General features: G+C 52.7%; 81 protein-coding genes and 3 pseudogenes (2 of these 84 cut by a window edge). 35 read left to right on the top strand and 49 right to left on the bottom strand.

What is annotated here, in order from left to right; translation table 11 throughout:
- Together KTE_RS23170 and KTE_RS23165 are read left to right on the top strand one after the other, a co-directional pair.
- Positions 1-4,064, top strand: partial view of an AAA domain-containing protein gene (locus tag KTE_RS23170; protein WP_201385091.1) — the 3' portion only. Its footprint begins 118 nt before the window's first position; 4,064 of the gene's 4,182 nt are visible here — the last part of the coding sequence; its start codon lies beyond the left edge, outside the window; the stop codon is at positions 4,062-4,064.
- Between the two features lie 298 nt (positions 4,065-4,362).
- Complete coding sequence (locus tag KTE_RS23165; protein ID WP_201385089.1) at positions 4,363-6,207, top strand: DUF262 domain-containing protein; 1,845 nt, start codon at positions 4,363-4,365, stop codon at positions 6,205-6,207.
- A gap of 46 nt (positions 6,208-6,253) precedes the next feature.
- Here KTE_RS23165 and KTE_RS23160 read toward each other — a convergent pair whose 3' ends face one another.
- The 7 genes from KTE_RS23160 to KTE_RS23130 form a co-directional block, all read right to left on the bottom strand.
- Complete coding sequence (locus tag KTE_RS23160; protein ID WP_201385087.1) at positions 6,254-8,572, bottom strand: hypothetical protein; 2,319 nt, start codon at positions 8,570-8,572, stop codon at positions 6,254-6,256.
- Positions 8,569-11,667, bottom strand: coding sequence for an AAA family ATPase (locus KTE_RS23155; protein WP_201385085.1), 3,099 nt, complete (start codon positions 11,665-11,667; stop codon positions 8,569-8,571). The genes KTE_RS23160 and KTE_RS23155 overlap by 4 nt, the downstream gene beginning before the upstream one ends.
- 260 nt (positions 11,668-11,927) lie before the next feature.
- Positions 11,928-12,455 (bottom strand): hypothetical protein, encoded by a 528-nt coding sequence (locus tag KTE_RS23150; RefSeq protein ID WP_201385083.1) that lies wholly within the window; start codon positions 12,453-12,455, stop codon positions 11,928-11,930.
- A 284-nt stretch (positions 12,456-12,739) separates the two neighbouring features.
- Positions 12,740-13,048, bottom strand: a complete 309-nt coding sequence (locus KTE_RS23145) for an Ada metal-binding domain-containing protein (protein ID WP_201385081.1) — start codon at positions 13,046-13,048, stop codon at positions 12,740-12,742.
- Between the two features lie 24 nt (positions 13,049-13,072).
- Complete coding sequence (locus KTE_RS23140) at positions 13,073-17,086, bottom strand: Eco57I restriction-modification methylase domain-containing protein (protein WP_201385079.1); 4,014 nt, start codon at positions 17,084-17,086, stop codon at positions 13,073-13,075.
- A gap of 290 nt (positions 17,087-17,376) precedes the next feature.
- Positions 17,377-20,226 carry a helicase-related protein gene (locus tag KTE_RS23135; protein WP_201385077.1) on the bottom strand — a complete coding sequence of 950 codons (2,850 nt, stop codon included), beginning with the start codon at positions 20,224-20,226 and terminating at the stop codon, positions 17,377-17,379.
- On the bottom strand, positions 20,223-25,451 hold the full coding sequence (locus KTE_RS23130; protein ID WP_201385075.1) for a DEAD/DEAH box helicase: 5,229 nt from the start codon (positions 25,449-25,451) through the stop codon (positions 20,223-20,225). The genes KTE_RS23135 and KTE_RS23130 overlap by 4 nt, the downstream gene beginning before the upstream one ends.
- A 464-nt stretch (positions 25,452-25,915) precedes the next feature.
- Here KTE_RS23130 and KTE_RS23125 point away from each other — a divergent pair, with 464 nt between their 5' ends.
- On the top strand, positions 25,916-27,994 hold the full coding sequence (locus KTE_RS23125) for a UvrD-helicase domain-containing protein (protein ID WP_201385073.1): 2,079 nt from the start codon (positions 25,916-25,918) through the stop codon (positions 27,992-27,994).
- A gap of 260 nt (positions 27,995-28,254) precedes the next feature.
- Positions 28,255-29,199: an LLM class F420-dependent oxidoreductase gene (locus KTE_RS23120; protein ID WP_201385071.1), complete on the top strand. Its 945-nt coding sequence runs from the start codon at positions 28,255-28,257 to the stop codon at positions 29,197-29,199.
- Between the two features lie 54 nt (positions 29,200-29,253).
- On the opposite strand, the gene KTE_RS23115 is transcribed toward KTE_RS23120, so the two are convergent.
- Positions 29,254-30,585, bottom strand: a complete 1,332-nt coding sequence (locus KTE_RS23115) for a hypothetical protein (protein ID WP_201385069.1) — start codon at positions 30,583-30,585, stop codon at positions 29,254-29,256.
- 263 nt (positions 30,586-30,848) lie between these two features.
- On the opposite strand from KTE_RS23115, the gene KTE_RS23110 reads away from it, so the two are divergent.
- Positions 30,849-31,070 carry a hypothetical protein gene (locus tag KTE_RS23110; RefSeq protein ID WP_201385067.1) on the top strand — a complete coding sequence of 74 codons (222 nt, stop codon included), beginning with the start codon at positions 30,849-30,851 and terminating at the stop codon, positions 31,068-31,070.
- A gap of 94 nt (positions 31,071-31,164) precedes the next feature.
- Here KTE_RS23110 and KTE_RS23105 read toward each other — a convergent pair whose 3' ends face one another.
- Positions 31,165-31,380 (bottom strand): hypothetical protein, encoded by a 216-nt coding sequence (locus KTE_RS23105; protein WP_201385065.1) that lies wholly within the window; start codon positions 31,378-31,380, stop codon positions 31,165-31,167.
- Between the two features lie 44 nt (positions 31,381-31,424).
- On the opposite strand from KTE_RS23105, the gene KTE_RS23100 reads away from it, so the two are divergent.
- The 7 genes from KTE_RS23100 (at position 31,425) to KTE_RS23070 (ending at position 36,623) form a co-directional block, all read left to right on the top strand.
- Entirely contained in the window at positions 31,425-32,330 is a 906-nt protein-coding gene (locus tag KTE_RS23100; protein WP_201385063.1) for a class I SAM-dependent methyltransferase, read from the top strand.
- Between the two features lie 31 nt (positions 32,331-32,361).
- Complete coding sequence (locus tag KTE_RS23095) at positions 32,362-32,670, top strand: hypothetical protein (protein WP_201385061.1); 309 nt, start codon at positions 32,362-32,364, stop codon at positions 32,668-32,670.
- Positions 32,663-33,145 carry a hypothetical protein gene (locus tag KTE_RS23090; RefSeq protein ID WP_201385058.1) on the top strand — a complete coding sequence of 161 codons (483 nt, stop codon included), beginning with the start codon at positions 32,663-32,665 and terminating at the stop codon, positions 33,143-33,145. The genes KTE_RS23095 and KTE_RS23090 overlap by 8 nt, the downstream gene beginning before the upstream one ends.
- Positions 33,146-34,358: 1,213 nt before the next feature.
- The gene (locus tag KTE_RS23085) at positions 34,359-34,595 is read left to right on the top strand and encodes a hypothetical protein (RefSeq protein WP_201385056.1); all 237 of its coding nucleotides are present in this window, start codon (positions 34,359-34,361) and stop codon (positions 34,593-34,595) included.
- Between the two features lie 43 nt (positions 34,596-34,638).
- Positions 34,639-35,103, top strand: coding sequence for an SRPBCC family protein (locus tag KTE_RS23080; RefSeq protein WP_201385054.1), 465 nt, complete (start codon positions 34,639-34,641; stop codon positions 35,101-35,103).
- 184 nt (positions 35,104-35,287) lie between these two features.
- Entirely contained in the window at positions 35,288-35,887 is a 600-nt protein-coding gene (locus KTE_RS47685; protein WP_236600536.1) for a helix-turn-helix domain-containing protein, read from the top strand.
- Complete coding sequence (locus KTE_RS23070) at positions 35,838-36,623, top strand: integrase core domain-containing protein (RefSeq protein WP_236600535.1); 786 nt, start codon at positions 35,838-35,840, stop codon at positions 36,621-36,623. Before KTE_RS47685 ends, KTE_RS23070 begins: the two co-directional genes overlap by 50 nt.
- A 371-nt stretch (positions 36,624-36,994) precedes the next feature.
- Here KTE_RS23070 and KTE_RS23065 read toward each other — a convergent pair whose 3' ends face one another.
- Both KTE_RS23065 and KTE_RS23060 read right to left on the bottom strand, forming a co-directional pair.
- On the bottom strand, positions 36,995-37,507 hold the full coding sequence (locus KTE_RS23065) for an IS1 family transposase (protein WP_201385052.1): 513 nt from the start codon (positions 37,505-37,507) through the stop codon (positions 36,995-36,997).
- Between the two features lie 45 nt (positions 37,508-37,552).
- A complete protein-coding gene (locus KTE_RS23060) occupies positions 37,553-37,945 on the bottom strand; it encodes a hypothetical protein (protein WP_201385050.1) in 393 nt (130 codons plus the stop codon).
- 264 nt (positions 37,946-38,209) lie between these two features.
- Here KTE_RS23060 and KTE_RS23055 point away from each other — a divergent pair, with 264 nt between their 5' ends.
- The 3 genes from KTE_RS23055 to KTE_RS23045 all read left to right on the top strand — a co-directional run bounded on the left by KTE_RS23055 (position 38,210) and on the right by KTE_RS23045 (position 43,906).
- Positions 38,210-39,010, top strand: a complete 801-nt coding sequence (locus KTE_RS23055) for a Dam family site-specific DNA-(adenine-N6)-methyltransferase (RefSeq protein ID WP_201385048.1) — start codon at positions 38,210-38,212, stop codon at positions 39,008-39,010.
- 6 nt (positions 39,011-39,016) lie between these two features.
- Positions 39,017-41,320, top strand: a complete 2,304-nt coding sequence (locus tag KTE_RS23050) for a DGQHR domain-containing protein (protein ID WP_201385046.1) — start codon at positions 39,017-39,019, stop codon at positions 41,318-41,320.
- Between the two features lie 240 nt (positions 41,321-41,560).
- Positions 41,561-43,906 (top strand): NB-ARC domain-containing protein, encoded by a 2,346-nt coding sequence (locus KTE_RS23045; protein WP_201385044.1) that lies wholly within the window; start codon positions 41,561-41,563, stop codon positions 43,904-43,906.
- Between the two features lie 822 nt (positions 43,907-44,728).
- On the opposite strand, the gene KTE_RS23040 is transcribed toward KTE_RS23045, so the two are convergent.
- Positions 44,729-46,210 carry an ATP-binding protein gene (locus KTE_RS23040; RefSeq protein WP_201385042.1) on the bottom strand — a complete coding sequence of 494 codons (1,482 nt, stop codon included), beginning with the start codon at positions 46,208-46,210 and terminating at the stop codon, positions 44,729-44,731.
- 657 nt (positions 46,211-46,867) lie between these two features.
- Here KTE_RS23040 and KTE_RS23035 point away from each other — a divergent pair.
- Both KTE_RS23035 and KTE_RS23030 read left to right on the top strand, forming a co-directional pair.
- On the top strand, positions 46,868-47,518 hold the full coding sequence (locus KTE_RS23035) for an IS607 family transposase (RefSeq protein WP_201385040.1): 651 nt from the start codon (positions 46,868-46,870) through the stop codon (positions 47,516-47,518).
- A complete protein-coding gene (locus tag KTE_RS23030) occupies positions 47,478-48,641 on the top strand; it encodes an RNA-guided endonuclease TnpB family protein (RefSeq protein WP_201385038.1) in 1,164 nt (387 codons plus the stop codon). Before KTE_RS23035 ends, KTE_RS23030 begins: the two co-directional genes overlap by 41 nt.
- Positions 48,642-48,730: 89 nt before the next feature.
- Here KTE_RS23030 and KTE_RS23025 read toward each other — a convergent pair whose 3' ends face one another.
- The 4 genes from KTE_RS23025 to KTE_RS47680 form a co-directional block, all read right to left on the bottom strand.
- Positions 48,731-49,192, bottom strand: coding sequence for a hypothetical protein (locus KTE_RS23025; RefSeq protein ID WP_201385035.1), 462 nt, complete (start codon positions 49,190-49,192; stop codon positions 48,731-48,733).
- 115 nt (positions 49,193-49,307) lie between these two features.
- The gene (locus KTE_RS23020) at positions 49,308-49,928 is read right to left on the bottom strand and encodes a recombinase family protein (protein ID WP_201385033.1); all 621 of its coding nucleotides are present in this window, start codon (positions 49,926-49,928) and stop codon (positions 49,308-49,310) included.
- Between the two features lie 200 nt (positions 49,929-50,128).
- On the bottom strand, positions 50,129-51,430 hold the full coding sequence (locus KTE_RS23015; protein ID WP_236600684.1) for a LuxR C-terminal-related transcriptional regulator: 1,302 nt from the start codon (positions 51,428-51,430) through the stop codon (positions 50,129-50,131).
- A complete protein-coding gene (locus tag KTE_RS47680) occupies positions 51,370-52,929 on the bottom strand; it encodes a hypothetical protein (protein WP_236600534.1) in 1,560 nt (519 codons plus the stop codon). Before KTE_RS47680 ends, KTE_RS23015 begins: the two co-directional genes overlap by 61 nt.
- Positions 52,930-53,338: 409 nt before the next feature.
- On the opposite strand from KTE_RS47680, the gene KTE_RS23010 reads away from it, so the two are divergent.
- On the top strand, positions 53,339-54,934 hold the full coding sequence (locus KTE_RS23010; RefSeq protein WP_236600533.1) for an ATP-binding protein: 1,596 nt from the start codon (positions 53,339-53,341) through the stop codon (positions 54,932-54,934).
- On the top strand, positions 54,927-55,355 hold the full coding sequence (locus KTE_RS23005) for a response regulator (protein WP_201385026.1): 429 nt from the start codon (positions 54,927-54,929) through the stop codon (positions 55,353-55,355). The genes KTE_RS23010 and KTE_RS23005 overlap by 8 nt, the downstream gene beginning before the upstream one ends.
- A gap of 173 nt (positions 55,356-55,528) precedes the next feature.
- On the opposite strand, the gene KTE_RS23000 is transcribed toward KTE_RS23005, so the two are convergent.
- From KTE_RS23000 to otsB, 5 genes are all read right to left on the bottom strand, one after another.
- Complete coding sequence (locus tag KTE_RS23000; RefSeq protein WP_201385024.1) at positions 55,529-58,576, bottom strand: Tn3 family transposase; 3,048 nt, start codon at positions 58,574-58,576, stop codon at positions 55,529-55,531.
- A gap of 175 nt (positions 58,577-58,751) precedes the next feature.
- Complete coding sequence (gene rpoC, locus KTE_RS22995) at positions 58,752-62,027, bottom strand: DNA-directed RNA polymerase subunit beta' (RefSeq protein WP_201385022.1); 3,276 nt, start codon at positions 62,025-62,027, stop codon at positions 58,752-58,754.
- Between the two features lie 714 nt (positions 62,028-62,741).
- On the bottom strand, positions 62,742-64,211 hold the full coding sequence (locus KTE_RS49695; protein WP_201385020.1) for a trehalose-6-phosphate synthase: 1,470 nt from the start codon (positions 64,209-64,211) through the stop codon (positions 62,742-62,744).
- Positions 64,212-64,357: 146 nt separating this feature from the next.
- Positions 64,358-65,464 (bottom strand): hypothetical protein, encoded by a 1,107-nt coding sequence (locus KTE_RS22985; RefSeq protein WP_201385018.1) that lies wholly within the window; start codon positions 65,462-65,464, stop codon positions 64,358-64,360.
- An 82-nt stretch (positions 65,465-65,546) separates the two neighbouring features.
- A complete protein-coding gene (gene otsB / locus KTE_RS22980) occupies positions 65,547-66,374 on the bottom strand; it encodes a trehalose-phosphatase (RefSeq protein WP_201385015.1) in 828 nt (275 codons plus the stop codon).
- 770 nt (positions 66,375-67,144) lie between these two features.
- Here otsB and tnpB point away from each other — a divergent pair.
- Both tnpB and KTE_RS22970 read left to right on the top strand, forming a co-directional pair.
- On the top strand, positions 67,145-68,323 hold the full coding sequence (gene tnpB / locus KTE_RS22975; protein WP_201385004.1) for an IS200/IS605 family element RNA-guided endonuclease TnpB: 1,179 nt from the start codon (positions 67,145-67,147) through the stop codon (positions 68,321-68,323).
- Positions 68,324-68,357: 34 nt separating this feature from the next.
- Entirely contained in the window at positions 68,358-68,531 is a 174-nt protein-coding gene (locus KTE_RS22970; RefSeq protein WP_236600531.1) for an IS110 family transposase, read from the top strand.
- Between the two features lie 18 nt (positions 68,532-68,549).
- On the opposite strand, the gene KTE_RS22965 is transcribed toward KTE_RS22970, so the two are convergent.
- From KTE_RS22965 to KTE_RS22955, 3 genes and pseudogenes are all read right to left on the bottom strand, one after another.
- On the bottom strand, positions 68,550-69,707 hold the full coding sequence (locus KTE_RS22965; protein ID WP_201385002.1) for an RNA-guided endonuclease TnpB family protein: 1,158 nt from the start codon (positions 69,705-69,707) through the stop codon (positions 68,550-68,552).
- A 4-nt stretch (positions 69,708-69,711) separates the two neighbouring features.
- A pseudogene (tnpA, locus tag KTE_RS22960) lies at positions 69,712-70,105 on the bottom strand (IS200/IS605 family transposase); the annotation flags it as partial.
- A 159-nt stretch (positions 70,106-70,264) separates the two neighbouring features.
- Complete coding sequence (locus tag KTE_RS22955) at positions 70,265-71,227, bottom strand: AraC family transcriptional regulator (RefSeq protein WP_201384999.1); 963 nt, start codon at positions 71,225-71,227, stop codon at positions 70,265-70,267.
- A gap of 503 nt (positions 71,228-71,730) precedes the next feature.
- On the opposite strand from KTE_RS22955, the gene KTE_RS22950 reads away from it, so the two are divergent.
- Both KTE_RS22950 and KTE_RS22945 read left to right on the top strand, forming a co-directional pair.
- Entirely contained in the window at positions 71,731-73,302 is a 1,572-nt protein-coding gene (locus tag KTE_RS22950; protein ID WP_201384997.1) for a zinc ribbon domain-containing protein, read from the top strand.
- A 157-nt stretch (positions 73,303-73,459) separates the two neighbouring features.
- The gene (locus tag KTE_RS22945) at positions 73,460-74,242 is read left to right on the top strand and encodes a phytanoyl-CoA dioxygenase family protein (RefSeq protein WP_201384995.1); all 783 of its coding nucleotides are present in this window, start codon (positions 73,460-73,462) and stop codon (positions 74,240-74,242) included.
- An 18-nt stretch (positions 74,243-74,260) separates the two neighbouring features.
- On the opposite strand, the gene KTE_RS22940 is transcribed toward KTE_RS22945, so the two are convergent.
- From KTE_RS22940 to KTE_RS22920, 5 genes are all read right to left on the bottom strand, one after another.
- Entirely contained in the window at positions 74,261-74,425 is a 165-nt protein-coding gene (locus KTE_RS22940; RefSeq protein ID WP_201384993.1) for a hypothetical protein, read from the bottom strand.
- Positions 74,426-74,478: 53 nt separating this feature from the next.
- Complete coding sequence (locus KTE_RS22935) at positions 74,479-74,925, bottom strand: hypothetical protein (RefSeq protein WP_201384991.1); 447 nt, start codon at positions 74,923-74,925, stop codon at positions 74,479-74,481.
- Between the two features lie 66 nt (positions 74,926-74,991).
- A complete protein-coding gene (locus KTE_RS22930; protein ID WP_201384989.1) occupies positions 74,992-75,135 on the bottom strand; it encodes a hypothetical protein in 144 nt (47 codons plus the stop codon).
- A 113-nt stretch (positions 75,136-75,248) separates the two neighbouring features.
- The gene (locus KTE_RS22925) at positions 75,249-75,473 is read right to left on the bottom strand and encodes a hypothetical protein (RefSeq protein ID WP_201384987.1); all 225 of its coding nucleotides are present in this window, start codon (positions 75,471-75,473) and stop codon (positions 75,249-75,251) included.
- Positions 75,474-75,607: 134 nt separating this feature from the next.
- Complete coding sequence (locus KTE_RS22920) at positions 75,608-75,766, bottom strand: hypothetical protein (protein ID WP_201384985.1); 159 nt, start codon at positions 75,764-75,766, stop codon at positions 75,608-75,610.
- Between the two features lie 86 nt (positions 75,767-75,852).
- Here KTE_RS22920 and KTE_RS22915 point away from each other — a divergent pair, with 86 nt between their 5' ends.
- The gene (locus KTE_RS22915; protein ID WP_201384983.1) at positions 75,853-76,287 is read left to right on the top strand and encodes a UPF0158 family protein; all 435 of its coding nucleotides are present in this window, start codon (positions 75,853-75,855) and stop codon (positions 76,285-76,287) included.
- Positions 76,288-76,291: 4 nt separating this feature from the next.
- Positions 76,292-76,906: an SEC-C metal-binding domain-containing protein gene (locus KTE_RS22910; RefSeq protein ID WP_201384981.1), complete on the top strand. Its 615-nt coding sequence runs from the start codon at positions 76,292-76,294 to the stop codon at positions 76,904-76,906.
- 34 nt (positions 76,907-76,940) lie between these two features.
- On the opposite strand, the gene KTE_RS22905 is transcribed toward KTE_RS22910, so the two are convergent.
- The 3 genes and pseudogenes from KTE_RS22905 to KTE_RS22895 all read right to left on the bottom strand — a co-directional run.
- Positions 76,941-77,630 carry a hypothetical protein gene (locus KTE_RS22905; protein WP_201384979.1) on the bottom strand — a complete coding sequence of 230 codons (690 nt, stop codon included), beginning with the start codon at positions 77,628-77,630 and terminating at the stop codon, positions 76,941-76,943.
- Positions 77,631-77,806: 176 nt separating this feature from the next.
- Positions 77,807-78,202, bottom strand: a complete 396-nt coding sequence (locus tag KTE_RS22900; RefSeq protein WP_201384978.1) for a hypothetical protein — start codon at positions 78,200-78,202, stop codon at positions 77,807-77,809.
- Between the two features lie 224 nt (positions 78,203-78,426).
- Positions 78,427-78,768: pseudogene (locus tag KTE_RS22895) on the bottom strand (transposase); the annotation flags it as partial.
- Positions 78,769-78,869: 101 nt separating this feature from the next.
- Here KTE_RS22895 and tnpA (KTE_RS22890) point away from each other — a divergent pair.
- The 5 genes from tnpA (KTE_RS22890) to KTE_RS22870 all read left to right on the top strand — a co-directional run bounded on the left by tnpA (KTE_RS22890) (position 78,870) and on the right by KTE_RS22870 (position 91,935).
- Positions 78,870-79,268, top strand: a complete 399-nt coding sequence (gene tnpA / locus KTE_RS22890) for an IS200/IS605 family transposase (RefSeq protein WP_201384976.1) — start codon at positions 78,870-78,872, stop codon at positions 79,266-79,268.
- On the top strand, positions 79,265-80,485 hold the full coding sequence (locus KTE_RS22885; RefSeq protein WP_201384974.1) for an RNA-guided endonuclease TnpB family protein: 1,221 nt from the start codon (positions 79,265-79,267) through the stop codon (positions 80,483-80,485). The genes tnpA (KTE_RS22890) and KTE_RS22885 overlap by 4 nt, the downstream gene beginning before the upstream one ends.
- A 15-nt stretch (positions 80,486-80,500) precedes the next feature.
- A complete protein-coding gene (locus KTE_RS22880) occupies positions 80,501-80,881 on the top strand; it encodes a zinc ribbon domain-containing protein (protein WP_236600530.1) in 381 nt (126 codons plus the stop codon).
- Between the two features lie 404 nt (positions 80,882-81,285).
- Positions 81,286-91,332 (top strand): non-ribosomal peptide synthetase, encoded by a 10,047-nt coding sequence (locus KTE_RS22875; protein WP_201384971.1) that lies wholly within the window; start codon positions 81,286-81,288, stop codon positions 91,330-91,332.
- A gap of 177 nt (positions 91,333-91,509) precedes the next feature.
- Positions 91,510-91,935 carry a hypothetical protein gene (locus KTE_RS22870; protein WP_201384969.1) on the top strand — a complete coding sequence of 142 codons (426 nt, stop codon included), beginning with the start codon at positions 91,510-91,512 and terminating at the stop codon, positions 91,933-91,935.
- An 11-nt stretch (positions 91,936-91,946) separates the two neighbouring features.
- Here the strand turns inward: KTE_RS22870 and KTE_RS22865 are convergent, their stop codons facing one another.
- From KTE_RS22865 to KTE_RS22800, 14 genes and pseudogenes are all read right to left on the bottom strand, one after another.
- Entirely contained in the window at positions 91,947-93,164 is a 1,218-nt protein-coding gene (locus tag KTE_RS22865; RefSeq protein ID WP_201384968.1) for a glycoside hydrolase family 5 protein, read from the bottom strand.
- A 67-nt stretch (positions 93,165-93,231) separates the two neighbouring features.
- Positions 93,232-94,143 (bottom strand): glycosyltransferase family 2 protein, encoded by a 912-nt coding sequence (locus KTE_RS22860; protein WP_201384966.1) that lies wholly within the window; start codon positions 94,141-94,143, stop codon positions 93,232-93,234.
- A 20-nt stretch (positions 94,144-94,163) separates the two neighbouring features.
- A complete protein-coding gene (locus KTE_RS22855) occupies positions 94,164-95,351 on the bottom strand; it encodes a glycosyltransferase family 1 protein (protein ID WP_201384964.1) in 1,188 nt (395 codons plus the stop codon).
- Between the two features lie 88 nt (positions 95,352-95,439).
- Positions 95,440-98,610 (bottom strand): oligosaccharide flippase family protein, encoded by a 3,171-nt coding sequence (locus KTE_RS22850; protein ID WP_201384961.1) that lies wholly within the window; start codon positions 98,608-98,610, stop codon positions 95,440-95,442.
- Between the two features lie 2 nt (positions 98,611-98,612).
- Positions 98,613-100,526 carry a polysaccharide biosynthesis tyrosine autokinase gene (locus KTE_RS22845; RefSeq protein ID WP_201384959.1) on the bottom strand — a complete coding sequence of 638 codons (1,914 nt, stop codon included), beginning with the start codon at positions 100,524-100,526 and terminating at the stop codon, positions 98,613-98,615.
- 16 nt (positions 100,527-100,542) lie between these two features.
- Complete coding sequence (locus KTE_RS22840) at positions 100,543-101,292, bottom strand: sugar transferase (RefSeq protein WP_201384957.1); 750 nt, start codon at positions 101,290-101,292, stop codon at positions 100,543-100,545.
- A 16-nt stretch (positions 101,293-101,308) separates the two neighbouring features.
- On the bottom strand, positions 101,309-102,544 hold the full coding sequence (locus KTE_RS22835; protein WP_201384955.1) for a glycosyltransferase: 1,236 nt from the start codon (positions 102,542-102,544) through the stop codon (positions 101,309-101,311).
- Positions 102,545-102,892: 348 nt separating this feature from the next.
- Positions 102,893-103,117 carry a hypothetical protein gene (locus KTE_RS22830; RefSeq protein WP_236600529.1) on the bottom strand — a complete coding sequence of 75 codons (225 nt, stop codon included), beginning with the start codon at positions 103,115-103,117 and terminating at the stop codon, positions 102,893-102,895.
- A 285-nt stretch (positions 103,118-103,402) separates the two neighbouring features.
- Positions 103,403-103,597 carry a hypothetical protein gene (locus KTE_RS22825; RefSeq protein WP_201384951.1) on the bottom strand — a complete coding sequence of 65 codons (195 nt, stop codon included), beginning with the start codon at positions 103,595-103,597 and terminating at the stop codon, positions 103,403-103,405.
- Positions 103,598-103,638: 41 nt separating this feature from the next.
- Positions 103,639-104,883, bottom strand: coding sequence for an RNA-guided endonuclease TnpB family protein (locus KTE_RS22820; RefSeq protein ID WP_201384949.1), 1,245 nt, complete (start codon positions 104,881-104,883; stop codon positions 103,639-103,641).
- Complete coding sequence (locus KTE_RS22815) at positions 104,846-105,469, bottom strand: IS607 family transposase (protein ID WP_201384947.1); 624 nt, start codon at positions 105,467-105,469, stop codon at positions 104,846-104,848. Before KTE_RS22815 ends, KTE_RS22820 begins: the two co-directional genes overlap by 38 nt.
- Before the next feature lie 52 nt (positions 105,470-105,521).
- Positions 105,522-106,586 (bottom strand): alpha/beta hydrolase, encoded by a 1,065-nt coding sequence (locus KTE_RS22810; RefSeq protein WP_201384944.1) that lies wholly within the window; start codon positions 106,584-106,586, stop codon positions 105,522-105,524.
- A gap of 44 nt (positions 106,587-106,630) precedes the next feature.
- Positions 106,631-107,731, bottom strand: a pseudogene (locus tag KTE_RS22805) (RRXRR domain-containing protein).
- 315 nt (positions 107,732-108,046) lie between these two features.
- Positions 108,047-108,919 (bottom strand): class I SAM-dependent methyltransferase, encoded by an 873-nt coding sequence (locus KTE_RS22800; RefSeq protein ID WP_201384943.1) that lies wholly within the window; start codon positions 108,917-108,919, stop codon positions 108,047-108,049.
- A 450-nt stretch (positions 108,920-109,369) separates the two neighbouring features.
- Between KTE_RS22800 and KTE_RS22795 the strand changes: the two genes are divergently transcribed.
- From KTE_RS22795 to KTE_RS22785, 3 genes are all read left to right on the top strand, one after another.
- Positions 109,370-110,161, top strand: coding sequence for a transposase (locus KTE_RS22795; protein WP_201384941.1), 792 nt, complete (start codon positions 109,370-109,372; stop codon positions 110,159-110,161).
- A complete protein-coding gene (locus KTE_RS22790) occupies positions 110,139-110,591 on the top strand; it encodes an RNA-guided endonuclease TnpB family protein (protein WP_201384939.1) in 453 nt (150 codons plus the stop codon). The genes KTE_RS22795 and KTE_RS22790 overlap by 23 nt, the downstream gene beginning before the upstream one ends.
- Before the next feature lie 169 nt (positions 110,592-110,760).
- Positions 110,761-111,741: a GAF domain-containing protein gene (locus KTE_RS22785; protein ID WP_201384937.1), complete on the top strand. Its 981-nt coding sequence runs from the start codon at positions 110,761-110,763 to the stop codon at positions 111,739-111,741.
- Between the two features lie 378 nt (positions 111,742-112,119).
- Here KTE_RS22785 and KTE_RS22780 read toward each other — a convergent pair whose 3' ends face one another.
- The 3 genes from KTE_RS22780 to KTE_RS22770 form a co-directional block, all read right to left on the bottom strand.
- On the bottom strand, positions 112,120-112,362 hold the full coding sequence (locus KTE_RS22780) for a hypothetical protein (protein WP_201368949.1): 243 nt from the start codon (positions 112,360-112,362) through the stop codon (positions 112,120-112,122).
- On the bottom strand, positions 112,322-113,707 hold the full coding sequence (locus KTE_RS22775; RefSeq protein WP_201381820.1) for an IS701 family transposase: 1,386 nt from the start codon (positions 113,705-113,707) through the stop codon (positions 112,322-112,324). The genes KTE_RS22780 and KTE_RS22775 overlap by 41 nt, the downstream gene beginning before the upstream one ends.
- Positions 113,708-113,909: 202 nt before the next feature.
- Positions 113,910-114,239, bottom strand: a complete 330-nt coding sequence (locus KTE_RS22770) for a helix-turn-helix domain-containing protein (protein ID WP_236600528.1) — start codon at positions 114,237-114,239, stop codon at positions 113,910-113,912.
- A gap of 162 nt (positions 114,240-114,401) precedes the next feature.
- On the opposite strand from KTE_RS22770, the gene KTE_RS22765 reads away from it, so the two are divergent.
- Both KTE_RS22765 and KTE_RS22760 read left to right on the top strand, forming a co-directional pair.
- On the top strand, positions 114,402-115,028 hold the full coding sequence (locus KTE_RS22765) for a class I SAM-dependent methyltransferase (protein WP_201384934.1): 627 nt from the start codon (positions 114,402-114,404) through the stop codon (positions 115,026-115,028).
- 15 nt (positions 115,029-115,043) lie between these two features.
- Positions 115,044-115,343 carry the 5' portion of a hypothetical protein gene (locus tag KTE_RS22760; RefSeq protein WP_201384932.1) on the top strand. 153 nt of this gene lie beyond the right edge of the window, so 300 of the gene's 453 nt are visible here — the first part of the coding sequence; the start codon lies at positions 115,044-115,046; its stop codon lies off the right edge, out of view.

Raw genomic sequence — 115,343 nt, 5'->3', positions numbered from 1 at the left:
AGGCAATGGAGGTCTTTGACCAGCTATATGCGCTACGCGCTCAGCTGGAGCGAGAGGCAGAACGGGTAGAACTTATCCTAGGTGATGGCATTCTCGACTGGGATCCAGCCAGAACCCAGAACGGCGTCTACCACCCTATTTTGCTGATCCGCCTGCAGCTTACTTTCAATGCACAGATTCCAGAATTTACGCTAAGCACGACAGAGCATGCGCCTGAGTTCTACACATCCGTGCTGCAGACACTACCCGAGATCAATACCACAGCGATTGGTCGGGCGCGGCAAGAGTTTGAACAAAATACAGTCCATCCACTCGGAGATGAGGATACTACTCAATTTCTGAAGCGTTTTATCAACCTGCTTTCACCTCGTGGTGAATTCATCTCACACCCCAGCCCACGCACTCATCGACAATATCCATCTATTTCACGCAATCCCGTCATCTTCCTACGGAGCCGCGCGCTCGGATACAATACCGCGTTTGAAGCCATTCTCGAGCACATTCCTCACCAGAACGATCTTCCATACTCCCTCCTCAGCCTAACTGGCATCAACGCGGTGAATAGCGGGTCCCACACACAAAATTCGCCTGACATGCTTCTGGCCTCACCCAACGGAGAAGATGAGCGCATTCTCTTCAGCAAACCGGCAAACACGGAACAGCTTGAGATCGCCCGTCGCCTCGACCATTATGGCGCAGTTCTTGTTCAGGGCCCTCCGGGAACAGGAAAGACACATACCATTGCGAATCTGCTCGGACATCTCCTAGCTCAAGGGAAAAGTGCTCTCGTCACAAGCCATACATCGAAAGCGCTCAAAGTATTGCGCGAGAAAGTGGTCGAGCCTCTCCAACCCCTTTGCGTCAGTATTCTGGAAGACGATAGCCGTAAGGAGATGGAGCGAGCTATCGATACGATTACGGAGCGCCTCTCTTCTATCAATGTGCATACACTTGAGCAAGAAGCCAGGGGACTCACGCAGCAACGTATTGACCTGATCGAGGAACTCCGCAAAACGCGTGGGCAGCTCCTGGAGGCTCGTCAGAGCGAATATCGAGAAATTGTACTCGATGGGCGAACGTATGCGCCTTCAGATGCAGCGCGCTATGTAGCCGCCAATAGTGCAACCCACAACTGGATCCCAACCCCCATCACACCCGATACCTCTCTCCTACTCACAACAGAGGAGATAGTCAGCCTCTATCGCACCAATGTAACTGTCACGCCTCAGGACGAGCGTGAAATGGCGGTTGGCCTACCCAATCCTCAAAGCCTTGCATCTCCTGTAGACTTCGATCAATGGGTACAGGAACACGAGCACCTTATCAAAGAGCAGCTGGATTTTCGCCGTGATGTCTGGATAGAAACACCTCACAGCCCATCCATAGAAGATTTCCAGCAGCTGCAACATCGCCTGATCCAGGCCCTGGAACCCCTCAAAGCTTCAAACCAGGAGCAACGCTGGCGCCTGACAGCCATCGCCGCCGGACGTGCAGGTGGCGCTAACCGTCAAATATGGGATGATCTCATTGCTAAGATCGAGCAGGTTGAAAGCGTTGCGCTCCAGGCCCAACCACTCCTCCTGGAGTACGACCCCTCTGTGCCAGAGAGCGCCTTCTCACCGCAAACAGAGCGCGCTCTCGACGACATTCTGAAGCATGTTGAGCATAGTGGGCGCCTCAAAGGGATGACACTACTTCTCCATCGCGATTGGAAGACACTGATCGAGCAGGTACAGATCAAAGGGCAACGCCCGGAGACGAAAGAGCATTTTCTCACGCTGCTCCTGTTTGTGCGTCTGATGAATGTCCGCAAGGAGTTAGCCGGACGCTGGCAGCGACAGATGTCGGTTCTCGGTGCCGCAGATGCAGCCGCATTGGGGAGAGAACCAGAAAAGGTATGCAGACAGTACATCTATCAATTACAGCAATGCCTCTCCTGGTTTGACGCCACCTGGACGCCACTTGAACAAGAACTTAAACGCTATGGCCTTCAGTGGGAGACGATCCTGGCAGAAATGCCAGTAAACTTGTCTGAGCATGGAGAGCTCATGCGTCTTTCTGACGCCGTCCAAGAAAAGTTACCGCCAATCCTGGCAGCAGAGATCAATCGCCGCCTCTATCAGGCCAATGAGGCCCACTTTATGGGCTTACTCCGTGTCCTTGATCAAAGTAGCCAGTCGCAAACGCATGCGGAAGTGGTGCAGCGACTACGCGGCGCCATTAAAGGCTATCTGCCTCATGCCTATCGTGAAGCCATTGAACGCCTCGTCGAACTTCATGAACGACAGAGTGAGTTACGTACTCGCCATAGCCTCCTGGAGAAACTAGGAAAATGTGCGCCTGGCTGGGCCGCCGCCATTCGCCAGCGAGACGGCATCCACGGGCAGCGAGCACTTCCGACAGATCCACAAGAAGCCTGGCATTGGAGGCAATTGCAGGATGCCCTTGAGCGCCGCTCGAAGGCCTCACTGGAGCAACTCCAGGAGCGCTGCCTGCACTTAAGCCAGAACATTCATACTGCGACAGCGGAACTGGTGGAAAAGAAGGCCTGGGCGGCTCAGGTACGTCGCACGAGCTTAGAACAGCGGCGCGCCCTCCAGGGCTGGAAAGAGATTATGCGCAAGGTTGGCAAAGGCACAGGCAAGCGTGCCGCGCAACTCCTCGCGGAGGCGCGTCGCCTCATGCCCGTCTGTCAAACCGCCGTTCCCGTCTGGATCATGCCGCTGAGCCGGGTGGTGCAAAACTTTGATCCCCGCCGCAACAGCTTTGATGTCATCATTATCGATGAGGCCAGCCAGGCTGACATCAAAGCCCTGGCCGCGATCTATATGGCCAAACAAATTGTGGTCGTGGGCGACGATGAACAGGTCACTCCCATCGATGTGGGGCAGAAGCTTGAGCAGGTAGACAAGCTCATCAACGAGCACCTCCAGGGCATTCCCCTGGCATCCATCTATGATGGGCGCCTCTCCATTTACGCCCTGGCCAAGACCACATTTGAGCCTGTCTGCCTGCAAGAGCACTTCCGTTGCGTTTCCCCTATCATCCAGTTCAGCAATATGATGTCCTACAACGGCAAGATCAAACCATTGCGCGATGACAGTGAGGTACAACGCAGACCGGCAACCATTGCCCATCGTGTACAGGCATTTGACACAGCCGGGCAAGTCAACGAGCCGGAGGCGCAGGCCATTGCCTCTTTCATCATTGCTGCGAGCCAACAGCCTGAATACGAGGACGCAACCTTTGGAGCCATCTCAATGGTCGCCGACAAACAGGCACTCTGCATCGACAGCTTGTTGCGTCAACATCTCTCGGTCACGGAATATACCCGCCATCAGATCCTCTGCGTTAGTCCCGCCCAGTTTCAGGGAGATGAGCGCGATGTGATCTTCCTCTCGCTGGTGGACACCCCCAAAGGCGATGGGCCGCTCTCGCTCAGAAGTGAAGACGCCTTCGAGTACATGTACAAGAAGCGCTTCAATGTCGCGGCGAGCCGCGCGCGCGACCAGCTCTGGGTCGTCCATTCGCTGGATCCCCACATCGACCTGAAAGATGGCGATATTCGCAAACGCCTTATTCTCTATGCCCAGAATCCAGAGCACCTCATGGCAAGCCTTGCGGAACAAGAACACAAGGTGGATTCCGAGTTTGAGCGACAGGTCCTGAGCCGACTGATGCAGGCTGGCTATCGCGTGGTTTCACAGTGGCCGGTCGGCGCCTATCGCATCGACCTTGTCGTCGAAGGCAACGGTCAACGCCTGGCGGTAGAGTGCGACGGCGATCGCTGGCATCCTCTCGAGAAGCTCGAAGAGGATATGGCGAGGCAGGCGATCCTGGAACGCCTGGGGTGGCGCTTCGTGCGTATTCGCGGCAGTCATTTCTTCCGCAATCCCGACCAGGCCATGGTGCCCGTCTTCTCCCGCCTGCGTTCGCTAGGCATCCCTCCCACCAATCACAGTACGGCAACGCAACCTGTGAGCGCAGACGGGAAGGAGCTCCAGGCTCGCATCCTGCGAGAGGCCGCTGCACTGCGCATGCAATGGCAAACCGGGAAGAAATAGAGACTCCCTTTGCAGTCCCACATATATCAGCGCCAAGGCCAGTTACTTAGGTAAGCAACTGGCCTTGGCGCATTGATAAGGGAGTAAAATATCACTCACTTCAAAGAGAGATGCTTACCAGATAATCTCTTTTTAAAACGAGTTTTTGCACGCATATACCCTACGATGTGCTTTAAAATACGCCCTAATCCTTTACACAGGAGTTTTCCTATCCACCTGCCTAATGTGATACTATATTAAAAGTTCAAAAGGTTCCTATTGTTAAATAACGTCTTGAAGAAGGAACAGAAGCGCCAGCATGAACAAGATAGATGCCCAAGCAAAATCTATTACAGACCTACTCAGCAACAAAAAATACACTGTTGACTACTATCAGCGAGAATACAAATGGGAAGCCAAACAAATTATAGAGTTGCTTGAGGACCTAGAAGCTAATTTTCTCAATAATTATGAAGAAGGTCATCCACGTAGCGCTGTGGAAGACTATAAGCACTACTTTCTGGGATCGATCATTGTCAGCGCGCGCGACGGCAAGAAGTTTATTATCGATGGGCAACAGCGTCTAACGTCCATTACGTTACTGCTGATCTACTTGCATAACCTCCAGCAAGATCGTCCAGAAGCAGAACAGGTGGACATTGGCAAGCTCATTTTCTCTGAGAAATATGGCAAGAAATCCTTCAACCTGGATATCGATGAACGAGCTATGTGCATTGAAGCGCTTTACAATCAGCACGCGATCAGCTTTGACGTGAATAATGAATCCGAGTCAATTCGCAACATTCTGGCCCGTTATGACGATATTGAGAGCAATTTCCCTCCCACCCTGGCAAACGGCCGACTTCCATACTTTATCGATTGGCTTAAAGAGAATGTGGACCTGGTTGAAATTACTACCTCCTCTGACGAGGATGCCTACACCATCTTCGAAACCATGAATGATCGTGGCCTGAGCCTGAGTCCTACTGATATGCTCAAGGGCTATCTCCTTGCCAATATTGCTGATTCAAAGGAGCGCGCAAGTGCTAATAGTCTCTGGAAAGAGCAAATTTTCAAACTAACTCGAGCAGGGAAGGAAGAGGATGCTGACTTCTTTAAGGCCTGGCTACGCGCAAAATACGCATCTACTATTCGCGAACGAAAAAAAGGGAGTACTCCAGGAGACTTTGACATTATCGGAACAACATTTCACAAGTGGGTACATGATCAGAGCCGATTTATTGAATTAAACAACACAGAAGATTTTCTTGAATTCGTGACAAAGCAAATGAAATTCTTCTCGAGCCAGTACATCCGTATACGAGAGGCTGCCGAGACTCTTACCCCTGGCATGGAATACATTTACTACAATGCCCACAATAACTTCACGCTCCAATATCCACTCTTGCTCGCACCACTAAGATCGGAGGATGATGCTGATACCACACAACGCAAAATACGATTAGTAGCTGGGTACCTCGATATCTTCATTGCCAGGCGTGCGGTAAACTTCCGAACGATGGATTACTCATCCATTGTCTATACTATGTTCAATTTCATGAAAGAGATTAGAGAGCTTGATGTTCATTCGCTAGCTAGACTACTGAAACAAAAAGTTGTGACTATGGAAAACTCCTTTGCTGGCGTGGTACCATGGTTCCGCTTGAACCTATGGAGCAAAAGGTACATTCATCATATTCTTGCGAGAATGACACACTATATTGAGACACAATGCGGCATTGAATCAAGCTTTGTTGCATACACCTCAAAAACAATTAAAAAGCCCTTTGAGATAGAGCATATCTGGTCAAACAAGTATAGCTATCACCAGGAAGAAATTCCCAATAAAGAAGATTTTGACATATATCGCAGCCGCTTCGGTGGACTGCTCTTACTTCCTCGAGGCTTCAATCAAAGCTTTGGCGATAAATCTTACAGCGAAAAAATGGATCATTATTACGGGCAAAACCTCCTGGCCAGGTCACTCCACCCTCTCTGCTACCAGAACAATCCATCTTTCTTACACTTTGTAGAACAGAGCGGGCTACCCTTCCGACCCCATGAAACGTTTACTAAAGAGGATCTTGATGAGCGCCAGCGCTTGTATCAGCTCATCTGTGAGCAAATATGGAGCCCCAACCGCTTTGATCAGGAGTTGCAGTAAGGATAATAGAGACGCGCTTTATCAAAGCGCGTCTCTATTATCCTTACTAATACGGCTCCCTAGCTGGATCAAGATTTTCAGCTATCCAGCAAAGGATGCCATTCCCTTTGTGACCTATAATAATTTCTCGTAGCTTTCTTGCCCTTTGCTTGTCTATTGGCTTACCATGAGCCAAATCATTTCGCGCGTTAGACACCTGCTCGTCATATAACCTCTTCATAACAGTTTCAAAATCTTTGGGTGATACACCTGAGAGAGATGCAACTTCTACCATCAAATCCCAATTGGAACGATCATCGCCTCTTACATCCTTACGATGCTCGTATAAACGCTTTGGAGTACCAAGAGTCCAACTTTTTTCCTTTATTGTATAATCAAACCTTTTGGGAGCATAAATTCGATGCTTTATCTCCCTCTCCAAAGCCCGACAATATTGAATAGCAGGTGCAGCCCAATCTTTCAACCCTGATTTCTCGTATTCATCCCAGACATATTCTCCACTAAGAAGAATATGTCTGGTTTCTTCAGCTAGTGAACGCGATTGGTGCTTCCAATAATCGCCAAAAACTTCGCGCAAATATTTCTCCTGTGATTGCACATCTCCATGCTTCTCAAAGTACTGCTCAACCATTGTACCAACACTTTGCAAAATCTGGCTGCTCAGTTGTTCAGCTACATTTTCATGGTCCGCGTCACTTATCTGAAGCAGAGAGGCAGCTCCATATTCACGAAGTTTATCAATTTGCAATTTCAGGTCATCCATGTTCAAAACACGAACAACTCTAGGTGGAAGAGCTACTTGACCAACGATGTGACAGACACGAGGATCTCTGCCACAGTGATGATTGCTATGTACTAAATCAAAAATGCCCGGCCCTATATGGGGTTTAGGACAGACAGTGTCAAACTCTTGGAGTCGATCATTACTATCGTTGATACTATCGACATCCAGCATGAAACCATGGCAGGCTGGCGCGGCACGTTCGGGTAGGGAGGCTATTGCCTGATCGAGTATGGCACGCAGGCGCTCTTGAAGGCGATCACCGGGCAAGTCAGGTGTGAGCTTATAGAGCGTAAGTGAGGTGTGAACGCTGGCGCTGTTCACATATTGCCTCTCATCTGGTCTCACAGTCCCGGAGATCTGCTGACCTGGCTCGGGCGCAGCCACAATAGGGCAACACAGGGCTCCCTGAGGTGCGCGCTGTACCTGCATCAGACCCAACAGGCGCTGGATAGCCTCTCCCAGGCGTGCCTCGGCCTGCTCTGGTGCTGGATAGACCGCGGACAGAACAAAAGGCGGCTCCTTCCAGATGAGTGTGCCTTTGTGCTCCACTTTTAATGGATGTTCACGCATAATGGTGAAGCTGGGCTGCGATACAGGAATATTCTGCCAGGCAGATGCTTCACCATCATTGCTGGGTGAGAGTTGGCGCTGAAAATGAAAATGGAAACGCCGCTCCTGCCAGGTAAAGCGCCAGCGTAGTTGATTACAGCTCACCTCGACGTCACTTAGTTGGGCTTCAGGCATCTCTTGAAAGAAGGTCAGGAGTTCGAGGGCCAACCAGAGCTCATACAGCCACTGGGCCATCTGTGCATCTCTACGCCTGGAGAGCAGGGTCAGGTGCCGCTGCTGATCGGCACTGTTACCCGTAGCGCCAATGTAGAGGCTGCTTACCTGCTCCCACCAGGCCATCAGATCACGATAAGGGTTGCTTCCTGGACGCAGTTGCGCGCTGACCTGGGGCATCAGGGTATCCAGGTCGGCCTTACGGGCATCTTCCGCCAGGGCGCGCGTATGGGGGGTCGCCAGTTCGCGCTCAAGTCGCTCATCAAGACTGACAAGCTGCTGGCGCTCCTGGCTAGTGAGCATCTCCTCGCGCTGATCGTCGCGCAATGTTCCCTGCACCAACTGGCGATAACGCAGGAGAATGGCGACGACCAGCACATTCTCGGGGATATGCATGCTCTGCTGGCGCAGGCGCGTATCAAAGCGCAACGGCGGTTGATCCGGTGCTTCGGCCAGCGTTCGCGCGATGGTGCGTGACCAGTCGATCTCTCCACGCACGGGCGCTTCCTCATTGAGCGCGAGCTGGCTGGTTTGCAGACTCCACTGTCGCCGCACACGAGGCAGGATATCATCGAGCAGTTCCGCGCTGAATAGCTGCAATTTGAGGTAGCGATCATAGAACTGCAAAAGCGGCAGTGTGGGGAGACTACTCCCCACATAGAAGGTGCGAAACTGTCCCTGAAACAGTTTCTGGTCATGGCGCAAGAGAAGCAGCATCACACGGCGCTGCAAATGCTGGAGCCAGAGGTCACTCTCCTGGGTAGCCGCCGAAGGCGGACGTTGTAGCTGTTTGCTCATAGACCATGCTCCGCTTTATAGGTGCGCAGGCGGCGCGCGAACTGGGGTAGCTTATAGGCAGGATGATCCAGGTGAAAGGCTACGTGGAGTATGCCAGCAGGGATAGCTGGCTCCTCCTCTCCCAGCAAGGCTTCTACCTCTTCGTCCGTGAGCAACTGCCCATGCTCGGGTTCCACAATATTGCTCAAGGCCTCCAGGTGAGCATTAAGACGCCGTGGCTTGCCTGCCAGACCCATTAAGAACGCGTTATAGCGCTCGATAAAGATATCCGCGTCCAGGCGCACATACCAGAGCAAGACATCCAACTCATCCGGTAACAAGACCTGAAGCTGATCGGCAATGACGTCGCAGAGGGCGATATCCAGCGCCTGTAACCATTGCTCAAAGGTGGTGTAGCCATTCAAGATGCCGGGCGTCAGCAACTGGCGCACCAGGGAGATGATTTGCGCGGTTCCTAACTGGCGATAGACGCGCAGGACCTCCAGCAGGGGCCAGGCAATCTCTGCAAAGACCTGGTAAAGCGCGTGCTCACCGTTCCAGGCACTGGTATAGCTACCCTCGGCATCGGTATCGATCATGACGACATTCGCCCAGGTCAGCGTGCCATCCTCCTCGAACTTGATGGCCTCGGGGTTGAGATGCATCAGGTCGCGCAGGGCCTTGTAGAGCACGATGCCCTGCTCTTGCTGGCGATATACACGCGTAGGGGGCAAAACCTCTATAAAGGCGAAGCGGCGCTTGAGGGCCTCGCTGATCTGGTTAAGGTAGTTGCGATCAAAGCTATTAAGCGTACCGATAATACGGAAATCCTTTGGCAGGGGCAAGCGTACGGGTATGCCATCGATGGGGACCTGCAAGGCTTCGCCATTGCCAAGAGCCGTGAGAGCCTCGCCCAGCGCGGCATCAATGGGAGCACGATTAAACTCGTCGATAATGAGCCAGTGGCCTCTATACCTGGCCTCGCCCTGCTGCACTGGCCTGCGTTTGGCGGACGCCCATTGCGTCATCTCGCTGCCTGGCACGACCCAGTTACGCAGAATGGCGGAGGTCAAATGTCCATGCTGAGTGCGATAAGTCATCCCCGCTCCGGTCTTGCTCACCACTGGGACGATACTACTGATAAGCGTGCGTGTACTCCATTCGCTGGTCGCAGTCACGAGTGTCGTGGTATAGGCAGTCTCTGTCAACCACCGAGTTGCAGGCTGCATCTGGCCATTTTGGTCCTCAACAACTGGCGTCTCGCTCCACCAGAGGATCTCAGGAAGCAAACGGGCCAGCTCCGTCTTCCCGGTTCCTGGAGGGCCAGTTAAGATGACATGCCCATTTAGCAAGGCGTGATAGATGCGCCGCACCAGCGCCTCCTCCACCAGCACATGCCGCCGCAGTTCCGCGATCAAGCGTGAGAGCCTGGGTTCAAGGACTGGCGCGAGCTTCTCATCATCGAAGTGCTCGACCGCCTCTTGAACCTGTAGCGGTTCCGGCTGCGGCATCTCACGCTCGCGAGGAATGGCGAACTCAACCTCTTGCGTGGTATACTGCTTCCCACGCAGGGCATACAGGCCTCGGCCTACACGTTCAAAAAGATCTGGATTCGTTACCAGAACTTTAGCCACAGTATTGTCAGGTGTCTTTCCGTCAGTCCGCATACCTAATGCAAGAGCTCTAGTCGTAATATCGACGGCCCTGAGCGGCTCCTCTGCCTCTTCCAAGACATGCGCGACATAATCACGCCAGCCTTTTAAAGAAATCTCTTCATTGCCATTACCCTCAGCATCTACAAGGCTCCTTATCTCTTCAAATGATTGATTGCTTGATGTAGAGTAAGTTAATCTCAATCCATTTTCATGCACAACCTGATCATCACTCTGACTTGGCAACACCCCATACTTAGCATTGAGAATCTGGCGCTCCGCCTCTATCAGGTTGAGGGGACGCTTCATACGGTAGACGGTTGTAAGTTTCCCTTCAATATCTGGCGTCTGATCGGGCTGCTTCCAAGAATGGAGCGAGAGCCACTCGACTGGAAGGCAATGTGGGAACTCAATGTCAGGATTATAAAAGTACTCGCCTGTTACCTTACCAACACCCAACACCGTCGCCCCATTGGAAGCTAACACGAAATCGCCCGAGACGATAGACCAGCGAAAATCCGCCATTTGACGCGCGATGCGCCCAATTTCTGTGGCTGGCTTTTCGGGATAGGCCTCCTTCAGCCAGGCACGTATGTCATGCTTACCATCTTCACCATCAGGAAGTGTAGAGAGATCACCGACTTTATTAAAGCCAGTCGCGCAGTAGTTCCCCGCCTGCATGTGCTCCCAAAAATCCTCGCCGCTAATCCACCCCCTGGTACCAATGCGCCAGTAACGATGAGGATCGCCACTGCGAACATTCAATAAATGTGTGAGCGTATTGACAGCCAGTTCCAACTCGCGTGCAACAGTTATAAAACGGCCAGCACAAACATATCTGCCTTCCATAGAGGGAGGAATCTGCAAAAGTTTCACCAGGTGAAAACGCTGATAATCCCCTGCATGGTAGTCATCTAATTTATCCGGGAAAAGCAGGCTAAAATACTTATGACCCCACGCAGAGTTACTAATCTCGGGGGCAATGCGATCCATCTCCTGCTGCAGATCTTCATAGTCTTCGTCAGAGCCTTGTGCTGGCATATTTTCTAGGATCTCAACGCCAGCCAGTAATTGATCGCGTTGTTGCCGTGCTTTCTCAAGTGCCTGCCTCTGTGTGAGCACCACAGGATTTTGCGAAGAACCACTCATCCAGAAACCTGTATCGCGCTTGAGAAAGAGACCAAATTTGTAGGCACTTCCCCCGGCAATACTGCCAAAACCTGAGGGAAACTCGTCGTCGTTCTTACGTTCCAGCCAGTAGGCAAGGCTATTTTTGCCTGGCCCATGCAGTGTATCTAACAGTTCTTCGCCATCAAGATCGCGCAAGCGCTCAGGGCCAAACTTATCGCGAAAGATATCATAGTAGCGCTGGAGGTCAGCCCCTACTCGCCACTCACCCTTAGCCAGCAGCTCCTGGTAAAGATCTAAAAGCTCCCGACGAATCCGTTCATCAAGTATCGCCATCGTTTACAACACTCCAAAATCCAGTAGAATCATAGCGGTATTATGACAAATAAAAGACTATGGCATAATACAGGTAAATTTGGGAGATACAAATATCAGCTAACTGCACTTCCTCTTGTGGTAAAACTTCCATTAAGCTAGTGTTGGCGAATTGCTATTCCATACTTAGAGTGGTGGCACATATATGTCCACTTCGCCAACACTATCACTAACCAGTCATGCATACTTTCGATGACAATGGTTCTGTTTACAACCGTCTCTCAACGGCAGCGTCGAATTGTATGATGGCAGTTGGGGCCAAAGGGGACAGAGAAAGCTCGTGGATTGGAAGCAGGCCAGTATTGAGCACGATGCCCCTGGTACACCTCTTCTACAGGAAATGTCTGGCCTTCATAGAAGCTACATGTCTCACGAGCACCCTTTGGTTCAGCAGCACGGTAAACTTGACAATGTGTCATACCTTCCTGCAAAAGCCGCTTAGCAAAACCCCGAACATACCAGGTATTGAACTCAGAAAGTCCCAAACGTTCAGCCTGTTGCTGAATATTAATCCTCCGCACTCCCTTGCTATAGCTCTCAGCAGATTGCCAATACTGAGAAATCACGAGCGAATGAACAAGTGTCTGTTCATTCCCGGAAAGGATTGCTTGACGCATAAGATCGGGGAATGCAGCCTTTCCTGCAACAGACAATAACCTTCCTCTATAAGGATTGCCACCCCTTTCTTCTTGCTCAAGTTCATCAAGCATACATTGGCGAGTGATTAAATTTAGCTCTTCAAAATACATTGTTATGTATGTACTCCTCTATTTTTATTTCCAACTGCCCCTGCTTTGAAAAGAGGCATTTGCATTACTATAAAAAAATGCATGTATCATAAAAGTTTTAAAAAGCAATATGCTGACAAATCATGTCTCCACTAAAAGGCCTGCTCCTGACTCCTCGCCTCGTGCGCCACGCGGAGGGGTCAGCCAGGGGTGGATTGAGCGGCGGCTTGCGCCAGAGGAGCATTGGCTGTTGAACGATCCAGTCACCGCCAATCCCAGCCAATGCACTACAACTCATCTTAGGCTCACAACCCACACAACGAGTGGTAAATTGTTCGGGCCTGCTTCTGATCTCCTGCTGCTTGGGCCAACGCCTGTTGCCATAGCGCATACCGATCCTTCATGCAGTTGCCACATGGTCGGTATCCAGCCTCAATGGCTGTGGCTTCATCAGCGAAGAAAACGCGATGCTTGACATAGTGACCATTAGCAATCGCCCGATTCGCACTTGGACAGTCAAGACGTCCATAGATTTTGAGCCCTTTATGCCCTCCAAACGTGCCTTTCAGAGTACTTTGGTATGGCTTTCCATCCGGGCTAATCAATGTGTACATTATTATTGCTCTCTTTCTTCTCTCTTACTCTCCGCTGACCCTGGCCTGGTGCGCCACGCGTGGGTCAGCCGGAGGTGGATCGAGCCGCGTCTGGTAGGCCTGGCCGCCCTCCATAGCGCGCTGCATCTCGTCGTAGATTTCGAGGATCACGCGCTTGGTGCGGTACTCGCCATGCTGCTTCTCGTCGTCGCGCTTGAGGATGGGGAAGGTCTCCATGATATAGTCCACATCCTCGCGTTTGATGCCATAGAGGTGGAAGTAAGCAGCATCCAGTTCGCAGCGCAGGAGGAAGCGCCGCTCCTCATCCCAACGGAAGGGAGGGCCGTCATAGCCACAATCTTGGGCAAAGGCTTCGAGGTCCCAGGCAGTATAAGTAAGCTCAAGAGCACGAGGAAAGATCCAATTGCTCAAGGAAATGCCATTACTCCAAGAACATGTTTCTCTATGGAGGCTTGGTGATAAAATGGGAAGTTGCTTTAAGATAAAGAAGCTTAACTTGACTCCGCCCAGCTTCTGCCTAGAAAAATAGTCAAAAACAAAAGAACCGATACAGTAACACAGATACAACGCATCATTTGAACTCTTAGACCTGAGATTTACGACCTGTAAGGTATCACCACAAGCAACGGCTGGCACGATAGAAGGTATTAATGTTCTATAATCAACAGATCGTGTAATAGCACGAAGCACAAGAAGAGAAGTACTTCCTTTCTGCATATAATCTGGAAGCGTAGAGTGGTGAACCCAATATTTAGGTATTGTCAGCGCCCAAGGATTAGCATGCTGTTGTGCAGTTAATTGCGGTAAGTTGCCTTTATTCGCCTGAGCTTGTGTCTGGCCTTCATATGTACCATAGCGATTATCGAAATGTCTTATCATTTTTCCTTCATAAAGAGGGAGGAATTTCTCTTTTTCTTTATAAAAAACATTTCCCTGAAGAAGCCAACCTTCAGCCTTTAACTGCTCCTGCGTACAAAATACATGTGAATCATTTGCCATATCAAACATTCGCGAAAACAAAATCTGCCAAGGGTTTTCCTCAAGGCTTTCTCCCCTAATTAGAACTGGAAAGCGAGTATATGCTGCCTTGGCTAATTCTACATCTCGTTTAAATCGAAAAGTCGGGCAATTCCGTGTATTCGGATTCAAGATAGCAATATCATCAGATGATAAAGAGAAATGCCTATTTGAGTCACTCAAATAGGAAGTTTGACGGGCAAAAAATACAAAATCAGTAAAAGGATGCTTTCTCTCCTTTCCAGAAATCGTCATTAGGCAGAACTTTGTCGCATTATGGACGGCAGGAAACACATGCTCCTCGTTTTCAAAACTATATAAACTAGCTAAAGTGCTAGTACTCATTAGGTCCTGGAAGAAGAATTTGGTGGTGTCATCGGTGGCAATACCGGAGGGAACGATGCAACCGACACGCCCGGTAGGACTGACAATCTGGCGCATGTCTTCGGCGAAGATGGCGTAAGTATTAATATCACCGCGCCCACAGAGCGGGTAGCGCTCACTGCGCCGGATCAAGTAGCTCTCGCCTTCGGCTTTACGCAGGTCTTCGCGGAAGGCGGCATAGAGGGCAGGGTCTCCCTGCTCCAGGGCAACAATCATCTTACGGCGATGGGCGGCATTGGCGGCGTTAGCGATGGCGGGATTGCGTGAGGCAAACCACTCCTTCTCCTGGATCTTGATCTTCTCCCATGGTGGGTTGCCCAGCACGACGTCGAAGCCGCCGGACCAGCCGGTCTGCTCGTTTTCGGGCTGTTCGTTTTTGCCGGGGACGCGGAAGACGTCAGGGAAGGCCAGGTGCCAGTGGAAGAACTGATACTGTTGGGCGAGGCGCGCGACTTCTTCCTTCATCCAGGCAGCGAGGGTGTGGGGGTTGCGCTCTATTTTGCGGAAGGTCTCCTCAGTGATAGGTGGCTCGAACTCGCGTGTCTTCTTCCAGACGAAGGCGGCACACCAAGCGTCGGCCCAGAGCTTGCTATATTCATAGTCTGAGGACTTTACCAGCTTGTCGTAGTACTCCTGCTTGCGGCGCACATCCTCGACGGTGTCTTCGCCCATCTCCTCCAACTGCATGATACCTGTCAACAGGTCGCCCAGGCGATCCCAGGGCTGCAAATTCTCGTTGAAGAGGCTGAGCTGGCCCGCGCGCATCTGTTTGTTGCGCTTTTTGTAGTCGCTACAGACCTTCTTGTCGTCACCCTCGATAGACTCGAAGGCAGCGTCGGGGATGCCTTGCTTAAGCAGGGCTGGCGTGGTACCGAGGAGGCTGTTGCCACACTGGATGTGGGCGTCGAGGAAGGAGAGGGGCTTGCCAGGCTCGATGGCCTCCATCCAGAGGCTGACTTTGCAGAGTTCGACGGACATGGGGTTGATGTCGACGCCGTAGATACATTTGCCTACGACGTCGCGCAGGGCCTTGCGGCGTGCCTCGGGAGTTGGCTCCTCTTCTCCGGTGCGCACATAGGCCAGCTTCTTGGCCATGCGGTGCGCGGCGGCGACGAGGAAGTGGCCGCTACCACAGGCGGGATCACAGACCTTGAGGTTGAGGATAGCGCTCTCGGGATCGGGCTGCGTGACGGCCTCCTCCAGCACGGGGTCGAGGGCGGAGTCGAGCAGGCAGTTAATGAGACTGGTGGGAGTGTAGTAGCTGCCGGTGGTCTTGCGCTCGTTGCCGCTGGCGCTGGCTAGCTCAAACTTGGCGCTCTCGATGTGCAGCACAGGGTGCAGTTCGAGCAGGGACTCGTAGACGCTGCCCAGCTCTTCAGAGCCGAGGTTTTTGTAGTCGACAACGCGGCGCGTGCGCCCGCTGGCGGTGTAGGCCAGGGAGCGAATGGCCGCCAGCAGAGCATAATTCGCCAGCTCGCAGTCATTCAAGTCTTCGATGGCCTGGCGCGAGAAGAGGAAGCCGTTGAGGGCGGGAAGCCCCAACTCGCGACAGCCCTCGGCAAGGCCCAGTTTGTTCATGACCAGGCGCAGGCTGTGAAAGAGGTCTCCATGGCGCGTGCCGATATGCTGCTCGGCCAGGAAGCGCAAGCGCGAAGTGGAGTAGTAGCGGGTATAGACCTCGCGGTTGGCAGAGAGCGCCTCGGGATCAAAGAGGATATCGCGGTCCTCGGCGACGAAGAGCACAATCAGGCGGTAAACGAGGCGTAGAATCTGGCGGTAGTAGTCCTGGGCTTGCAGCTCGCCCGTGCGCAGCTTTTCGCGCAGAGGACCATTGGCGGGATGGGCCAGGAAGCCGCTGCCTAGATCGGTGATGGCCTGCTCGACACCGTCGCGTAGGTCACCAAGGGCGCGTACGCCCTGCTCATGAGCCGTGCGCGACCACTTCTCCAGCCAGCACTCCTCGGGGCGCTCGGCCTCGACTCGCGACTCGTGACAGAGCAGCCAGAGCAGGACGAAGTCGGCATAGACCTCGCCATTCATCATGGATTCGAGATCGAACTCGACATAGGCCTGGCGTGTCAGGCTGACGTTATCGCGCAGGATGCGCAGCTTCAGGCCATTGGAGACGATGCCCCACAAATACTCATCCGAGCGGTTGAGCAGCTCCTGCAAGAGACTATGTGGACTGCTGCGCATGGCGCCCGCCGCGCTCCTGGTCATATGATCGAGGTCGACCTTGTAGCTCACCAGGTGAATGGGGGTATGGTTCCAGCTATGCGAAATAGAGTAGCTCTTCTCGCCAATCTCAATGGGCTTCGTCGTGAACAGGCGGCCATAGCCCAGCTCGCTAAAGAGGGGAAGCAGCCAGCGCTCACGCGTCAGGGTGGTGCCGCTATCCGTTTCGGGAAGGCGGGCTTGCGCGAGCTTGAAGGCATTCCAGGCGCTGAGGACGCGCAGCCAGGCGCGGTTGATGGCCTCGTTGAGCTTCTCGGCCGTCAGGTGATAGGCCTCTGGTGTCAGGCCCGCAATCTGGGAATCATTCTGTGCGATACGCTGAAGCAGGTCCATGGGCAGGTTTGCCCCTTCAGTGTGGACGGTGGAGAAGATGGCTTGTTGACGTTTGCGTATAGCGACCATGCCGGGTGTTCTCTCTCTCTATTCTTGTGGGGTCCATGCTTGGACTGATTAACGCTATATACGTTTTGTTGGAACGGCGGCTTGCATATGCGGCACAGATTGGGTAGTGCTTCTAAAGGGCGCATCTACCCTCACTGCGATGTGTGAGGCAATCCCCCGTCCGGCAGGATAGCCAAGGTAGGTAGTGCCCCTATGCCCCCGAAGGGGGTTTAGAAGCACTACCTTAGCCCTTCTGCATGGACGGGTTCCCGCCATACATTGTCAAGAAACTTATCGGACTTTGCTATTGTTTAGATCTTCGGCAGGTAGACGTAGATGCCCAACACATCTAGTGGTAGCTGGGGCTCCACGTAGTAGCTCACGCCACGCATCTGTGAGGCGGCACGCACGCGCCGGTGCGCATCGCGTAGCTCTTCACCACATCTTTTCGCGGCTTCTTCCAGGTGGGGCTGGAGGAGAGGCAGATTATCGATGACCTGGCTGAGCATATTCTGCGCTTGTTGGAAGAGTGTATTGGCCTCAGGTTGCGCCTCAATCAGCTCATTGATAAGTGCTTGATCACCAATCCATTCCGCGTTCTGTGCGGAGCCACAAAAGGCAAAGATCCGGCAGTCCTCTGACAGGAGGACGCGCTTCTGGCCGCCCTGCTGCACTGTGAGGTGGAAGCGGATGCGTGTCAGGAGGAGGGTGGTACGCTTCGAGACGCGGCTGGTCCGGATGACACCGCAGCGGCTGGCGATGCTCTTCTCACCCTCAGAGTCAAGGGCGGTATCCATGACATAGGTTGCCAGACCGTCCACGAAGGGATGCGTGCGATTGAGGTAGATCTCGCCATCATTGATCGGAAGCTCGAAACGCGCCTTGATGGCGGACTTGTTGAGAGAGAGTGTATCGCGTAGGGCACGAGGCGTCTCCTTGAGATCAATCTGTGTGATCCCTCTCCCGTTCTGGCTGACCGCCGCGCCATACTCTCGCAAGGCTTCACGTGAAAAGTCTGCCACATCGACCGTTGAGCCTATGGCGGTGTGCATAGCCTCAAGCTCACGCGAGACCTCGTCCACCTTGATCGTCTCCTGGGCAAACACGGTACGTGAGCGCTTCTCACGCTCGGAGGCATTGGTCCATTGCTGGGAAAGCTCCCGCTCGCGTGGGTCTTCCATCCCGGGAAGAGCAAGCTGGTCGCCTCCAAGTTGGCCTCCCTTGCCGTGCAAAATTCTATCCTCAAGAATAGACTCAATGACGCGGTCGCTGCCAGCGGGAACAGGCACCGAGACGCCGAGTACCTTGCGGATGGAATTATGCTTGCGCAGCAGAACCTCCAGGACGATTTGATCAATAGAGTCGCTTGAGCCATCGTAGTAGGTAACGACACGCACCTCTTTCCTGGGCTGGCCGAAGCGGTCCACGCGGCCCTCGCGCTGCTCATGGCGCGTCGGATTCCACGAGAGGTCATAGTGAATGACGGCGTTAAAGTGCTCTTGCAGGTTGATACCCTCGCTCAAACAATCGGTACAGACCAGGACGCGCTGGGGATGCTCCGCCAGCTCCGCGATGCGGTCCTCACGCTCGACCGGGGGCAGCAGGCCGGTCACCGCCTCTACCTGGACGCCCTTAGGCAGGCGCTCACGCAGGGCACGCGCCACATACTCCGCCGTAGGGATGAAGCGACAGAAGACGATGGGCTGAAAGCCGTCCTTAAGCATGCCAGAGACCATCTTGATGGCCTGCTGGAGCTTCTCATCCTTCGCGCCCTCCAGGGCCTCGGCCTCACGCGCCATCTCCTGCAAGCGGCGGCGCACACGTGGCTCGGCTGTCTGCTCCTCTTCAAAATCGCTGCCCGGCACCAGGTCAATCCCCTCGGTGGCCTCGTTATCCATCAGGTCCAGCAGGGTATGCCGGCCGATCTTGTTGGCCTCCTCTTCGCTCTCGCTATCGGCGGTCGCGGCCCGGCTACGCAGTGTGGCGGCGGCGGCGGCTGGGCTGGAGGCGATAGAGCGCAGCAGCGCGAGGATAGACCACCAGCGCACACGCTGGCGATGCTTGCTGCTATCCTGGGGGTCAATCACCGTTTCGCGGGCGAAGCGGAGCACCTTCTCAACCAGGCGGCGGTACTCAGGCGAGAGCTTATAGCTCTGCTCCTGCTCCAGGCGATCTGGGAAAGGCGTATCGGCTTGCATGTAGGCCCGGATATCGGCACGGCGGCGCTGCACAAAATAGGTCGCCAGTTCACGACGCGCCTGCTCATGCTGGCGTCCACTCAGATCATCGGGCAACTGCGCGAATTTCTTGTTGAGCAGAGCCAGCAGCGAGCGGAAGGCGCTCTCGTTGCCGCTATGGGGAGTCGCTGTGACCAAGACCAGGTGACGCTGCGGATCGGCGGCGATGCTCTTTACCAGCTGGTGCCGCTGCTGACGGCTCCCGCGCCCTTCCCCAGCCTCGGCACAGGTATGGGCCTCATCCACGATCACGAACTCAGGACAGGTGCGCAAGAACTCGTCACGGCGGCGATCAGATTTAATAAAATCGATGGAGATGATAACAAAGGGGAAACGCTCAAAGACCGATTGGCCCAGGCGGCACTCACGCTCCAACTGCGAGACGGTGCTGGAGAGCACCAGCTTCGTCTCTATATGAAATTTTTCATTGAGCTCGGCCTGCCACTGCTCGGCCAGGTGTGGCGGACAGAGCACGGCCAGGCGTGAAATTTCACCACGATCCAGGAGCTCGCGGGCGACCAGGCCTGCCTCCACGGTCTTACCGATACCGACGTCATCGGCGATGAGCAGACGCACCGGCTCCTGTTTCAGCGCCATCAAGAGCGGCACCAGCTGGTAGGGACGCGGCTCGACCGCCAGGCGCGCAAACGAACGGAAGGGACCGGCGCTTGAGCGAAAGCCCAGGCGCACCGCGTCACGCAGCAGGCGGCAGGAGCGATAATCACCCAGTTGCTTGGGGTCAGGGGGCGCGAAGGAGGCTGGGATGACGGTCTCCAGGGCGCGATAGATACCTGTAACCTCGTCCTCAGTGCCACCCAGCGGGCGCAGGAGCAACACTTCTTTATTTGAATCCGGGAGCACAACCCACTCTCTCCCGCGAGCCTTCACCAGTGAACCAACTGTAAAGTCCGTATCAGTTGTCATGCCTGTCCCCCAAAGATATTTGGATATTGAGCGACGATGGCCGCCCAATCATCGTGGTGTGTGAAGCGAATCACGAAGTAGCCCAGATCCTCCAGGCACTCCGTCACCTGGGTATCACGTGCCCGGCGCTCGGGATACATATGGTGTGGACCATCGATATAGACCGCGATCATCTCCTCGTCGTAGAGGAAATCCGGGCGGGTACCACAGGACTCGAGCAGCTTCTGGGCATGCGATGGCAGGCTTGCGCCCCGGTTCTCCAGGAAGTAGAGCCATTCTCGCTCCAGGTCAGAACCCGCCTGGCGCAAGAGTTGCTCCAGGTGCTCCGAACGTGGGTTAGCCGTAGGCGAGGCCGCTACTTGCGACTGAGCCAACTGGAAGAGGAAGGGGAGAATCGCGAAGCGATCCAGCAAGAGGTGATCGCGCTGGTTATAGTACGAGAGCAGGCAATCATAGCAGGCCGCCTCGCAGTCCTCTTGAGCGCGCGGGGCGCGCCGCAAGTCCTCGCCTGTATCTGGATCGAAGTGGCAGAGCCGCAGCGCCTCGCGAGCAATCTCACGCATCGCATTCGGCTCCTCAAGCAAGCGATTGAGTACGCCAGCCCCGCCCTCGGCAGACTCGTAGAAGAGGAGTGAGCGGCGGTTCTTCTCATCTGGCAATGGTTCAGCCGCCAGCTCATTGTCCTCAAGCTGGTAGCGCACCTGGATAGCACTCTTAAGCGCCGCCTGGAGCGAGGCCATGACCCTGGCCTTTTGCGGCACGACAGGCTCGAAGAGTAGACAGTTCCGACTATCCTCCACGTATGGAATCACACGCGCCGTACGGGGCGACATGGGATCATCTGGCTCGTCGACCGCTTGCTCGCTCTTGGCCCAGTAGCCGCGCTCGAGGTCTAGCACAAAGCCATGCTGGCTCTTCTCTTTGCGCCGCATCCAGCCCAGATTGATGCGCCAGAGCGTCGCGGAATGGCTATAAGTCAGTTTCGCCAGAGCCTCGCCCTCTTCACCGTCGTCCGCCTTGCCAATGGGCTTTACATGACCCACACAAGCCGAGGAGGTGCCTTCATGCTGAGAGAAACGCACCGCGGTGCGGATCTCATATCCCAGGCGCATACGTTCCTCCTCGTCGGAATTGATCTTCTCACGCCGCTGGGTCGCGACGTTTTGTAGGCGGAAGAGGTTGCGCAAGGGAATGGGAAGCTGCGCACCACAGTGCTCACAGACATCCATGCCCAGACCATCCTGCAACGGATGCAGATAGCCACAGTGCTCACACTGCTTGACACCACTCGTGGTCAGATTCTCACTCTCGCTCATGGAAAGGATCACGCGGTTGATCAGGTAGCGCGACCCCTCATGATAGACGATGGCACGCGGACCAAACTCTGAGATGGCCAGGAAGCGCGGGCGCGAGAGATACTCATCGCGAGCCTGCTGCCGCACGCGCCGCCCGGGAATATACGCCGAGAGGGGCAGGCGCGGGAAGTTATAGCCCGGCAAGAAGCCCTCGGTCGCGAAATAGCGGTAGCTGTAGAAATCCGACTGTTCCAGGCTCGATACGTCCGTCAGCAGCGCCAGCTGCGACTCGGCCTCTGCCCGCAGGCGCTTGGCCTGGTCCTTGTCAAACTGGCTCCGTGAGGCATCCAACATGATATCGCTCTGCTTGCGTGCCTGGTCCAGCGCCGCATTATAGAGTGTGCGCCAACGGTTACACGTCTCGTCGAAGCGTTTTACCACCTGGTCAAGTACGTGCTCCAGCCACTCATCCTCTTTGTACCATGCCACGCCGCTCAGCGCCTCACGCAGGGTCGCAAGAATGCTCGCCGCTCTCTTGCGCGCACGTTTCTTCGCCGAGAGGTCTTCGATACTATCTCTTACCTCATCCAGCAATGCAAGCGAGGGATTTTCGCCTGAAACATCCAGCAGATCTTTGACCGAACGCTTCAGGCTCAGCCCGGTCTCGGTCAGCCAGATAGCATGGATATGCGCGCGCACCAGGTCCTCGTTCGCCAGGTCAAGGCGTGGAGGCGTCACCGCGCCCGCAACCATGTTCTCTGGGCGTTTGAAGAAGTACTGATCGTGCGGGCTGCCTGTTGAGCAGTAGGTAAAGACCAGCGCGGGCTGGCCGCTACGCCCGGCTCGACCACTGCGCTGCGCATAGTTGGCGGGAGTTGGCGGAGCATTGCGCATATTGACCACGTTCAGCTCCGAGATATCGACGCCCAGCTCCATGGTTGGCGAACAGTAGAGAATAGGAATCTTATTTTCCCGGAAGTCCTCCTCACGTTTCAGGCGCAAATCATAGGGCACCTGGGCCGTATGCTCATAAGCGCGAATGTCCTCAAGCTTGGCCGCGGTCTCGCGATAGAACGCCACGAAGAAGGGATTGGTTCCATGCCCCTCGTTCGACTCTCGCGGCACGCGAATGGGATCATAGAAGGCCTGTGTCCCATCTCCTGCCAGCCAGGTCATCGCCGAGGCCGGCAACTGGTAGCCAGGCACATCATCTTTCTCGCGTTTCGGGCCTTTCGAGCGCGGCTCTACTACCCGCTCGACCAGGCCAGCTACGCGCAGGCCCTCTAGCAACTCACAAATAATCTGGTCAGTGTCCTCAAGGCGCAGCTTCTCATGAAAGTCGCTAAACGTCTTCTTGCGCCGGAGATATTGGCCGAAGCCACCACGCGCGGTAAGGAAGACATTCCCGCCGTAATCCTTGTTCCCTGCTGACCGTGGGAAGAGAATCGAGGCATGGACCTTTGTTTCATTCTCATCCAGCGCCCAGGGAGCCACCAGGAATTGATTGCTCTTCTGCTGTAATCGCTCCTGAAATTCCGGCTCCAGGTAATCAACCTTGATCGCCAGCTCACGGCGCATATAATCGAGCAGGACCCGGGCTACCTTTTCGCGTGTCTGTGGGGTAGCTGTACTCAAGGCGCTATGACCATTGCTCCACACCTCTTCGTCCTGGCATACATCCTCAAGCGAACGATAGTGAATCTTGAGCAGACCACACTGTTCCAGGTTGGGTGAGGTGATACGCCACCCGCGCTTTAGATCGCGATAAAGGTGATAGCCAAGCACCTGGCGCAGGGCCTGCTTCGTATCGTTCAAGGCCTGGTATTTGACGCTCGGATCGCTGGCATAGCGATCCAGTGGCAGTGAGAGTGCCTCGAAGACCTTCTGCGTCAGCTCATCATGCTGAAGGCCTTCGCTGCCGCGCTGCTGTGCCGCCTGGTAGAGCGCAGCTCGCAGCACGCCCACTTCAATAAAGTCGTTGAAGTGACCCGCCTGGAGTGAGGCGTCCTGGCGATTGTCGGTAAAACTCAGCATTTTGGCGGGCAGGGTGCGCTGAGGATCCTCGCGCAGATGGCGAATGGTCGAGAGGCTGAGGATGGTGGTCGCAGTACTGCGTCCCTCCGAGCTGAGTGAGGCCAGTTTGGAGAAGTCGCCCGACTGGCGCGAACCGTAGGTGACGCCACAATGCAGGCAGAAGCGAAAGGGTGCGGGAACAAAATGGCAGGCCATTTCTTCATCGCTCGCAGAGGTATCGCTGCTCTCCTTAAACGTGCCATCAGGACGCACACGCATAGGCTGGGGCAGGTCCTTCTTGCGGCCGCTCTTCACACGCACGCCCGTCTTCCCCTCTTCAAGCCAGTCTTCCGGCAGGCGCTCCAGCAGTTCTTCTCCACCCAGCGGCCAGGCATGATCCTGACTAGCATAGATAAATCCCGCCTGGCCCTCTTCATCGAGCTGATCATTGAGCTCCCGTGGAATAAAGTGCCCCTCTTTCACGCGTACACAGTAATACTCCTGTCCACATTCGCGACAGAAGACGAGTGGGAGGAGCACATGCGCCGCCTGGCGATTGCCAGGCACAAACTGCTGGCGCTGTAGGGTCAGATGGCGCCTGGACGCCAGCGAGGCGTAGAGGGTATCACCCTTGCTGATAAACTGGTGCAGGCGGAAAGCGAAGGGAGGGCGTCCAGTCTCTGGATGTGGCTCGCACTCATAGCCCGCGAGCAAGGTCTGTTGAATCACTTCAATACAGCGTTCAAGAGGTACCCCGGTCAGTGTGCTCAGCGCCTCTGCGGCCCCGTGCTCCCCTTTGATACTCTTAGGAACTGTACGTACATAACGGCCTGCGCGCTCAGTGATGCCAAAGGTGTTCTCAATCCAGCCGGAGAGAGGGTCCTGGATAAAGCTCTGGTAGTCCTTTGGTGGCTGATACGCGCTATCCAGCACCCGCTGCGTCAGGCGCTGCAAGGACTGCGCATCATACTCAAGCGCTTGTGTGGTAGGCACAAGTGTCTCACCAATGATGTGCTCTGGTTTGACCGAGGTGCCAAAGATCTGCGAGGCCATATGTGCGACCTCGGCTTGCTGCTCCTCATAACTTCCAGCCCCGGCCAGGGTCGCAGACGTACCAATGCACTGCAGTTCGTCAGCCGCCAGGCGATCACGTACGCGGCGCACCAGGAGCGCGACATCCGATCCCTGGCGGCCACGGTAGGTGTGCAACTCGTCCAGGACCAGGAATTGCAGATTGGGGGCAGAAATCAGAGGACGCTCGACCGAGCGGGTCAGGATCAACTCCAGCATCACATAGTTCGTTAAGAGGATATCAGGTGGTTGCGCAATGATCTGCTGACGAGTTTCATCAGACTCCTGGCCGGTATAGCGCGCGAAGGTCACCGGGCTTGTGCCATTCGCATATCCATGCTGCAAGAACTTTTCCAGCTCTTTCAACTGACTATTGGCCAGAGCGTTCATGGGATAGACAACGATGGCCTTGATGCCCTTCCCGCTCCCGTGACGTAAGACATGATCAACGATAGGAATAATATAGGAGAGGCTCTTACCTGAACCTGTTCCCGTAGTCAGAACATAGCTGGCACCTTGCTGAGCTACGCGAATGGCCTCAGACTGGTGCCGGTGCAAGCGGAGCACCGACCCAACAGTATTCGTCTCAGATTTTCCCTTGCGAAAGATATGTGCGCACTCTCGGTGCAACACATCACGGGATACAAGCTCATCAATCGATTCGCCAGGCTCAAAAAGAGGGTTGAGCTGGATCAGTGGTTCTGGCCAGAGTACTCCCTCCCGCAATTTCCCTTCCACAAAAGACTGTATATCCTGGTCACGTATCTGAATAAAACTATTGATATAAGAGGCGTAATCCTGAATCAGCTGGTCACGAAAATCAAAAATAGTTCTGGTAGGCATCATTGCCAAATTCTTTCTACGTGCATGTCACGAGAAATAGAACCCAAACCACAAAAGTCAATTTAGAAACATAATCAAAAATACGTATACAAGGCTTCTGTATTGTAGAGATCTGGTGCTTTTTTGTCAACAAAAACAAGTAAAGTTTTTCCATCCCTATAAAATATTTATCGATTGATAAATTACTTTTACCTGTTTTTAGCCTTTCAACATTAACTACTACTCAAGTATACGCTGTACTTCTGTTCTTTTCAAGCATTGAATGACAGTGATAGCCATAGCTCATAAAATTGACCGCATATTTTTCTATATATATTTACGTTGCAAAAGTCACCTTTTTCAGGTATTATTCTTGCCTGACAGATATTTTCTAGTGCTACTCCCTGGCTCCCCAATATATATATGCGCGAATTAAAGGGCGCGAAATTAAAAGCGACTTTATCATATTAGATGAAGAGGTCACTACGATGCATAATGGCTGGTATACCACGATGAAGCCCAGTTTTCGCGATGAATGGATGGCGCTTCACCCCAAAGAGGTTCAGCAAGTTCATGAAAAAATCAAGCTCCTGGAACAGGACCCGACGCCAGATGCTAAAGCCAAAAAGCAGTTAAAACATCTCCATCCTCGCCTGCATCGCATTCGTAGCGGAGATTATCGCATCTTCTACACCTTTGAGAAACCGTATATCAGCCTCCTGGCCCTGCGCAAGCGCGACAACGACACCTATGATGAGGAGATTGACGCAGAGTTTCTGGGTGGGATCGCGCCAGAACTCCAGCTTGCCCAGCCAAACACCCATACCTGGGAGCAGGCATACGAGCCGCAGCCCAAGGGCCTTCCCGAGCCCATTACCGAAGAGCTGTTGACGCGCTTGCAGATCGCAAAAGAATATTTTCCCCGCCTCCTACACGTACAAAACGAGGATGACCTGCTTGATTGCCCAGGAGTGCCTCCTGCCGTGCTCGACAAATTACTGGAATATATGTTTCCCCGCCCTCTTAACCAGGTCATGCAGCAGCCAGATCTGCAAGTTCAGCACCTTGATGACCTCCTACGCTTCAAAGAGGGCGAGCTGATCAGCTTCCTGCTCAAGCTCTCGCCCGAGCAGGAGAAATACGTCAACTGGGGCCTGAAAGCGACCGGGCCAACGCTCCTCAAGGGTCTGCCCGGTACCGGGAAGAGCACCATCGCCCTCTACCGTGTCCGCGCCTTGATCGCTGAGCTGCGCAAGCAGGGGCGCACCGATATACGTGTACTCTTCACCACCTACACCAATGCCCTTATCAACTCCTCCATTCAGCTGCTGGAGCAGCTCCTGGGCGAGGATATTCGCTATGTCGAAGTGCAGACCGCCGACAGAGTCGCCATCAAATTATTGAACCAGATTGGCAGCGGGCCACATATTCTCAACGATGGCGAAGTCTACTCCCTGCTACGCCAGGCCATCCAGCAAACCCGCTTTGATGGCAGCGAACAGCAGAAACAGAGTCAGAAGCAGGCCATTGAGCAGATGAGCCTGGACTACCTGTTACAGGAGATCAACCAGGTCATTGTGGCCCGGCAGATCCATACACTTAAAGACTATCTGGCCGCATCTCGTCCCGGTCGCAAGCTACGCCTCGCCGCCCTTCAGCGCCGCGCCGTCTGGAGCGTCTATGAGACCTTTCAGCAGCTTCTCGCCCAACAGGGCAAAATCACCTGGCGTCAGGCCAGGGCCATGGCCGAAGCCTATGTCGCACAGGGCGCCTACACCCAGCTCTATGATGCAGTCATCGTCGACGAAGCCCAGGACCTCGATCCCAGTTCCCTGCGCCTCCTGGTACAACTCTGCAAGCAATCCAACCGCATCTTCATTACCGCCGACGCCAACCAATCCATCTATGGCAGCGGATTCAACTGGAGCGATGTGCATAAAGACCTCCGATTCCAGGGCCGTACTGCCATCCTGCACGCCAACTACCGCTCGACACGTGAAATTGGCGAGGCGGCGCAGAATTACCTAGCCGAGGGCGCGCTGGACACTGAGAACGAAGAGCGCGTCTACGTCAACAATGGTCCCCAGCCCATCATGCGCCACGTGCTGAACCAGGATCAACAGCTCCAGCTTCTCGTCAGCTTCTTCCGCCAGGCCCGCAGCGCCTACCGCATGAGTTCAGGGGCCTGCGCCGTCCTATGCCCCACCATCAAAGCAGGGCGTGCCATCGCCGAGGCCCTCACCCAGCAGGGTCTGGAGGCTAACTTTATGACGGGGCAGGAGCTTGACCTCAAACGCGGCTGCATCAAAGTCATCACCCTGCGCTCCGCCAAGGGCCTGGAGTTTCCCATCGTAGCCCTGGCCGGATTTCTGGAGAGCACCTGGCATACCAGCATACCCAACTCTCCCAGCGATGAAGAACGCGAAGAATACCTCTCACTCGAACGACGTACTATCTTCGTCGGCATGACCCGCGCCATGCGCGCCCTCCTGGTCATCACCCCCAAAAGCAGCACCTCCCCACTCATGCAAGGCTTTGAGGAGCGCTATTGGAATATCGGAGAATAGAGACACTAAAATTTTAGCTTTTCAACGGATCATCTGAACCATTGGGCTGATATGAGTGGTATGTTTGAAAAGAAAGTGGCTACCTTACGTTGCCACGAAACACAAACCAAGCATATGGATGTGGCGGATTGGGTTTGCCGCAAAGGAAGAGTTGCAGGGGTAGAGCATAAGTTTAAGTACAGAGAAGCCTATCATCACTATGTGATGGGTTACATTATTGTGTAGGCATTGTGACTGTTACGAAAGGAGTGTATGACGCATTGAAAATAGGTGTTATGCTTCCCCAGGAGTGGGAAACAAGACAGATAGATCCCGTCGAAGCCTATGAAACGATGACCGGTGTAGCTCAGGAGGCCGAGGCTTTAGGGTTTGCGTCAGTTTGGCTCTTTGAGCATCTCCAGTCAACTTCATCTCCTCAACCGAATGAGAAAATGATCTTCGAGACCTGGATGAGTACCGCGGCTCTCGCTCGTGACACGAAACACATCCGTATAGGCCAATTGGTCACCTGCAACAACTTTCGCCACCCTGCTCTGCTGGCAAAAATGGCAAGCACTGTTGATGTGCTCAGTCACGGGAGGCTTGATGTGGGTCTAGGTGCAGGCTGGCACGAGCCGGAGTATGTGGCATATGGATATCCTTTTCCCGATACTGCCACCCGCCTGCGTCAGCTCAAAGAAGCGCTTCAGATCATCAAGGCAATGTGGATAGAGCAAGAAGCATCCTTCGAGGGAAACTATTACCACATCCGCGGTGCTATCAATCAACCGAAGGGCGTTCAGCAACCTCATATTCCTCTTCTTATCGGTGGGAAAGGGGAACAAGTAACGCTGAAGCTCGTGGCCCGCTATGGGGACGCTTGCAACTTCACTCACCCGGATCCAGAGGAAATGAAGCGCAAATTTGCTCTGATCAGGCAATATTGTGAAGACATTGGACGCGACTACAACGACATTCGCCGAACTATTTATGTAAATGGCTGCCTAGGAGAGACTGATGCCGCAGCTATCACATCGTTCCAGAGTACTCCCAGCAAGGTCTCGCTCGATCATATTCGCTCACGAGGTTTATTGGGAAGTCCCGAAACCATCCGGCAACGTCTTGCTTCTTACGAAGAGGCTGGAGTGCAAGAAATTATCGTCTCCCTACGTGATATTGCACAGCTAAAGCCTCTCCATCTTCTTGCCCAAACTATGGAGGCATAAAGCACTATTTCCAAGAAAGGGTGAGTGGATAGCTCAAAAGCCAAGCATAATCGCTCACCTTTCATTCTTTTGGGTATAGATGGTACTCAGAAGCCGTCCTAAACGTTTAACAGCACCATTGTCTTTGTAAGGGCTCGTCGTCAGCGCTAAGTAGAGTTCATTCACGCGGGCAAGATGAGCAGTGGAATGGACTTCTTTGCAAGCATGAAAAGCGTTTGTGGCTTCGCCCGTTGCTGTCGCATAATCTTCCAGATTGAAGGCTGCTTGTGCATAAAGAATATGTGTCCAGGCCCTTCTTCTAGTATGGCTTGTTCCCCCTGTAAACATTTCGAGTTCGAGCAGTTCATCCAAAGCTTTTGCAGGCCGTCGAATCGCCAGAAATGTCTTGGCCCTGCCAAGCATCAGTCGTCTCTTATCTAGCCCTTTCATATCTCCATTTAAGAGAATTTGCGCATGAAAGTCGTCGCTGCTATCCACATCAAGAAAGTGCTCTGCCTGTTCGATAAGCCTCAATGCAATTGTGACATCAGTTGGCGAGGTGGACACAAGCCCCTTGGCACGTGCCATTTCTGAGTAAAGAATGCCTTTCATTTGGGGACTGGCAAATTTAAGTGCCCGCTCAAAATCTGCGAAAGCGGCTTCTATCTTCTCTCTCTGAAGGACAATTTTCCCCTGTTTTACCTGGTTTCCAAAGGCTCCCCATGCGAGATTTACCACTCCTCGTGTATATTGAGAGGCTGCAATCACCTGTAAAGCATAGAAGTCGTTGCCCATTTCTTTGGCGAAACGGACGCTTTCATTGGCAAAGGTATACGCTTGCTCAAAGTTCCCACGGTCACGCTGAATGGTCGCTGCTAACCGATAATAGCTATTTAACAGTTCGTTGATATGCCGTGCCAGGCTTCCATGAGCCGTTTGTTGAATAGGAAGCAAGTTACTAGCGTAGGCGAGTAGGCCAGGCAACGCGTCTTGAGCCGTTTGTGCATAATGCAATTGCCAGAAAATCCGAGCCTCTTTGGTGTACCACTCCAGATCCAGAGAAAGAGAGGATAACGTAGAAGGTGCCTTTACCTGGGGTAATGCATGATAGGTGACTGACTCCAAAGACGCGAGTCCGAGAAGAATGGGAGGGATATTGAGAATTTTTATCAATACTCGGCGTCGAGAGAAGTCGGTCGGGACTTTATTTTGTTGTTCCATTTTGAGTATCCACCTTGCTGTCACCTGCGTGTTCGTGGCTTCGCCATACTGCCTGGCTAGCTCTTCAGCACTCATCTTTAATGTACGTCGATAGTGCCGTATTACCTCTCCCGCGTGAGGCCAACCATCTTCCTGCGGCGTAAATGGGCCATATTCACCTTTGGGACCCCAAAATGTTTTCTCCACGCTGCTCACATCCTCTCTTTACCTTCTGCTGAGGCCTCATGCACCTCTTTCTATCACTTATTAAAACGAGCATCCTATTCAACTATCACCTTCATATCAAAACAGTGAACTTTTTAGTTCATAGGGCTAAAGGAGGCGCCTGGTGTGTATAAAAAGATGCTAAGCTAGCTTTTGCGAAGTGGATAACGAAGAACATTTAGCTTACCCACTTCTAACACGTCACGGTTGTTCACGAAACCGATGATAAGGAAAGAGTAAGTGAGATGAATCTTGCAAGCCAAAGTGAAATAGCTCATCTTTTGAACGAAATACAAACCCAGTATCAGGCAGCATATACCGGTTTACACGGATTTGCTACTGTTGCCCAACACCGGCTACGCATCGTTCAAACCGAGCAGATAGGCAGGCTCCATCAAGAATTACAGCAGATTGTTGGTGAAGATGAGGCCATCCAGCTTGTCGCGCAAACATTGGATGAATTATAGAGGAGAAATGATGGTAGTTCATAGACACATTTCGACGCTTTCAACAGAATCAATGCCTTCTCTTCAACCAATGCAGCCTCAACAGGAACCAATGCTACGGTATAACCAGGGCCTCGACCGTTGGGAAGGGAGATCCCGAGAGCGCTCCCTCTGGATGGACAATGCGACCTTTCTGCTCTATGTGGATGCCTACCTGGAGTGTCACCTCATGAAACCGCCAACGCCAGAGCAGGTGCGAGAGGCCATCCAGCATTGTATTCGCCTCGCCTATTGGGATGGCTGCGAGCGCTTCTGTGACCGTCGCGTCCATGTTCAACGGTTCCGCACTCAAGAGAACGAGGAAAGGATTTCATAATGCCACTCTTCCCTTTTTTACGACGAAGACACCGGGGCATAATTCCGACCTTTGAACCTCCTTCATCCAGCGCGACACCAACTGCCACTGTGATCGGGGAGCGCCGATTCCGTGTCGATGTGCCCTATCTCTTTCCCAAGGATATGCCCGAATACGATCGACTGACCTTCCAGCACTACTTTTTGAAAACCTTACTGGGCGGCAATTATGTCGCTCCAATTGACTCTCCCAGGCGTATTCTCGATGTGGGCTGTGGCACGGGCATCTGGGGACGGGAGATGGCGCAACCCTTCCCGGGCGCTCAGGTGGTAGGTTTTGATATTGAGCCCCACACCCCTGTGTCTCATGTTATTGAGATGCCTTCCAATTGCCTCTTTGTTCAGGGCAATATCCTGCAAGGCCTACCATTCTCTGACCATGATTTTGACTTTACCCATCAGCGCTTGATGGTCGCGGCGCTCCCTGCTCGCGCCTGGCCCTATGTCGTGAGTGAGCTCGTTCGTGTCACCCGCCCCGGCGGCTGGATCGAGTTGGTCGAAGCGGCTGATACCTTCGAACATATGGGGCCCATGACGAGAAAGTTCATGGAATGGTGGCACAACCTCGAGAGCAAGACCGGCTTTGATGCCTCTCTTATGACCCGACTGCCAACCCTACTGACAAAGGCTGGCCTCTCACAGGTCAAGGAGAGTATACTTCAGGTCCCGCTTGGAGCCTGGGGTGGGAGAGGCGGTGAACTTCTAGCGAAAGATCTGCATGCCATTTTTACCAATTTAAAGCCGGTGTATTGTACTCAGCTCAAGCTCTCAGAAAAAGAGTTTGACCACACCCTTCAAAAGCTTCCTCAAGAATGGGACACACGCCACACGTACTTTCATTTTTACATCACGTATGGACAAAAATGACAGAGAGCAGAGGATTCAGGAGGGCCGGTCCATGCAGCGAACTCAAGAGACTTATCTGCTCGCATTTCGTCGTTCCATAACCTTTCGGAGTATCGATGGAAAAACGACGTTTATTTCATCTGCTGAAATTGTGCCCGGCGTCGAGCTAATACAGAAGATTCCTGCGACACCTGAGGCTCCTGCCCTCTATGAACTGGCATTGACGCTTGATGGTGAGCCCAAAGTGCTCATCGTTGAGAAGGACCTGGTTGAACTGCACAAGGAGAGGAGCACATGCCAGCCATCTCCATCGCTGAAAAGCGCATCTTGCAAACATGAGGAAGGTGGACACCATGACTGAAGTTACCAGACAACCAGCAACCAACGAGAACCGGCCTCACGTGCTACTCGCACCATATGAGCTCATCGCGTTGGACAATATGCTTATGAGTTACCAGACCTATTTATTGCGCCCCACCGTGATGAGTCGTGACGAGACATACCACTTTAAACGGCTGATGGATCTCCGCCGAAGAATCGGCAGGCTTCTACGGCCAGAAGCACCACATGACGATGCAGCGCTCGACCTTTTGGAAGATGAGTTGGAGACCATCACAGAAGCAGTCATTATATTCATTCAACTGTTCTTCCGTATGTCTTTGCAAATGCAAGGGCATACACTCGCAGGGGAAACATCACAAAAACTTTTTGCGAGGATAGAAAACAGCATCGCTCAATATAACCAAACGCTCGCAAAAAAGGAGTGCTATGGGCATCAGGCAACTGGTACCTCACTACTCCAGCAAACACGGGAAGAGGATCACCATGATTGCTGAGCGCTCCAGAGAGACCGTACCACACCACCCCTGCACATTTTCCTTCTGAGTAGTCCTGAAGAAGCGAGAATACTGAAGCAGAGGCCACGAGGAGGCAATTGCGCAGTCACGCACCTGACCCACCTGGAAGGCCATCCCTCAGTGATGACAACACGTCTGATGCAACCCGATGTCTGTCTTGCCTGCTGTACTCATGCACGGGAGATCCAGCACATCAGCTAGACAACACCTTGCACGCCTATAGTGATCTGTTCTGTCGTAGAGGAGGAAGCCCACATCGTCAGAATGCTTGATGCCGGGTTGACGATTATGTCTTCTTTTCCTGTCGAAAACTGGAACTCCACGCCCGCTTACAAGGCATTGCAAGACGCTATCGAGCATCTATCGCATTCACCTGTGAAACCTCAAGACACAGTGGTCCTTGCTCTGTGCTGAAAAGTGAGGACAGGCAGATTCGCTTGCAATGCGCGGAGCGATGCGTCGTCGTTCGTGGGCAGATACTTCGCCTCACTCCTATGAGTGCACCTTGCTATTCACCCTCATGCGCGAAGGGGGCAAGGTGCTCACCCATCAGTCTGCTATTACGCACTGCATGGGGACAAGGGTATCAGGAGGAAGTGGATTATCTTCGCGTCTATCTGCATACGCTGCCTCTCAAGCTAGAAATCGATCCCGGGCAACCATTCAAACCATTACCGGCATGGTTATCGGTTCCGTCAGCCATGCATTCCCACAAAGTTTTATGCAGAACCGAAACAAAGGCCACGCAATGAGCTTTGCGTGGCCTTCTGGTTTATTAGATAGGGAGGACGGTAGCTTATCCTTTCAGATGGATCTTGACCACTGCCTCTCCATCTTTCTCAGGCAACACCTCTGCGGTGCCAATGCGCATTTGTCCACGCAATCGGCTCAGGTTTTCAGGGATTTACCAAGCGTTTCTTAAATTCACTTATGAAACAAGCAATTACACTATTTATATAATACAAAAATTTGGTAATTTCCCCAAAGAGCCGAGGAGCAGCGCGTCGCCCTCGCTCACACGCGTGTTCACTGCTCTAAACCCGATCGTATAGGTGCTCGCACCTTCTGATGATCGACACATAACCGCTTTGCGCCCTCTTCATGAGAATACTACCTTGTAGATGGAAGCTGATCAGCAGCAAGCAAACGCTATGAATAATACTGGATTTTATCGCTATTTAGAGAAGTACTTATGGGTGAGGTAAACACGACACTGTGCGTTGAAGCTAGAATGATCGGGAAGCATCTCGATACGCTTTCCCATGCTGGGTTGGTACAGGCGCAGACAAAGGGCCGCGAGAAGCAGTATGTATTCGATCCCCACTCACTCCAGACCGTTAGCGCGTGGATTGAGACGATTGGCAAGCAGTGGGGCAAGCGTCTGCAGCGGTTAAAGGATCTCGTTGAAGACGACACCGTCACGCTGTGATCGAGTCGCCAACAGCAACGCATCATTTGAAAGGAACAGTACAATGGAACACCTCCAACTCACACAGAGGCCGGTGGCAAAAGCGGAAATGTTGATTCGGAGACCAGTGGCAGAGGTATTTGAAGCTTTTATCAATCCCGCAATCACCACCAAATTCTGGTTTACCAGGAGTAGTGGCCAGTTGGAACCGGGTAGTCGTGTCCAATGGGATTGGGAGATGTATGATGTCTCCTCCCAGGTAAGTGTCAAGGCCATTGAAGAGCGGAAACGAATTCTCATTGAATGGTCTGGCTATGGCACACCGAATCTCGTCGAGTGGATTTTTACCGCGCGCCAAGACGATAGCACGTTTGTCAGCATCACCAACACCGGTTTCAGTGGCAATGGGGATGAACAAGTCCAACAAGCGATGGCTTCAGTGGAAGGATTCACCCTGGTGCTCGCAGGACTCAAGGCGCTCCTTGAACACAACATCATCTTGAATCTTGTTGCCGACCGTCATCCCTGAGATCGAAGCACATCCCTGTATTGTTTTCCAGCTTTGACTCTTGTGAGAGTACTTAAGATCGTAAAAGCAAGCAACCTATGAATATATTGGCTGCTCGTTTGCTCGATTCCCTTCCTTTTCGTCATGTATACTCCTGGATAGGTGATCGTTTCCTCTGCCCTTCACTTCTCAGAAAGGCAATGCTATGGAAGTCGAATATGTTGGAAAGCGTGCTCACCTCTTCCATCTGCTCCAGCAGCATCCTGAGTGGACGCTCCAACAGTATGCTGATGCGGTCGGCTGCTCTCAGAGCATGGTGTGTACCTGGCGACAGCGTTTTCGAGAGGCCAAAGCCCAGGGCACGCTTGATGCTTCCATCTTCTTTTCCCGCTCTCGTGCTCCTCATCATCACCCTCCTCGCATTGACACCGAGGTCAAAGAGCGGGTGCTTTCAATTCGTCAGGCTCCCCCAGAGTCATTCCAGCGCACGCCTGGGCCACTGGCAATCCTGTATTATCTGCAACGAGATGAAGCATTGCAGGCAAAAGCGGTCCGCTTGCCTCGTTCCACACGCACCATTTGGCGCATTCTGGATGCTGCGGGAGCGATTGAGCGCGATTCTCCTCGTCAGCGCTCTCCGCGCCTGCCAAGAGCTCCTTTGGAAGAAGTGCAACTCGACTTCAAAGATGTTTCCACCGTTCCTGCTGATCTCCATGATCCTGATGCCAAGCGACAGCATGTGATCGAAGCGTGCAATGCGGGTCGACGCAGGCACTTCCATCTTGCTCGACGCCCAGGTTCATGAAGACTTTCACGCAGAAACCGCGTTCCAGGCGGTTGTCTCCTTCTTGCGTCGCTATGGGTGTCCCAGCATCTTGACCTTTGACCGCGATCCCCGCTGGGTGGGCAGTGCAGCAGCACGCGATTTTCCCTCGGCCCTGTGCCAATTTCTCTTGTGTGTCGGCGTGCAGCCGAACGTCTTGCCTCCTCGCCATCCAGAACTCAACTGCTATGTCGAGCGCTATCATCGGACCTACAAGGAAGAATGTCTGTTCGTGCATCGTCCTGGAACGCTCGAAGAGGTTCGCAGCGTCACCGAAGTCTTTCAGCATTTCTACAACACCCAGCGCCCTCATCAGGGGCGCAATTGTCGCAATCGTCCTCCCAGCCAGGCGCATCCTGTTTTGCCCACCTTACCCGCGCTTCCAGCTGTGGTCGACCCGGATGCCTGGTTGCAAGCGGTTCACGGACGGTCCTATGCGCGACGCGTCAAGTCAGATGGTCGCGTGAGCGTTGATGGGGCTAGCTATTACATCAAGCAAGCACTGGCTGGGCAGCTCATCACCTTGTGTGTCAATGCGGTCGAGTGCTGCTTCGAGGTCCTGCAGCAGGAGAGCATCATCAAGCAGCTTCCCATCAAAGGGTTGCAAGGCCAACGGATGCCGCTGGATGACTACATTGCCCTGATGCAAGAACGCGCCCGTTCAGAGGAACGGCAACGCATGATGAACCTGCGGCGGCGACACCTCCAAGCGCTATAATCTGTGTGCTTGCTTGTGGGAGTTGATTCGCCGAGGAGACTGCTGTCCACTTTCCTGCTTGTTCGTTTGATTTCCATAGCTTGATCGTCTGTTTGTTCCCTCCCTCGTTGACCCTTTTCTTGCTCATCCTCTTATGCTTGCTTGTTCGATTTCTGCTTGAATGATTGCTTTTTTACGAACTCAAGTACTCTTGCAAGAGTCAAAGTCGGAAAACAATACAGTCTGCGTCAAGCGCACATATGGAGGGACAACCAGTGGGGGACGCCCACGCTGCCCGGAGCGGAGCGGCTGACGATAGGCTCGGGTGAGAATGGCGGCATACCCCCGCCAGCCATCGCTGCACCAGTTCAATGGACGACCATGCGTGCGCGCTACGGTGAGGGTGACCGCTCGCTCGACGAGATCGTCGCCGATGCGCCCAGTGGCGCAGGCGGCAATGAAGCGGCTGGGGCGATCTTGGACGAGGCATCCCCAGCGTTCGCCAGCATCAACTTCGTCGGGGGTTCCGTTTTTTTGTGCACGAAGGACCAAAACTCGTCGATTTCGACCGTCGAGAGGTGCAGGTCCTGCGTGAGAATGGCCGTCAAGGCTTCCGCATGCTCGCTTGTCCGTCGCAACCATTCACCAATCGTTTCATACTTGTGGCCCGTGATCTCTTCCGCAGCCCGCAGACTTCCCCGACGCATCACGACCAGGAGCGCCTGGGCCACCTCGGCTACTGGCGTATGCAGACGATACATCGGCGTGCCTTCTGTCTCGCCAAAGAAGCGGCCACACCCACGGCAATGGTAGCGGCGGCGTCCTTTGCTGCTGCCATTGCGAATGACGTAGGGTTGTTCACATGCAGGGTTGGGACATGCCGGCAGAGATGGGGGTGGTGTCATGGTCAGTCCTCCTGACCTCTATTTTACCACTTCTCAATAGAGTCACTACCTAATTTTCAAAGCCAAGATATAATCGGCAGGAGGAATATAGATTTTCAATGGACCAAACTGCTTCCAGAGCTTCCCCTTTGGCACACGTCCAACCATCTGCATAAAATCGCCAATGTTATCGCTTAACCACTTCTCACTCAAATCATAGTCATAGGCCACAAACCGCACAGCGTTCTTATACACCCGATAGCGATCCGGATCAGCCAGGGCATCAGGATTCACCACCAGCACATCCACATCTTCTGTAAAGAGACGATTATGGACCTGCGTCAGCATGAATCCACCACCAATCATCTCAAGTTCAACTGGCCTTTTCTTTGAGATTCCCAACTCCTCTAACTGCTTACCCAGTTCTGAAAGGTAAATAACGATATCGCCCTCTTGCATAAATGAGCCTCCCTGCGCACAACCCATATTAGAAAATTCCGCCTAAAATTCATGTTTTGAATGATAAAATCATTTTTACTTATTTTACATTGATGCAAATTGCATTATAAACCCTTTCAAAAGCCATATAATAGTAAATGCTAGCACCGACTATTACATTGACAACTATGCATAAAATTGTATAAAATCTAAATATCCCTATTTATCCTAAAACTTTTACAACTCCTATTGCCTTTTTGGCACAAAAAGCAAGGCAGGAAGCCAATGAATACTGCACCAATCCTATTTAAATGGCCTGGTGGGAAACGTGCACTAATTAAGCATATAAATCCCCTTATTCCAAAAACATTCAATCGTTACTATGAGCCATTTGTAGGAGGAGGAGCACTATTTTTCACTTTAAGCCCCTTTGAAGCAATTTTATCTGATAGTAATCCAGAACTTATTAACTGCTATCAACAGGTAAAAGACCATCCAGATTTAGTTATTGCTGCCCTCTCTACTATGCAAAATACAAAAGAAGACTATTACAGAGTAAGAGAAAATATTCCAAAAGATAATATAGCCAAAGCAGCACGCCTTATCTATCTCATGAAGCTTTCTTTCAATGGGCTCCATCGGGTTAATAAAGATGGCAAATTTAATGTGCCATACGGAGATAACATGGAAGCTCAATTGGTAGAAGCAGAAAAAATATACGCTGCAAGTAAGCTGTTATCTTTAGCCCAGCTAGAGATTGGAGATTTTGAAGACATAGCTAATAAAGCACAAGAAGGTGACTTTATTTATTTTGACCCTCCATACACAGTAGCGCATAAAAACAATGGATTTGTTAAATATAATGCACACATCTTCTCATGGAAAGATCAGATTCGGTTATCACAGCTTGCACGCAACTTGGTTCTTCGTGGTTGTAGAGTAGTAATAAGTAACGCAGATCATCCTTCCATAGAAGGATTATATAACGACTTTGAGATGCAAAGAGTCAGCAGATCTTCTGCTATAGCAGCTTCACAGAAGTTTCGCAAAAGTATTACTGAATGCATCTTTTACAACAAGGAGTAACAAGGCATGCTTAGCAACATCGTATCTATTGATGAACTTCGGGGCTTAGCAAGAGCTAAGAGTAAAGATTATTGGACAAAATCTATTAAGAACTCCTTGCTGGAAAATGCTCAGAAGGATGGGTGGCATGTCATAAGGAAAAATGAGAGGACAGTGAGCATAAAGAAAAAAAAGACAAATGAAGCAGATTTCACAGACAGAGTGTGGTCCTTACTTTATCGAATGGGCTTTCACTATATGAATCGCGACGGGGAAACAGTACTTACTATCGAACAAAAAAAATCAGAACCTAGAACTAATAGCGTTGATGTTGTTGGCATTGATAATGATGTTGCTATTGTTATTAAGTGTCGTGTATTAAGTGAGCACATCAACACTCCTGAAATTCTTGAAGAGGCAAACCAATACATTCAAGATCGTCAATACTTTGTGACATCGATAAATCAACAAATTGCCCAGCCTTTTGACCGACCTGTTAAACGTCTAGTAGCCTTAGGTATGTTTACATCTAATATTTTCATTCTAGAAGAGGACAAAAAGCGTCTAAAAGATATAACGTTTTTTGACGAGCAAGATCTTGTATATTATGAAGCTCTTGTAGAGCATTTAGGCCCTGCTGCCAAGTATCAATTCTTAGCAGATCTGTTACCAGGTAAGAACGTTCCAGGCTTAAATATTAAAGTCCCGGCAATTAGAACCAAGATAGGGGACTACACATGCTACACTTTTTCAATTGAGCCTGAATACCTATTAAAGATTGCCTATGTTTCTCACCGTGTAAAAGGGAAAGGATCTGATGTCAATACCTACCAACGTATGCTACAAAAAACAAGGCTTAGAAAAATTCGCGAGTATATAGACAAGCATGGAATCTTCCCTACAAACATTGTTATCAATCTAGATAAAAAACCAACCTTTAACAAAAGCATTCAAGATTCAGAGCAAAGCAATAGTGTAATGGGGTGGCTTGATCTACGAAGCGCCTATAAATCGGCTTGGATCATTGATGGCCAACACAGGTTATTTGCCTATTCTGGAAATTCCCAAGCATCAAAGGCACGTCTTTCGATACTCGCCTTTGAATTACTGCCTGCAAATGTACAAGCTAGCCTATTTGTATCAATAAATGCAGAGCAAAAAAGCGTAAAGCGTTCCTTGCTGCAAGAGCTTTATGGAGATCTTCATAAAGATGCATCTGACCCGACACTTAAAGTCAGATCTATTATTGCCAGGGCGATCTATCTTCTCGACGTTAATCCACAATCGCCATTTAACCAAAGAGTACAAGCCTCAGATGACAAAAGAGATGATATACGCTGTATTTCTTGGAATACTTTATTCCATGTCTTAGATTCAGATTTATACTTAACAAAGAGCAAGAGGGATGATATTATCTATGGACCTCTATGGGTAGATGACAATCCAGACCGAACAATAGAAAGAACCGTTTATATATTGACAGCGTGGTTTGGACAGATTAGGGATGCCGCACCCAATTGGTGGGCCGCTGGAGCTGGAGATGGAGGGGGCCTTGCCATGAACGATAGTGTTACAGCTTGCATTAACGTACTCCGTAGTATATTTCACCACCTAGCTTCCACAGAAAAAGACCTTAGAAAATACAGTAACCAAGATTTGTTTGAGAAAATAAAACCATATGCCAGCATACTAGGACAATACTTTAATACTTTGCCGGAGGAAGAAAAAAAATTATTCAGATCACTACGTGGAGGGCAAGGTCAATCAACGAGAATGAGGCTTTGTCAACAAGCTATCCATAATAAAATACCCTCCTTTAATCCTGCTGGTTTAAGCGGTTTTATGGAAGAACACAAAGCGCAAACAAACACGAAAGCCAAAATACTTGTAGATAGGATAGAAACAACCTTACAAAAGACTGTAATAGAAGAATTGAAAAGAGAATTCGGTCCAGATGATTCGCAATGGTGGACAGAAGGAGTACCTAGGCAAATTAGAAAGAAAGTCTCCGATCGTCATGAGGAAGATGATGGACAGCGTGGAGGAAAGGAATATTACTTTGACTTACTAGACTATAGGCATATTATCCAACAGCATTGGAGTCTGTTTAATACTTTGCTAGGCTATGGAAACTATAACGGAAAGGACAAAAGAACAAATTGGATAAACGAGGTTAATGAGTCTAGGAGGATAGTCGCACATGGATCTGCAGGTAGAACTGTGAGTCTAGAACAACTCGCTCAATTAGAAGAGTATGACGCCTGGTTACAAGAACAAATTATGCGTACAGATAATACTGAAGAGTCTCCTACTCTTGAGCAGTTAGCATAGCAAAATTCAATTCTCTTCAGTTTCTTTAACAGAAAGGCTAGAATGTGATAAATCATACCAATTCCAGCCTTTCTATTTGCACTATCGCCTTAAGCTCAAAATCTGCCGGTTCAAATTCCTATTTCCTTGGCATAAAATACATATATTGGCAAATTTAAATGTTTTAGCTATAATAACATTATTAGCTCCAAATGTATTTTTATCCGAGGCAGAGCCTCATTCCCTTACCAGGACATGCAAATGAACTTACACAAACTAAAAAAAATGGCAGTTGACGGCGATATGTCAACTGCAGCTCTTCGGTATCTACTCGAATGTAGAGGTGAATGCGAGCATTTAGATTATAAAGCCGAATTGCACTTAGATAACGATCATAACAAAGCGAACTTTGCTAAAGATATTGTTGCAATAAAAAACGTTGGTGGAGGTTATCTTGTAATAGGAGTCAAAGATAAAACATGGGAACCAATAGGGCTTAACAATACTTTTGAAGAAGATAGCAAACTACTTCGCGATATTATTAGAAAAACGACAGGTTTAGAACTTGCTGTTTATGTCGTTACACATAAGATTCCTATAAAGGACACTTTCAAAGAATTTGCTATGATATTAGTCCAAGGATCAGCTAAACATAGAAAATTACGCATTCCTTCAGCCTGCAAAAACAATTTCAAACCACAAGAGATTTGGGGAATAAGAGATGGAGACATTTATTTTCGTAAAGGAGATACGACAGCAAGGATTCATGCGGATGAATTAGAAGAACTCATTTTAGACTTAATAGAACAAGAGAACAAAGCTGAAATTGAAGAGCAACAGATTGAGCCATCTCCTTTTATGGTAGAAGAAGGGCTATATCGCATTCTACCTTCTGAATACGAAAATTTTATCGAAAGAAAAGAGCTACAACAAGAATTGCAAAAAGCTATAGAAGGTGATGATCGAATTTGGATTATCAATGTATACGGCCCAGGTGGAGTAGGAAAATCTGCCCTTGCTAGCTGGATAGCAAACCATTATTACGAAAATAGGCATGACAAAAAATTATTTCAGGCAATACTACACCTATCAGCAAAAGACACCAAACTCTCAGAAAAAGGAATTAAACAGTTAAGGCCTACTCTCTATTCGCTAGAGAACTTACTCGACAATATTTTACATCTTTTCGACTGTAGCGATCTTATCAATGAAAAATTAGAAGATCGAAAAGATCTAGCGCAAACACTTCTTACGGATTATAAAACACTTCTCATATTAGATAATATGGAAACAATATCAGATGGGCGAATTATGCATTTTGTGGGCTCCCTACCTACTTCGAACAAATCCAAAGTACTTTTAACAAGTCGCGTGAGAACTAGAGACTGGGAAAAACCTTTACAAGTAAAAGAACTAAGTTTACCAGAAATAAAAGAGTTCCTTCGTGTAAAATCACAAGAAAAAAGAATCAATATACCCAATACTGATAACATTACAAAATTGGTTTTCGAAGCTTCCGGTGGGCTGCCACTTGCTATAGAATGGATCTTAGGGCAGTATACTTTGAAAAAAGGGGATTTATCTAACGTACTAAGCCAAGTTCCAAGCCAAGATTCTCCTCTGCTTGAATTTAGTTTTAACACTTCATGGAAAGTACTATCTGAACAAGCACAAAAAGCACTAGCAGTACTTTCAATCTTCGACGAAGCGCCCACAATGCGCTTATGGTCTACAGCTCTCGATTGGTCAACTGAAACGGTCGAGCATGCAGCGGCGAAACTTATTGAAGCAACCCTCATCTCACAAAGAGCGGACGAAAAAACAGGACAGACTACTTATCACGCCTTACCTATCACAAAAGCTTTTGCACGCAATAAGCTGAGGACAATGGGAGATACTGAATTAACAGCAACAACCGCTTATAAACGACATATTCAACAAATGGAATTAATTGCAGCAGAAATGCAACCGTATAGTCATCTGTTTGAAAGCTTCGAAGTCAAACGAGACACAGAAAAACAAGCTATTATTCTTACTCGTAAAGCAGAATCACAAGCATCGGATTTTAACTATGACGAGGCAGAACAACTCTTTAAAGATGCATTGAACCATGATCCGCGTTCAGCTTATGTTCTTGTAAAATATGGAGTATTCAAAAATAGTCTTGGTCAAATAGCAGAAGCGATTGAATTGTTGAAGAAGGCGAGTCAATATGCGAACAAATCAACAGGCTTTTTTATTTATTACCAATTCAGTCAAATATATGACAAAATCAAGGACCGTCATCAGGTAGAACGTTGCCTAGAAAAAGCAATAGAATATAAAGAAGATCATCTTGTAGCTCGCCATCAACTAGGTGTTGTAAAAAGCAGATTAGGAAAATATGAAGAAGCGATCAGAATTTTCGATGATTTAATCAGTGAAGAATTAGCTAGAGATGGAGGGCCATCAAACACTTTAACCTACACTTACAAAACCAAAATTATTTCTTTAAAGAAATTCAAGAGGCTTGATGAAGCAGAGAGTGTTAGGGCAGAAGCAATTAGAGAGTTAAGTAAATGGCCTCATCTCTCATACAAAATTCCTGAAATAGAAAATGCAAATTGAATATTGCAGAAAAGAGCAAAAGCCATAAACTTTCAAAGTCTTATCTAACCTAGTCAGTATAGCATTTAGTACAGTCACACCAGCAAGCCTATATAATAAATTCATCAACCCTCATAAACAACAGACACTCACTTTAAAAACCAGGAGAACAGCGATTAACACTCACAAACAAACCTGACCCGCATCTTCCACTGGCACTTATAGAGCATTGATCACTGTAGCAACTGTAGCAACGACTGTAGCAACACGCACCAATTTAGACAAGAAATTGCCAACATCAGCAAACAAAGAACCGAGATTTTAAGCGCCAGGAGGACACCTACAAACGCCCACAAATAAGCTGAGCCGACTCCGACCATCGGCTCTTTTTAGCGCCTTTATTTTTGCACAATTCAAGAGTAAACCTTACGGATCAAAGTACAGCCAGTACAGCTTTTAGTACAGCCACACTCACCAATTTACACAAGAGACTACCAACACCTGCAAACAAGATACCAAGATTTTAAGCACTAGGAGGACAACCAAAAACGCCCACAAATAAACCGACTAGAATCTCTCCACCGGCATTACCCGTCTTCTGGAGTCTATCGAGGTCGTCCCCGAGCTCGCTTTCCCACCCCAAGATCCACTGGTTTCTGTGAAAATCGTCGTTTGTCTCCCGGTTCTCCTGTCAGGACACACCGCATAGACACCGTTTGAAAGCAGGCAAATGAAACCGCCCGCTACGGCTAGCAGACAAAAAGGAAGCCCACAACCGAGCAATATGTCGTGCTCGGTTGTGGGCTTCTCCGCAAAAGTGAGGGTAAACCTTACGCAGCGCCATCATGCCAACACATAGCGCCGCGCCGCTCGCTGACCGGTGCCTTTTAATCTCCCACGTTCTATTAATGTCTCTAAATCCCTGTGGGCAGTTCTATCCGAGACTCCCGTCAATTGTCTGTAGATACTATTCGTGATAAAACCATACTTCTGAACATACGCCACCGCTGTGGTCATCCGGCGCTCCCGTTGATCCGCCTGCTCCTGCGACAATATTTCGGGCCGAGTATCCCTCTCATCTCCCCAGAGCGTTTCCGAATACTGCGGGTGCGGTCGCGGAGACATCAAGGCGGGAGCCTTCTGAAATGTGACTATAAATTCACCCATCTCTCGAAACTGCGGCCCGGGTAGACCCAGGCGTTTCGTCTCGTCGAGCATAAACCTGATGCCGCTTCCAAGGCGCTCCATGTAACCGGGGATATCTTTGAGCAGATTCGCCAGAGTGGGATTGCGCAGCTTCGATTGCACTTCTCCCTGCTCCATCTGCTCAACCGTGATCCCCGGCAGCAGTAAGCCGGGGCTATGGATCTCTACCCGGTCAGGATAACAAAACACGCGCACGCTCTCGCCGCGCTTGCTGTAATCGCGATGCACCACGGCATTGATAACGGCCTCTCGCAGAGTCTCCAGAGAATACTCCAGTATATCAATGCGCTTAAAACCTTCAACCCTGGCTCCCACCGCAATATAGCGGCTCAGGAACAATTCCGCCCCATCGATCAAATCCTGGAGTGTTCCTGTAATAAATCTGCGGTCCGCGTACCTACTGGCGCCGACCGTCTCACGATACAACACACAGGCCACATCGCTTTGTATAATATGCTCTTGCGGGGCAGAGCCGAAGAACAACATCCCCGCATTGGTAGGAACCACTTTGCCATCATGTGTCCTGACCGCACACTCCATGCCGATCAGCACCCGTTCCAGATCCTTGAAGCGGCTGGCTTGACGATCGCTTGTGGACCGCTGCGCCAGATACGCCTTGACCTTCTCCAGGTCAAGGTCCTCCATTGTCGCGTTGCGGACCGGTTGGTGTTCCCAATCCACCAAGCCCCGGTCATTCGCCATTTCCAGCAATTCCGATAAACCCAGCGATACGGTATGGGTACCGCGCCTCATCCAATAAATCCCGTGAGCCTGATAGACTGGCCCGTGGCTTGGCTTTACCGTCGCCACAACGAGTTTTTTCCCCTCCACGGTATAAATTTCCGGCTCGGAAGGGTCTAGCACCAGTTCGGGCTTGATCATTTGCCGAACTGCCCTTAAAACCACATCCAACGTCTCTCCGATACGCTTATCTGGCACACCTACAATCTCGTGAGTGGAATCCTTGACGCCAATAATAACGACACCGCCCTGGGCATTCGCCATGCCACACAAGCGTTCAGCCATCTCCGTTGCTCTGGGAGCAGCCACCTTAAGTTCGACCGCATTGGTCTCTCCACCTTGAATAAGCGCCTTCAATTCCATCTCGTTCAGCTTCACCAGAACGCCCCTTTCCCTACTCGTCATGATCTAAAGCACGTTTATTGTAGCACACTTTCTGCCTTTTTAACTCGTGGTGGCGGATGGATGGCGGATGGATGGCGGATGGATGGCGGATGGATGGCGGATAAACGGCCACCCGATAGTTTCCTCTATTGGCTCATGAGCACAGTCGTACTCGCTGGCAACCACCTGGATGCCTCATCGGAAACTCGGGGAGAGCTCCCCTCACCTCACCAATTTTGACGGCAAATTGACGGCAAAGCCGCCGGACGCCAGCGTATTACGATGCGCGTCGGCGAACGATGATCCCCATCGCGCCCCACGGGAAGCGTCCTGGCGGACAGCGGCGAAAAAAGGCGAGGAGGCGCCCACGAATCGCTCCACCTGCAGCTCTTTTATAATGATGATGCTCTCATGCCGCTTCTAGACACTCCTGAGATCGTTTCTTTTTTTTGGCGAAATGCATCGTTGACAGCAAAACTGACAGCGAAATGCAAAGGCTTGCTATCTCGTTTCAATCAACGCTTGGTAAATGCCCCACGAAGTGGTTCTGGCTCACTCTTGATACCACTGGCGAACCTTGGAGCAAGTGAGCATACTGAAAGAGTGTTCAACAGTATGGAAAAAGATAGGATCATATGTTAAAATGCATATATGGAGCATACGTATTTACCCAAACAATTCGGGAAGTTGATTGGGAAATCGGTCAACACCTTGCAAAAATGGGATCGTAAGGGTATCCTGCCCGCATTCCGCAGCCCGACGAATCGCCGCTACTACACGCATGAGCAGTATTTGCAGTATCGCGGGCTGATTTCTAGCGAGCAGGGGCTGACCATTGCCTATGCGCGTGTCTCCTCTCCTGGTCAGAAGAAGGATCTCGCCATTCAGAAGGAAGCACTGCGAGCGTACTGTCAGCAGCAGCGTATCAACGTCGATCAGTGGGTGGAAGATATTGGCTCTGCGCTCAATTACAAACGCAAAGGGTTTAATCAGGTCATCGAACAAATCGAACTGGGTCTGGTCAAGCGGGTGGTGATCGGCTATCAGGATCGCTTTGTTCGCTTTGGCTACGACTGGTTTGAGCACTTTTGTGAACGCCATGGAACCCAGATCACCGTGATCAATGGCGAAACACTCTCTCCAGAAGAAGAATTGGTCCGAGATTTGCTCGCTATCGTGACCGTGTTCTCAGCGCGACTTCACGGCTTGCGTTCCCATAAAAACCTCATCAGAGCAGCGGCTTTGGGAAAGGATATCACGGATGATCAAGGCGCACAAGATCAGACTCCACCCTACGCCTGAGCAGGCCGTGTATTTTGCGAAAGCCGCAGGAACAGCGCGATTTGTCTGGAATTGGGCGTTAGCTGAGTGGAATCGGCAATATGAGGCAGGTAAGAAGCCCACCGCACTCAAGCTTAAGAAGCAGTTCAATGAGATCAGGCGGGAGCACTTTCCCTGGACCTGGGAAGTCACCAAAAATGCCTCAGATCAGCCGTTTCTGGATATAGCCAAGGCATTTACGGCCTTCTTTGAAGGGAAGGCGCGCCGCCCGCGTTTCAAAAGCAAGAAGCGAAGCAAACCGAGCTTTTACCTTGCCAACGACCAGTTCGAGGTAGGCGATCACCGGGTGTGGGTCCCCAAACTTGGATGGGTCAATATGGCAGAGAATCTGCGCTTTGTGGGCAAGGTGACAGGGGCACGCATGACCAGAACTGCCGACTGGTGGTTCGTCAGCATAACGGTAGAACTGCCTGATGAGCTGCCCAACAGTCGGCCCGCAGCCGTAGGCATCGATGTTGGACTCAACCGACTGGCCACGTTGAGTACTGGTGAGGGATACGAGAACCAAGCGTTCCTCAAAACAGCACTCAAGAAATTGCGCCAGGCCAATAAGCGGCTGCATCGCCGAAAACCAGGATCAAAAAACCGCGAAAAGGCGCGGCGTCAGGTGGCGCGCCTCCACTACCGTATAACCTGCATGCGGGATGATGTGCTCCACAAGATGACGACCAAGCTTGCGAACGGTTACGGGATCATTGGTATTGAAACCCTCAACCTCAAAGGCTTGCTCAAGAATCGACGTTTGGCTCGTTCGTTCTCGGATGCCTCACTCGGCAAACTGTTGACACTCTTGACGAGCAAGGTGCAGCAGCGTGGTGGACACGTCATCAAAGTCGGGCGCTTCTTTCCTTCGAGTAAAACCTGCCATTGTTGCGGGTGGAAGTGGGAAACGATGACGCTCGAAGATCGCATCTTTGTGTGCCAGAATCCATCATGTCCCTATGATCAGTTCCCGCAAGATCGCGATCACAATGCTGGCCAGAATATCCTGCGGGAAGCCCTCCACTTGATCGGGGTAATTGATCAAGTCGTCACCGATATTGGCTCAGGCGATGACGTAAACTTGGCTGCGGACGCGGGATAAGACCAAAAATGCATCAGATGCATTGAGGCACCTACGGATGAAACAGCAACAACGAAAGCTGTGGGAGCGCTATGCTTGCATACGTTTTCCTACATTAATCGGAGCAGTGTCTCAACCTTGCTGTGTTTGGCAGGCCGCCCACGCTTACGCGGTGCTGGTTGTACCGGACGAGGCAGAATACCCGTTCCCGCAGGTATCATTTTCCCCAGGATGACATTCTCTTTGATCCCCCTGAGCGTGTCTATACGGCCCCCTAGAAGGGCATCTGTAAGCACTCGTGTGGTTTGCTGGAACGAGGCTGCCGCTAGCCAGCTCTCTCCTGCAAGGGTCGCGGGGATAAGGCCCAGAACTATAGGGTGTGCTGTGGCTGGCGCTCTACCTCTAGCATGTATGAGTGTATTGGCATCATTGTATGCGAAACGATCAATAATATCTTCAGGGAGAAACGTCGTATCTCCAGAGGTCTCTACGCATACATAGCGCAGCATTTGACGAATAATAAGTTCAATGTGTTTATCGTGTATATAGGCACCAGTTGTACGATAGACCAACTGGGCCTGATAACATTTTTTCGTACACGTTTCCCCGCTAAGGCTGGCCTGGTCGAAAAGAAGCCTGAATCGTTCCCGCTAAACCAAAGAGTGGCCAGCCTTCAAGCAAATCTCGTTACGACTCTTGCCCACGAAGCTTGCGTTTGGTGATATAAGTGTTGAGCGCAAGGTGATTGTTGTACTCAAGAAGGGTAGCGATTTTGCGCGTCGAGAGTCCCAGTTTGAGGAGATCTTTGATGCGCTCCAGATCAGTGTCAAACTTGCTTTTCTGAAGAGTCCCCTTCGGTTTGCCAAGGGTTTTGCCCTGCTGTTTTTTGGCGGCCAGCGCTTCTTTCGTACGCAGGCTGATCAGATCGCGCTCCAACTCCGCGAAGAGCGAGAAGAGAGTGATCATGATTTTTGAGTTCATATCGTGCTGGGAAATATCCAGATTCTGCTTAAGGATAATGACCCGGATATTGCGTGCGACCAGTTCATTAACCAGGGCGATCACTTCCGCTGTGCTCCGGCCCAGCCGAGAAAGCTCTGTGACAATGAGGGTATCAGAGTCAGTCAGCATTTCCAGGACTTCTTCGATGCGCCGCTGCTTCCTGGTCTTGCGTGACGACATGGTGATTTCGACGAACTCGTCGATCTTCAGGTCTTTTTTTCTGGCCCATTCCAGGATTTCCAGTTTCTGATTATTCAGATCCTGTTTATCCGTCGAAGTTCTCAGATAGGCGATCGTCTGACTCATTTTTGGACTGTATCCTCTTAACCTCTTTTTCTCCGTAAGACCTATACAGATTGTATAGGTGATACAGAGTATAACACAGTCCATTCTGTATAGGTCATAACGTTCCTTATGACACATACAATTTGGATTGTCTTCTTCGAGAAAGCGCATTCCCTCTCCTTTTGAAGCGCATAGCTGCCAACGTTAAGTTGCAAAAAGGCTTACTCTCCTTGAGTAAGGAGCCCAAGATCTCGTGCTCGTGCCACCGCCTGCGTGCGATTGGTCGCTTCAAGTTTGCTGAGGATATTCGTGACATGATGCTTCACGGTGCCTACTTCGATCACCAAGGTTTCCGCAATCTTCTGGTTCGAGGCACCGCGTGCGAGCAGGCGTAACACGTCCTGTTCACGCGCGCTCAAGGGGTCCAGCAATGCTCGTGGGCTCGGGGATGGCTCTTGTTCCAAATGCGTTGGCTGGGGCACTGGCTGCTCGTTGAACGCACGCAAAAGTGTCTCCAGGTAGGGGAGATCTTCCGTCTGGCGCTCCTGTTTTCTGAGCTGGGAGAGCAATGCAGCCAGAGAGGGTCCCTCGTCCACAAAGTGACGGATGTAACCTTCTGGTGCGGCCAGATGCACGGCCTGTGAAAGCCGCGACAACGCGTCTCGCTGGAGCTTGAGCATCTGGTACGCCTGTGTCTGCAAGAGCCACATTTCCAGGACATAATACCACTGTTGCATGGCTGTTGCTCGTTTGACCAGGGGGCTGAGCAGGGTCAACGCCTGGTCTGGTTGGGATTCGGCCAGCAGCAGGCGAACATGGGCAATCTGCTGTCGTTCCCGCGCCAGCGGAGACACCAGCGGTTCTTGCTGCTCCAGATCGCTTACCCAGTATCGTGCTTGTTCCAGATCGCCACGTGCCAGCCAGAAACGCATCTGATCGACGCTGCTCCAGTGCGCCGCGCGATAGGGAGACGGCATCACCCTCCAGGCATATTCCATCTGCTGAAAGGCTTTGTGTGCCTCCGCCAAACGCCCTTGCGAGAGGGCAATCCGCATCAAGAGGGTGTAGCCGAGGGGTAAGAACGCCAGGGCTTCGGCCTGTTCGCCAAGCTCGATGGCCTGTTCGGCGAGGGATCGAGCTTCCTCTAACCGGTTCCATTCGTGCAAGAGCCAGGCCTGAGCCGCATAGGGCCAACACACCCAGACTGGCTGGTACCCCTCCGGGGTTTGAACCACGTGCATGGCCTGCTCGCAGAATTGCCACGCCTGGTGCAAATGGCCCATGCGTATCATTTCCTGTGTTGCCTCGTGCAAGTACATCCCTTCGAGTACTCGGTTCCCCTCCGCTTTGCTCCGGCCCCATTCCGTCTGTATGTGCTGCAGAGCAGGCTTGAAATGTCCGAGCGCGAGGTTTGCCTGAGCCTGGGACCAGGCTATTGTCCGTTGGTGCTCCTCAAGATGGGTCAGCGCCTCCTGGCAAAACGCTTGCGTTGCTCCCGCATCTCCATGATAGAAAGCGGCAATCGCGGCCTGGAATGCGGCAATTTCCCCAGAAGAGAAGGCGGTGCCTCTGGTTCCTGTGCATCTCGCGCGCTGCCTGGTTGTTTTTCCCGTCGTTGGGCTCGTGTCCAGGCGGATCTGGCATCGTGCACCCAGCTTTCGGTGACCCCTGGATCTGCGACCCAGAACAGGCTCCGAGCCTCGGCCAGGCATAAACGAGGCCGCTCACGCACGACTTCGCGGGGAAGTTGTTCAATCCAGGACGGGAGCAGGGCGTACTCGAGGAGGAAGAGACGCTGGCTGGGAATCTGTTCCATCAGCTGCGCAGCCCAGGGCCACGCCTGCGCCTGCAGCGCGTGTTGGATCGCTTCGCTGTGCATCTGCTGTGCCGCATACCACTGACTGGCCCGCAGGTGCAGCAGCGGCACCTCTGTGGGGGCGAGCTGCTCTAACTGCGTACGCAGAGCCGAGGCCCAGCGGGGATGATAGGCATACCACTGCCGCTCGGAGTCCAGAGGGCTCAGAAAGAGATTGGCCCGTTCCAAATCCTCCAGGGAGGGCTGGCTTTCCTGCTGCTCCAGGACGGCCTTGCACAGAGAGTTGCACAGGCGAGGAAGGATGGACGTGCGCAAGAGGAACGTCTGCACCTTCTCTTCCTGGCGGAGCAGCACCTCCTGCACCAGGTACTCGAAAAGAGCCGGCTGGTTTCCCTGGAGTTGTTGCAGCAGATCGGTGGAGTGCGCCTCCCTCTTCAAAGCGAGCGCTGCCAGTTGCATGCCCGCCCACCAGCCCTGCAAGCGTGTGTCCACTTCCTGTGTGTCCTGCTCGGAAAGCCGAAGATCCATCATGCCGCGCAGAAAGGCGGTCATCTCCTCGCTGGTCGCACGCAACTGCTCGGTGCGTAATTCCAGGACCTGTGCCCGCGCACGCAACCGGGCCAGGGAAAAAGGGGGGTCACTGCGTGTTGCCAGCACCACACAGAGGGTGGGCGGCAGGTGCTCAAGCAGGAAGGCAAGCTGGGCATGGATTGCAGGTTCCGTCATTTCCTCGTAATTGTCCAGGACCAGTACCAGGGGTTCGCTCAGCTTCGCCAAGCCATTGATCAGCACTGTGAGCATCGCTTGCCAGGAGGGGTGCGGCGTCTCGTGGAGTGCCGCAAAAGGAAGCAGCGAGAGTCCGGGCTGACCGTGTTCCAATGCGGTCAGCACATAGGTCCAAAACTGAATGGGCACGTTGTCGCTTGCGTCAAGCGAGACCCAGGAGACTTTCGGGTGCCCTGGAGCAAACGAGCGCACCCAGATGGTGAGCAGCGTGGTTTTGCCAAAGCCCGCAGCGGCGGAGACGAGTATGAGGCGCCGGCTGAGTCCGGCATTGAGCAGGGCCAGGAGATGAGGGCGAGCAATGAGCGTATGGGGAGAGACTGGGGGAAGAAGCTTGGTCGCAAGCAGCGAATCAGAAGACGAGCGTGGGGTGGGCTCGGGTTCGGGCCCGTTGTCGTGTGGTTTCTGATTCTCGTAATTCATGATCATTCTCCCTTTATTGAGGGTACCCTCTTTTGCCCTTTTCGAGGTAAGGAGGTCAACGCTTTGGAACCTGCGCAGGCCCCGCCTGTGCAGGAAAGAGATCCCTGCGCCCGCGCTCGCTGGGGCATCGCTCTTGTACCTGGTTGCACCCCTGCGCATTCGCCTTCGCCGACAAAGGAAGCCGAACTATGCACTGTGACTTTCAGGCAGGGTGCCAATTCTCACTTCTCGCCTTCCCATGTCACCTTCGATCCATGATTTTCCCCCTACTCTTTCAATATACTTCGAGAGTCAGAGGTCATCCACCAGAAGAAATGCTGGCGATACATGATGAATGACACCATTTGCCGAATCAAAGCAGGATAGATTCTTCAGCAGGGATGAGGTATGTAAAAGGGAGAAGAAGAGTATGGAACCTACTATTGAAAAAACAAATTATCAAGAAATAAAAGAGGACTATAGGGCATTGATTGACGCCCTTCCTCACTTTGTCCGGCTCATCCAACCTGATGGCACGCTCGTCTACGCAAATCAACGTTGGTGCGACTATCACGATCTGCTCGCCCGACATGTGAGAGAGCAGAAGGGGGGTCTGTTGCAGCAGCTTGTTGACTGCCCAACTGTCCAGGACAGGCAACGCACACAGCCCCACACAGATTTCTTCCCTGCTGAGCAAGAGGTCTGGCTCCAGAACATTCATCCTGAGGATCAAGAGCGTGTTCTGGCGCTACATCGCCAGGCAGTTACAGCAGGAGAACTCTATGAGCTTGAATATCGCTTTAGAGACGGACGCACGGGAGCCTATCGCTGGTGCTTATCACGGTGTGTGCCTCTGCGCAATAAAGCCGGGCAGATTGTCTTGTGGTTGAGCTCCTGTACCGATATCGATGACCAGAAACGGACGGAAGAGGCCTTGCGCCAGAGCCAGGAACGCGTGAACGCGCTGATGAACTCCAGTATCATTGGGATCTTTTGCGCCGAAGGCGATGAGATTGTGGATACCAATACCACGTTTCTCCACATGACCGGCTACAGCCGAGAAGATCTGCAGCAGCGGAATGTCCCCTGGGCAACCATGACGCCTGCGCTCGCTTCCTCTTTTTCTCAACAGGTTCACCAGGAAGTGGTCGTTCAGCAATGTACGACTCCCTTTGAAACGGAGTTGGTATGTAAAGATGGCAATCACCTGCCCGTCTTAATGGGAGGCGTCGCCTTCCATGACCAGGTGCTGCAAGGGATTGGTTTTGTCCTGGATAATTCCGCTCGCCGGGAGTTGGAACAGCGCAAAGATGCCTTTTTGGGCATGGCCAGCCATGAACTGAAGACGCCCCTCGCCTCCTTGAAGCTGCAAACCCAGCTCTTGCGCAAGAAACTTGAGAAACAAGACCTTCCCAATGTGGAGGTGGTGTGTGCTCGCATGGACACCCAGCTCAATGCCATCACCCGTCTGGTTGATGAGTTACTCGACCTCTCACACATCCAGGCCGGGAAGCTGGAATATGCGCACGAGAGGGTCGATCTGGATGAGATGCTGAAGGAAGTCGTGGACGTTATTCAGCACATGCACACGACCCATACCATCGGGCTCCAGCATGCCACCTCCCCCGCTTTCGTGGTCGGAGATCGAGATCGGCTCACACAGGTGTTTCTGAATTTACTCAGCAATGCCATCAAATATGCTCCAGATGCCCCGCTGATCGACGTGACGCTTAACACCGAGGCCTCGGCAATCACAATCAGTGTACGCGATCAGGGGATTGGCATCCCACGAGAACTGCAAAGAAGAATCTTTGAACGCTTCTACCGGGCAGTCCCCCCTCAGCAGCGTGCCTTTCCGGGGCTGGGGATGGGTTTGTATATCGTCGCGGAGATTGTCAAGCATCACGGAGGAACGATTCGGGTCGAAAGCGAGAGGGGAAAAGGATCCACCTTTCACGTCACGCTCCCCCTTGCCGCCGTGCGGGAAGAGAGTCTCAGAAACACGAAGGAGGAAAGGAATGTGTAGAAGCCAGCAGGCAGGTCGTGAACAGACTCGCAGCAAACGTATTCTCATTGTCGAAGATGATCCCACCCTAGGCGATCTCCTGCTGGAGGTACTCCAGGGGGAAGAAACCTATGAGGCGTGCCATGTCCTCAGTGGAGAGATGGCGCAACGTATCCTGCAAACGGATGCCCCCGCGTTAGTGCTCCTGGATTATCATCTCCCTGGGATGAACGGTCTGGAACTGGCGGACTGGCTGAGGAGCCGAGAAGGGCGTGGGCACATCCCTGTCATCTTGATGAGTGCAGATATATCACCTGAGGCCTGCGGCAAAAAGCATCTCAGAACGCTGCGAAAACCTTTTGAACTGGAAACGCTGCTCCAATCGGTCGCTGAATTGCTGGCCTCAGGGGCACAGGGTGATCCTGGCAGTACAGTGGGGTAAATCTGCACAGGTTTTGTAGGAAGCGGAGCTGTTTGCCTCACGGCGTACATATGTTGTTCCCTTCAAACAGAAGGAACATATCACAGAATATCCGTGTTGTTTTGCGAAAACGGTCGTTAAGACGTTCCACCTCTCTGTGATCCTGATCTCCACAGAGAGGTGAAACGATCGCCTTAGCTGGCAGCTTCCTGGGGAGTTTCCTCCCCATCTTTTTGCTCTTTCAAATGCAGTGGGCGAAGATTCTCCAATGAGCGCCCCGGTTGCGGCGCGAACTGATACTTGCCAATCAGATTGATGTGCTCCCAGCCCAGCGGAGCGATATGCGCGACCGTTGTTTCTGAGATCTCTTCGCCTTGCCGACGCAGCGTTGCGAACGCTTCAGTCAAGTAGATGGTGTTCCAGGCGGCAATGGCGGCGATCAGCAGGTGTAAACAACTGGCACGGTGGATCTGATCTTCCAGGGCACGATCACGCAGCTCGCCCAGACGGCCAAAGAAGAGTTGGCGAGCAAGAGAGTGGAGCGCTTCTCCTTTATTGAGTCCAATGAGAATCCGACGACGGAGCGCAGCGTCGCGAAAATACTCCAGCAAAAAGGAGGTCCGTTCCAGCTTGCCAAATTCGGTCAGCGCCCTGGCCACTTGATTTTGACGGGGATACGCTGCCAGTTTTCGCATCAGCAACGAGGCTGACACGGTGCCGTGACGAATCGAAGAAGCGACACGTTGCATTTCCTCCCATTGCTCAGCGATGAGCTTCTTGTTGACCTGCTCGAACACCAGGCTCTCAAGTGGTGCTGATGCTCCTACCGCATCAAGCAGATACAGTTTCCTGGAGAGCGCGTCACTGATACGCGGAGCAAAGCGAAAACCCAGTAACGTCGCGAGGGCAAACACCTGCTCCGTGCTGCCTCCTGTATCAGTGTAATGCTCGCGAATGTGCAGGTCGCTTTCGTGATTGCATAAAGCGTCTATTACGTAAAGCGCTTCTTCGTTTGTCCCAATCACCTGCGGCTTGCCAAATGGCATCCAAATATCTGCTGCATGGACATAGATGTTCGTCCCTCGTCCCACGCCAAAATATTTGGCATTGTACTCGGCGTTCGCTGCTTTCACCCCCACCGACATGCGCATGCCATCCGACGAGGAGGTTGTACCATCTCCCCAGGCGTGCGAGAGTGGAGCAGAAAGGACAAAGTTATCCAAGCAGGCCAGCGCTGCGAGGAGCGTCTCCTCCCGAATATGCCAATCTACCGACCAGGACAGTTGACGATAGGTATAGGGGCAAGATTGTTCCATTTTCGTGAGTCCCAGGTTCATCCCCATGCCCATGAGGGCGGCCACAAGGACGAGCTTCTCATCGCCAACCGGGGCATCACCACTGGTCAGGTGGGTGAAAGGCCGCAGAAATCCCGTCCAATTATCCAGCTCTAACAACAGATCAGGCAGAGTGATCTGAGGAAGCATGGCGTAGACCCGCGGTCTCAGGCGTTCCACTGAAGCTGGAATCTCCTTTTCCAATGCAGGCAGATATAGTTTCCCCTTGTCATCCAGACTCAGGCTCCCTTCGACTTTGCCAATACTCTCCTGAAGTGCTTCCAACTTCTTGGTAATCTCTTGTTGCTTGGCCACCAGGTAGGTATCCGCATCTTCAGTCACGGCCAGCTTGGTCTGCTTCTTTTCTGCAAGCTGCTCAAAGTGTGGTGCTGGTAAGAGATACCCTTCAAAGGGCCGATAACGTCGGCTTCCGCTTACGGCGATATCTCCTGAGCGTACTCGCCCTTTGAGGGCTTCAAAGGCCGCTGCCTCATAATAGTTGGGAGCGATCTCGGAACCGATGAAGGCGTGCTTGCGCCAGCGCTCTGTCAGGTGTCCCAGAGGCGCTGTCATCGTCACCTTTCCTACCTTCTGCTCGCGACCCGTCACACGCTTGCGGCGCTCTGCTAACTGCGAGACATACTCCAGAGCTTGGAGTGCGGGTTCACTCTTGCGCACCGGCTGGAAGTCCAATGCCCGATAGAGAGCAAGCAGACTCTGCCGCATCGGAGTGTAGCGGGACTCAATGAGGTCCAGCGAATCCAAATTCTCTGGTCGAAGCAAGCGCTTTGCGGAATCAACCGTGGCCTGGAGCTGCGTTTCCGAAACCTTTGCAAGCACCGCTGTTACCGGATCGTCCCCTTCTGTCCTGGCAACGAGAAAAGCCTCCGTCGCTTTCGTCAACACGGCAAGATGGCTATTCAGCGTGCGTGCATTGAGGCGAAAATGCTTCTCCTGGCGGCGTTCCCCTTTCCTCATCAACTCTCCGAGCAACCGATCGAATTGATCCAGTGCCTGATCGGTCAAATCCTGTGATAGCTCAAAAAGATGAGCCATTAACAGGGCATGCCGTCGTTCTGCTTTAAATTTCAGCAGCGGTTGTGGCTGATACTTGGTACATTTCCGTGCTAATTGCAACACTCTATTCTGATGGAGCGTTTGCGGGAGCGCCGGGAGGTCGAGTTTACGGAGAAACTGAAGGCGTTCCACAATCTGTTTGACGCTTTTCGCGGAAGTCACGCCAGGAGGCTCACGCAGCCAGATTAAACGCGCCGTTCCTCGCCGTCCAGCATCTGCATGTAACAATCCATCAAGTTTACTGCGATGTTCCAGCGTAAGGGCAGCGGTGAGCACGCGGAATAAACGCTTCTCCGCAGCTTTGAGTACCATCCAAACGAGCCGCTCAAGGTGCGTCAAAACAGGAGCAAGAATGCCTTCGGTACGGAGCAGTTCTAGCGCGTGCTCAATGAGCGGAAGAGGGCGGTCGCTTTCCATCGCCTGGGGAAGCAGCTCGCGGGCGAGCCACAGATATTCTCGCCATCCGCACTCACGAAGCTTGTATGTGCGCCGGATCTCGTCCAGGTGCTCATACAAGGTGTTGTCACGCTTTCCATAGAGAGCAAGCGCTGAGGCTGGTACCTGCACTTGATCCGCTATTGCCAGAAGGACGCGGGCGGGCATGCCATCAAGCTCCTTCCAGGGCCGTCCTGGGAAACGCAAAACAGCGAGCTGAACAGCGAACCCAAGGCGGTTATGATGACGCCTCCGCTGGTTAATCAGGTCGAGATCCCTCTGCGAGAAGGTATAGTAGCGAGCAATCTCACGATCGGACAGATCAGCCGGAATCTGCATCAGCGCGTGGCGCTGTTCTGGAGTCAAATACGTTGGTGTTCTTGAGGTAAAAGGCACGACATCCTCCACAAATACAAAATACCTCTGCTTTTCTTAGCATTGCCTGTGGAGCATGTCAATCAAATCGTCTTTCATGGGAAGAGAAGGCTACTCTTTTGGCTTAGCGGGAACGATTCGGCCTCTTTTTCGTCCAAGCAAGCCTTAGCGGGGAAACGTGTACGAAAAAATGTTATCAGGCCAACTGAGCCTCTTGTAAGAGATAGCGTGCCAGCGCCATTCTCCCCTGGTAGTGAAGGATTTTCTGCAAGTTACGAGCCCCGGTAGTGAGAGGATCTCCAGCATGGACGCGCTGACCAGTATGCACGAGAACATGCTGTCCTGCTAGAACGGTATAGCTCCGTTGGGCCTCTCCTTGCTCTATCAGCTCATGATGATCCGAAATGATCCGAACGACCTGTCTATCTGTACGCTCTTCCTTCGTTATGGTGACAACTCCCGTAATCTCGCTCACAAGTGCGGGATCTTTTGGTGGGCGTGCCTCAAAGAGTTCTTTGACGCGCGGAATTCCCTGGGTAATATCTTCCTGACCACTCGCTATGCCACCACTATGAAAGGTGCGCATTGTTAACTGCGTGCCAGGCTCGCCGATAGATTGGGCTGCGATAATTCCCACCGCGACTCCCTTTTGCACTAATACGCGCTTTGAGAGGTCCCAGCCATAACACTTGCGACAGACACCATAACGCGTCTGGCAGGTCAGGACTGAGCGCACCTTCACCTGTGTTACGCCCGCTTTCAAGAGGCGTGCGACCGCGCCTTCGTCTAATTCAGCGCCCTCGACAAGCCCTGCCCATGGCACATCCTCTCCCAGGATACGACCAAGTAAACGATTTGAGCTATCTGGAAGCCCCAGGGCCTTACTCTCCTCATCAGAGACAACCATGCTCTCTCGCGTCCCGCAATCTTCTTCCGTCACCACGACGTCTTGGGCCGCATTCACCAGTTGGATTGTCAGGTAACCTGATTGCGCGGTATTGAGCGAGCGATCCATCATACTCTTACGTGCCCCGTGGCTACTGAGAAAATATTCAGCGACTGTCAGGCCTTCGAGAAAATTGCCACGTACAGGGGTTGCAATAATCGCCCCCGATGGGCTTGCCATGAGACCGCGCATCCCCGAAAGCTGACGAATTTGCTGTAACCTGGCTTTGGTGGCTCCAGAATTGGTAATGGTTGCTATCGAGCCATAGGGATTGAGTACGCTCTGGACATGCTGGGCGATCGCCTCAGTCGCGACTTGCCAGAGCGCGATGGAGCGCTGGTATAACTCGTCATGTGTCATCAACCCCTGTTGCCATGCCTCATGAAGTGCGGAGACTTTTTCATCGGTCTGTGTCAGAATCGCTTTCTTCTGTGATGGCACGATGACGTCCGTCATCGAGAATGAGATGCTCGCCCTGGTCGCGTGCTGAAAACCAAGGCGTTTGATGGCATCCGCCATCGTGGCAGCTCTCTCTTGCCCACAGATTTTGATACAGTCCCAGACCAGTTGGCGCAAAGAGTCCTTCTTCATGACATAGTTGCGAAAGCGCAATGCTTTGGGCAACACCTGGTTAAAGAGTAAACGACCCACGGTTGTACGGAGACGCGTTCCCCGTGAGAGGATAGTCGGAGCGGCAGGAGGCGGCAGCTCATAGATGGTTTCAATCATGGTTCGCACATCAATAGATGCCTGGAGGTCAATAATGCCATGCATATAGGCCTGTATCGCATCCTGCTCGTCGGCGAATATGCGCCCCTCCCCCTTCTTCTGCGGGCGCTCCTGGGTCAAATAGTAGCACCCGAGCACCTGTTCCTGCGTTATAGCAATGGATGGCTCGCCAGAGGCTGGCGAGAGGAGATTATGGGTAGAGAGCATATGCTCACGCGCCTCCGCCTGGGCTTCCGAAGAAAGCGGGAGATGCACCGCCATCTGATCACCATCAAAGTCAGCATTGAACGCTGAACACACCTGGGGATGTAGAAGAATAGCATCGCCCTCTACCAGTACGGGCTCAAATGCCTGAATACTGAGTCGATGCAAGGTGGGCGCGCGATTGAGCAAGACAACTTTCCCACGCATAACCTCGTCGAGGACATCCCATACTGCTGAATGATGATGCTCAATGGCGCGTTTTGCCTGTCTATGCGTCTCAGCGATCCCATATGACATGAGCCTCTGGATGAGAAACGGTTTGAAGAGTTCTAGCGCGATTTTTGAAGGAAGACCACACTGATGCATCTTTAGGTCAAGGCCAACGTTAATGACAGAGCGACCGGAGTAATCGACGCGCTTGCCAAGTAGATTGTGGCGGAAACGCCCTCCCTTCCCGCTGAGTGTATCTGAGAGGCTACGCAATGGCCGTTTATGTGGTCCGGTAATTGGGTGGTGACTATGCCCATTATCAAAGAGCGCATCGCACGCAAGCTGTAATGATCGTTTCTCGTGATTGAGAGCCAGAGCAGGTGCTTCCACCTCTAAGAGGTGCTTGAGGCGATTGTTGCTTTGAATAACCCGACAATAGAGTTCATTGACATCCGTTGCGGCAAAGTGTCCTCTCTCCATCCTGAGCACAGGTCGTAGACCAGGAGGCAGCACAGGGAGGGCAGTCATAATCATCCATTCAGGCTTGACGTTGGACGCGCGCAAGGATTCGACAAGCTTCAGGCGCTTAATGACACGGCTACGGAGCGCTTCTTTCTTCTGTGTGATTTCGCTGCGGAGCTCCTGAGAGAGCGCGTCAAGATCGAGTCGCGCCAGTAATATTTGTAGCGCCTCTGCACCGGTGCCTGTCTGAAAGGCGTTGCTTGCCTCCAGACGCAAAATCTGGTGTTGCTCAACTGACAACAGGCACCCCTCGTGTAGACGTGTCAGCGCGTGAAGCTTTGCTCGTAATTGCCGCATCTCGGGTTCATGCGAAGGAGATATGAGAGTGGGTGCTGGCAGTGACGAAGTATGTGTGCCCTGCTCCCTTGCTTTTGATAGAGATTGCATGTTCGCCATTTCGGCCTTGATATGTACTATTGCCTGTGCGCGCGCCTCTTCATTCACCTCAACGATAATAGAGCGGTTAGAGTAGAGGACATCATTGAGTTCACGTTGAGTTAGGTCAAGTAAGAGTCCGAGACGGCCGGGTGCCCCCTGTACAAACCAGGGATGAGCGATAGGAGTCGCCAATTCTATGTGCCCCATCCGCGTGCGACGAATGTCCGCTGGCGCTAGCGGCACACCACACTGATCACACTTCGCTCCTGGCTTGCGCGGTTTCTTTGTATGTTTTCCGCAAGTACAGGTGAAGCTCTTGATGGGGCCAAAGATACGCTCGCAGAAGAGACCATCACGTTCAGGCTTGAGAGTACGATAGTTGAGTGTCTCAGCTTGTCGGACCTCACCAGAACTCCAGGAACGGATCATATTAGGGCTGGCAAGGCTGATACGTAGCCCCCGCACGGAATGGAGAGAAACCAAACTGTCCTCTTTCTAGCCAACGATTTATGGTATAGAGCGGCAAAACAAGTGCTTATTTAGATATGGCGCACTTATCTATGGAGAATAGACACTATCTTTAATCTACCATTGTGGAGTCGTCTAGACCAGGAGGAAACAGGGACAGAATAACCATGCCCATTGATGGTGAGAGCATATTATGCTGGTTGGTATGCCATAAAGGCTTAATCCGAGAACGAAAAACGATTATTTATGTAAAAGCAGCAAAAAAATCGTGCCTGGTGCCGGAACCCCTACGGAAGGGGCCCTGGCACCAGACACGAATGTGGCGGACGCATGCATTGCGGAAGTGAACCGAGAGGCTCAGCCTACTTCAGGATCAGGCCCGCATGCAGCAAGGCGTGGTCAGAGGTCGACTTCGGGGTCGATGGCGGATAATGGGTAAAGCCTTTGAGGTTGTGCTTGCAGAACTAGGTGTCGAAATCACCACTTTCTGATAGAGACAAGGGCAAGCACCCGAGCGAGCACCCTGGGGTGCTCGCTCGGGAACGCCTGTATGGTTGGAAGCCACCAGGCATAAACAGCCTCCTGGCTGCTCCCTTCGAGAGTGTCAGGCTCGCAGAAACTTGCCCAACTCTGTTAGAAGGCAGCCATATCCCGGCCCCACCCGAACATTGATCGTGTCTGGGTGGGGCCGGTTCATGAGGTGGAGGGCCCGGCCTTGTGAGCCGGGTCCTACCGGGTAACGCTGAGGCGCCGCTTGAGCCACGCCGCCAGGTTGTGCCTTTGGATGGTGTTCCGCAGACGCTTCTGGCGGTTCGCGCGCTCCCGCTGGGGCATCTCACTCCCCTGCTGGAGCAGGCGCGCCAGTTGCTCCACTTCGTCGTCGAGGCTACGCCCCGGCTCGAAGCGCAGCGCGCTGTCGGCAAGCAGCTCGTACGCCCCGGTGCCCGTGCTCAGGATGAGCACGCCATCCCGCTGGTTGACCCACGGGCCTTCGACGGCCGTGAGGGCGAAGCCGTCCCGCTCGGACGGGACAGCCAGGACGGTGTAGCGGGCGTAGAGCCCGAAGTGCAGGTACGGGTCGGAGGCATAGTACGCCTCCACCACGTCGCGGCCCCCGGCCTGCGCACGGTAGCGCTGGTTGATCTCCTTCACCAGTCGCTTCAGCAGCTCATTGTGCTGCTTGTAGACCGGCACGTCCAGCCTGCTCTCCGTGAGGTGGAGCAGGAGAACGCTCGCACTGACCCTCTCCGGGTTGTTCCGGAGGTAGAGGTCGAACGCACGCAGGAGGACATCCAGCTTCTTCGTCGGGTCGGTCCGTCCGATCCCGGCGAAGACGTGCGGCCGTCCGTCGATCTTGCGCTCGATCTGCGCGATGGCGTCCGAGCCGCCCGGGCTCGCCAGGCGGCTCGTCATCTCGCGGGTGTCGATGCCGATGGGGTTGGCGATCAGCGTGACGGTGTGGTTCGAGAACCACACCGTGTTGCCGCTGACCCGCGCCTCACTGGGCAGCCACTGCTTGACGCAGTCCGCGAAGTTGCGGGCATCGCGCTGGGAGTGGAAGCCGAGCGTGTCGGCCCCCAGCATCCCGCGCGCGATATCGGCGCGAGCGGCGGCCGGAAGCACGTTCCAGTGCGAGGGACCCGCCCACGTCGTGTGGATGTGCATCTGCAGGGACACATCCTGGTCGCGGCCGTGCTCTTCGAGCAGACGGCGCGCGAGCCCGGGCGTGAGCACCATCTGGTAGTCCTCGAAGAAGATGCCAAACTTCGTGCCCCTGCTGGTGCTCAGGACCTGCTCCAGTGCGGCCTGGACCATGGCCTGGCTCCCCTCCGTGAAGAGGTTCCAGGTCCGGTCCCACGAGCCCCCCAGCTCGCTCAGCATAGGCCGGGCGAGCGCCTCCTGGTAGAGCGCGCAGTGCACCAGGATTCCGTTGGAGATCCTGGTGTAGAGCGCCGCGCGCTGCTCGGGCGAGAGCTTGCCCAGCACGACTCGGATCTGGCCGAGGGAGGTGGAATTCCCCCTGGCGGCCATCCCGAACTCGGCGGGGGTCGCCGGGGCCTGAACCCAGGTGAAACCGCCCATGACGGAACCGAGCCCGCTCAGGGCGGTCACAACACCCCCTGCCGAGAGGGTGGCGTCGCCGCTCTGGTTGAACTTGGCCGGTCCCGCGTTGGAGACCACGATGATGCGCGAAGGCATCTGAATCACACTCCTAGAGGGTAGGAGAAGGGGCCACCCTGTGGTGCAGGTGGCCCCTTTGAGGATGGGGGTTGAGGTTGTGCTTGAGGGGAGATGAGCATCAGGGTGATCTGATGCGAGGCATATTGCTCCTTCGAGGTTGGGAGTTAGCGCCGACGACGCCGTACGCGCTCCTGGCTCGGCTGGTTGGACCGACGGCGCGGGACGCGGATCTTACTCCGCAGCCAGCGCAGGGTCACCAGCCCGATGAACCAGTCCTTGAACAGCTCGGAGGCTCGTGCGAGCAGACCGGCCCACACCTGCCAGAAGACAGGGCGCAGACCGGAGAGCAGCAGTTGCACACCGATACCACCGATGATGACCTGCGTCGTTTCCTGCCCCAGGATGGAGAGGAAGTTCTTGACGTAGTGATACATCAGGAGGTGGCCGTACGTCGCCTCGGGGTACACGCTGGTGAAGGCGTGCCCGATCAGCTCGGCGACCGCGATCCCGCAGACCGCGCTGGACAGAATGCCACCCAGGATGGGCAGCATGCCTGCCAGAAACTGCTTCCAGAACAGACCGTCCAGCTTGCGGCTGCGCTTGCGCATCCAGCGCCAGGGACCGAACAGCGCTTGCTGCCCCGTGTTCAGCGGCACGAGTGCGTAGAACAGCAGCGCGCCCCGATCGATTCCCAGGACCGACACGTTGAGCAGGGCTAGAACCAGGCCCGTACCCGAGAGCAGCAGGAGCAAGAGCGTCGCCCAGGCGGCATAGCGATGCCACTTCAGCGACGGCTGCTCGTGGTGCTTGTAGAGCAGTTGGCACCTGCGCAGCCCCGTGACGTTGCTGAGCAGGGCCTGGATTGCGGGGATGAAGCCGAACGAGAGCCCCAGACCTGAGGCGAACAGGTTGGCGATGGGGTAACCCAGGCCACCTGCCCACACCGGGTCGACGAAGGCGACCCAGGCTTCGCGGGAGGTCATCGGGCCGGTCTGCCGGATGGAACGGGGCGAGGACTTCTCCTCGTCTGCGTTGTCCCGCAGGTGACGGCCGAGTTCGACCGCGTACAGGTTGACGCGGCCGCCGATGACGATGCCGATGAAGCCGGCGATGATCGAGCATCCCACCAGGATCGACGAACCCAGACCCCAGAGGGTGAAACCGGGGCGCCAGAAGACGCCCAACGCTGCCAGGGCAGCGATGACAAGACACAGCTTGCCAAGTGCGGTGCTCCAGCGCGCGAACCACTCGCGCCTGATGCGGAACCTCACTACTCCCACCTCCACATAACCTCTTGTCCGGGTAGTCACCCAGAACATGTTTCCGCTAATCTCGGAGCGATCCGGGGGAGCGTCAGGGCCACAGGACCCTGACGAACTCCATCAGGAAGTCCGCCACGCCGGGGACGCCGGGGACCCGGAGGTCGGCGGCGGCCAACAGCTCCGGCCTGGTGTCCGCTCGTTCGGCGACGACGCCGATGCCGTCGATGCCCCGCTTACGCAACTGCTGGACAGCGCGCAGCGCCGACAGGTCGGTGAGGCTGTCACCGCAGAACACGACGTACCGGGCACCAGTGGATTCCACGGTGTCCAACAGAGCCGTGCCCTTGTCCCGTTCCGGGACATCCGGAAGGAACTCGACGGTGGTAACATCGTAGGTCCACCGGAAGCCGAGGGCCTCGGCGAACGAGCGCAGATCGTGCTCGATCTCCTGAACGGTATCCTCGGGGTTCGTGCAGCCGCCCACGTTGAGGGCGAGCGAGACCCCCTTGGGCTCCAGGACTACCGATGCGGGAAGGACCTGCCTGGCCTTCGCCAGCAGGTCCTGCGTCTTCCCGAAGTACGACCGCACCTCGGGGACGAAGTCCACATCGCCCGGCTTCGCCGGGAACTTCGCGGTCTTCCCGTGACCATGGTTGCCGATGTACAGCAGGCCGGGGAGTCCGACCAGCTTCTGCACGGTCGGGATGTCCCGGCCAGTCAGGATGCCGGGCTGGATCTTCGCCCACCGCGCCCCCGCGAGGAGCCGGAAGGCCTCCCTGGCCTTCGGGTTGATGGCGACCGTGGCGGGGTCCTGGCGGAGCTCGCAGACCGTCCCGTCGAAGTCGCTCATGGCGACGATGGGCTGCCTGCCCAGGAGGCGCTGCATCGTGCTGGCCTGGTCGGCCGTGATGTGCTGCATGTCTTCCCCTCAGGGTAGATGTGTGTCGTTCGGGACCACACGGAACATGTGTGGTTTCTTGCTCCCCTCCTTTCTGTCTTCTTTCCCCTGTGCTCGTCCTGAGCACAGCAAAACGAAGACTCTGAAGCCGAAGCTTCCGGGTCTCCTCTTTTCAAGCTGGGGAAACTACTTAGCGTTTGTGAGATACGTGGATAGACGGTTGATGGAACATGGAAGGCAATCCGAGCCTACGGCTCCAGGAGTTGCCAGGGGTACTGCTCGCACCTTGCGCTAAGGAAGGTCGCGAATCCGAGCCTACGGCTGCAAAGAAACGCTGTTATCCTCAATCTGTGCGCTAAGAGAGCTGTACCACGAAACCTTTACACTTATCTCTGTAGCATACTTTCGCAAAAAACACAACCCATAGAGCGCCTCAAGCCGCTCCCCAGGCCAATCAATTCGTGCAATGTTTTTTTATCAAACCGGCCCGTAAAACCCTGATTCTTACCCACATCTTTTTGGAGGGTCTTCACAGGCCCGTCGCTATACATGAGTTTGTGAAACGCGCAGCAGGAGGAGTTGGCTTCCTGTGCTGTTCCACAAAATCTAATTGTAAAATGTGGGTAAAAGACAGGTCTCAAGCCAGGGGTCCCCGCATGGCGCAATTTTATCAAAACGCGCCGTAAAACCCCTGCCTAAAGGCAGGGGTTTTACGGCGCGTTCCTTTGTAGGCGGTTTGGGTTGGGTGGATACTGTTGACTTTTTACATCTTTTATGCTATCATGTAAGCTATGAAACAGAAGAGAGCGTATAAATACCGCATATATCCTACGCCAGAACAACAGCATATTCTTGCTTGCACCTTTGGATGTTGTCGCTTCATCTATAATTGGGCATTGCGCCAAAAGATCGATGCCTACTACAACGAGCACAGGCGCCTCTACTACAAAGACTTGAGTGAACGGTTGACCGAACTCAAAAAGCAAGAAGACTCTAGCTGGCTCTCGGAAGTCTCTTCTGTTCCCTTGCAACAAGCCTTGCGTCATCTGGATAAGGCATTCCTCAACTTCTTTGAGGGACGTGCCAAGTACCCAACCTTCCACAAAAAACGAAGCAGGCAATCGGCTACCTATGCCGCCAATGCGTTCATCTGGCGCGATGGGGCTATCACGCTTGCCAAGATGAGTGAATCGCTCGACATACGCTGGTCGCGCCCTCTGCAAAAAGATGCAATCCCTTCGAGTGTTACCATCACTAAGGATTGCGCGAATCGCTACTTCATCAGCATCCTTGTGGAAGATGAGATTGAACAGTTGCCTGCCAATGAGCAGGCGATTGGTGCTGACCTTGGCTTGAAGTCCTTTGTGGTTCTCTCGACAGGCGAAATTGTGGGCAATCCCAAGTTCTTTCACAAGGATGAAAAGAAACTGGCCAAAGCCCAACGCCGCCATGCCAAGAAGAAAAAGGGCTCGAAAAACCGAGACAAGGCACGTCTCAAAGTAGCACGCATTCATGCCCGTATTGCTGAGCGCCGTCGTGACTTCCTGCAGAAACTTTCGACCCGACTCATACGCGAGAACCAAGTGGTGTGTGTCGAGTCGTTGGCAGTCAAGAATATGGTCAAGAATCCAACCCTGAGCAAAGCCATCAGCGATGTCGGATGGTCTGAGTTGGTGTCCCAATTGGAATACAAAGCCGACTGGTATGGTCGAACCCTGGTCAAAATTGACAAGTGGTATCCCTCCAGTAAGCGCTGTTTCGATTGTGGGCATATCCTCGACTCCTTACCACTTGATGTCCGTCAATGGGACTGCCCTGAATGTGGTGCCCATCATGACCGCGATATCAACGCAGCAAACAATATCCTTGCCGTGGGGCTCACGGTCAATGCCTGTGAAGAGTCTATAAGACCTGGCGCGGTGAAAACCAAACCAGGCAAGACTCGACGAAGCAGGAAAGCCTGGAGGTGACTCCAGGAATCCCCTGGCTTTAGCCATGGGGAGGATGTCAAAAGCAGAAATTGAGCAACTCTTGGCCACCTATCCGGGAATCAAAGGGCTGCAGCAGATCCCCGAGTTTGGCCCCAAGATGGTGGCTGTGTTGCGCGCGGAGCTGGGAGATATGCAGCGTTTTGCGTGCGTGGACGAGGTAATTGCCTATGGAGGCATGGATGTTTGAGGTGACGACTCCCCACGGCTACAAGCCGGGGGCTTCTGGAATGACGCGGCTGTGTCGTCCCACAGCCTTTAAACCTTCATCTAAAATATTTTTGCTGCCATTGTGATCGCGATCGATCACGAGTCCACAGTTGGGACATTCGTAGATCCGTACAGAGAGCGGCATCTCTTGCACATGCCCGCAGCAGGAACATCGCTGACTGGTGTAGGCCGGGTTGACTTTGACCACTGTGCGGCCAGCTTCTTCCGCTTTGCTGCACAGAAACGCAAAGAACTGCGACCACGCTGCATCTGCGATGGATGCGGACAGTTTCGGATTCTTGACCATGTTGCGCACGATCAGCGCCTCTACGGCGATCAGGTTGCAGGTGTTGACAATCTTGCGCGAGTGCTGGTGCGCAAAGTTCTTGCGGCGATGCTTTGTCCGTTCGTGGACGCGTGCCACGCGTTTCTTGAGCTTCTTTCGTTCTTGCGATTGTTTCGGGGCTTTGTCTCGCTTGCGTTGCGCCTTCGCCAGGTTCTTTTCTTCTTGCCTGATGAAGCGTGGATTCTCAAGAGACGTGCCATCGGAGAGATAGGCAAAGGTTTTGAGCCCGACATCGATGCCGACTTCTTTGTCTGATTGAGGGACGTTTCCCTTTGGCACATCTTCACACGAGATCGAGACAAACCATTTGCCTGTAGGCGTCCGCTTCACAATCGCTGTTTTTGGCGTTCCGGCGAGGGGCCGATGCATCACCATTTTCACCTGGCCCAATTTGGCGAGCACGAGCGTTCCCCGGTTCTTTTGAGCGCTCGCTGCAACGTCGAAACTATTGCCGTATTGCTTGAACGTCATGCTATCATAGCGAACATGAGACTTGTATCTGGGATAGCCTGGCTTCTCTCCACTCGCACATCTCTGGAAAAATCGATCAAAGGCAAGATCCACGCGTTTGACCGCATCTTGGAGAACTTGGGAAGGCACCTCAGCCAGATCGGGACGCATGTGTCTGCACTCGGGCAATTCGGCGCACTGATGGGAAAAGCCGATCGATTTCCCCGCCATTCTATAGGCATCCCGGCGTTCTTGCAAGGCGGCGTTGTACGTCTCACACAGCAGTTGTAGCCAGTGGGTGAGGGTCGTCTCTTGCTTTTTTGTCGGATAGATCCGGTAGTGAAAGGTCTTGTGAGACATGGTTTTGTTGCTCAATAGACTGCTTGATGACGCTCAAGGAAGCACCACCTGATGTGCTGACACAAGAGGAATTCGTCCACAACGTGGGCAATGCTCGCTTGAGTTGCGGGAACTCCTGTCGCAAGCATCGAGAGGAACGATCTGTGATGCGTTTCACCAGCCGATGGATCCCAAACAGGAGGTCCATATTGACCCGCGAGATGCACATGATCTGGCATCACCTCTCGCTCTGCTTGAAGCTCTTCGCAGACCTGGCAAATGATCTGCTTGAAGCGGGTTTCGATGGTCCCGACAAGCAGTGTGCGTCGATAGTTGGGACACCAGACCACATGAGAATGGCACGCAAAAACCACGTTCCGATTGCTTCGATGCCCTTGAACATGAGTTCCAGTGTACAGCACTTTTGTATCTCCTGTCAAGAGGAGAATACCCCAACGCGTTGCTCTTCTTCCCCTCTCCAAAAAGGAACGCGTCTTTCATCCCCATGGCTTCAGCCAGGGGCTTTCAGACGCGGTTATGGGTAAGACACGCCGACAAGTTGGAGGCTAACCACCAGCTTATACCTGCTTGCTCTCATCGAACGAGGCCTGGTGTGTTTGATCGGGCTGGATCATCGGCGCAAAAAATTGTGCCCGGTATGCAGAGGCGCTCACCCCTACCTGAGCCTTGAAGCGACGGGCAAAATGCCGTGGTTCGGGCCAACCTATTGCTGTACCGATGGCAGCAATAGGCAGATCTGTAGTAATCAGCAAATGTGTCGCCTGCTGGATGCGCTGGCGCGCGAGATACGCTATAGGCGATATTCCGATATGTGCTGTAAACAATCTCACCAGGTAGGAACGATCAATTCCCAGGCGTTTAGACAACGTTTCCAGACTCCAGGGATAGGCAAGTTGCTCATCGAGCAGGTTTTTAGCAGAGAGCACAGTCATAGGTAACGCCCGTCTCCATGCCAGGGAAGGCTCATCGATTGCATCGTGATCGCCCATATCTTGAGCAAGTTGGGCGAGGAAGAGGAGCAGATGCCCAAGGATGGCAGTTTTTTGTAAAACACTGTTTGTCTGTTTTGCAATGTGAATAGTGTCCAGGTGGCTCAAGCATGTAGTAGAGATCGTCTGAGCAAGATGAAAAAAATGGATACTGTGCTGTTCTACACTGGTCGCTTTTGCCACAAAGAGGTGCTGGAGCCACGCTTCTTCGCCCATCCAGGAAAGCTCGTTTTGCAGTAATCTGTAACTAAAGCAGCAATTATAGACTTCGAGTTGTCGGCAAGCACGGTACACATGCCAGGCACCAGGCCGAAGAATGATGATGTCACCTGGCGCAAGTGATTGCTCTCCTACGAGCGATATATGGTTTCCATACCCCGAAAGAACCAGGACGACCTCGACAAAATCATGCCAGTGAGGTTCAAAATCTCCATTCATCAGGGAAACGCGCTGTGCAATGACCGGTACACGATCATTGCCGTAGAGATGCTGCCAAAGTAATGCTTTAGGTCTTCTTTGGTTACTCATCATATCACTTTCATGCCAACCAAAACTGCACGGGTTACGCATATAGTTACCGTTAAAAACGACTATAGTCGGTACTGACGTACTATGTCAATAATAGCGAAGAAGTAGACGTTTTTTGCCTAACAGTTTCTCGTTAGAAAACGGTATATTACAGAGAACGGCCCAGAAAGCCCCGCTCTTTCTAAGGCGGAGATGAATGGGCGTTCCTTTCGGGCTGGTTGGGTGGAGAGGAAGCATCGCTCTTCTTTCGCACTGTGTTCTCCACAGGATGAAGAACGATCATCGCCTTGTATTGCCTCACGCTTGCGAAGAAGCTCATTGAAGTCAGAGCGCGGAGTTGCTTCTCACGAATCCATTTCCGAACGATACGTCGTCGAGTTACCGGAAGAAGCCTGCTCAACTGGAATAGCTGTGTAGGCATGTGAACGTGGAGAAAGACACGAGGGACGGGCAGTAGTCCCGTCTCTTTCTGAAGAGATATTCTGCATTGGAAGGCAAAGCACGTCATGAAGCGAGCAAAGACACCGACCTTTCTTCTCGAACTCCCTCTCCAGATCGATTGGAGCCAGGAACGCCAGGTACGTGCGCACCTGGAAGCGGCTCGGTGCCTGTATAACGCTCTGCTTGCTGAAGCCATGAAGCGGCTCCGATGCATGCGCAATGATCCTGCATGGAACAAGGCGCGGGCTCTCCCACGCTCGCACAAACAGCAACGCGCTCAGGCTTTTTCTGCCTTACGCAAGAAGTATCACTTCTCCGAATACGAGCTACACGAGTATGCCAAGCTTGCCCGTGTCTCGTGGATCGCTGATCACATTGAGAGCACCATGGCTCAAACCCTTGCGACTCGTGCCTATCAGGCGGTCAATCGGGTCTGTGTTGGGAAAGCCACACGAGTACGCTTCCGCAGCAAGGGACGTGGCATCGATAGCGTGGAGGGCAAACGCAACGATGTCGGCATGCGCTTCGTATGTGATCCCAATGCAGGCGATGGCGGCTTTCTGATCTGGAACAAAGAGGTCATCCCAGCCATCATCGACTGGCGAGACCCGGTGGTGCAGCATGGCATGCGCCACCCCATCAAGTATGTGCGCCTGGTTCGCCGCAAAGCTTCCTCACCACAGGCACAGGGAACCGATAAAGACGGCAATCGTTATTACGTGCAATTGGTTTTAGAGGGCCATGCCTTCGTCAAACCGAAGCATGAGGAGGGAGGCAAAGACACGATGGGCCTGGATATTGGCCCATCGACACTCGCGATTGTCCCTCGTCAAGCAAAGGCGGACCTGGTCACGTTCTGCCAGGAGCTTTCCCCCAATGCCAGCAAAAAACGCCGGTTGCAGCGCAAGATGGACCGGCAAAGACGCGCCACGAATCCCGACAATTACGACGAAAAGGGCCGTGTCAAAAAGGGCAAGGGTCGTCTCAAATGGAAGGAGAGTAAGCGATACCAGGTGACCAGGAGACACCACGCCACTACCGAAAGAAGGCTGGCTGCTCACCGCAAGAGTCTGCATGGACACCTGGCTCATCGCATCGCTTCGGTGGGTACCACGATCAATATAGAGAAAACCTCGTTCAAAGGATGGCAGAAGCAGTATGGTCGGAGCATGGGACTTCGCGCCCCAGGGATGTTTGTAGCGCATTTGACTCGCATAGTTGCAAAAACTGGCGGCACCCTGCGCGAAGTTTCAGCCTACCAGACCAAACTCTCTCAGTACTGCCATCAGTGTGGGCAGTATCACAAGAAGCCACGATCTGAGCGTTGGCACCGTTGTGAGTGCGGGTTGGGACCAGTGCAGCGTGATCTGTATTCGGCCTTCCTGATTGCCCACCTGGAACCTGAGCAAACAACACCCTCCATCACCCAGCACGTCTGGGAAGGTGCGGAGCCGCGCCTGCGAGCCGTGATGGAGGATCTGCAACAACGTGCGAATGAAGGGGAGCCATTCCCCCGAAGCATGGGCGTGTCGGCTTCTGGCAAAGCTGCCCGTGCCAGAGCGCGTCGGCTGAAAAGTCCTGCCTATCTCCACCAAGAGCCGGTTTCTCCTTCGGGAGAGGCCGGAAACGGTGGGTGAGGAACAGGAACCTCCGTGCATTTATGCCGGAGAGGCCTCAGTATCGTAAGTATACAAAAAGATCCATTCGATCGGCGCTTGGTGTGGCGTGCCGTTATCGTAGTTGCTTATACGCCTTTTTAGGAACCTCATATGTGAAGAGTAAAGGAGTTTTCACATGACAACATCTATCTATATGACGACTGCGGAAAACCTTTCTACTGAAACTATCGAGACGTATCGCAGGCAAGGATTCGTGTCTATTCGTGGCATTATTTCGCCAGAGGAAGTGGCACGATTCCGCGCCGCTACTTTGGAGACGCAGAAACGCATCAAGAGCTACTCACATCACAGCAACATCTTCACGCAACTGGTCAATGTCTGGCGCGAAGATACGACGATACGCCAGCTTACTCTCCACCCCAACGTGGCCGCGATAGCCCAACGGCTGGCAGGCGTTCCCCTGCGTATTTGGCACGACCAGACGCTCATCAAGGAACCACACAACAATGCACCAACGGAGTTTCACCAGGATCAACCTTACTGGCCGCACACCAACTCAACCCATGCGCTGAGTGCCTGGATCGCGCTCGTCGATGTGCCAGCCGAAAGGGGCTGCATGACCTTTATCCCCGGTTCACAGACAAAAACTGAACTCACCAGCCAGGATCTTTCTGATGCCCATGACTTGATGAGGAAGTGCCCTGACCTGGTATGGATGCAGCGCGTCACGGTCCCCTTAAAAGCGGGCGATTGCACCTTCCATCACGCTCGTATTGCCCACATGGCAACGCCAAATTTTACCGATGAGCAACGTATCGCGCACGTCGTCATCTATATGGATGCCAGCACGACGTACACCGCGAAGCGGCATGTCATCACCGATCCGCTAGGGCTACAAATGGGCCAGAAACTGGAGGGTGACTTTTTCCCAACGGTCGAGGAAATAGTCGCGCACTAGTGCAAAATGAGGAGCATGTCACGCTCTCGAAGTCTCGTCGAGTTCTGCATCTTTCAAAGCCTGCCGCCACGTTTCCGCTACATCCAGCGTCTGAGCCCATTCTGCCAGAAGCTCCACATCGAGGTTCGCGCCTTGCATTTTGAGCATGCCCACGATGTCGTTCCACTCCTCATCGTCTCTCATACCATCAGTTCGCGCGAGCGAAACCAGGTGAAAGCGCTGAAGCTTAAAGAGAATCATTTCACTGGCCGAAGCAACGGGAAAGGAGGGTACCGCTCATCAAGCTCGTAACTGGTCACCAACCGAGACAGAGAGGCATCAAATGCGGTGCATCGGGGGACGATGTTATCGACCCTCGCCAGTGAATCGAGATGCAAGAGGGAAAAGGACGTGCGCTGCCTTACCGCCTTCCGGATGGAGCTCTTCTCAAAGAGAAAATCATGTTCAAGGGGTGCCAGGAAGGCGGGGAGGGTTTGTTCGTCGAGCTCGGCAAGCAGATCAATATCTTGAGCCATCTGTTGCATGCCGCGAAGCGAACTGGCAATCGAGCCGCCAAGGCAACAGGGCACCTGTATCCTCTCACACGCCTGGAGCACAGAACGCGCGACGGTGGCGAGATCAATTGGCTGCAGATACCAATGCTCTTGCCTCTCCAATGCGACTTGTATGTGCTGAGCAAGCACCTCCCCATACGAGAACGAGACAAAGCGTACTACAACCTCCCGCTCAGTGATCCCTGCACAACGTTCTTACCAGGAACGAATATTTGCCCACAGCGTGCTCTGGGTCAGCGATTGTACGAGCCTGAACCGCCTCTCCACAGGTGCCTTGCGGATCAGGTCGATGAAGACCCGCTCAGCATCAGGATGGGTATCAACAGATTGCGTACTCATCTCTTCCTCCTCATAAAAACAGTGCACGAGCATTGTGCCGGCAAGTCAAGAGACAGATCGGGTGGCGGATTGATGGCGGATAAGGCGGATAAACTATCTCCCGATAGTTCCCTCTATTGGCTCACGAGCACGATCATACTTGCTGACAACTGCCTGGATGACACATCGGGAAATCGGGGGAGAGTACCCCTCACTTCACCAAATTTGACGGCAAAGCCGCCGGACGCCAGCGGATTGCGGTGTCCGGCGGCGAGCGGTGATTCCCCTCGGGCCACATGGGGAGCTCCCCGGCGGACAGCGGCGAATAAGGGCGTGGAGGCGCCCACTGATCTCTCCACCGGCAGCTCTTTTATGATGATGATGCTCTCATGCCGCTTCTAGACACCCCTGAGATCGTTTCACTTTTTTGGCACAATGCATCGTTGACAGCAAAACTGACAGCGAAACGCAGAGGTGTTGATTCGCCCTTGTGCTAGCGCAACGCGCCATGGAAAGCCATGAGCATGAGATCAGGGCCGCAGTTGCCCTGCTGCATCCAGCCCTGGTCACAAACCGCATTCTCAGTGCTGATGCGATGCACATTCCAAAAGAACAGGCGTGCACGTTGAAGATTCCCCAGATTTTGCCACATGTGATATTCTCACATTGACACTCAGTTGGCATTGATTCGGTGCAGAACAGCGGAAAAAGAAAAAATCAGAGGAGAAGCTCTTTGCTATGACCACCCTTCCCAATGGGAAACCCATTGATATGGAGATGCTTGAGGTCGCGATGGAAGACTCCAACCTGACTAACACGTATTACCTCAATACCCAGACTGGAGAAGTGCTCTTCCTGTCGGAAGATGATGATATGGAAAAACAAGAACAGCTGGCGGAAGAAATCGAGGGGAGCAACGACTATGTACGCATTGAGCGTATCCCATCCTCTGAAGCCTATCAATGGATGAACAGTTTTGTGGAGGAGATAGTTGCGCCCAAAGATCAACGCGCCGCCCAGAAATTATCCGCTGCCTTGCAGGGGAAAGGCGCATTTAGGCGCTTTAAAAATACGTTATACACACTGGGAGAACAGTGGACGCAAACCTGGTATGACTGGCGGGACCAGCAGCTCAAAGAAGCCATGGAGGCATGGTTACGGGAGGTGCTCTAAGCCTATGGAGACGTTTGAGACCTATGACCTGCGCCAACTTGATCCCAGTGGAGGCGTCCTGGCCACGATCACGCATTGGCGGCCGTGCGTGAAAGATCCTGACCCCGACCATCCAGGAGAGAAAGCCACCGCCCTCAGTTATCTGCCGACGAAGGCTGAGGCAAGTTGCCCTTGCGGGAGTGAGCGTGCGTTTGCGGACTGCTGTCAACCTCTGCCCTACTGGCGTCCCGTCTGCCCCAATCCCGACATGCAAGGATATAGTCTGCTGCACCCACAGAGCGCTCGCTTCACCCTTGTCGATACGCAGAAGGTGTATGCCTTTTTGCAAGCTGATGAACAGCTCTATTGTGTGGAGGAGACGTCCCAACGAATCTTCTGGCTCTATTGGGGAGACCCGGCCTACGATGCGCCCCCGTTAGGCACCATCTGTTTTGGCGATCTCGAACTACAGGAGCCCAACACGCTGCTGGTCAGCGCACTGAGTGATACGCGGATGAAGGTGTTGCTGGACCTGTTGCGTCCACTTCAGCTGGGCGCTCCGCAGATGCAGTTCGAGACGCCTCCCACTCTCCCCAAAGAACCACGGAGAAGGCCGCGAAGAAGCTATCGCCGCGCCTAAGTATTGCCCTACTCGCGCTGAGAACAACAACAGGTTAGCCAGCATACGCGCACATACCAACACGGGGCGAGTTCACCACTGGCAGAAGCATATCTTCACCGCACTCGTGGCTCTCCGCATGTTCATCGCAGAGCCAACCTTTGTTCTCAAAGATACATTGAGAACAGACTTCGCTGGCTGGCTGGGCACAGACATCGCACACACGTAGTGGCGGAGTATTCCTGGCCAGGATGCGGATGGCCTGCCCTTTCGTTTCCGTATCCTGTACGCCAATCACCTTCAACTTGAGCTCTGTGGTTGTGCCATAATCATACTCATACGTACAGCTTTGGCCAGGGTGCAGCACACTCTCCAGGCGGACCCGCATACTTTTCTCTTCCATCCCCCATTCCTCATCCATGCCCGCATCAATCGAGTAACGAACTCCACCAATCTCAAAGGCACTCAGGTGCCCACAACATTCCAGCCAGGTTGCTCGCAAAAAGCGATCCAGCGTCGTCAGCGTCGTTGTGGCAGCCACGTCCAAATGCATCCAATATTCAGGAAGATCTCGTCCCTCAACCAGCAGATGGAATTTCCTGACGGGCCTGGCACTTGCTCGTTTGCCAGCCTTTGTATCAGCCACAACTCGTTGCTCACACGCTTCCAGGTGCCTGGTCATACCTACTTTCGTCAATTCAGCATGACAAAAAGCACACACCCCTTTTGATCCCTGTTTCGCCATACGACTCCTTCCTCTCCCTGACCTGATGATATACACTTCACTACAAAAGAGCATACAACAGGAAGGGCAGAAAGCAAAGCACTCCTTCCAGGTTATCACTGCACAGAGGGCTGGTTGGACTGAAAATCCTGCCAGCCCTCTTTCCTTTTGCAAAAATCCTTGGAGCACCCAACGATTCATGCCTCATTCAACGTTTGCCAGAGCTCCTTGTCGGCCAGCCGAATGTCTTTGCCGCTTAATTTGACGGTGCCACATCCTCCTGCATCTGCCTTTGCCGTCAAGACGGTTGCTCCATTCCTGGAGAATGTCAGATCATAGGTTGGTCCCGCCATTAAGGTACATATCTGCCCGGCAGGTATAACAGGCAATGCACGGATATGGTCATACACTTTTTGAACGCTATCAAGCGAGCTCACGTTTTTCTCAGTAGACGTGTTTGTGTCTACTGAATGAATAACAATATGAAGCTTATTGGGTTGTGGTACCTGAGCGGCTTCAGTAGGTGTTCCACAACCCATTACGAGCAAGCCGCTTACTATGAGTAGCAATGAGAGAAGCTGTCGTTTTCTCATCGCTTTCCCCTTTCTTCTTGTACATAATGGAAGAGGTTGATAAGCCTGGAACAGTGATGGTCAGTGTGGTAAATGAACCAAACGATGCATATACCTACCTACCTACACACTATGCCATCCTTCAAAACCAGACGATCAAGGGAAAGACGTGCTGGGAATACATATTGTTTCCCACGCTACGTTACTGAGGACATCGGGTTGTGATGCAAAAAGTTGTGGCGCACCCATAACGGACTGCTATCCAGTGCAGCACGTAATGCCTGTGATCCGAACCCCTGGTTCTGGCTGGCAATCTCGATGGTTCGTTCGATAAGCCGTCGATCCATTTGCGTCTCAATAAGAAGCCTTCGGAAGGCCACCAGTGTGCCTTTGCTGAACAGTGCCTGCTCTGTATCCAGACAATCTAACACCAATTGCCAGCGCCGATCCATGAATGTTGCTTCAATCACTTCGTCATCCGAGGCTCCTGTGTATGCTTGAACAATGATAGCGAGGACTAATTGCGCTGGCGGAATGGGAGGCTGCCCACGAAGACTCGGCGCATAGAGTGTCGCCAGTTCTTCTTGAAGGCCGGGCCGCCGCATTCCCCTCGCCTTCAGGCAGGGGTTAGGCGGCCCCTCTCGCTCTATTCTAGCATGGTATGGCATACCATGCTAGAATAGAGCGTATGAGAGAACAACATACGAAGCATGCCACATATAAAATAGCATACTATTTTGTATGGTGTCCCAAGTATCGCAAGACTATTCTGGTGGGGAATATTGCCACGTTTATTGAGGAAGAAATCAGGCGATTATGTGAGGCGAATACTTGGGAGATCGGCGCACTCAATGTACAGGAAGACCACGTTCACCTCTTTTTGAGTGCGCCACCCGCTATTGCGCCCTCTCTCATTGTTAATACCCTCAAAGGGACTACTGCGAGACAAGTCTTTAAGCAGCATCCCGAAGTCAAAAAACAACTGTGGGGTGGGAATTTCTGGTCTCGCAGTTACTACGTTGGCACCGTCGGAGACATGACCGAGGAAACCGTCAAAAAATATATCGAGTTGGGACAAGGGACATGAGAAAAACGTACAAGTACCGTTTAGCTCCCAATAAGACGGTGGAGAACAAACTCCATTGGGTTCTGGCACGTTGTCGAGAACTCTACAATGCGGGTCTTTCCGAGAGGAAGGATGCTTACCGTATGGCGGGCAAATCGATCACCTACTATGATCAACAAAATGTCCTTCCAGAGATCAAGGCAAAGATCAGAGAAGAGTATCAGGATATCGCTGCTCATGTCCTGCAAGATGTGTTAAAACGACTGGACAAGGCATTTCAACGGTTTTTTGATCGCTGTGCCAAAGGCCAGAAACCAGGATACCCGCGTTTTCAGGGTCGTAACCGCTATAACTCGTTTACCTACCCGGACGGCGCTGGCTGGAAATTGGATCAACAAACACGCCTGCCTGATAAGAAGGGCATGGTCAGAGTCAATCTGAAATTGACGAAGATTGGAACAGTGAAACTGCACCTGCATCGAGACATGATAGGCAAAGTCAAAACCTTGACCATCAAGCGCGAGGGAGAGCATTGGTATGCCTGTTTTAGCTGCGAAGTGGACAAGCCGGAAGCCTTGCCTACCAGCTATGAGGATGTAGGGATAGACCTGGGTGTGACTCACTTTGCCGCCTTGTCCAATGGTGAATTCCTTGAGAACCCGCGCCATTATCGGAGAGCAGAGAACAAGCTCAAGAAGCTACAAGAGTCCTTGTCTCGCAAGAAGCGCGGCAGTCATCGCAGAGCGAAGGCAGTGAAGCGCGTGGCAAAGGCCCATCGTAAGGTCCGCAATCAGCGTGCCGACTTCGCTCACAAAGCCTCAAGAAAGCTCGTCAATCGCTATCAAGTGATCGTGCTTGAGGATCTCACCATGGCCAATCTGGTGAAACAGCCCAAGCCGAAGCAGGACGAAGAGACAGGACAGTATTTGCCTAATGGGGCGGCGGCCAAAGCGGGATTAAACAAATCAATAACCGACGCTGGTTGGAGTCAATTTGTGGGAATGTGTACGTACAAGGCAGCATGGGCCGGGCGTACTCTCGTACAAGTTGATCCTAAGTACACCAGCCAGATTTGCCCGAATTGCGGGAATGTACGCAAGAAGACGTTAGAAGAGCGGTGGCATTCTTGTACGTGTGGGTGTGAACTGGATCGGGATACGGCCTCAGCGAAGGTCATCCTCGGTATCGGACGAAAACAGCTTTCGGTCGGGACGCGGCCAACGCGGGCAACTGCGTAGAAGCCTCTCCATTCTATGGGGAGGTACGTTCACAATATCGCACCTACCAACTTATCCAAACGGGCCAAGCCCAAACAGGATGAAGAGGGAAAGTATCTTCCTAACGGGGCCAGTGCGAAATCTGGCTTGAATAAGTCCATCTTAGATGCTGGTTGGGGCCAATTCATCACGTTCTGTACCTACAAAGCTGAGAACGCTGGTACATCAGTCGTGTTGGTTGACCCCAAATATACCAGCCAAGTGTGCAGCGGTTGTGGCACCATTCGCAAGAAGACGCTTGCAGAGCGTTGGCATTCCTGCGAATGTGGCTGTGAACTGGACAGGGACCACAACGCTGCTCTCAACATCAAAGCTCTTTGGCTCGGACGGAGCCATCAGGAAGCGCAAGCCTCCTGAGAAGCCCCGGATTTATCCGTGGGGAATCGTCACGTAATTAAACCATGTTCCTGAACATAACTCAACGCTTGTGTAATAAACAAATTCATGAATGTGAGCAACTTCACAAACGATTCTCATGTTGCATGTTACGATCAACTCATTCTCTGATTATCGCCAGAATACCGTTGGCTTCCCACTCTCAATACAACAACCTCCATTCGGCAATTAGTCTATGAGGTAAGAAATATGGACCATTTCTTGGTACGTTCACATGGATAGTAACGATATCTTTGTTAAGAAGCAAAAATTGCTCGCCTTTCTTCTTAAGACAGACTAAACATCACTAAGATCAATTCAGGAAAGCCGAAAGTAAAACAGAATTTCTTTGATCTAATAAGACTCTAGATAAGGGATGGGTTTGTATGTCTACTGCAAAAAAAACACCGGAAAATCAACACACTCTCATAGAGACGGAAAAATTGGAAGAACAGGTGCGGATTTCATCGGCTATTGATGATATATCCATGCATACCCATACAAAAAGCGGTATTTCCTTGCCCTTTGAACAGGAGCAAATACGAGACCAGGAGATAGAGGAGCACATTGCTTATTGGAAAGCGTACCTCTTTACTATGCCCACAGAGCTTAAATTGCCCGTCGACTATCCACGTTCCGTGCATACGAACAATGAAGAAGCGATCTATACATGGACATTGCCACAATCACTCGTTAGTACACTCAGAGCGTATTGTCGGCTAAGAGATGTTACCTTGTCGGCGCTCTTCCTGACAGGATTTCAAGTGCTACTCCACTTCTATACCAATCAGGATGAATTCTTCATCGGTGTTCACTCGCCAACGGATAGATCGCTTCAATCCGAGCAACAGGCACCCTTTTCTGATAACGTGTATCCTTTACGCACCCTCTTTACAGAGAATCCAACAATACAATCACTGTTTGAGCGGACACACCAGGAACTCATACAAACCACCAGGTACCGGGACATTCCCTTCACACATGTACTCAAGAAGTTAAAAACGGAACATAATTTGGTATGTCCTTCGCCTTTTCAGGTGCAATTTGCCTTTTCAGAATCGCTCCGTTCTACTCCTACGGCCTTGGGGATCATCCCCTCGGCAGAGGATTCGCAGGCCGTACCAGGTGACCTTGCGCTGCAATTCATCGACCAGGGTGAGAATATCATAGGCCAGATGAGCTATAATCAGGCTCTGTTTGACTCTACTACCATAGCACGCCAAACAGAACAATTGCAGATATTGCTCGCAGCCATGGTCAATGCGCCAACGCAACCTCTCGCGGCTCTGCCTCTCCTCACGGAAGAAGAACATCAACAGATTGTGATTGAGTGGAACCATACCGCAAAGGCATATCCTGATGACCTCTGTCTTCATCAGCTTATAGAGGCTCAGATTGAGCGCACTCCTGAAAGATCTGCACTCATTTTTGAGCACAGACAACTCTCCTATCGGGAACTAAACGAGCATACGAATCAACTTGCACGCTATCTACGCAAACTAGGGGTAGGGCCCGAGGTACTTGTTGGCGTCTCTATGGAACGCTCAGTTGAGATGGTTGTGGCCCTACTCGCTGTTCTAAAAGCAGGCGGAGCATATGTCCCGCTCGACCCAACCTATCCATCTGAACGCATCACCTTTATGCTTGAGGACATAGCGCAAAGTGAGCACCAGCAGCAACTTATCCTACTCACCCAGGCTCACCTCGCAGATACATTGATAGCGGATAATAGGCACATCATCTGCCTGGACACAGAATGGGAGATAATCGCACAAGAAGATAGCGGCAATCTTCCTGCTATCGCGCAACCTGGGAACGCAGCCTATGTTATCTATACCTCTGGATCAACAGGAAAACCGAAAGGCGTCATCAATACGCACCGTGGCATTTGTAATCGCTTGCTCTGGATGCAAGATGCTTATCAGTTGACGGAGCAGGATTGCGTCTTGCAGAAGACCCCATTCAGTTTCGATGTCTCAGTCTGGGAATGCTTCTGGCCGTTGATGGCAGGCGCGCGACTCGTCGTAGCGCGCCCCGAGGGGCATAAAGATAGCGCGTACCTGGTCTCGCTCATTCAAGAGCAGCAGATTACAACCCTTCACTTCGTGCCCTCAATGCTCCAGGTTTTTGTGATGGAACCGGGTCTTGAACAGTGTACCAGCCTGAGACAGGTCATGTGTAGCGGTGAAGCACTTCCCTATGAATTGCAAGAGAGCTTCTTCACTCGCCACGGTGCGGCACTACATAATCTCTATGGTCCGACTGAAGCCGCTATTGACGTGACCTATTGGGAATGTCAGCGCCAGGATCCACGGCATATTGTGCCAATTGGCTATCCTATCGCCAACACCCAAATCTATATCCTTAACCGCTATGGTCAGCCCGTGCCTGTTGGCGTACCAGGTGAGTTGCATATTGGCGGTATCGGGGTCGCGCGCGGCTACCTCAATCGAACGGAATTGACCAACGAGCGTTTTATTGCCAATCCCTTTAGCCAGGATACCAACGCTCGCCTCTATCGTACAGGCGACTTGGCACGTTATACACCGGGAGGCGAGATTGAATACCTGGGTCGCATGGACCATCAGATTAAGTTGCGTGGCTTCCGCATCGAATTGAGCGAGGTTGAGGCGACTATTGGCCATTATTCCGCTGTGCGAGAGGTTGTGGTGGTGGCACGCGAGGATATTCCTGGCGATAAACGCCTGGTCGCGTATATTGTCTGGCACAAGGAGCAGCCTGGAAGCATACACGAGCTGCAACAGTACATGCTGCAACACGTTCCTGAGTATATGGTGCCATCAGCCTTTCTGGAACTAAGCGAACTCCCTCTCAGTCCCAATGGGAAAGTAGACCGCCGCGCCCTTCCAGCCCCGGTCACCACGCGTGCCAATCTGCGAGAAGATTATGTCGCGCCACGCACCCCGGCTGAGCAGGTACTTGTGGACACCTGGTCGCAGGTGCTCGGTCGTGAGCAGATTGGCATTCATGATAACTTCTTCGCGCTCGGTGGACATTCCCTGCTGGCGGCACAGGTCATCTCGCGTTTGCGCGCAAGCATACAGGTCACACTCCCCCTTCGCGCTCTCTTCGAGGCTCCTACTATCGCCCAACTCTCCACATACATCGAACAACTCAAGACGCGACAAGAGGCTGACGCACTTCCACCACTACACCCCTTCGTCCGCACGTGGCAACCACTTTCCGCGGCCTCTTCAATGGATGGGCAAAAGGTCATGGTCGTGCCAGTCTCCTTCGCGCAGCAACGACTCTGGTTTATGGATCAATTGATGCCTGGAAATCCCGCCTACACCATTCCTGCACTGATGCACTTCACAGGCGAATTGCATATGGAGGCCCTGCGCATGAGCCTGGAGGCGATACAACAACGCCACGAAATCCTGCGCAGCCACTTCGCGCTTATCGATGGACAGCCACAGCAAATCATTCGACCAGCACAGCCCTTTACATTGAAAGAGGTCGATCTTCAGGCCGAAACAGAACACATACGAGAGCTGACCACACAGCGCTTGATCGAGGCTGAAGCCCAGCAAGCCTTTGATCTCACGCTTGGCCCCCTCTGGCGCGTCATCATCTATCACCTGACTCCCCAACAGCACGTGCTCGCGCTCTTCATCCACCATATCATCTCCGATGGTTGGACGATCGGCATCTTCTTTAAAGAGCTAGAACGGCTCTATACATCCTTCGCTACAGGTCAGCAACCAGATCTGCCGGAGCTCTCAATTCAATACGCCGACTTCGCGCTCTGGCAACGTGAGGCTCTGCGCGAAGACCGGCTCAAAGAGCATCTCTCTTACTGGAAGCAGCAGCTTGCCAACGCGCCTGGCGTCTTAGAATTACCCACCGACAGATCGCGCCCCGCGACGCCAACAACACGTGGCGCGACACATACATTTTCCCTTAGCAGGGCGCTTACAGAGGCCATTCAAGCTGTCAGCCTCCAGGAAGAGGTGACTCCCTACATCATCCTGGTCGCGGCCTTCCAGCTGCTCCTCCATCGCTATACCGGGCAAGACGATATCGTTCTTGGGACCGCAATCGCTGATCGTCAGCTTCCCGAAGTGCAGGAGGCCATGGGCCTCTTCCTCAATACCCTGGCCCTACGCGTCAACCTCGCGGGAAATCCGACGGTGCGCGAGTTGCTACGCCGCGTGCGCGACACGACGTTGGACGCCCATGCTCACCAGGATCTTCCTTTTGAGACGCTTGTGCGGGAGTTACAGCTTGTGCGTACACCAGGCCAGAACGCCCTCTTCCAGGTTGCGATCCAGCTTGATCCCCCCTCCACTCCCTCCACAACGCCCTGGACGCTCACACGCATGGCCGTGGGAACAGGAGGCAGCAAGTTCGACCTCTCGCTTGAACTGGATGATCATCTTGAGGGTCTTATTGGACACTTCGAATATAGCACGGACCTCTTTGACGCAGCGACAATTGAGCGTATGGCCGAACACTGGCAGCACTTGCTCACCCAGATCGTGGCCGATTCAAGGCAACATCTCGCGGACATATCTCTGCTAACGCAAAACGAGTCTGAACAGCTGCTGGCCCAGGTTCATACAACCCGACGCAACTACCCACGTGACAAGAGCGTTCATCAGCTTTTTGAAGAGCAGGTCACACGCACCCCGGAGAGTATCGTCGTGACGTTCGCGGATACGTCCTATACCTACCGGGAGCTCAACGCCCGCGCGAATCAGCTTGCACGACATCTGCGTACGCTGGGCGTTGGACGCGATACGCTCGTCGGTCTCTGCCTCGAGCGCTCGCTCGATATGATCGTTGCCATGCTGGGTATCCTCAAAGCGGGGGGAGCCTACCTCCCGCTTGACCCCACCTATCCAGCCGAGCGCATCGCCTTCATGCTTGAGGATGCGCAGGCACCAGTCCTCCTCACTCAGCAAGCACTGGCTTCTCAGCTCCCGCCACATACGGGACACACTGTCTACATAGATCGGGATCACGAACAGATCGCGTCGAACGACGAAAAGAATCTTGACCCCGTCATCGATGGCGAGCAGCTTGCCTACGTCATCTATACCTCTGGCTCGACAGGGAAACCTAAGGGCGTCCAGATCTCACAGCATGCCCTGGTCAATTTCCTCCTCTCAATGCGCGAGGAACCCGGGTTAAATGCTCAAGATCGCTTGCTCGCGATCACCACGCTCTCCTTCGACATCGCGGGCCTGGAACTCTACCTGCCCCTGGTGGTTGGCGCGCGCCTCATTATCGCCAGCCGCGATGACGCAACCAGCGGAAGCGCGCTCGCCGCGCTCTTGGAGCGTGAACAGATCAGCGTTATGCAGGCCACGCCCATCACCTGGCGTCTACTCCTGAGCACTGGCTGGAAAGGCCATCCCGCTCTCAAGGCCCTCTGTGGCGGTGAGGCGCTTCCTCTCGAACTGGCACGACAACTCCTGTCCAGGGTCGGCTCGCTCTATAACATGTATGGACCAACCGAAACCACGATCTGGTCCACTCTCAACAAGATTGAACCTGAAGACCAAAGCATCTCGGTGGGAAGGCCTATCGCCAACACCAGTATCTACATACTCGATGCCTACGGACAGCCCCTGCCCCCCGGCATCCCTGGTGAGCTCACGATAGGCGGAGATGGCCTGGCACGTGGCTACTTGCGCCGCCCGGGATTGACCGCCGAGCGCTTCCCGGTATACCGTATTCAGGGGAAAGAGGTACGGCTCTATCGCACCGGTGACTTGGCACGCTTGCGCGTCGATAGAACTCTTGAGCTCATTGGACGCGTCGATCACCAGGTGAAATTACGTGGCTATCGCATCGAACTGGGCGAAATAGAATCAGTGCTCGCGCGCCATCCAGCCGTCCAACAGGCAGTGACACTTGTGCGCGAGGACGAGCCCGGCAATCAACGCCTGGTCGCCTACGTCCTTCCACAGCCAGGACATGTACCCGACACAAGCGAGCTACGGCGCTTGGCGCAGGCGCATCTACCAGCTTATATGGTACCTTCTGTCTTTGTCGTCCTGGAAACGCTGCCGCAAACGCCCAATGGCAAAGTGGACCGCCGCGCCCTTCCGATGCCAGATATCAGCGCTCACGAGGGCCTTGAGAGCTATATCGCGCCACGTACCGCCATTGAGCAGGAGATGGCACATATCTGGTCGCATGTGTTAGGCAGAGAACGCATCGGTATCCATGATAACTTTTTTGTCATGGGTGGTCACTCGCTGCTCGCGATGCAGGTCGCGGCCCGCATCTACACCAACTTGCAAACCGAGTTGCCACTACGCCTGTTCTTCGAGATGCCAACCATCGCTCAGCAGGCAGCATTTCTGCATCAAGCCCAGGCCGGTGAGGCCAGCCCCAAGCCGCCAGAGATACGCGTCACACCACGCCAGGAGCAAACAGATGGGACGGTGCAACTCCCAACCTCCTTCGCCCAACGCGGCCTCTGGCTCATCGACCAGTTAGATGAGCATACGACCGCCTACAACCTCCAGGCCACCATGCGACTACGCCAGGTGCTGAACCTAGAGGCGCTACAAAAGAGCCTGGACACATTAGTCCAGCGGCACGAGGCTCTGCGCACGACCTTCGCGACACACAACGATGAGCCAGTTCAGGTTATTGCGCCTGCACACCCGGTATCCATCACCCTGCATCAGCTTGGGAACCTGCCAGTCGAGGAGCGTGAGGCCGAGGCCCAGCGCCTTATCACACAGGAAGTGCAAAAGCCTTTCGATTTGCAGCATGGCCCGCTCTTCCGCGCCTCGCTCTTCCACCTGGAAAGCGAAGAGCATCTCTTGCTCCTCACCATGCACCACATCATCGCTGATGGCTGGTCAATTAATCTGATGCTTCGTGAGCTAGCGACGCTCTATAGCGCCTTTGTGCAAGGCGAGATACCCGGCCTTCCCGACGTTTCCACGCAGATGGGCGATTTCGCGGCCTGGCAGCGTCAATGGTTACAGGACGAGTTGCTCTCACAGGAGCTCGCATTTTGGAAGCAGAGGCTCGAGGGAGCACCCACACTACTCGAACTCCCAACCGACCGACCGCGACCCACACAGCCCACGCACAAGGGTGCATTACACTGCTTTACACTGTCCGCTTCGCTGAGCGAGGCCCTCAGACAGTTCAGCCAAGACGAGAACGTCTCGCTCTATATGACCCTCACCACCGCCTTCCTACTCTTGCTTGAACGCTACAGTGGGCAGCAGGATATTCTGCTGGGTACGACCGCCGCCGGACGCGGGCAAACGCAAACCGATACCATGGTTGGTTATTGTATCAATACCCTGGTCCTGCGCAACGACCTCTCGGGTGACCCCAGCGTCCGCGAACTACTCGCGCGCGTACGGGAGAACGTTCTGACGGCTCATACTCACCAGCATATGCCCTTTGACAGGCTTGTTCAGGAACTGCACCCGGACCGCTCGCTTGGTCAGAGTCCGCTCTTCCAGGTCTTCCTGACCCTCGATCCCCCTCTGCCTGAGGATGTAGCCGACTGGGATTTCACACAACGAAACGTACCAACGGGCTCAGCCATGTTCGATCTCTCGCTTGAGCTGGCTGATCACCCCGATGGCATTGAAGCCTTGCTCGAATATAGTACGGATCTCTTTAATGAGGAAACAGTCGCCCGGATGGCCGAACACTGGCGACACGTACTCGAAAGCATGGTGGCTCATCCCGAGCAGCATACGCGGGAACTTTCCATGCTGAGTGAGGCAGAGCAACGCCAACTCTTGCGCGACTGGAACCAGACTTATGCCGCTTATCCTCACGAGGCCACCATTCAACGTCTCTTCGAGGAGCAGGTCGAGCGCACGCCCGATGCTTTCGCCATTGTTGACGCCCAGGGCTCGCTGACCTATCGTGACCTCAACACGCGCGCCAATCAACTTGCGCACTTCCTCCGCCGTGAGGGCATTACGCCGGAGACGCGTGTTGGCGTCGCTCTGCAACGCTCTCGCACCATGATTGTCGCGCTGCTCGCTATCCTCAAGGCTGGTGGTGCGTACGTCCCCCTCGATCCTACCTTCCCTCAAGAGCGCCTGCGCTTCATGTTGCACGATGCCCAGGTCTCCCTCCTGCTCACCCAGGAGCGCCATATCACCATGCTTCCTCTGGACAGCGACATCCACGCGTTCTGTCTCGACCGCGATTGGGAGTGCGTCGCGCAGGAGCGCACGGAGAATCCCGCCGCTGAGACCACGGGCGAATCGCTGGCCTACCTGCTCTACACCTCCGGCTCAACGGGTCAGCCCAAAGGCGTGCTCGGCACCCATCGCGCCAGCCTCAACCGCTTCCACTGGATGTGGACCCAATATCCCTTTGCCGCCGATGAGGTCTGCGCTCAGAAGACGACCCTCAACTTCGTCGATGCCGTCTGGGAGATCTTTGGTCCCCTCCTGCAAGGCGTCAGGCTCGTGCTAGTCCCGGAGGCTGTAGTGAAGGACCCACAGCTGTTTCTGGATCTGCTTGCTCAGCACCGGGTCTCGCGCCTGGTCCTGGTCCCCTCGCTCCTGCGCGTCCTGCTGGAGAGCGAGTCCGACCTGCAAGCCCGCTTGCCCCATCTACGCCACTGGATCTGTAGTGGAGAGGCCCTCCCCCTCGACCTGGTGCACCGCTTCCAGCAGGCGTTGCCTGAGAGTCACCTCCTCAATCTCTACGGCTCCTCGGAGGTGGCCGCCGATGCCACCTGCTATGAGCTGCCTCCCCAGGCCGAGCGTGTGCTCATCGGACGCCCCATCGCCAACATGCGCGTTTATCTGCTCGATCAGCAGCGACGACCTGTTCCCGTTGGCGTTCCCGGAGAGCTCTACCTCGGTGGTGAGGGCGTCGCACGTGGCTACCACCAGCGCCCCGACCTCACCGAGGCCGTCTTCCTGGCTGATCCGCTCACTCCCGACGCTGAAGTGCGCTTCTTCAGGACAGGGGACTGGGCGCGCTATCTGCCCGATGGCACCCTGGAATATCTGGGGCGCGTAGATCAGCAGGTCAAGGTGCGAGGAATGCGCCTGGAGCTCGGCGAGATCGAGGCCGTGCTCTCCCAACATGAGGCGTTGCGTGAAGCCGTTGTCGTAGCGCGTGAGGAGCGCCCTGGTGATACACTCATGGTCGCCTATGTCGTCTGCCAACCAGGCCAGCAGGTAACCCAACAGGAGCTACGAGATCACTTGAGCGCTGCATTGCCGGCGTACATGGTTCCAACGCTCGTTGTCACGCTCGATGCACTGCCGCTCACGCCCAACGGCAAGGTTGACCGCCGCGCTTTACCCAAACCAGAAAACGAACGCCTGGATGTTAAAGGGACTTACGTCGAACCGCAAACGCTCATGCAGCGTCAACTGGTAGGTATATGGGAGGACTTGCTGAATGTGCGCCCCATCGGTATCCGCGACGACTTCTTTGCCCTGGGCGGTCACTCCTTGCTGGCAGCGCGCATGATGACCCAGATACAACAGGTAAGCGGGAAGTCCTTGCCACTCTCAACGCTATTCAAGGGCGCGACTATTGAACGCCTGGCTGAGAGCATTCAGTCAGATGAGCGTAGCGATACACGCACGCCAGTGGTCACAGTCCAGGCTAACGGTTCCGAGCGCCCATTCTTCTTCCTCCACGGAGATTGGAACGGGAAGGCATTCTATAGCTTAAAACTCTCCCAAGCCCTGGGCCCAGAGCGCCCATTCTACCTGCTGGAGCCATACATTTATACAGGTCTCGATGTCATCCCCTCACTGGAAGAGGTAGCAATGGCCCATATCAAAGCCATGCGCACAATCCAACCCGAGGGCCCCTACCTACTCGGCGGCTGGTGCAATGGCGCGCTAATCGCCTACGAAATGGCACGGCAACTTCAAGAGGAGGGGCAAGAGGTTGAGAAACTGATCATGATGGATCCCGGAAGCGCACCCACCTTCTCTACCTGGCTGATTAAAGGAATACGCGGCCTCAATGCACTTCTCCACCTGGACACTAAACAACAGGATAGGCTCTTCTTCCGCACGCTGCATGCCTATGAATATGTCAGATTGTGGAACTATCGCCAGCACCTCCTCAAAAAGGAACGCGAGGCTCAGGGAACCCGTGATCCAGAGGAGGTAGAGCTACCGCATCCAAACTTCCAATGGGTCTTCCCGTCAGTAGAGAAGTTGCACGAGAATTATAATAGCCTCTTCTGCTGGCTCGCTTCCGGCTATACCATTCGGCCACATCGCGGCGCGCTCGCTGTATTCTGGGCCAAGGAGGATAACGCGGGAAGGCGAGCGTTCTGGACCAGCCAACTGGCAAACAAGCGAGATGTCGAGATCTATGAAGTCGAGGGCAACCATCTGACAAGCCGTACTAGATACATTCATGTCCTAGCTAATGCGTTACGTATTTGTATTAACAAAATCGGCAAAGAACACATAGAGGAGAGTTAATGCAAATCGCGAGGTCTATATATGCGCTATGCATACATAGACCTCACTTAGCGAAAGCGCAAGGAAATTATGCGTAAAGAAGCAGTGTGAAGCGTGAGCCGCCTCCGTCGCTAAAGAGAGAAACGCTAGTACATAAAGGTAAAAAAACATAATAAGCACGCCAAGGAAGACAAAGTTATGTTGAAAAAGTATCAGTTTCTCTGGGTCATCATCTTAGGAGGAAGCCTCGCCGTTGTCCTCGGCCTTTCCTGGCTGGAACTTCCTTGGATGGCAAATCACTTTGGATTTGCCTTACCAGGACAAGGAGGTCTCCCCTATCGCATCACATATGCAACTCGGACCTACGTCAACCACGCAACCTGTGCACACGCGGGCTGGTGTCAAACAGACACACAATCCAATCCACTGTGTTGGAAGGAAGCGGATATCAGACAGCATGATAACTGGCCACTCATTCGCATTGGCACAATCACTACACTCTTTGGCTCACCGTACTCCTTGATAGCGAAATCCAATGCTTCCAGCAAGCGAACAGTAATTGTCATCTATCTCGTCTTTGACACAAACTGTTATGTTCCCTATGCCCTGGAGGGAGGGCCATAATCGCCTCTCCCTTATTTCGCGTGAGGGAAAGGCGAATGCTCACGCAAGAATTGAAGGATAAGTTGTCCTGCACCTTGAGCATATGAATCAAAATAGGGATAGTTCATTTCATCATTACAGGCATGTGTGGGGGTATCAAAGCTTGTCAGGTGTGTCCAATCCCATGAAGCATTCCCATCACCGTCGCCACGAATAAGTGCGCCCGGAGTAAGCGCCCAGGCTATCAGCCCGAGATGCAACGCCTGCACATACCTGAGAAATTGAGGAACAACCGTACCGGCGTTTGCGATACAACCACTCCCTGGCGTTTCGTTCCATTCACCAATGACAAAGGGAACATCTAGCTTGCGTACTGACAGTCCCCACCAATCCTCCCAATCATCTTGCGTTGCATGCTGTGTATTGCTTAAATAAGGGTGGATCGCATAGACAATGTTCGCGCCCTTCAACAAATGACCGCGAAAGTTGTCATAGTCGAAGCTCTCACCCGCACCCTGCCCCTGCGCCAGGATCAGATTTTGGGCTCCGGTCTGGCGTATGGCATCTACAAGTTGCTGCATTCCCACATACTGCACGCCGTCACGCACGCCGCCATTCTGCCAGAGATTCCAGTCGTAAAAGTTTCGTGGCTCGTTAAAGATGTCAAAGAAGACCTTCTGATTCTCCTTATAACGCCCCGCGACAACCTGCCAGAAAGTGATATCAGCCGGAGTTGCCATAATCTCATTGCTAGACGCCTCAGTTTGCAGGTTGAAGATCACATTCATTTGCTCCTGCGTCGTCCATGCTACAGCCCTATCCATTGCCGCCAGGTAGTCTTCATCCAATGTTGTCGGGTTTTGATGATCTAGAAAGAGGTTCTCTCGCGAAATCTGAAACGTGATTACATTAGCGTGCCAGAAGGTTCGCGCTGCCTTGATCTGATCCTGAGTAAAGTTTATGTAATCCGGGCTTTGACGCCAGTTGGGCTGGAACAGGGCTGTACTATGTACACCATAAGGGATATATACCTTCCCTTGATTATCAAAGATCGTCTTACCTTCAACATAGTATGAGGGAATAGACGAGGGCTTATGCTTCGAGACTATAGGAGTTGAAAGAGGAGAGGAAGAGGATGCAATCTCGTTGAAAGCCACCAACCTTATAGCTGCTATTACGCTTGCCACAACGAGAACGAGAACGAGAACGAGAAGTAAGAGCCAGGTTTGCTTAATTCTTCCTATAAACATGAGTGCTCACTTTGCGCCTGGGCGCTCTTTAAGGTTGCACAGCCGTGATCAAACCGCAATTACAACCTTATTCCGCATTACCTCCCCCTCTGAGGGGTGCTCCATGTAATAACCAGCGCCAGATACCGATATGACTGGCAAGCTTTGACGCGACAATAAAGGGAGAGTACAATAAGACAGCAGGATGTTCACGCACTGTCAGACGCACGATATTGAGCGTAGCCCCCAGAGAAATAGGCAGCATCATCAGTGGATAGAGATATGGGTGCTGAACCATGGACAGGATCTTGTTGCGTCGTGATAATCCTGGATAAAGACGCTTTACATGGAGGCCGCTCACACGCCCATAAAAGTAACTATAACGCAGCAACGCGCTTAGCGTCGTGCGCCGATGGTCATGTATAACCTTGATAGTTGGCTGGTAGAGCGTTCTATACCCATGTGCTTGCAACCGATAGCAGAAATCCATATCCTCCTCTGAACGTAGCGTCTCATCGAACCCGCCGACCTCCATAAATACCTCTCTCTCTACACCAAGACTAGCAGAACAGACCACCATCGTCCTTTCTTTACCGACTTGATAGAAACCAAAGCGGCTAAAGTCCACGCAACGCGCAAAAAAGGCTCTCGACTTGCCCGCGATCAGGCCTCCCACGGCCCCTATCCCCGGCCGCTTCAGTGCTGCAACGTTCTCTTCAATCCAGTTAGCAGCCGGGGCACAATCATCATCGAGGAACAAGAGATACTTGCCCATTGCCTCGTGCGCACCAATGTTTCGTGCCTCACCAGGATAGTAAATGGGCTTCGTTTCGACGGCCTTAATGGCCCAGTGTTGGGATAGGACACTGCTCTGCGCGCCAACAAGCAAAATCTCTACAAGATCCGCTGGATAGGTCTGTTGCCCCAAACACGCCAAAACAACCTGTGCCTGCTCCTTACGAGAGAAAGGGATAATAACACTAACATGAGGTTTGGTCATGTGATAGCGCTCCTTAATCATCAGCGAGCACGCGAGAAGGTTGATCTGCTCCTTGCCACGACGGGCTCCTGGTCCATTCCTTTCGTAGGGGGCAGACCAGCTGCTAGTTCATAGATTCGACAAGTTGCTCGCGCACAACTCTCGCAGGTAAATGGCTCAACCTGTGTTTTGCCGTGTCGCACCAATTGCTCGCGTAGCGCCTGGTTGGTAACAACCTCAACGATAGCTTCAGACAGCTTCGAGGTGTCCTCACAATCGACACGCATAACGGCATCCCCAGCGATCTCCATACTGGCAGCTCCAGGGCTAGCAATGACAGGCGTCTCACAAACCATTGCCTCAAGAGCTGGCAGGCCAAAACCTTCATGCTTTGAGGGTACAACCAGGACCTCGGCTGCGGCGTACAACGCGCTCATATCCTCATCAGGAATCCAACCAGCCAGATGAATACGCTCGTGAAACGGCGAAGTCTTCGCCTGCTGGACGACGTCAGCACTACCATGGCCCTCGCCACCCACCAGCACCAGATTCAGATCAGGTAACCGATCAGCGATGGCATTGAATGCTGCGATAAGCGTCTCTACGTTTTTACGAGGCATGATACGCCCTACATGCAGAATATAACGTTTGCCGTAACGCTGGTGCATCCTCGCTTGTGCTTCATTCGCTACCGTATTCAGGTGCAACAAAGGACGGATGGCGTTATGAATCAAGTGAATTCGTTCATCTTCAATGCTCCAAAGCGTTCGCAATTCTTCGCTTGTCTGCTCTGATATCGAGATGACGCATTGCGCACGGCGCACGCTTTCACGCAAGAGATACTGCCAGTACAGGCGTGCATACAGGGATGATTGTTGGGGAACTTTGACAAACGCCAGATCATGAACTGTGATAACGAGTGGACCGTGCCAGCCAATAGGCGCGGCAAAGGCTGGAACGTGGAGAACATCTGGCTTCAATTTCTTAAGGATATCCGGCAATGTCAACTGGTGCTGAATCAAAACCCCTCGCCAGGTACGCAACTTCACCGGATAGATAGTGATAGAAGGCGCGTTGGCAAGCTCTTTATATTCTTTAGGACGTGTCGTGATAACGATATATTCGTTCGTCTGGTCAGTTCGTGCTAATCCTTCTAATAAAGCGCGAGTAGCAAAAAGCATCCCACCAGGTTCTTTTTCCGCGATTATTAAATCAATTGCGACACGCATACAAGACTCCTCTTAATTAGTACGAAATCATTATTTCCAAGATCGTTTGTTTGTACATATCTTTTTTCCACATATACTTCCTTCCACATTAAGTGGCTTTGCCTGTCCGTTTTAAGACGACCTGACGAATCAGTCGAATATCCTTCAGTGATACCGCCCTGGTTAGAGAACAACCAACAAGCACAAGTACAAAGAACACAGGCGTGAGGTAGAATAACGACCACTGCACTTGCCAGATCAGAAAGAGTGCACCAGGAATAGTCCCAACAATAATCTGTGCGAAGACACGCAGAATACGCCAGAGTTGAACATCACGCGCGAGTAGTAATGAGAAGGAGCAGACAGAGAATGCTTCGCTTATTACGGCGGCAATCGCCGCCCCTGTTGCGCCCCATAGTGAAATAAACAGCACATTTGAGACAATGTTGACGATCAGAGTTGCACCTGTAATGAGAGGAATTCTGTTCTCTTTATTGGCTGCCATACAGGTTCGCACCGCTAATTGCGTAAAGAAGCCAAAAGTAATACCTATCATTAAAAACTGGGTTGACGCGACAGCCATCGTATACTCAGGGCCTGCAATCAGCCCCACAATCTGGGGAGCCATGATAACTACAAACACCGCCAATGGAACAATCCCAAGCGCCAGGATACGCGTTGACTCATAATAGAGATTTGAGAAAGCATTGAAGCCCTCTTCAAACGTCTTGCTCAGATAGGGGAATAACCCGCTTACATAAGCAAAGACAATATTCATGAGTGGATTGGTAATTCTCAGGGCAAGCGAATATATCCCTACGTTCAGCATTCCCCCCAGAGGCCGTAAAACTAACACATCCATCTGTCCAGTGAGAAGCGCAAGGGCGTCGTGGCCAGTAAAGATAAGGCTTTCAGTAATAATCTTCCACATACGCTTGGGCCTGAAGCGAAGGTGTATCTTATAACGCCGCGATGAAAGGATCACAAGAATAATAAAGTAGGGAATATCAGAATAGGCAATTAATACATACATCCAGAGGAAGGAGAGGTGCAGATACACGGCCAACCCGATCAGCCCGGCTGTTGTTATGCGGTTGATTGTCGTCAACAGCGATATGGCACCAACTCGTTGTTCCGTACCAAAAGCAGTTTCATAGACACAGCGCACGCAATTAAAAGAGTAACTAAAGAGCAATGTGCCATAACCAAGAAGGAGCAGGCTGCGTTGCTCGCTCTCCATTGGAATAAGGCAGGTCACCAGTGCTGCGCCAGCTGCGACTATGACGCCAGTGAACAGGCGTGTACTTAGCGCGTCGCTAAGTGTTTCACTCCACTGCTCACGCTTTTGTCGGCTCAAATAGCGACTGATTAAGGGATCCATGCCAGTCAGGGAGAGCAATGCGCATATCGCCAGGACCGTTAGCATAAAGTTATATTCGCCATAGCGCACAGGTCCAAAGGAGCGAGTAAGCATCGCGGTTGTTGGAAAAATGATTGGTATCGCAATTGCCCATGAGATCAACTGAATAATGATTGAGTGGCTGGTTTTGCGAGCGCTAGGAGCCACTGCATCCGCTCCAAGGTCAAGTGCCGGGAGCGGCATTGTCAATTCTCTTGACGCATCATAGCTCTGTAGTCTTGGTGATGGAGGTAGATAGCCCTTTGCGGATTGAATACGCTCACTATTGAGTGCTCGCATATATGGCGTCGGCAAACGTAAGGTTATCTTCCCTGTATCTGTCATCCCAGGGATAAAGGCAAGCCTGGCTTTCTCCTGCTCGTTTTCTTGATCGACCTGCACCTTTGCTACACGCTGAGCCAACACGCTCCGAGGTGCTATGGTTGTCACTTGTGCTGTCCTCGAACGCACCCGCACGGCACATCCAACAGCGACACCTGCAATGAGAAAGAGCCATGTCGTTGATTCCGGCTTGTCAAATGGTACATCCGTCAGGCAGATACAGAGATATCCAATCACCATCAAAATGGCCGCCAGGTGGATCACACGCGTTTCGTGTGCGGCGGTATATGCTCGCCGGCAAATCACAAGCAGGCTTAGCATCAGAAGAACACCCGCAATACACCATAAGACCCCGCTCTCCATTGCCCATTCCAGATACTGGTTATGCACGCTGATTCCCGCTGGATCGAGATGATCCGCAAGGCTCACGATGTAGGTACTGTAATAGTTGGGGAACTGAGCCATGCCAATACCTACCCAGGGATTCTCCTCAATCAAATGTAGAGCCTTGCCCCACAAAAAGAAGCGATTGCTATCAGACGCCTCGCCATGCAAGAATTTAGGAAGCAAGGTATTAAAGAGCAGCGCGGCCCCAAGCGCCAGCAAACCTAGAGTAGCGAGCAACGTCTTATAACGTCGCGTCATCAGGAGCGCTACGATCAAGAGGAGTAGAGCTATCGCGCACGCCATACGTGTGCCACTCAGCAGCAATTCCGCAGCCGAGGCTATACTCATACAAAAGCCCACCACGCGGTCTCGCCTGCGCGCGCCAAGTAGCCAGCAAGCCAGAGCTACCGCAAACACTACCAACATGGAATAGGCGAACGTGGTAGGGGAGTCGAATGGTCCGCTTAAACGCCCCTCTTGCGTCACCTCAATGGCCTGGCTTGGCACCAGCAGTTCCGGCATGGGAAGTTTTAGCGCCTGCCCTAAGCCAATCGACAACATCGGCACATTCGACAAGAGCGCGAGCGTCAAAAACGAGGAGACATCTTTGACATATCCGGCAAAGAATGTACCAACAAAGAAGGATAACGCCAGTAACAGCGCGCCATAGAGTCGCTTATTCGCTCCATACGAGTTCAAATCGCCTATCTGCGGCACGTGTATAAAGGATATGATAGCGATAATGAAGAATATCGCCATTATTATGTGGGGCGTTCGTGGGTGGAATGTAGGGCGACGCACAATAATGAGACCCACACATAGAAACAACGCGGCTTCAATTGGACGCATTGTATGCCCCGGCACCGGCACAAGAAACGACGGCAGGCCCGCGCCCATACAGACCAGGATTAAGGCCATGAGTGGATAGCGCAGTGTCAAAGCGACGACGCCCGCCCCCATAAGCCCTCCAATGGCAAGCACTGGCGAGACCATACCCGCACTCCCCGCAACCACCAGAAGCATGAACAGGATAAAAAGTAGCAACAATAGGGCCTGTGGTAGCGAAAAGGTAAAGTTTTCGGTAAGCATCCGCCGGAGCGGCTGCGGAGAAGGGCTTCTCCTCACCGCTCGCTCCTCAGTAGACATATCCATGGCTAGTTTCTATTCTGCTGATAAGACTGCTCTGGTGCAGAAATGACATGCTGCGAACGTCCCCAATTGTCATCCTCCTCTGCCTTTTTAGCGCTCGGTGCCTTCCAACCACTCGCTCGCGCCATACCTACACGCGGGTTAGCCTGGGCTTCGGCCTGGGGGGCATGCTCTTCACTCTGTTCAAAAGATGTCGGGCTACTACTCTTTCGCGCTTCAGGAGTCAGAGAGGCAGATTTGGCGACCAGTGCGGGCGCGGATATCTCCTCCAAGGCGAGTAGAGCAGTCGGCACATCAGGCGTGAGGGGAACGGAAGAGGGAAGTACTGGGCCCGGTTTAGGAGAAGGAGAAGGGACAGGTGCGGCTGCTACCTCTTCTGCTGAGCGTCGGGGCGCGTATTTAGCGACAGGAACTGTGTCTACAACTACACCTTCCTCCTGTTGCTGGCCTGCATAGAAATAAGGATGATGTGCCTCTTTCTGGCGATTGACCACGACGCCAACGAGAGGAGCAGAGAGGCGCTGGAGCAGAGCCTGGGCGGTTTTCAGGCTATCCTTGCTTGTCTTTCCAGCCTCCATCACAAGCACACATCCATCACAGAGCGTGGCGAGCGTGCTAACATCAGCCTGCGCATCTAGCGAGGGCGCGTCAAAAATAATCAGGTCTACCGCTGAACTGCCTCCCGGCGCAGTAATATCCTGCACCAGCCAATCCACAAGCTTCCGTAGCTCCATCGAGCGCAGAACCGTCAAGGGAGGAACCGAGACGGCTCCAGCAGGCAATAGCCAGAGATTCGACATCGGCGTTTTCCATTGGCTAAGCCACGCGGGCAACTGAGAGCGCTGCTTCTTCAGCACATAGACATCTGTCAATACTGTTGCTAAACCTCGCGCGTTATTCGCCTTAAACACCTGGTGCTGCGCCGGTCGACGCAAATTGGCGTCAATCAGCAACACGCGCAATCCAGCCTGTACCAGGGAAATTGCTAGCTGAGATGCAACCGTCGTAACACCATCGCGACCGCGCATGCCCGTCACGAGCAGAGAGCGCTGGCCCACATACAAAGCCTGGAAATTGGCTCCAACAACTGTAAATGCCTCGTCCAGTACCTCATCATTGGCAACTAGGGGCGGAGCCAACGTTGAGACGCCTTTGCGTAGTGGAATACTACCCAATGGCTCAAGCTGAGCAAGCCGGGCCACATCTTCTGGCGTCTTAATCGAAACGTCAATCCAGTCAAGCAAAATCGCAAAGACACACATCAAAACCAGGCTTAATCCGAAACCCAGGACAAGGTTAGTCGTCAAACCGGTGCCATTGGGCGTCGTTGGTGGCAATGCCGGCTCTTCAAGAAAGAGACCGCTATCCAGCATAGAGAGCTGAGTCACTACATTATTATAGGTCACCTGTAATCCGCTGGCGGCGGTCTGATCACCCGCGCTCTGAGCGGTTGTTATTTCGAGCCGGAGTTTGTCAAGGATGCCCTGTAGGCGCCGGGTCTCGCTACCCTTCTCATACTCAATAAAAGCATTGGCGACGGCGTTGGCCTCAAAGGCAGACTTTTGCGCGTCTTCCGTTATCGCGTGTACACCGATAAGCTGGGTGCTATCGAGAGGCGCGGCAGTGATAGAATCCTGCAGATCCTTTACCGATACTCCCGATTTCTGCGAAGCCGCTTTGAGGACTTCGCTATTCGTCATTTTGAGAGCATAGCCGACGGCAAGCGCCTGGTTACTATACACATCATTTGTGCTATCGCCAGTAGCGATAGAGACCTGGACCGTGGCCACAGCCTCATACTTTGGCGCTTTCATGACACTGACGACTCCCGTCAGCACGGTGCAGAGCACGACGCCAACGATGATCAGCAACAAGTAGCGCTTCAGGACCCAAAGGAAATGCCGTATATATATTTGCATTTTTGCACTCTCTTTTTTAAAAAGCTCCATCTCCGTTCAGAACGACAGGGAGTGTCTTTATCAGGATTTGCAGATCCATCCTTAGCGAGCATTCCATAACGTAAGTACAATCAAGAATATTTCGCTGCTCATAGCTGGTCATCGAACGTCCACTGACCTGCCATAAGCCAGTTAGGCCGGGCTTAACCATCTGACGCAAGGCAAATAGCTCGCTAAAGGCTTCGATCTCGGAAAACTGGATCGCCCTGGGACCAACCAGGCTCATATCTCCACGCAACACGTTCAACATTTGCGGTAGCTCGTCAAGGCTCGTACGGCGGAGAAACCTTCCAATCCTTGTAATGCGAGGATCATTTTGCAATTTACCATTTATCTGCCATTCAGCTAACAAAGCTGGATGCTGCTTGAGATACTCATCCGCATTGACGATCATAGTTCGTAATTTATACAAATAAAAAGGCTTCCCATAACGCCCAACCCGTTTCTGCTTATAAAAAAGAGGTCCTGGATCTTCGCAATACATAAGAATACCGACAAACACCAATGCTATGCCTAGCAGAGCCAATCCACACAGAGCTCCAGTAATATCAAGCGCTCGTTTCGTCATATGGTACACTCGTGAAACACGCGCCTCCTGCCACTGCATATCGTGAAGCGAAATAAAAGACATCAGCAATTCCGGTTGTCCATAGTTAAGCTTACTATACACTCTTTGATTCACCATGCCCTGATCTCCTCCAACATACACTTTTATGCTTGTCTTCATAGGCAGTGCTCTTTGCTTAACGCTCCTGTGCAAGTAAGCGAGCATTAGTATCATATATGGTTTGCGCATATATTGCTGTTAAATCGTTCACAATATGCTTCCAATTATGGTGCTTTTCAATATACATATGCCCATTTTGAGAAATCATCTGCCACAATGCCTGGTCCTCTAGCAGGCATAACACAGCTTGTGCGAATAGCTCTGGTTCATCGGCAACCAGAATATCTTGTCCAGGCACAGCCTTTAAACCGGCGGTGACGTGAGAGCTGGCAACAACTGGAGTTCCCAGGGCCATAGCCTCGAGAGCCTTATTTTGCACACCTACGGCATATGGTAAGGGACAGACCGCGACATGGGCCTGTCTGATGGAAGACCGAAGATCATCAATATATCCGGTTACGCCAATACGTGAGTCCTGCGCCAGGGAACGCACGTTGGTTGGTGGCTTACTACCAGCTATCACCAGGCGTACCTGTGGACGCTCACGCCATATCAAAGGCATGATGTTTTTCGCCAAGTGTAACGCTCCTGCTACATTGGCGTGAAAGCTCATCTTGCCTGAGAAGATGAGCATCTCTGGCTGCCGCTCCCCTTGATAGTATTGGTAATACTCTTGATCCACGCCATGTGGCAGAGCGGTAATGGGAGCGGGGGGCCGCTTATCCGCTCCAAGCCCGGCATCTTGCGCGATAAGCTTGAGTGCCTCTTGGTCGCGAGGCGAGGTCACCAGCACATGCTGAAAGCGCCGGAGCTGCGTATATTCATATGCGCGTGTACGCGCGGCTTCACTTTTGCCTATCAAGCGTAGCACAGGAGTCGCGCCGTATTTCGCCCCCTGCTCATAGAGCATGCTAATACAATCTACAGCGTCCCAGACTACCGGAAGACTTATCTCTTGTGGTAGAGCACCAAGCGTGCGAATTAACTCTACGTGGACAATATCAAAGTCTCTGCCAGCAAGCAGCTCATTAAACGCTCCACGGAGAGAGGAAGAGGCGTCGAAGGCCACTTGTAGTGGCTGAGATGTGAATATGGCGCATAAGACACGCCATACTTTCCACACGCGCTTATCCTCAACTGCACATACCGTCAGGCCATCATCTCTCAGATCCTGTACATCACGAACTTCGCGCTTATTGGAACAAAGCACCAACGCCGTTACATCATGCCGTTTTGCCAGTTGACTGACAAATCCATATGACCGAATGCGAATACGCGATAATGGATAAGGTGCAACAAACAAAATACGCATGGATAGGCTCCAAAAATTCATAAATATTTTTTTAATAATTAACGGCGGGAGTTTTCCTAACTACTCTTCCAGGGCAAAGGTTTAGCCCCATGGGCTCCCTACACCTACCTCAATATTTATACCTATATAAGATATCGCTAAAGTAGCCTATATTGTCACGCTATTTGCTTGGTTTTTGTCATTTTTCCTATTTCGAGGCTTTAGCCCTTATGAGGTTGACTCCCTTTATCAATTCATAAGTCACTACCTCCTGTCAGCTCTCCATGAGTATTAACTGTTGCTCAAGCGGAAAAGAACAATACCACTGCCACCACTGAAGAATCTGCTGTTGAATGGACACTTGTTCTCTCATCTATTTCCTGCAAAGGGTCTATCTTCTTCAGAAAAGTCTACCTTTGGCGTTGCAAATAATAGACTTTTTGAAGAAAGTAAACGTTTAGAAATGATGGTAGATCTTTCAGCAGCGGATAGACCTTTCATCCGCTCAGGAATGACAGACTCTTCGGCAAAAGGCAGACCTTTCACAGACGCGTTGAATGCAGCTTTTCGAGGTTCGTTTATCCGATTGCTCATGCCTTCTAATCCCATCAGCAAAATACTACATGAGCTAACCATCTGGAACCCCCCGTCCTAACTTGCAAGGAGAGCGATTCTCGCCCCTCAATTTTGACAGCAAATTGACGGCAAAGCCGCCGGATACCAGCGAATCACGATGTGCGCCGATGAACGACGATTCCTCTCACGCCGCACGGAAAGCACCCTGGCGGACAGCGGCGAAAAGAGGCGAGGAGGCGCCGGCGGATCTCTCCACCAGCACCTCCTTTATGATGATGATGCTCTCAGGTCGCTTCTAGACACTCATGAGCGCGTTTTCTTTTTTTTGCGCAACGCATCGTTGACAGCAAAACCGACGGCAAAACGCACAGGTGCCGATTCGCTCTTGTGCTGGCGCAACGCGCCGTGGAAAGCTATGAGCATGAGATCAGTGCCGCAGTTGCCCCGCTGCATCCAGCCCTGGTCACAAACCTCATTCTCAGTGCTGATGCGATGCACACTTTAGCATGATCTGCCTTTCTAAATCTACTCAAAAGTGCTTACGCACTCTCAAACAAATTCAATTGCTGCACTTGCCCCTCACAGGATGCCCTCGTGACATCTACGCCGCTTTGGGGCGTATGCAGCACACCGCACCTTTCGGTGTGTGGCGCTCGCCGCGCAAAGAACCTCGTCAGGATATTGTGTGCACTGTTCTCATCTCGATCCATGACGAGTCCACATTCGACGCAACAATACGTTCTCTTCCACAATGGCATGGCTTGCAGATTGCCACAGCCACTACACTGCTTGGACGTGTTGCGCTCATCTAAGAAATGCAACTCTTTCCCAGAGAGGACACATTTGTACTTCAGCATTTCGAGAAAGGCGTACAAGCCCCACTCGTTATAGACCGCTCGATTCAGATGTTTATTGCGCTCTACATGCTGTTTCGTAACCATTTGCCTCTGTGAAAGGTCACCAACCACAATAGTTCTTTCAACCAAGTTGTGGCTGATAAGATGGGATGCTTTATGCAAGCTATCCTGTTGTTTGTTGCGTTTCTTCTGGGAAACGCGCTTGTAAACCTTACTGAGATGGATATACCGACGTGATTTTTTCTTACACTTATCACGCTTGGATCGAATCTTGTCGAGTTGTTTGTTGTACCAGCGTGATCCTTTAAAGCCGCCAACCGTGTAGATTCTGCCTTGCTCATTTACGCCAGTTGCCAGTGTTTTGATGCCAAGATCAAAGGCAACGATTCCATCTATCTCATGCTGTTTCTCTTGGCGCTCTCTCACAAATGACGCGAAGTAGTTTCCCTTACCATCTCGACTGATCGCCACTTCTTTAAACTGTTCAGGCGGTATCTCAGTCAAGCGCGCAACGATGTTGGAGTATTGCTTGTTTTTGCCCTTGCCTCCGGTGGGCAAAATGAGCTTGTCGCCTTCAATTTTGAGGTACATAGCGGGATAGCAAAGCGTAAAAAAGGAATGCCGTGGGCGTACCCGTGGGAATCCCGGTGCTTCTCCGGCTTTGACTCTGCGAAAGAAAGCTTTCATGGCTCCATCGAGGCGATAGTAGACCTCTTGTAAAAGCTTTCCATACACCTGAACAAGCTCGGGATCATGTTGTTTGCTCTCTTGTAGGTTTTTCTTAGCATCGTAGAGATCCCATTTCTCACCATTCCTGAGCTTGAGCACCCACCAGTTGTAGAGTCCCCTGCACTTGCCTTGCATAAATTCAAGGGTTGCCGCGTCTTGCTCAGAAACGTTCATTCTGATCTTTTTGCAAAGCAGCATCCTTAATCGCTTTCTTGTAGGAACGCAGTCCATGTAATCTGGCAGAGAAGACTGTCACGATAGCAATGAGGTCACGTACCAATTCTTGTTCAGGAGAATGATTTTCGCCATTGATGACGATAAGTTGGGTATGATGTCGCTCACAAAAGGCTTCAAAGTATTCATATCCAAAACGAACCAACCGATCTCGATGAGCAAGAATGATACGCCGTACCTGACCAAGTTCAACCATCTCCATAAGCCGATTGAATTGTTTGCGTTTGTAGTTTAGCCCACTGCCAATATCCGACATCCATTCATCGACCTTGAGCGAATGCTGATGACAATAGGCTTCTAACGCTTTTGTTTGGTTGACTAAATCAGGCTTTTGAGTAATTCCAGAGACGCGTGAGTAGGCAATGGTAAGTCCCTGCTCCGGTGCTTTTAGCCCACGATACTCAAGATACTGGTCGTGAGTATAATAGCGCCTATTTGATTGTGGAGAACGATGGGCGACGAGCTTGCCTTCACGATCCCATTTTTGCAGCGTTTTGGTAGACTTCCCAATACGTTTTCCAAACGCTTGAATATCATATGTGTTCTGCATAAACACATTTTAACACAATTGAGTGCTTATGTCAAAACTGTTTCAGTATCTCCTAAGGCGTGACGTGCTGGTACGCCCACGCTCGAGCTGCGTCAAACCAGAGTGGTGCCGTTTTATGTAGGTTGAGATCATGCCCAGCATTAGGAATGACCACTACCTGCAACTGCGCTTGTGCTGTGTAGAATGGAGCTTCAGCTTGCTGGACTGAGGCCGCACTACTGCAATCTGTGGCGGCGAGGCCGCAAAACAGACTATCTTGCTGTCCAACCACCACAAGCACAGGGACCTTTATCAGTTCTGAGACGCCATCAATAATGGGTAGTGAGAAGCTAGCAAACTCTCCAGGTGTTGCCGTCTCCTTCGTCGCCTCATCGGTTGCGAGGACGCCAGGGTCAGCACCGGGCACATAGTAGAAATCATGTCCTCGCGTCCCCGGCACCGTCGTCAGATAACCCAAGTAGTTCACATTGAGCAGATTACCTATAAAACGCGGGTCCAGAGTGGCGGGATAGAGCGTGGCCACGACCGCTGCCAGGCTGACCGTATTGAGATGATGCAATAGTCCACTGATGATGACTCCATTCACATCTTGATAGGTGCCTGCCTCGATCCAGGCGGCGACTGAGCCCAGCGAGTGAGCAACCAGCAGCACTCGGGCAAACGGCTGATTGCCAATGATCCCGTTGCGTAAGGCCTGCACAATCTCATGGACAATGTAGGCATTCGTTCCCATGACCACCGTGAGCAGGCCAACAGGGGGATGCGAGCTTTGCCCTATACCGATGCGGTCGATGGCAAAGGTACTATATCCTGCCGCGTTGAGTGCACGGACATAGGAATAAAGCTTGGGCTGGTAGGGAAAATCCCAATAGACGTGGCTGTAGGTTCCGCCGGGGACCAGCAGTTGGACGGTGTGGCTTGGACCACCGGGCGGGTTGCAAAGCTGACCGTAGATGCGGTAGTTCGTAGGGAGTCCAGGACCTAGAGCCACAGGCACAGAGAGCGATTGACAGGTCGCCGTCTTTGGCGCGGCATGCACTGAGGATGGGGAGAAAACCGCCCCAAAGAGTGCAAGCGCAACCAGGATGAGACACACTGCAAGACGATGCTGTCTCATAAAGCCTCCTTTGCTTCATCTCCGCCTGTGAAGCCCCCTGTGCTTCAGTCAGGGGAGGAAACAGGCGTTCCTTGTTGGGACAAAGAAGGGTGGCATCCCTTGCCTTTTGACGATGTGTGCTTTCCTCTGATCAACCAGGAGCGCCATGCCACCCAGGTCAAGACGCGACAGGTCTCCACTTTCGCTCCTTGCGTGAGTCGTTTATTCGTTCGGTATTCGTGCAAACTGATGGTGTTTCGCTTGCGGTCACATCCGCCGACGGTACAAAGTCCGTATTTCTTGTGCTCGACAAGGGTTCCCCGTTTCACGCCCAATGAGCGGGTTCCCCCATAGGGCTTGCGCACGCCTCCCTTTGACGCTTGCAAACGATGGAGTTGCCGACGATGCAAGATGGCTGGCACCATGTACCACAGACGGGTGCAGGTGGGGTGCTCTGCCCCACTAATCGAGGCGGCGAGCACCCAACTATCCACCGTATGCGACTCAAAGGACTGCTTCGACTTGCTCTTCGTCTTTTTGAGGCCATGCTGCTCTCGAAGTTCCTTCGTCTGCCAGCCCTCGCGCAGATGCAGGGTGAGTCCCATCTCTCGCAAGAGTCGGTAGAGATGCTCCTTCCCCACTTGCACAGGACTAAAGGAGCCGTTCCATGTGCCCCCTTTGCCCTTGCGTGTGACCGCCTGCACATCTTCTACCACCACATCCGTCAATGGAAGGATGGTCCGCAAGTGCGCAAGAATCCTGGCTTTGGCTTCCCATCGACTTCTCGTTGAGGGGGGAAGGCGCTGCGTGTGGTTGAGACGGTTGTGAAAGCGCTTGGGCCTACGTCACTTTCGCTGCCGTCTGGCCCTGCGCATCGTGCGCCTGGTCGCAACCGCACCTTTGACATGATCGGGAGCTTCCACCATCAGGTTGAGCACGGTGTCTTTGGTGCCGACCACGCTCACCCCTTCAAACTTCGACCCAGGATCGACCCCTGCGACGAGGGGTTGGTTGTCCGGTTCCTGTTCGTAGCTCAGTTGGATGTAAAACAGCCCAAGCTTGTTGCGCTTGGGTCGTGCGTTGCCGCTTTTGAGCAAGTGGCGGGCTTTCGCTGGTGTGCATGGCATGAGCGCGATCCCGCGTGTATCGACAACAGGTATGCGCATAAGGGATTGCCCTTCTCCTGGTCCAGGCCAGGGTGAATATGACCCTTCATGGTGGCATGAGAGGCGTAGCTACGAGTGTATCCGTAGCATCAGCTTCGGCGTGGCTAGGAGTGGTACGGATTAGGGTGGCGTCCGTGTACATCCTTGTAGCCCCTCACGCTGCTGTCTGTTCCGAAAAACAAAGCCCACTAGTCCAAGAATTGCGTTGCTCTAGCCGTTTGAGCAAGCCCCCACACATTCAATGTGGGGGTTCTTGACCCATCATCCTTGACTACAAGCACGGGTCGTATGAGCACGCTATAGAGTAAGAAGGCCTTATACTGGCGTAGTTCCCCAAACTGTCAGCAAGTACCACATGCCACAGAATGCCTCCTGTTGCATCTCAGAGAGCATGGTATGATACAGAACATCCAATTCTTCTTTGCTTGCCATATCCACTTTTTGTAACATTGGTAGAGCTTGGAGGAACACAATTTCGGTATTGCGGTAGAAATCCGTCCACGCCTCTGCGTCTCGCGAAAAATTGACCGCATGAGCCTGCCGCTGCAGATGGCTATAGTTAGCCTGGCGAAATATACGTTCAAGCATAGGGGTGATACCAAGTGTTACCCCATTTGGGGCGAACCCATAGCCCATCGTGTGCATGGCACGAAACAGGAAGGTATTAAGCTGATCAAAGGCAGGGCTGGAGGTAATGCCGCCGTGATCCGTTTCGGTGATGCGCAGAATGCCTCCTGGTCGCAGGATGCGTTGGCACTCCTGGAGCAGGAGTGACCAGGCATCTCGACGCAGAAAAGAACTGAGTAAGCGCCCATTCACCAGATCAAAGGAATGGTCAGCGAAATCGAGCGGTTTCGTGACATCCATCACCTCAAAAGAGACGTTGTTATTCCCTTGCGAGTATGCTCTGGCATTGGCATACGCAATCATGGTGCGGCTGATATCAATACCAACCACTTCCATATCTGGATGCAAAAATGCCAGGTCAAGCGCCCAGCAACCGGGGCCACAGGCAATATCCAGCACCTGTGCGCCTTCTGGCAGCGGCTGCAACCCTGCCAGATGCCCCCCCATACCTTGTGTAGTCATCTGGTCGAGCCTGATTAAACGTGCCATTTCCATGGCACTTTCCGCGTCAAGGACATACGTATCGGCTCCCTCTAGGGGTGGAGGAAGATCCGGTTCCATAGCTGCTCTCTCTTTCTCTCCAAAGGCATCTATCGTCTACTTTTCTCACATATATTTAGTATATTCATGTTCTTTTAAAAGAACAAGGCATATTTCCGTATTACCACCTTTTTTTATGGCTTCTTAATACACGAAAAGCACCTGTATGCTTGCTATCTTAACTTTCTTATCAAACCGCGCCATCGATCCCCCTGTTTTTGAAACCTGTCTCTTCTACACATTTAACAAAGTGAATTCGCCACATGGCTGAAGAAGCTATCTGGGAAAGAAGAGCTGGCAAACAGGGAGGTGAAAGCTCAAGCTTCCTGTCCTGCATCTGATGCTGCTTCCATCATAAAATTGCGCCATGCGGGGACCTCTGACTTTAGACATGAGGAGGAGCATGGCGCACTCCTTTCTTCTTTTCTCGCATTTTGCTATTTGGCACAAATTATGCATATATGGTATATTTTGCGTATAGATAGGACAGTACGGATTCAACTTCAACCGAATACGGAACAAGCACAAGCCTTGCAGGAGACGTTGGCGCAATTTACCGTTGCCTACAATCATGTGTGTGCCTATGGATGGCAACACGGCGAGAAGAACGGTGTCAAACTTCATCACGCCACGTACTACGAGACGAAAGCCTTGTGTTCTGGTCTGGTCAGTGACTTGCTCATCCAGGCCCGTGTCAAAGCCACAGAAACGTTGAGAAGTGCCTTGACCTGGAAAGCCAAGAAGGAAGCTGCCTATCCCAAGAAGGTTGCCAAAGCACAGAAGCAAGGCAGACCTGCCCCCACCTTCAAACCTGTTCGCTGTCCTCATTCCGAGCAGTGCGCGGTTCGCTATAACGTTCACACCTACTCTCTCAATTGGGCGAGGCAAACGGTTCGTGTCTCGACCACCCAAGGCAAAATGAGTGCCCCCTTTCTCGTTCCTCATTTCAGCGAGCGGTACCGAGAATGCAAGGTTGCCACCGCAGACCTTCTCTCCCGCAAAGGGAAGTGGTGGTTACACGTGGTTGTTGAGATCCCTGAGCCAACCGTACAACGCAATGACACAGTTGTTGGTGTGGATTTGGGTTTGAATCGTCCCGCCGTGACCTCGCACCGTCAGTTCCTTGGCTCTCGTCACTGGAAAGAAGTTGACCGTCGCCGTTTTCGCCTCCGCCGCAAACTGCAGTCCAAAGGATCGCGCGTCTGCCAAACGGCATCTCAAAAAGATGTCGCGGAAGCAGATGCTTTTCCACCGGGACTGTGATCATGTCCTCTCCAAACGCATCGTGCAAAGTGTCATCCCTGGGGCTACTCTCGTTCTTGAGAACTTGACCAACCTTCGAGAAGGGGTTCGCCATCGCAAAGGTGAAGGGCAGCGGAAACTGCATTCCTGGTCCTTTGCGCAGTTGTATAGCTTTCTTGCCTACAAAGCGCAAGAGCAAGGAGTGGTGGTTGAGCGTATTGATCCTCGTCATACCTCGCAAGCCTGTTCGCAGTGTGGGTATCAAGCCCGAAACAACCGCCGTTCTCAATCGGTCTTTCACTGCCGCTCCTGTGGCTATCAACTCAATGCCGACCTCAATGCTGCAATCAATATTCGGGAGAAGTGCATGGCTTCTCTTGCTCAGGATGGTACATCTGTCCTGAGTGGGTCGTTGTCAGACGGCCTCTCGTCTCAACCCCTCGTGGGTTAGGGACAAGCCCTGCATGTATGCATGGGGTATTGAAACCGATAAAAGTCGGGCCTTCAGGCAGGAGACTCCTGCTTCAAGGTGTTGATATTTTTAACATGAGGTGCTAACATAGCGCAGTAGGGAGTAGAAACGTGCTAAATTGGCCGGGTAGGAAATATGGGAGATAAATGTGTATCGTACATGGCAAGAACTCCTGGGAGAAATTATTAAGGATCCTCAAGAAAGACAACGCATCGCTCAAGAGGTTGGTATCAATCCTATCACTCTTCTACGTTGGGTGAATAAAGATTCAAAACCTCGTCACGAAAATATACGCCTCTTGCTCGGAGCGATCCCGCGCCACTCCCATAAGGCATTTGCTCAATTGATCATCGCAGATTTCCCGAGTTTCTCTCAGGAGAATGCAATGACAACGAGCAGACCACCAGATCCGCCATCTGCATTTTATACACGTGTCCTGAGTGCTTACGCGAATACCCCTAAAGCATTGTTTTCGTTTGTAATGTATGAACTCATTTTACAACAAATCATCGAACACCTTGATCCAGACCGCCTGGGGATGGCGGTAACCATTATGCGCTGTGTGCGGCCCCTTCAAGGAACCAGGGTTCGGAGCCTGCGTCAAATTAACGGGAAAGGAACACCTCCCTGGAATAGCAACCTCGAACAGGAAACGATCTTCCTGGGGGCCGAGTCTCTTGCTGGCACGGCCGTTATGTACGGTCGCCTGACCGCGGTTCAAAGTCGCGAAGATCCGTACACGTTTACACACTGGACAGAACATGAACAAAGTGCGGTAGCGCATCCTCTCACGCACAAGGAAAAGATAGCTGGGTGCTTGCTTATTTCAAGCACCCAGCCTCAGTATTTTACCAGGAATCACTTAGCCGCGGTTGAACATTACGCCAATCTGATGTCGTTGCTCTTTGAGCCAGAGGATTTTTTTGATTTTAACAATATCAAACTGGATATCATGCCGCATTATACGATACAAAGGCCATATTTTCGCCACGTAGGAGAGCGCATCACGCAAAAAATAGCGGCAGCAACAGCAGCAAAAAGCTTCATAACGTTTCAAGAGGCCCAGGAGAGCGTATGGCAGGAGATAGAAGAGCAGCTTCTAATGCTACCATCTACTTGGGAAACATAAAGCCCCTCAACCTGTTACCTCTCAGTCAGAAACCCCACACATGAATGCCTGACTTTTCTACACATTTAACATTGGAAACTCGGGAGAGAGTATACCTCACCAAATTTGACGGCAAAGCCGCCGGACGCCAGCGGATTACGATGTCCGCCGACAAGCAATGATTCCTCTCACGCCGCATGGGAAGCGCCCTGGAGTACAACAGCGAATAAGAGCGGGGAGGCGTCCACGAATCTCTCCACCAGCACCTCTTTTATGATGATGATGCTCTCAGGTCGCTTCTAGACACTCATGAGAGCATTTTCCTTTTTTGGCGCAACGCATCGTTGACAGCAAAACCGACGGACGCCAGCGGTGCGCACCTAGTATTACAACGAGACTTTACCAACGCAGCCCCTGCAATTGGGCAAGAAGCCGCTTGCGATGAGAGCAATAGGCGGCGTAGTTGTGGCGTTGCTGATACGCGATCAACGCCAGGGCTGCAGGCAGATCCAGTACGGGTTGGGGCAAGGCAACCTGCAAGAGCAAGCGTACCTGGGCGATGCTCAGTGGCAGAGAGGCATGCGCGTCCAAGCTGGGCACCTCACCTGGCGTGGGCAAGGGGCGTGTCGTTGTTGGGCGCAAGATCCCCCTCTCTCTGGTTGAGGCGTTGTTGCCAACGAACCAGGAAATGATGAGCGAGAATGACCATAGTCATGTGATGGTGCCACCCGCGCCAGAACCGCAGCTCGTAGTGGTCCATGCCCAATTCCCCCTTGCATTCGGTAAAACAGGTCTCGATGGGCCAGCGCATCCCGCTCACCCGCACAAACGTGGCAAGCGGTGTCTCCAGCGGAGCGTTGCTCAAGTAAAATTTCCATTCCGGCTCTTCTGCAAAACCGCTGACTTTGCGTCGGATCACCACCCAGACCTGAGGGCCTGGCAGCCGATCAAGTGGCAGGATAGCGCGCAGCACGAGAAAATCAGCGACCAGCGGGCCTTTGTGCCCCTCCAACAGACGGTAGCGCTGCCAACGAGAAGCAGGCCACTGCTTGGCCAGGTCCTCTAAGGGCACTTTGGCTGGACTGCTGGGATGCAGCCGCTCACGCCGAGGAACTGGCCCCTTGCGCGAGGGGATCTGGGACCGAAACCAGCTGTGCGGGCGCGCGCGCTCCGTCTGCCCGTCGGTTTCCAGCAGTGGCCAGACCTTGGTATCTCGCGGCACCTCGGCTAGATACCACAATCCCGCCGCATCCAGCCGTTGCAGGAAAGCAGGGGAGTCGCCATATCCTTCGTCGCAGACGACCCACTGGGCTTGGAGACGACCCGAAGCCATGATGCCCTCGACCAGCTGCGCCGCTAACTCATGCTTTGTCTGAAAGACGATCTCATCGGGAATCTGGCAATCCTGCCACCGCGTTTGATGATCCTCAGCGAACCAGGATTCTGGCAGATAGAGCCGCCGGTCAAGTAATGTGGCTCCCTTGCGACTGGCATAGCCCACGAAGATGCCGGCCTGGCAGTTGTCCTTTTTGCCGGTGTGGCCGCACCATTGAGGCGCCACACCGGCTGAGTGATTCCCATGTTTGGGAAAGTCCGAGCCATCCACGATCAGGACTCCATCCTCTTCGCCAAGCGTCTCGTTCACCAGGCGCTGATGTTCGGCCAGCAGCGCGTCATCATCCCACTTGCCTTCCCCAATGAACTGCTGGAGGGCACGCACTTGCCGATCCGCATGTGGTCCCACTCCCAACAGACGCAAGGCCATCGCTTCGACATTTTTGCGGGGCACATCCGCCGTGAGCAGTCCGCGCACATAGATCTCCGCCCATTCCCGCTGTTCGCGCCGATACAACAACGGGGCGAAGTGCTGATGATAAGCCAGTAGTTCTTCGGCCAGGGAAGCTACCTCTTCTGAGGTCAAGTCCTGCACTGCCAGTCGACCTGGAAGAGGCGGCTGCTCGGCGGTTATATCGACCATGAGAGACATTCGGTTTCACCTCCAGGTACAGACCTCTCTCCTTTCAGTATATCCCACAAAGTCTCGTTGTAATACTAGAGCTTCGGTCAAGTAATGTCACAGAGAGAAAAGCCGAGGAAAGAAGGGCTCTCACAAACTCGACGACAGCAAAGAGTGCTCTTCTTTACGCAGTCTGTCGGTTTTCTGAGCGCTTCTGCCTCAGCTCCTCTCCTTAAAAAGCGAGACCTATTTGCTCTCCCCATACATTGAACTGGCGAAGCATGGGCTCTAAACTCCATCCCTGTTCCGTCAGCGAATATTCGACCTTTGGGGGGACTTGTGCATATTCCTCTCGATAAATCAAGCCCAATTGCTCTAATTCTCGTAAGTGGATGGTAAGCATTTGCCGACTGGTCTCAGGAAGAAGGCGCTGCAATTCGCCAAAGCGCTTGGTCCCGCTGAGCAAATGATAGCCAATCTGCAATTTCAATCGCCCCCCAACGGAGAATATTCCAGCGGGACATTTCGTCGCCTTCGTTTGTTGAGTCATGCGTTGTAGCATACGTGTTACTCCGTCTCAGAAAATCTGCGCTTCCTTTGTCAAATTTTTTTGCGTACTTGTTTCAGCTCTCTCTATCAGGTACAGTCATTGTACAGAGTGAGATGGGAAGATAGCAAGTATGGAAACGCGTTTTTCACGATGTTTGTTGCAAGGAGAAAACATATGCACAGCCACAGAATGAGAGGACAGGCAAAGGCCAGACACCTCTCGCACTTCAATTTTTTGTTTACGGGTAAAGGCAGTCATATTTATGACCTGACGATGGTACGACTGACCAGGCGACTGTATCAACGAGTCATCGAAGATCTCCATACGCTTCAGCCTGGTGCGGGAAGAGTACTGGACGTGGGAACGGGGCCGGGAACGTTAGTCAGGAAGATCGCGCACCATTTTCCGCAGCTTGAGGTGTATGGGATTGATCTTTCGGAGAACATGATTCACCTGGCGCGCGAGCATGCTAGACGTGAACAACTAGAAGAACGGGTCCAATTCGACATCGGTGATGTTGTGCATCTGCCCTATCCAGATCGTTCGTTTGACCTGATTGTCTCAACCATCAGCATGCACCACTGGCATGATCTGGAGCAACCGTTGCAAGAACTCTATCGCGTGTTGCGACCAGGCGGAAAACTCTGGATCTACGATTTTCGCTTTGTCAAAAGGCAGGAGGTAGAGAAAGCTCAGGCCCTCACATCTTTCGTCGGAACACTGCTTGAGCACCAGTTGCTACGCACAGGCTTCCTGCCGTTTGCCCTGTATCAACGCTTCGTCCTGCGAAGGGTGTTGTAATCCGAGGAGAATGTTATGAAAACGGTACGTCTCATTTCATTGATGGCTCGGATAGCCTTGATGGTTACGATGGGGCTGGGCTTGTTCTACTGGATCGCTCTGCTCTTTTCGTGGAGCTGGCTTCTGGTTCTCCTAGTCCGGATCGATTTTCCGAATATTCACGAATTGTTTGGCACCATTGGAGCCATCGGCCTGCTCATCCTTGGAGGGATAACTGTGTGGACCCACAGGAACAGCTTGCTGGGTGTGGGAGGTATCAGTTACGCGCTCCTGATGCCAGCCTTTGGGATGACACAAACGCTGATCCTGACGGGA

The sequence above is a fragment of the Ktedonobacter sp. SOSP1-85 genome (assembly GCF_016587415.1).
Classification (GTDB): Bacteria; Chloroflexota; Ktedonobacteria; order Ktedonobacterales; family Ktedonobacteraceae; genus Ktedonobacter.
The sequence above is the reverse complement of the archived record's forward strand: the minus strand, read 5'-3'. Positions and strand labels throughout refer to the sequence as shown.

Excerpts from the sequence above, each read along its gene's own strand:
- KTE_RS23165 (WP_201385089.1), top strand. The coding sequence starts at position 4,363 with ATGAACAAGATAGATGCCCAAGCAAAATCTATTACAGACCTACTCAGC.
- KTE_RS23160 (WP_201385087.1), bottom strand. The coding sequence starts at position 8,572 with ATGAGCAAACAGCTACAACGTCCGCCTTCGGCGGCTACCCAGGAGAGT.
- KTE_RS23155 (WP_201385085.1), bottom strand. The coding sequence starts at position 11,667 with ATGGCGATACTTGATGAACGGATTCGTCGGGAGCTTTTAGATCTTTAC.
- KTE_RS23150 (WP_201385083.1), bottom strand. The coding sequence starts at position 12,455 with ATGTATTTTGAAGAGCTAAATTTAATCACTCGCCAATGTATGCTTGAT.
- KTE_RS23145 (WP_201385081.1), bottom strand. The coding sequence starts at position 13,048 with ATGTACACATTGATTAGCCCGGATGGAAAGCCATACCAAAGTACTCTG.
- KTE_RS23140 (WP_201385079.1), bottom strand. The coding sequence starts at position 17,086 with ATGGTCGCTATACGCAAACGTCAACAAGCCATCTTCTCCACCGTCCAC.
- KTE_RS23135 (WP_201385077.1), bottom strand. The coding sequence starts at position 20,226 with ATGACAACTGATACGGACTTTACAGTTGGTTCACTGGTGAAGGCTCGC.
- KTE_RS23130 (WP_201385075.1), bottom strand. The coding sequence starts at position 25,451 with ATGATGCCTACCAGAACTATTTTTGATTTTCGTGACCAGCTGATTCAG.
- KTE_RS23125 (WP_201385073.1), top strand. The coding sequence starts at position 25,916 with ATGCATAATGGCTGGTATACCACGATGAAGCCCAGTTTTCGCGATGAA.
- KTE_RS23110 (WP_201385067.1), top strand. The coding sequence starts at position 30,849 with ATGAATCTTGCAAGCCAAAGTGAAATAGCTCATCTTTTGAACGAAATA.
- KTE_RS23105 (WP_201385065.1), bottom strand. The coding sequence starts at position 31,380 with ATGGACGCGACGGTCACAGAAGCGCTCGCAGCCATCCCAATAGGCGAG.
- KTE_RS23100 (WP_201385063.1), top strand. The coding sequence starts at position 31,425 with ATGCCACTCTTCCCTTTTTTACGACGAAGACACCGGGGCATAATTCCG.
- KTE_RS23095 (WP_201385061.1), top strand. The coding sequence starts at position 32,362 with ATGCAGCGAACTCAAGAGACTTATCTGCTCGCATTTCGTCGTTCCATA.
- KTE_RS23090 (WP_201385058.1), top strand. The coding sequence starts at position 32,663 with ATGACTGAAGTTACCAGACAACCAGCAACCAACGAGAACCGGCCTCAC.
- KTE_RS23085 (WP_201385056.1), top strand. The coding sequence starts at position 34,359 with ATGGGTGAGGTAAACACGACACTGTGCGTTGAAGCTAGAATGATCGGG.
- KTE_RS23080 (WP_201385054.1), top strand. The coding sequence starts at position 34,639 with ATGGAACACCTCCAACTCACACAGAGGCCGGTGGCAAAAGCGGAAATG.
- KTE_RS47685 (WP_236600536.1), top strand. The coding sequence starts at position 35,288 with ATGGAAGTCGAATATGTTGGAAAGCGTGCTCACCTCTTCCATCTGCTC.
- KTE_RS23070 (WP_236600535.1), top strand. The coding sequence starts at position 35,838 with ATGCGGGTCGACGCAGGCACTTCCATCTTGCTCGACGCCCAGGTTCAT.
- KTE_RS23065 (WP_201385052.1), bottom strand. The coding sequence starts at position 37,507 with ATGACACCACCCCCATCTCTGCCGGCATGTCCCAACCCTGCATGTGAA.
- KTE_RS23060 (WP_201385050.1), bottom strand. The coding sequence starts at position 37,945 with ATGCAAGAGGGCGATATCGTTATTTACCTTTCAGAACTGGGTAAGCAG.
- KTE_RS23055 (WP_201385048.1), top strand. The coding sequence starts at position 38,210 with ATGAATACTGCACCAATCCTATTTAAATGGCCTGGTGGGAAACGTGCA.
- KTE_RS23050 (WP_201385046.1), top strand. The coding sequence starts at position 39,017 with ATGCTTAGCAACATCGTATCTATTGATGAACTTCGGGGCTTAGCAAGA.
- KTE_RS23045 (WP_201385044.1), top strand. The coding sequence starts at position 41,561 with ATGAACTTACACAAACTAAAAAAAATGGCAGTTGACGGCGATATGTCA.
- KTE_RS23035 (WP_201385040.1), top strand. The coding sequence starts at position 46,868 with ATGGAGCATACGTATTTACCCAAACAATTCGGGAAGTTGATTGGGAAA.
- KTE_RS23030 (WP_201385038.1), top strand. The coding sequence starts at position 47,478 with ATGATCAAGGCGCACAAGATCAGACTCCACCCTACGCCTGAGCAGGCC.
- KTE_RS23020 (WP_201385033.1), bottom strand. The coding sequence starts at position 49,928 with ATGAGTCAGACGATCGCCTATCTGAGAACTTCGACGGATAAACAGGAT.
- KTE_RS47680 (WP_236600534.1), bottom strand. The coding sequence starts at position 52,929 with ATGAATTACGAGAATCAGAAACCACACGACAACGGGCCCGAACCCGAG.
- KTE_RS23010 (WP_236600533.1), top strand. The coding sequence starts at position 53,339 with ATGGAACCTACTATTGAAAAAACAAATTATCAAGAAATAAAAGAGGAC.
- KTE_RS23005 (WP_201385026.1), top strand. The coding sequence starts at position 54,927 with ATGTGTAGAAGCCAGCAGGCAGGTCGTGAACAGACTCGCAGCAAACGT.
- KTE_RS49695 (WP_201385020.1), bottom strand. The coding sequence starts at position 64,211 with ATGCCTTCGCGCATCATCGTGGTCTCCAACGCGGGACCGGCCAAGTTC.
- otsB (WP_201385015.1), bottom strand. The coding sequence starts at position 66,374 with ATGCAGCACATCACGGCCGACCAGGCCAGCACGATGCAGCGCCTCCTG.
- tnpB (WP_201385004.1), top strand. The coding sequence starts at position 67,145 with ATGAAACAGAAGAGAGCGTATAAATACCGCATATATCCTACGCCAGAA.
- KTE_RS22970 (WP_236600531.1), top strand. The coding sequence starts at position 68,358 with ATGTCAAAAGCAGAAATTGAGCAACTCTTGGCCACCTATCCGGGAATC.
- KTE_RS22965 (WP_201385002.1), bottom strand. The coding sequence starts at position 69,707 with ATGTCTCACAAGACCTTTCACTACCGGATCTATCCGACAAAAAAGCAA.
- KTE_RS22955 (WP_201384999.1), bottom strand. The coding sequence starts at position 71,227 with ATGATGAGTAACCAAAGAAGACCTAAAGCATTACTTTGGCAGCATCTC.
- KTE_RS22950 (WP_201384997.1), top strand. The coding sequence starts at position 71,731 with ATGAAGCGAGCAAAGACACCGACCTTTCTTCTCGAACTCCCTCTCCAG.
- KTE_RS22945 (WP_201384995.1), top strand. The coding sequence starts at position 73,460 with ATGACAACATCTATCTATATGACGACTGCGGAAAACCTTTCTACTGAA.
- KTE_RS22940 (WP_201384993.1), bottom strand. The coding sequence starts at position 74,425 with ATGAGAGACGATGAGGAGTGGAACGACATCGTGGGCATGCTCAAAATG.
- KTE_RS22930 (WP_201384989.1), bottom strand. The coding sequence starts at position 75,135 with ATGAGTACGCAATCTGTTGATACCCATCCTGATGCTGAGCGGGTCTTC.
- KTE_RS22920 (WP_201384985.1), bottom strand. The coding sequence starts at position 75,766 with ATGTGGCAAAATCTGGGGAATCTTCAACGTGCACGCCTGTTCTTTTGG.
- KTE_RS22915 (WP_201384983.1), top strand. The coding sequence starts at position 75,853 with ATGACCACCCTTCCCAATGGGAAACCCATTGATATGGAGATGCTTGAG.
- KTE_RS22910 (WP_201384981.1), top strand. The coding sequence starts at position 76,292 with ATGGAGACGTTTGAGACCTATGACCTGCGCCAACTTGATCCCAGTGGA.
- KTE_RS22905 (WP_201384979.1), bottom strand. The coding sequence starts at position 77,630 with ATGGCGAAACAGGGATCAAAAGGGGTGTGTGCTTTTTGTCATGCTGAA.
- KTE_RS22900 (WP_201384978.1), bottom strand. The coding sequence starts at position 78,202 with ATGAGAAAACGACAGCTTCTCTCATTGCTACTCATAGTAAGCGGCTTG.
- tnpA (WP_201384976.1), top strand. The coding sequence starts at position 78,870 with ATGAGAGAACAACATACGAAGCATGCCACATATAAAATAGCATACTAT.
- KTE_RS22885 (WP_201384974.1), top strand. The coding sequence starts at position 79,265 with ATGAGAAAAACGTACAAGTACCGTTTAGCTCCCAATAAGACGGTGGAG.
- KTE_RS22880 (WP_236600530.1), top strand. The coding sequence starts at position 80,501 with ATGGGGAGGTACGTTCACAATATCGCACCTACCAACTTATCCAAACGG.
- KTE_RS22875 (WP_201384971.1), top strand. The coding sequence starts at position 81,286 with ATGTCTACTGCAAAAAAAACACCGGAAAATCAACACACTCTCATAGAG.
- KTE_RS22870 (WP_201384969.1), top strand. The coding sequence starts at position 91,510 with ATGTTGAAAAAGTATCAGTTTCTCTGGGTCATCATCTTAGGAGGAAGC.
- KTE_RS22865 (WP_201384968.1), bottom strand. The coding sequence starts at position 93,164 with ATGTTTATAGGAAGAATTAAGCAAACCTGGCTCTTACTTCTCGTTCTC.
- KTE_RS22860 (WP_201384966.1), bottom strand. The coding sequence starts at position 94,143 with ATGACCAAACCTCATGTTAGTGTTATTATCCCTTTCTCTCGTAAGGAG.
- KTE_RS22855 (WP_201384964.1), bottom strand. The coding sequence starts at position 95,351 with ATGCGTGTCGCAATTGATTTAATAATCGCGGAAAAAGAACCTGGTGGG.
- KTE_RS22850 (WP_201384961.1), bottom strand. The coding sequence starts at position 98,610 with ATGGATATGTCTACTGAGGAGCGAGCGGTGAGGAGAAGCCCTTCTCCG.
- KTE_RS22845 (WP_201384959.1), bottom strand. The coding sequence starts at position 100,526 with ATGCAAATATATATACGGCATTTCCTTTGGGTCCTGAAGCGCTACTTG.
- KTE_RS22840 (WP_201384957.1), bottom strand. The coding sequence starts at position 101,292 with ATGAAGACAAGCATAAAAGTGTATGTTGGAGGAGATCAGGGCATGGTG.
- KTE_RS22835 (WP_201384955.1), bottom strand. The coding sequence starts at position 102,544 with ATGCGTATTTTGTTTGTTGCACCTTATCCATTATCGCGTATTCGCATT.
- KTE_RS22830 (WP_236600529.1), bottom strand. The coding sequence starts at position 103,117 with ATGAGCAATCGGATAAACGAACCTCGAAAAGCTGCATTCAACGCGTCT.
- KTE_RS22820 (WP_201384949.1), bottom strand. The coding sequence starts at position 104,883 with ATGCTGCTTTGCAAAAAGATCAGAATGAACGTTTCTGAGCAAGACGCG.
- KTE_RS22815 (WP_201384947.1), bottom strand. The coding sequence starts at position 105,469 with ATGCAGAACACATATGATATTCAAGCGTTTGGAAAACGTATTGGGAAG.
- KTE_RS22810 (WP_201384944.1), bottom strand. The coding sequence starts at position 106,586 with ATGAGACAGCATCGTCTTGCAGTGTGTCTCATCCTGGTTGCGCTTGCA.
- KTE_RS22800 (WP_201384943.1), bottom strand. The coding sequence starts at position 108,919 with ATGGAACCGGATCTTCCTCCACCCCTAGAGGGAGCCGATACGTATGTC.
- KTE_RS22790 (WP_201384939.1), top strand. The coding sequence starts at position 110,139 with ATGCTTTTCCACCGGGACTGTGATCATGTCCTCTCCAAACGCATCGTG.
- KTE_RS22775 (WP_201381820.1), bottom strand. The coding sequence starts at position 113,707 with ATGTCTCTCATGGTCGATATAACCGCCGAGCAGCCGCCTCTTCCAGGT.
- KTE_RS22770 (WP_236600528.1), bottom strand. The coding sequence starts at position 114,239 with ATGCTACAACGCATGACTCAACAAACGAAGGCGACGAAATGTCCCGCT.
- KTE_RS22765 (WP_201384934.1), top strand. The coding sequence starts at position 114,402 with ATGCACAGCCACAGAATGAGAGGACAGGCAAAGGCCAGACACCTCTCG.